General features: G+C 40.1%; 93 protein-coding genes (2 of these 93 only partly in view). 52 read left to right on the top strand and 41 right to left on the bottom strand.

Going from position 1 to position 115,343, the window contains the following annotated elements; translation table 11 throughout:
* Positions 1–81: the end of a DUF4139 domain-containing protein gene (locus tag IAG46_RS02860; RefSeq protein WP_190808810.1), read on the top strand. Its footprint begins 2,022 nt before the window's first position; 81 of the gene's 2,103 nt are visible here — the last part of the coding sequence; its start codon lies beyond the left edge, outside the window; it ends in the stop codon at positions 79–81.
* Positions 82–131: 50 nt separating this feature from the next.
* On the opposite strand, the gene IAG46_RS02865 is transcribed toward IAG46_RS02860, so the two are convergent.
* The 6 genes from IAG46_RS02865 to IAG46_RS02890 are packed head-to-tail and all read right to left on the bottom strand — an operon-like array spanning position 132 to position 8,586.
* Positions 132–1,304 (bottom strand): flavohemoglobin expression-modulating QEGLA motif protein, encoded by a 1,173-nt coding sequence (locus IAG46_RS02865; protein WP_190808811.1) that lies wholly within the window; start codon positions 1,302–1,304, stop codon positions 132–134.
* The gene (locus IAG46_RS02870) at positions 1,301–2,128 is read right to left on the bottom strand and encodes an N-formylglutamate amidohydrolase (protein ID WP_190808812.1); all 828 of its coding nucleotides are present in this window, start codon (positions 2,126–2,128) and stop codon (positions 1,301–1,303) included. The genes IAG46_RS02865 and IAG46_RS02870 overlap by 4 nt, the downstream gene beginning before the upstream one ends.
* Positions 2,121–3,152 (bottom strand): glutathione synthase, encoded by a 1,032-nt coding sequence (gshB, locus tag IAG46_RS02875; protein ID WP_190808813.1) that lies wholly within the window; start codon positions 3,150–3,152, stop codon positions 2,121–2,123. The genes IAG46_RS02870 and gshB overlap by 8 nt, the downstream gene beginning before the upstream one ends.
* 19 nt (positions 3,153–3,171) lie before the next feature.
* Positions 3,172–4,497: a dicarboxylate/amino acid:cation symporter gene (locus IAG46_RS02880; RefSeq protein WP_190808814.1), complete on the bottom strand. Its 1,326-nt coding sequence runs from the start codon at positions 4,495–4,497 to the stop codon at positions 3,172–3,174.
* A 57-nt stretch (positions 4,498–4,554) separates the two neighbouring features.
* Positions 4,555–5,619 (bottom strand): chorismate synthase, encoded by a 1,065-nt coding sequence (gene aroC, locus IAG46_RS02885; RefSeq protein WP_190808815.1) that lies wholly within the window; start codon positions 5,617–5,619, stop codon positions 4,555–4,557.
* Positions 5,620–5,676: 57 nt separating this feature from the next.
* Complete coding sequence (locus IAG46_RS02890) at positions 5,677–8,586, bottom strand: FAD-binding and (Fe-S)-binding domain-containing protein (RefSeq protein WP_190808816.1); 2,910 nt, start codon at positions 8,584–8,586, stop codon at positions 5,677–5,679.
* Positions 8,587–8,672: 86 nt separating this feature from the next.
* Here IAG46_RS02890 and IAG46_RS02895 point away from each other — a divergent pair, with 86 nt between their 5' ends.
* The gene (locus IAG46_RS02895; RefSeq protein ID WP_190808817.1) at positions 8,673–9,167 is read left to right on the top strand and encodes a hypothetical protein; all 495 of its coding nucleotides are present in this window, start codon (positions 8,673–8,675) and stop codon (positions 9,165–9,167) included.
* A 102-nt stretch (positions 9,168–9,269) separates the two neighbouring features.
* A complete protein-coding gene (locus IAG46_RS02900) occupies positions 9,270–10,379 on the top strand; it encodes a TlpA disulfide reductase family protein (protein WP_190808818.1) in 1,110 nt (369 codons plus the stop codon).
* 59 nt (positions 10,380–10,438) lie between these two features.
* Here the strand turns inward: IAG46_RS02900 and IAG46_RS02905 are convergent, their stop codons facing one another.
* On the bottom strand, positions 10,439–11,089 hold the full coding sequence (locus tag IAG46_RS02905; protein WP_190808819.1) for a rhomboid family intramembrane serine protease: 651 nt from the start codon (positions 11,087–11,089) through the stop codon (positions 10,439–10,441).
* A 53-nt stretch (positions 11,090–11,142) separates the two neighbouring features.
* On the opposite strand from IAG46_RS02905, the gene IAG46_RS02910 reads away from it, so the two are divergent.
* From IAG46_RS02910 to IAG46_RS02925, 4 genes are all read left to right on the top strand, one after another.
* Complete coding sequence (locus tag IAG46_RS02910; RefSeq protein ID WP_190808820.1) at positions 11,143–12,039, top strand: lysophospholipid acyltransferase family protein; 897 nt, start codon at positions 11,143–11,145, stop codon at positions 12,037–12,039.
* A gap of 16 nt (positions 12,040–12,055) precedes the next feature.
* Positions 12,056–12,916, top strand: coding sequence for an alpha/beta fold hydrolase (locus IAG46_RS02915; RefSeq protein ID WP_190808821.1), 861 nt, complete (start codon positions 12,056–12,058; stop codon positions 12,914–12,916).
* A gap of 74 nt (positions 12,917–12,990) precedes the next feature.
* Positions 12,991–13,983, top strand: a complete 993-nt coding sequence (locus IAG46_RS02920) for a sterol desaturase family protein (protein WP_190808822.1) — start codon at positions 12,991–12,993, stop codon at positions 13,981–13,983.
* A 68-nt stretch (positions 13,984–14,051) separates the two neighbouring features.
* A complete protein-coding gene (locus IAG46_RS02925) occupies positions 14,052–14,585 on the top strand; it encodes a nuclear transport factor 2 family protein (RefSeq protein WP_190808823.1) in 534 nt (177 codons plus the stop codon).
* Between the two features lies 1 nt (position 14,586).
* Here IAG46_RS02925 and glmM read toward each other — a convergent pair whose 3' ends face one another.
* Positions 14,587–15,978 carry a phosphoglucosamine mutase gene (gene glmM, locus IAG46_RS02930; protein ID WP_190808824.1) on the bottom strand — a complete coding sequence of 464 codons (1,392 nt, stop codon included), beginning with the start codon at positions 15,976–15,978 and terminating at the stop codon, positions 14,587–14,589.
* Positions 15,979–16,069: 91 nt separating this feature from the next.
* Between glmM and IAG46_RS02935 the strand changes: the two genes are divergently transcribed.
* From IAG46_RS02935 to IAG46_RS02990, 13 genes are all read left to right on the top strand, one after another.
* Positions 16,070–16,663: an acyl carrier protein phosphodiesterase gene (locus tag IAG46_RS02935; RefSeq protein WP_190809736.1), complete on the top strand. Its 594-nt coding sequence runs from the start codon at positions 16,070–16,072 to the stop codon at positions 16,661–16,663.
* On the top strand, positions 16,651–18,333 hold the full coding sequence (gene ggt, locus IAG46_RS02940) for a gamma-glutamyltransferase (protein ID WP_190808825.1): 1,683 nt from the start codon (positions 16,651–16,653) through the stop codon (positions 18,331–18,333). The genes IAG46_RS02935 and ggt overlap by 13 nt, the downstream gene beginning before the upstream one ends.
* Before the next feature lie 9 nt (positions 18,334–18,342).
* Positions 18,343–19,260 (top strand): RimK family alpha-L-glutamate ligase, encoded by a 918-nt coding sequence (locus tag IAG46_RS02945; protein WP_190808826.1) that lies wholly within the window; start codon positions 18,343–18,345, stop codon positions 19,258–19,260.
* 92 nt (positions 19,261–19,352) lie between these two features.
* A complete protein-coding gene (locus tag IAG46_RS02950) occupies positions 19,353–19,802 on the top strand; it encodes a hypothetical protein (protein ID WP_190808827.1) in 450 nt (149 codons plus the stop codon).
* Positions 19,803–19,997: 195 nt separating this feature from the next.
* Positions 19,998–20,843 (top strand): AraC family transcriptional regulator, encoded by an 846-nt coding sequence (locus IAG46_RS02955; RefSeq protein ID WP_190808828.1) that lies wholly within the window; start codon positions 19,998–20,000, stop codon positions 20,841–20,843.
* Positions 20,844–20,933: 90 nt separating this feature from the next.
* Positions 20,934–21,755 carry a helix-turn-helix domain-containing protein gene (locus IAG46_RS02960; protein ID WP_190808829.1) on the top strand — a complete coding sequence of 274 codons (822 nt, stop codon included), beginning with the start codon at positions 20,934–20,936 and terminating at the stop codon, positions 21,753–21,755.
* Positions 21,756–21,777: 22 nt separating this feature from the next.
* Positions 21,778–22,125 carry a hypothetical protein gene (locus IAG46_RS02965; RefSeq protein WP_190808830.1) on the top strand — a complete coding sequence of 116 codons (348 nt, stop codon included), beginning with the start codon at positions 21,778–21,780 and terminating at the stop codon, positions 22,123–22,125.
* Positions 22,126–22,136: 11 nt separating this feature from the next.
* Positions 22,137–23,243: a cytochrome P460 family protein gene (locus IAG46_RS02970; protein WP_190808831.1), complete on the top strand. Its 1,107-nt coding sequence runs from the start codon at positions 22,137–22,139 to the stop codon at positions 23,241–23,243.
* Between the two features lie 25 nt (positions 23,244–23,268).
* Positions 23,269–23,880 carry a cytochrome P460 family protein gene (locus IAG46_RS02975; protein WP_190808832.1) on the top strand — a complete coding sequence of 204 codons (612 nt, stop codon included), beginning with the start codon at positions 23,269–23,271 and terminating at the stop codon, positions 23,878–23,880.
* Positions 23,881–23,989: 109 nt separating this feature from the next.
* The gene (locus IAG46_RS17620; protein ID WP_223826560.1) at positions 23,990–24,307 is read left to right on the top strand and encodes a DUF6787 family protein; all 318 of its coding nucleotides are present in this window, start codon (positions 23,990–23,992) and stop codon (positions 24,305–24,307) included.
* A 7-nt stretch (positions 24,308–24,314) separates the two neighbouring features.
* On the top strand, positions 24,315–24,812 hold the full coding sequence (locus tag IAG46_RS02980; protein WP_190808833.1) for a hypothetical protein: 498 nt from the start codon (positions 24,315–24,317) through the stop codon (positions 24,810–24,812).
* Positions 24,813–24,917: 105 nt separating this feature from the next.
* Positions 24,918–26,330, top strand: a complete 1,413-nt coding sequence (locus IAG46_RS02985; protein ID WP_190808834.1) for an FAD-dependent oxidoreductase — start codon at positions 24,918–24,920, stop codon at positions 26,328–26,330.
* 23 nt (positions 26,331–26,353) lie between these two features.
* Complete coding sequence (locus tag IAG46_RS02990; RefSeq protein ID WP_190808835.1) at positions 26,354–26,674, top strand: hypothetical protein; 321 nt, start codon at positions 26,354–26,356, stop codon at positions 26,672–26,674.
* A gap of 29 nt (positions 26,675–26,703) precedes the next feature.
* On the opposite strand, the gene IAG46_RS02995 is transcribed toward IAG46_RS02990, so the two are convergent.
* Entirely contained in the window at positions 26,704–27,597 is an 894-nt protein-coding gene (locus tag IAG46_RS02995) for a LysR family transcriptional regulator (protein WP_190808836.1), read from the bottom strand.
* A gap of 78 nt (positions 27,598–27,675) precedes the next feature.
* On the opposite strand from IAG46_RS02995, the gene IAG46_RS03000 reads away from it, so the two are divergent.
* Complete coding sequence (locus tag IAG46_RS03000) at positions 27,676–28,599, top strand: DUF1338 domain-containing protein (protein ID WP_190808837.1); 924 nt, start codon at positions 27,676–27,678, stop codon at positions 28,597–28,599.
* Here IAG46_RS03000 and IAG46_RS03005 read toward each other — a convergent pair.
* Positions 28,583–29,350: a LexA family transcriptional regulator gene (locus IAG46_RS03005; RefSeq protein ID WP_190809737.1), complete on the bottom strand. Its 768-nt coding sequence runs from the start codon at positions 29,348–29,350 to the stop codon at positions 28,583–28,585. The two genes, IAG46_RS03000 and IAG46_RS03005, sit on opposite strands and share 17 nt — an antisense overlap.
* Positions 29,351–29,536: 186 nt before the next feature.
* On the opposite strand from IAG46_RS03005, the gene IAG46_RS03010 reads away from it, so the two are divergent.
* On the top strand, positions 29,537–30,313 hold the full coding sequence (locus IAG46_RS03010; RefSeq protein ID WP_190808838.1) for a TIGR03915 family putative DNA repair protein: 777 nt from the start codon (positions 29,537–29,539) through the stop codon (positions 30,311–30,313).
* A 4-nt stretch (positions 30,314–30,317) separates the two neighbouring features.
* On the opposite strand, the gene IAG46_RS03015 is transcribed toward IAG46_RS03010, so the two are convergent.
* A complete protein-coding gene (locus IAG46_RS03015; protein ID WP_190808839.1) occupies positions 30,318–30,842 on the bottom strand; it encodes a hypothetical protein in 525 nt (174 codons plus the stop codon).
* Positions 30,843–31,033: 191 nt separating this feature from the next.
* Between IAG46_RS03015 and uvrA the strand changes: the two genes are divergently transcribed.
* From uvrA to IAG46_RS03035, 4 genes are all read left to right on the top strand, one after another.
* Entirely contained in the window at positions 31,034–33,895 is a 2,862-nt protein-coding gene (uvrA, locus tag IAG46_RS03020) for an excinuclease ABC subunit UvrA (protein ID WP_190808840.1), read from the top strand.
* 15 nt (positions 33,896–33,910) lie between these two features.
* Positions 33,911–34,597: a TIGR00730 family Rossman fold protein gene (locus IAG46_RS03025; protein ID WP_190808841.1), complete on the top strand. Its 687-nt coding sequence runs from the start codon at positions 33,911–33,913 to the stop codon at positions 34,595–34,597.
* 14 nt (positions 34,598–34,611) lie between these two features.
* Positions 34,612–37,446: a metalloprotease gene (locus IAG46_RS03030; RefSeq protein WP_223826561.1), complete on the top strand. Its 2,835-nt coding sequence runs from the start codon at positions 34,612–34,614 to the stop codon at positions 37,444–37,446.
* 158 nt (positions 37,447–37,604) lie between these two features.
* Positions 37,605–40,016 carry a thiamine pyrophosphate-dependent enzyme gene (locus IAG46_RS03035; protein WP_190808842.1) on the top strand — a complete coding sequence of 804 codons (2,412 nt, stop codon included), beginning with the start codon at positions 37,605–37,607 and terminating at the stop codon, positions 40,014–40,016.
* 31 nt (positions 40,017–40,047) lie between these two features.
* On the opposite strand, the gene IAG46_RS03040 is transcribed toward IAG46_RS03035, so the two are convergent.
* The gene (locus tag IAG46_RS03040; RefSeq protein ID WP_190808843.1) at positions 40,048–42,828 is read right to left on the bottom strand and encodes a pitrilysin family protein; all 2,781 of its coding nucleotides are present in this window, start codon (positions 42,826–42,828) and stop codon (positions 40,048–40,050) included.
* Positions 42,829–43,002: 174 nt separating this feature from the next.
* Between IAG46_RS03040 and IAG46_RS03045 the strand changes: the two genes are divergently transcribed.
* Entirely contained in the window at positions 43,003–43,380 is a 378-nt protein-coding gene (locus IAG46_RS03045; protein WP_190808844.1) for a DoxX family protein, read from the top strand.
* A 2-nt stretch (positions 43,381–43,382) separates the two neighbouring features.
* On the opposite strand, the gene holA is transcribed toward IAG46_RS03045, so the two are convergent.
* Positions 43,383–44,384, bottom strand: coding sequence for a DNA polymerase III subunit delta (gene holA, locus IAG46_RS03050; protein ID WP_190808845.1), 1,002 nt, complete (start codon positions 44,382–44,384; stop codon positions 43,383–43,385).
* A 26-nt stretch (positions 44,385–44,410) separates the two neighbouring features.
* Between holA and IAG46_RS03055 the strand changes: the two genes are divergently transcribed.
* From IAG46_RS03055 to IAG46_RS03065, 3 genes are all read left to right on the top strand, one after another.
* Positions 44,411–44,857, top strand: coding sequence for a type I restriction enzyme HsdR N-terminal domain-containing protein (locus IAG46_RS03055; protein ID WP_190808846.1), 447 nt, complete (start codon positions 44,411–44,413; stop codon positions 44,855–44,857).
* A gap of 12 nt (positions 44,858–44,869) precedes the next feature.
* Complete coding sequence (locus IAG46_RS03060; RefSeq protein WP_190808847.1) at positions 44,870–45,871, top strand: glycosyltransferase family 2 protein; 1,002 nt, start codon at positions 44,870–44,872, stop codon at positions 45,869–45,871.
* A gap of 95 nt (positions 45,872–45,966) precedes the next feature.
* Complete coding sequence (locus tag IAG46_RS03065; protein ID WP_190808848.1) at positions 45,967–46,839, top strand: OmpA family protein; 873 nt, start codon at positions 45,967–45,969, stop codon at positions 46,837–46,839.
* Positions 46,840–46,891: 52 nt separating this feature from the next.
* Here IAG46_RS03065 and IAG46_RS03070 read toward each other — a convergent pair whose 3' ends face one another.
* Together IAG46_RS03070 and IAG46_RS03075 are read right to left on the bottom strand one after the other, a co-directional pair.
* Positions 46,892–47,512, bottom strand: coding sequence for an L-threonylcarbamoyladenylate synthase (locus tag IAG46_RS03070; protein WP_190808849.1), 621 nt, complete (start codon positions 47,510–47,512; stop codon positions 46,892–46,894).
* Positions 47,513–47,587: 75 nt separating this feature from the next.
* Entirely contained in the window at positions 47,588–49,969 is a 2,382-nt protein-coding gene (locus tag IAG46_RS03075) for an ATP-dependent helicase (protein ID WP_223826562.1), read from the bottom strand.
* A 79-nt stretch (positions 49,970–50,048) separates the two neighbouring features.
* Between IAG46_RS03075 and IAG46_RS03080 the strand changes: the two genes are divergently transcribed.
* The 5 genes from IAG46_RS03080 (at position 50,049) to IAG46_RS03100 (ending at position 54,867) form a co-directional block, all read left to right on the top strand.
* Positions 50,049–50,594: a DsrE family protein gene (locus tag IAG46_RS03080; protein ID WP_190808850.1), complete on the top strand. Its 546-nt coding sequence runs from the start codon at positions 50,049–50,051 to the stop codon at positions 50,592–50,594.
* Between the two features lie 12 nt (positions 50,595–50,606).
* Positions 50,607–51,881 carry an amidohydrolase gene (locus IAG46_RS03085; protein ID WP_190808851.1) on the top strand — a complete coding sequence of 425 codons (1,275 nt, stop codon included), beginning with the start codon at positions 50,607–50,609 and terminating at the stop codon, positions 51,879–51,881.
* Positions 51,882–53,456, top strand: coding sequence for an FMN-binding glutamate synthase family protein (locus IAG46_RS03090; protein WP_190808852.1), 1,575 nt, complete (start codon positions 51,882–51,884; stop codon positions 53,454–53,456).
* A 41-nt stretch (positions 53,457–53,497) separates the two neighbouring features.
* The gene (locus tag IAG46_RS03095) at positions 53,498–54,271 is read left to right on the top strand and encodes a hypothetical protein (RefSeq protein WP_190808853.1); all 774 of its coding nucleotides are present in this window, start codon (positions 53,498–53,500) and stop codon (positions 54,269–54,271) included.
* A gap of 77 nt (positions 54,272–54,348) precedes the next feature.
* Positions 54,349–54,867, top strand: coding sequence for a hypothetical protein (locus tag IAG46_RS03100; RefSeq protein WP_190808854.1), 519 nt, complete (start codon positions 54,349–54,351; stop codon positions 54,865–54,867).
* A 3-nt stretch (positions 54,868–54,870) separates the two neighbouring features.
* Here IAG46_RS03100 and IAG46_RS03105 read toward each other — a convergent pair whose 3' ends face one another.
* Positions 54,871–55,785: a patatin family protein gene (locus IAG46_RS03105; RefSeq protein ID WP_190808855.1), complete on the bottom strand. Its 915-nt coding sequence runs from the start codon at positions 55,783–55,785 to the stop codon at positions 54,871–54,873.
* Positions 55,782–57,797, bottom strand: a complete 2,016-nt coding sequence (locus IAG46_RS03110) for a M1 family metallopeptidase (protein WP_368668162.1) — start codon at positions 57,795–57,797, stop codon at positions 55,782–55,784. The genes IAG46_RS03105 and IAG46_RS03110 overlap by 4 nt, the downstream gene beginning before the upstream one ends.
* Positions 57,798–57,912: 115 nt before the next feature.
* Here IAG46_RS03110 and recG point away from each other — a divergent pair, with 115 nt between their 5' ends.
* Entirely contained in the window at positions 57,913–60,018 is a 2,106-nt protein-coding gene (gene recG / locus IAG46_RS03115; RefSeq protein WP_190808857.1) for an ATP-dependent DNA helicase RecG, read from the top strand.
* A gap of 48 nt (positions 60,019–60,066) precedes the next feature.
* Here recG and IAG46_RS03120 read toward each other — a convergent pair whose 3' ends face one another.
* Positions 60,067–61,179 carry a DUF2911 domain-containing protein gene (locus IAG46_RS03120; protein WP_190808858.1) on the bottom strand — a complete coding sequence of 371 codons (1,113 nt, stop codon included), beginning with the start codon at positions 61,177–61,179 and terminating at the stop codon, positions 60,067–60,069.
* A 421-nt stretch (positions 61,180–61,600) separates the two neighbouring features.
* Here IAG46_RS03120 and leuC point away from each other — a divergent pair, with 421 nt between their 5' ends.
* The 8 genes from leuC to IAG46_RS03160 all read left to right on the top strand — a co-directional run bounded on the left by leuC (position 61,601) and on the right by IAG46_RS03160 (position 75,916).
* Positions 61,601–63,010 carry a 3-isopropylmalate dehydratase large subunit gene (leuC, locus tag IAG46_RS03125; protein ID WP_190808859.1) on the top strand — a complete coding sequence of 470 codons (1,410 nt, stop codon included), beginning with the start codon at positions 61,601–61,603 and terminating at the stop codon, positions 63,008–63,010.
* Positions 63,011–63,094: 84 nt separating this feature from the next.
* A complete protein-coding gene (leuD, locus tag IAG46_RS03130) occupies positions 63,095–63,691 on the top strand; it encodes a 3-isopropylmalate dehydratase small subunit (protein WP_190808860.1) in 597 nt (198 codons plus the stop codon).
* Between the two features lie 205 nt (positions 63,692–63,896).
* Positions 63,897–65,414: an alpha-isopropylmalate synthase regulatory domain-containing protein gene (locus IAG46_RS03135; protein WP_190808861.1), complete on the top strand. Its 1,518-nt coding sequence runs from the start codon at positions 63,897–63,899 to the stop codon at positions 65,412–65,414.
* A gap of 184 nt (positions 65,415–65,598) precedes the next feature.
* Positions 65,599–66,654 carry a 3-isopropylmalate dehydrogenase gene (gene leuB, locus IAG46_RS03140; RefSeq protein ID WP_190808862.1) on the top strand — a complete coding sequence of 352 codons (1,056 nt, stop codon included), beginning with the start codon at positions 65,599–65,601 and terminating at the stop codon, positions 66,652–66,654.
* Between the two features lie 1,374 nt (positions 66,655–68,028).
* Complete coding sequence (locus IAG46_RS03145) at positions 68,029–68,787, top strand: outer membrane beta-barrel protein (RefSeq protein WP_190808863.1); 759 nt, start codon at positions 68,029–68,031, stop codon at positions 68,785–68,787.
* Between the two features lie 63 nt (positions 68,788–68,850).
* Positions 68,851–71,148, top strand: coding sequence for a carboxypeptidase-like regulatory domain-containing protein (locus tag IAG46_RS03150; RefSeq protein ID WP_190808864.1), 2,298 nt, complete (start codon positions 68,851–68,853; stop codon positions 71,146–71,148).
* Between the two features lie 954 nt (positions 71,149–72,102).
* Positions 72,103–74,133 (top strand): IPT/TIG domain-containing protein, encoded by a 2,031-nt coding sequence (locus IAG46_RS03155; protein WP_190808865.1) that lies wholly within the window; start codon positions 72,103–72,105, stop codon positions 74,131–74,133.
* Between the two features lie 460 nt (positions 74,134–74,593).
* On the top strand, positions 74,594–75,916 hold the full coding sequence (locus IAG46_RS03160; protein WP_223826563.1) for a putative metal-binding motif-containing protein: 1,323 nt from the start codon (positions 74,594–74,596) through the stop codon (positions 75,914–75,916).
* Positions 75,917–76,112: 196 nt separating this feature from the next.
* Here the strand turns inward: IAG46_RS03160 and IAG46_RS03165 are convergent, their stop codons facing one another.
* From IAG46_RS03165 to ilvD, 6 genes are all read right to left on the bottom strand, one after another.
* Positions 76,113–77,702, bottom strand: coding sequence for an NADP-dependent glyceraldehyde-3-phosphate dehydrogenase (locus tag IAG46_RS03165; protein WP_190808867.1), 1,590 nt, complete (start codon positions 77,700–77,702; stop codon positions 76,113–76,115).
* A gap of 157 nt (positions 77,703–77,859) precedes the next feature.
* Positions 77,860–79,125 (bottom strand): threonine ammonia-lyase IlvA, encoded by a 1,266-nt coding sequence (ilvA, locus tag IAG46_RS03170; protein ID WP_190808868.1) that lies wholly within the window; start codon positions 79,123–79,125, stop codon positions 77,860–77,862.
* Between the two features lie 30 nt (positions 79,126–79,155).
* Positions 79,156–80,631, bottom strand: coding sequence for a ketol-acid reductoisomerase (gene ilvC, locus IAG46_RS03175; protein ID WP_190808869.1), 1,476 nt, complete (start codon positions 80,629–80,631; stop codon positions 79,156–79,158).
* Positions 80,632–80,656: 25 nt separating this feature from the next.
* Entirely contained in the window at positions 80,657–81,184 is a 528-nt protein-coding gene (gene ilvN / locus IAG46_RS03180) for an acetolactate synthase small subunit (RefSeq protein WP_190808870.1), read from the bottom strand.
* 1 nt (position 81,185) lies between these two features.
* Positions 81,186–82,919, bottom strand: coding sequence for a biosynthetic-type acetolactate synthase large subunit (ilvB, locus tag IAG46_RS03185; protein ID WP_190808871.1), 1,734 nt, complete (start codon positions 82,917–82,919; stop codon positions 81,186–81,188).
* A 46-nt stretch (positions 82,920–82,965) separates the two neighbouring features.
* Positions 82,966–84,642 (bottom strand): dihydroxy-acid dehydratase, encoded by a 1,677-nt coding sequence (gene ilvD / locus IAG46_RS03190; RefSeq protein ID WP_190808872.1) that lies wholly within the window; start codon positions 84,640–84,642, stop codon positions 82,966–82,968.
* Positions 84,643–85,006: 364 nt separating this feature from the next.
* Between ilvD and IAG46_RS03195 the strand changes: the two genes are divergently transcribed.
* On the top strand, positions 85,007–85,735 hold the full coding sequence (locus IAG46_RS03195) for a nitroreductase family protein (RefSeq protein WP_190808873.1): 729 nt from the start codon (positions 85,007–85,009) through the stop codon (positions 85,733–85,735).
* On the opposite strand, the gene IAG46_RS03200 is transcribed toward IAG46_RS03195, so the two are convergent.
* From IAG46_RS03200 to IAG46_RS03215, 4 genes are read right to left on the bottom strand one after another with little or no spacing between them, the layout of a single operon-like run.
* Positions 85,730–86,569, bottom strand: coding sequence for a biotin-dependent carboxyltransferase family protein (locus IAG46_RS03200; protein ID WP_190808874.1), 840 nt, complete (start codon positions 86,567–86,569; stop codon positions 85,730–85,732). The genes IAG46_RS03195 and IAG46_RS03200 overlap by 6 nt on opposite strands.
* A complete protein-coding gene (gene pxpB / locus IAG46_RS03205) occupies positions 86,562–87,380 on the bottom strand; it encodes a 5-oxoprolinase subunit PxpB (RefSeq protein ID WP_223826564.1) in 819 nt (272 codons plus the stop codon). The genes IAG46_RS03200 and pxpB overlap by 8 nt, the downstream gene beginning before the upstream one ends.
* On the bottom strand, positions 87,293–88,033 hold the full coding sequence (pxpA, locus tag IAG46_RS03210) for a 5-oxoprolinase subunit PxpA (protein ID WP_190808875.1): 741 nt from the start codon (positions 88,031–88,033) through the stop codon (positions 87,293–87,295). Before pxpA ends, pxpB begins: the two co-directional genes overlap by 88 nt.
* Positions 88,034–89,230 carry an Nramp family divalent metal transporter gene (locus IAG46_RS03215; protein ID WP_190808876.1) on the bottom strand — a complete coding sequence of 399 codons (1,197 nt, stop codon included), beginning with the start codon at positions 89,228–89,230 and terminating at the stop codon, positions 88,034–88,036.
* A 178-nt stretch (positions 89,231–89,408) separates the two neighbouring features.
* Here IAG46_RS03215 and IAG46_RS03220 point away from each other — a divergent pair, with 178 nt between their 5' ends.
* Positions 89,409–89,852 carry a hypothetical protein gene (locus IAG46_RS03220; protein ID WP_190808877.1) on the top strand — a complete coding sequence of 148 codons (444 nt, stop codon included), beginning with the start codon at positions 89,409–89,411 and terminating at the stop codon, positions 89,850–89,852.
* Here the strand turns inward: IAG46_RS03220 and IAG46_RS03225 are convergent.
* Positions 89,849–90,202 carry a hypothetical protein gene (locus IAG46_RS03225; protein ID WP_190808878.1) on the bottom strand — a complete coding sequence of 118 codons (354 nt, stop codon included), beginning with the start codon at positions 90,200–90,202 and terminating at the stop codon, positions 89,849–89,851. The two genes, IAG46_RS03220 and IAG46_RS03225, sit on opposite strands and share 4 nt — an antisense overlap.
* Positions 90,203–90,570: 368 nt before the next feature.
* Here IAG46_RS03225 and IAG46_RS03230 point away from each other — a divergent pair, with 368 nt between their 5' ends.
* Together IAG46_RS03230 and IAG46_RS03235 are read left to right on the top strand one after the other, a co-directional pair.
* Entirely contained in the window at positions 90,571–91,440 is an 870-nt protein-coding gene (locus tag IAG46_RS03230; RefSeq protein WP_190808879.1) for a 3-keto-5-aminohexanoate cleavage protein, read from the top strand.
* Positions 91,406–92,089 (top strand): hypothetical protein, encoded by a 684-nt coding sequence (locus tag IAG46_RS03235; protein ID WP_223826565.1) that lies wholly within the window; start codon positions 91,406–91,408, stop codon positions 92,087–92,089. Before IAG46_RS03230 ends, IAG46_RS03235 begins: the two co-directional genes overlap by 35 nt.
* A 3-nt stretch (positions 92,090–92,092) precedes the next feature.
* Here the strand turns inward: IAG46_RS03235 and IAG46_RS03240 are convergent, their stop codons facing one another.
* The 11 genes from IAG46_RS03240 to IAG46_RS03290 all read right to left on the bottom strand — a co-directional run bounded on the left by IAG46_RS03240 (position 92,093) and on the right by IAG46_RS03290 (position 109,257).
* Positions 92,093–93,628 carry a YifB family Mg chelatase-like AAA ATPase gene (locus tag IAG46_RS03240; protein WP_190808881.1) on the bottom strand — a complete coding sequence of 512 codons (1,536 nt, stop codon included), beginning with the start codon at positions 93,626–93,628 and terminating at the stop codon, positions 92,093–92,095.
* Between the two features lie 43 nt (positions 93,629–93,671).
* Positions 93,672–95,447 carry a carboxypeptidase-like regulatory domain-containing protein gene (locus IAG46_RS03245; RefSeq protein WP_190808882.1) on the bottom strand — a complete coding sequence of 592 codons (1,776 nt, stop codon included), beginning with the start codon at positions 95,445–95,447 and terminating at the stop codon, positions 93,672–93,674.
* 9 nt (positions 95,448–95,456) lie between these two features.
* Positions 95,457–96,659 (bottom strand): DUF4249 domain-containing protein, encoded by a 1,203-nt coding sequence (locus tag IAG46_RS03250; protein WP_190808883.1) that lies wholly within the window; start codon positions 96,657–96,659, stop codon positions 95,457–95,459.
* An 18-nt stretch (positions 96,660–96,677) separates the two neighbouring features.
* Positions 96,678–97,883 (bottom strand): DUF4249 domain-containing protein, encoded by a 1,206-nt coding sequence (locus tag IAG46_RS03255; protein WP_190808884.1) that lies wholly within the window; start codon positions 97,881–97,883, stop codon positions 96,678–96,680.
* 4 nt (positions 97,884–97,887) lie between these two features.
* Positions 97,888–100,656 (bottom strand): carboxypeptidase-like regulatory domain-containing protein, encoded by a 2,769-nt coding sequence (locus IAG46_RS03260; protein ID WP_190808885.1) that lies wholly within the window; start codon positions 100,654–100,656, stop codon positions 97,888–97,890.
* On the bottom strand, positions 100,653–101,405 hold the full coding sequence (locus IAG46_RS03265) for a hypothetical protein (protein ID WP_190808886.1): 753 nt from the start codon (positions 101,403–101,405) through the stop codon (positions 100,653–100,655). Before IAG46_RS03265 ends, IAG46_RS03260 begins: the two co-directional genes overlap by 4 nt.
* A gap of 217 nt (positions 101,406–101,622) precedes the next feature.
* Positions 101,623–104,019, bottom strand: a complete 2,397-nt coding sequence (locus IAG46_RS03270; protein ID WP_190808887.1) for a penicillin acylase family protein — start codon at positions 104,017–104,019, stop codon at positions 101,623–101,625.
* 85 nt (positions 104,020–104,104) lie between these two features.
* Positions 104,105–106,087, bottom strand: coding sequence for a thioredoxin family protein (locus tag IAG46_RS03275; protein WP_190808888.1), 1,983 nt, complete (start codon positions 106,085–106,087; stop codon positions 104,105–104,107).
* The gene (gene tilS, locus IAG46_RS03280) at positions 106,084–107,391 is read right to left on the bottom strand and encodes a tRNA lysidine(34) synthetase TilS (protein ID WP_190808889.1); all 1,308 of its coding nucleotides are present in this window, start codon (positions 107,389–107,391) and stop codon (positions 106,084–106,086) included. Before tilS ends, IAG46_RS03275 begins: the two co-directional genes overlap by 4 nt.
* A gap of 16 nt (positions 107,392–107,407) precedes the next feature.
* Complete coding sequence (locus IAG46_RS03285) at positions 107,408–108,715, bottom strand: anthranilate synthase component I family protein (RefSeq protein WP_223826566.1); 1,308 nt, start codon at positions 108,713–108,715, stop codon at positions 107,408–107,410.
* Between the two features lie 5 nt (positions 108,716–108,720).
* Positions 108,721–109,257, bottom strand: coding sequence for an NADPH-dependent FMN reductase (locus tag IAG46_RS03290; RefSeq protein WP_190808890.1), 537 nt, complete (start codon positions 109,255–109,257; stop codon positions 108,721–108,723).
* 133 nt (positions 109,258–109,390) lie between these two features.
* Between IAG46_RS03290 and IAG46_RS03295 the strand changes: the two genes are divergently transcribed.
* Entirely contained in the window at positions 109,391–110,587 is a 1,197-nt protein-coding gene (locus IAG46_RS03295; RefSeq protein WP_190808891.1) for an acyltransferase family protein, read from the top strand.
* Between the two features lie 18 nt (positions 110,588–110,605).
* Here IAG46_RS03295 and lpdA read toward each other — a convergent pair whose 3' ends face one another.
* Positions 110,606–112,012 carry a dihydrolipoyl dehydrogenase gene (gene lpdA, locus IAG46_RS03300; RefSeq protein ID WP_190808892.1) on the bottom strand — a complete coding sequence of 469 codons (1,407 nt, stop codon included), beginning with the start codon at positions 112,010–112,012 and terminating at the stop codon, positions 110,606–110,608.
* Between the two features lie 177 nt (positions 112,013–112,189).
* Here lpdA and IAG46_RS03305 point away from each other — a divergent pair, with 177 nt between their 5' ends.
* The 3 genes from IAG46_RS03305 to IAG46_RS03315 all read left to right on the top strand — a co-directional run.
* Positions 112,190–113,239: an AraC family transcriptional regulator gene (locus IAG46_RS03305; protein ID WP_190808893.1), complete on the top strand. Its 1,050-nt coding sequence runs from the start codon at positions 112,190–112,192 to the stop codon at positions 113,237–113,239.
* Between the two features lie 94 nt (positions 113,240–113,333).
* Entirely contained in the window at positions 113,334–114,644 is a 1,311-nt protein-coding gene (locus IAG46_RS03310; protein ID WP_190808894.1) for an NTP/NDP exchange transporter, read from the top strand.
* Positions 114,628–115,343, top strand: the 5' portion of a protein-coding gene (locus tag IAG46_RS03315; protein WP_190808895.1) for an aldo/keto reductase. 214 nt of this gene lie beyond the right edge of the window; 716 of the gene's 930 nt are visible here — the first part of the coding sequence; it begins with the start codon at positions 114,628–114,630; its stop codon lies beyond the right edge, outside the window. The genes IAG46_RS03310 and IAG46_RS03315 overlap by 17 nt, the downstream gene beginning before the upstream one ends.

Below are 115,343 nucleotides of genomic sequence, written 5' to 3' on the forward strand. Positions count from 1 at the left end.
AAATTGGATAGTCAAGAAAGTAAAAAAGAAAGTTTTTCTTTTCAAGTAAAGTATCCCAGAGGCAGATATATCTCCCTATAAATTAATTATGGATACCATTCTGACTTAGTACGCTAATTCAGAATGGTATTTTACTTCAGATTGTTCAAAATAAAGTCCAAGGTGGGATTGGTATTCAGCTTTTGGTTAAAGGAAAGTCCTTTATGGGTAATGGGTTGTGCCAATCCCAATGTTTTTAAATATCTGATAGCTTCCTCATCATCTAAAGCTACTTTACCGGTCAACAAAATATCAAGGCTTTCCTCACTTTGATAGCGTTTATATATTTTTCTAAGTCCGCTCAAATACAAACGATCTTTGGTAAACCCACCTCCTCTATGTGCTCGAAGGGTTATGCCAAATGCCTCATGTTTATTCAACTTGTATTGCCCATGAATTAGATCGAAGGTATCGGCAAATGAATATCCTTTGATTAAACTATCGGCTGCTAAAACACGGTAGGCCAATTCTTTTAGTCGTTTTAACGTGAGCGCACCGCCCATATACTCGCTAAACACAGCTAAACCTTCTTGGGTTTCCACATTTTTGGGCAGCCCATTGGAAAAAATCTTAAGTGGCTGAAGCAACCCGTTATAGGTTGTGACCAAATGAACTCCAATTTCATGATTGGCCAAGGTCAATAATTGGTTTTTACTGAATTTGATATTCTTTTTAATCAATAGCGCTTGTTCACTATTGCTTACCATGGCTTCCGCAGCCATGTTTTTTGAGAATCTTATATTCAATGGAAAATCGTATCGCTTTGCGAAATTTTCAAAGTAATCACATGCCTCTTCTGGAGAGAATACCTTTTCCATATCTGAAGAAGCGGGTTCATCATCAAAATGAAGAATGAACCGTGCGTTTTGTACATCCCGCTCGGTTGGTGTACCGTAAACACGCAACGAATTATAATAGAACTTCTTTCCCCTGCCAATCGTTTCAATACATTGGATCATGTTGGAATAGTGATAAATCACTTCTTGGTATAATCGTCGGATTCGCTCGTCGTTTATTCGTTCCAAACGTTGAGAAAAGAACAACCTGTGCAACTTATAAGGGTCAAATTTGAGCTTTGGATATTTGAACTCAGGTTCCGTAGTAAATTTTGAAGCAAAAAAACGCTGTTTTTCCCTTTCAATATTCATGGGGTTTACATAGCCCAGTAATTCTATACGGCGAACCAAACGGTCAAGATTGGAATCTATCTCAAACAGATGTCCATATTCCTTTTCCAAATCTTGTATTTCCTTTGTGCTAATCATGCCTTTGCCCGTTCAAATTCCTTCACCATTTCAGGAATCAAAATCTTTAACTGGTCTTCTACAGAACAAACTACTTCCGGATATATGATTCCGGTTAGTTCATCACAGTATATTTTTGAAATCTCTGTCGCCAAAACCAAGGTATTCTTAAAATTCTTAGTGATAAATTTCAAAAAATGACCATTGCCTTGAAAGGTGTCATTGATTTTTGCCGTCGATGTTATTCCATTGGGTAATTTCACATTTTGCAACATGGACCTCCAGAGCTCCACCAAATTCCCATACCTGCCATTGTCAATATTTGTGGTACCCAAATTCCAAACAGGCACTTCCCTATCCCAGCGTTTCCAATTATAACTGTGCATATCAAAAACCAATGTATTTTGAAACTTGGATTCCAACTTGCCCATTAGGGCCTGAACCACACGGTAGAAATTGGAGTGTTTTTTTTGACTATGTTGTTTTTCGTCTTCGGGCAAGGGGTTTTTCCATAGTTGTTTGCCCCATGCTGTATCAAAAATAGCAGTTTCGGGAGGTCGGTTCAAATCATATTCAAATCTACTGTCACATCCAGCGATTACAATGGGAAAACTTTGCACGAATTGTTTGGTACATGGGTCCTCTTCATACCATCTTTCATAAGTTGTATGAAGACAATTCTCCCAAAGGGATCTTCTAAAATGATGCCCATCATGAACAGCTCCGCAAACAAAGGGTGTATATTTTTCAATCTTTATGGTGAATGAATAATCCTCAGAAACGGCTTCAAAACAGGTTTCCTTTTCAATTAATCCGATTATGTCGTCAACACTGCATCTATGCATTTTCCACTTCACTACGTAATCTAGACCTTCGGTCAAAGGCCTGTAATTTATCCACCACCTTACTTTCAATAAAGTCGATTACCTTGCATTGGGCTTTAGTTTTATAGACTTTGTTGATGTACGTTATCCCGCCTGGAGACATTACGTTTACCTCAACCAGCTTGCCTCCAATTACATCGATACCCACAAAATAAAGTCCGTCTTTGACCAGTTTGGGACCTATTTGTTTACACAGTGCTTTTTCTTCTTTGGACAAAGAGTGCTTGGCCACTGTTCCTCCAGCGGAGACATTGGAGCGATGATCGTCCGATCCAGGAATTCTGCGCATGGCGCCAATAGGTTCGCCATTAAGCAATAAGATCCTAACATCACCTTGGTCAGCACCTTCAATATATTCTTGAAGAATTACATAATTGGAAGAACCGTCTGCGTTGGTCACATAAAAATCCAATAAGGATTTAATATTGGACATAGCAGATTTTTCAATAAGAATAACGCCTGACCCCCCAAAACCGTTTAGGGGTTTCAAAATCATCTTGTCCGCTGCAGATTCCTTGATCTGCTGAACTAAATATCTTTTGTTTTTGGACACATGGGTCGCCGGAATGATGTTACTATGGCTATCTCCAAAGGCGGCGGTGTACAGTTTATTGTTTGCTTCGCGCAGTCCTTGAAGAGAGTTCACAATGAATACATCGTCCTTCACCGAGTCCAAAAAATTGAGCATTATTGGGTCTAATGGAGGGTTTGCCCTCATAAAAATGACATCAAACCCAGCCAATGGAAGCATTTCTTCTCGTAAAGAAGCTTGTTTGTAAAAGGTTTTTAAACTGCTGGAAATCTTGTCCATACGATTGATCACGGTGCAAAATGCACTGGTCACACTATTCCGAATGGTCAAATTTGCAGGGGTACAGAGGGCAACCCCGTGATTTCGCTTAACGCACTCATGAATAAGAGCAAGACTTGTATCATTTTCGGGTTGAATCTCCTCCCATGGGTACATTAAAAAACAAATGTTCATAACGTATACTTTTTATTGCTTATCTAACTTCGTCCAAATGGTCATCCCATTCTTTTATGTTTGGTTTGCCAAGTTTGCCCACAGATTTTGCCACCATCATCGAAACCGTTGCATCTCCTGTAACGTTTACAACTGTTCTGCACATATCCAAAGGTCGATCTACGGCAAATATCAAGGCCAAACCAATTGCTAACTTGTCAGCAGGGAAACCAATCGCTTCCAATACAATGACCAACATTACCATACCTGCTCCCGGTACTGCCGCAGACCCAATTGATGCCAGCAATGCCGTCAGCACAATGGTCAACTGATCTCCAAAAGACAAATCAAACCCTAAAGCTTGTGAAATAAAGACGGCGGCAACACCCTGATATAAACTGGTTCCATCCATATTAATGGTCGCACCCACTGGTAAAACAAAACTGGATACTTCTTTATCAACTCCAATATGTTCTTCTACCCTTTCCATGGTCACGGGCAACGTCGCTGCGCTGGAACTTGTTGAAAATGCAAGTAGCTGGGCAGGGCTAATTTCTTTTAAAAACCAAAAAGGGTTCTTTTTTGTAAATGTTGAGACAACAATGGTATAGAAGATTATCATCAATAACAATCCACCAACAACCACTCCGGTATATCTTAGCAATGCCAATAACAAATCGGGGTCGCTCGATGAAACCACCACGCTGGCCAAAAGCGCGAAAACGGCATATGGGGCCGAAAGCATAATTAAATCGACCATTTTGAGTACAACATCGTTTAATGAGTCAAAGAAATCCTTTAAAGGTTTAGCTCTTTTTTCACCGATGAGCAACATGGAAATACCAAGAAAAATGGTGAAAAATATAACCTGTAGCATCAAACCATTATTGCTCATTGCTGCCAGGGCATTGTCTGGTACCATATCAACCAAAAACTGTAATGGTCCACTCTCCTTTTGGCTCATCGCCTCGTTCATTTTGGAGGTAACTCCTTCGGAGGAGGCATAGGCTTCTGTCAATTTGGCTACTGTTGCTTCCGAAATTCCATCACCCGGTTTCAATAAATTTACTAGAACCAAACCAATCGTGATTGCAACGACTGTAGTTAGAATGTAAATACCTATGGTTCTGATGCCTATGTTTCTGAATTTAGATATATCCTTTAAGTCAGATATCCCTTTGACCAGGGAGGCTATTATGAGCGGAATTGCAATAAGTTTAAGTAGTTTTACAAAAATGGTTCCAAGGGGTTGAATCCAATCCGAAACAAAACCTTTTCCCCAATCAACTTGGATCATAACAAATCCAAATACAATCCCTAACAGCATCCCAATTAGAATCTGCCAGTGCAGTTCAAGTTTACGCATACGTAGTTTTTAGGAAAGGAAGATACTATTTTGATCGGAAAAACCCTTACCTCGGACTTACATTTTATTGGAACGTGCCAAAAGGGTGTAATCTGCCAATACAAGAGCGGCCATTGCCTCTACAATGGGGACTGCCCTTGGCACAACACAGGGGTCATGCCTACCTTTACCCTGGGTGGTAACTTTTTCGCCATCTTTATTGATGGTTTCATAAGATTGTAACACAGTAGCCACAGGTTTAAATGCGATATTGAAATAAATGTCCATTCCATTGCTGATTCCTCCCTGTATACCTCCACTTCTGTTTGTTGTAGTTGTGCCATCAGTGTTATAGGAATCGTTGTGGGCACTGCCTTTCATTTTAACTCCATCAAAACCACTTCCATATTCAAACCCCTTAACAGCGTTGATAGAAAGCATAGCTTTTCCCAAGTCAGCATGTAATTTATCAAAAACAGGCTCTCCAAGACCAACGGGTACATTTTGAATTACACAGGTTACAACTCCGCCAATAGTATCGCCTTCTTTTTTAATGGATTTGATATAGGTTTCCATCTTTTCTGCGGTTTCTGGATCAGGACAGCGTACCGGGTTGGATTCAATTTTAGAGAAATCAAGCTCTTGATAAGGCTTCTCCAATTTCATATCGCCCACTTGAGATACAAATGCATTGATCTTCACATCACCAAGAAGTTGTTTTGCAATGGCTCCAGCCACTACCCTACTTGCTGTTTCGCGAGCTGAGCTTCGACCGCCGCCGCGATAGTCCCTAAAACCATACTTTTGGTCATAAACATAATCAGCATGAGAGGGTCGATACGAGTCTTTTATATGGGAATAATCTTTTGATTTCTGATTGGTGTTATGAATTGCAAACCCTATCGGAGTCCCCGTGGTTTTACCTTCAAACACTCCAGAATAAATTTCAACTATGTCAGGTTCTTTTCGTTGCGTGACAATAGCAGATTGACCAGGCTTTCTTCTGTTTAAATCCAATTGGATTTTTTCTATATCCAATTCTAATCCGGCAGGACAACCATCTATTACGCCTCCTAAGGCCCTACCATGTGATTCTCCAAAAGATGTGAGCTTAAAAAGTTGTCCAAAAGTATTTCCTGCCATATGGTAAAAGTTCAGTACGTTTCAAAGGTAGATGTTAAAACTTATTTTCGAAAACAATTAGTCTACCAATGCTTGTAGCAATATAGAAACCGGATGTTGTGCATCCCTTTCCGTGCCATCTTTGATTTGATGCCTGCAACTTGTTCCGTTTGCCGATATAATGGTATCCGCTTTGCTCTTTCTTACCGCTGGGAACAATTTCAACTCTCCAACCTGCATGCTTGTTTTGTAATGCTCCTTTTCATAACCAAAAGACCCGGCCATTCCGCAACATCCCGAAGGGATAATGGTAACCTTATAGTTTTTGGGAAGGTTCAAAATATCGAAAGTTACCTTTTGGTTGGACAAGGCTTTTTGATGACAGTGATTATGAATTTTCACTTCTCTTTCATCACTTGTAAAGCTTTCAGGTATGATATGCCCTTTTTCTATTTCTGAAGCTAAAAACTCCTCTATCAAAAAAGAGTTCGAGGCCAATTGGTCCACTTTGTCTTTATTATCGTGAAGTCTTTTGTATTCGTCCCGAAAAGACAGGATTGCGGAAGGTTCAAGCCCTATAATAGGAGTATTCTTTTCCAAAATACCACCCAGCTTCGAAATATTGGCTTCTACTAGCTTCTTCGCTTGTTTCAAGAATCCTTTAGAGATATAAGTACGACCACTTTCTCCATAAAAAAGCTCAATATTATAACCCAATTTGCAAAGTAGTTCAATGGCATCCTGACCAACTTCAACATCCAAATATTTTGTGAACTCATCGATATATAAAACAACCTTCTTGTCCGAGTCAATTGATGTCCGGTGCTTTTTTAAATGCTTCCCAAAATCAAAATTATGGACTTGTGGAAAGCTCCTTTCCTTGGCAACTCCCGAAACTGATTTAAGTAAACCCACGAGAATATTGGATTTATAGACCGCATTTGTCAAACCGGACATCTTGCTACCTAACCTATTCAATCTGGTGTTATGCGCAAATAACTTACTTCGCAATGGATATCCGTTTGATTCCTGATATTGGAATAGAAACTCTGCTTTCAAAGTGGCAACATCCACATTACTTGGGCATTCGCTAGCACAGGCCTTGCAGCTCAAACACAGGTCAAACACTGCTTTCAATTCCTTTTGGTCAAATCGGTTTGGTTTTTCGGAATTGGTCAAAAACTCACGCAATGCATTGGCTCTACCTCTTGTAGTATCTTTTTCATTTTTGGTGGCATGGTAGCTGGGGCACATCCCTCCAGACATGTTATGACTTTTTCTACAATCTCCGCTGCCATTGCATTTTTCTGCGGCCTTCAGAATGCCTTCGCTATCTGAAAAATCCATCAAGGTTTCTACTTCGGGTTCTTTCCGGTCAATTTCATAACGCAGGGATTCATCCATGGGGAAGGCATCCACAATTTTCCCAGGATTAAAAATATTGTTGGGGTCAAAAACGGATTTTACCCGTTTAAGCAGCTCATAATTGGCATTACCAATCATCAACGGAATAAATTCGGCCCTTACAATTCCATCTCCATGTTCTCCACTAAAACTTCCCTTGTATTTCTTAGTGAGTTTTGCCACATCGGTGGTAATCGCTCTAAATAATGCGACGTCTTCTGATTTTTTTAGGTTTAGAATAGGCCTTAAGTGTAGTTCACCAGCTCCGGCATGGGCATAGTAAACAGCTTCTTGGTTATATCCCTTCATGATTTGGGAGAATTCCATGATAAAATCCTTCAAATCTTCCAAGGCAACCGCCGTGTCTTCAATACAGGCTACTGCTTTTCTATCACCCACCATATTCCCCAACAAACCTAGTCCCGCTTTTCGAAGTTCTATGGCCTTGTTGATGTCATTTCCTTTTAAAATAGGATTCGCATAACTTAAACCTGATGCTTCAATTGTTTGAAGCAATGCTACTAATTGCTTTTCAAGATGCTCTTCAGAATGAGCCTTAACTTCCAACATTAAGATTCCGGCAGGATCTCCATCCACAAAAAATCGATTGGCAAATTGTGCTCGATTGTTCTTTGTGCAATCCAGAATGACTTTGTCCATCATCTCGCAGGTATGCAAACTATGTTGCATTACCGGCGCAACGTCGCTCAAACAGTCTTCAAGCGTTTTGTAATGCGTAGCCACCATTGCCGATAATGGTGGTGGTAAATCATCTAATTGTAGCGTGATTTCCGTAGTAAATGCCAAAGTACCCTCACTTCCAGAAAGGAGTTTACCCAGATTGAAATCATCTGTTTCTGTTCCAAAAACAGAATTCTTTAAAAGTTCATCTACGGCATAACCCGTATTTCTTCGATGGATACTTGGCTTTGGAAATTCATCTTGAATATTCTTGATATTATCTTGGTCAGAAAGCTCCTTTTCCAAGGCGGCATATATTTTTCCTTCCAGTGAGTTTCCAATTTTTTTAGAATGAAATGCTCCTTCGTCCAAATCGCCAAAATGCGCTTCACTACCATCAGAAAGAATGCAGCTCAAGGCCACCACTTTATCTCTGGTAACACCGTATTGAATAGAGGTAGTTCCGGAAGAATTGTTCCCCACCATTCCTCCGATCATACAGCGATTAGAAGTTGAAGTATTCGGCCCAAAGAAAAGACCAAATGGTTTTAAATATTGGTTGAGTTCATCACGAACAACGCCGGGCTGTACTTTAATCTGTTTTTTCTTTTCATCCAACTCCAGTATTTGGGTAAAATGCCGTGAAACATCCACTACAATTCCCTCACCCACACATTGTCCGGCCAGTGAAGTTCCAGCGGTTCTTGGAATAAGGCCCACTTCATTCTTGTTTGCAAAGGCCACTAAAACCTTTAGGTCTTTCGCTTTTTTGGGATAAGCTACGGCTGTTGGAGTTTTGCGATATACCGATGCATCTGTTGCGTAAAGTGCTTTGCTTAAATCGTCCGTTAACAACTCACCTTGTAGTTCTTCTGAAAGTTTTTTTAATAGCGTTTTATCCAAAATGGAACAATTTTTGGTCGTCAAAATAGTTTATTGTCAAGAAGCTTTGCAAAGCTATCTTTAATTTTTAACTAAACGAGAGACTTATGAAGATTACCACATTATTAACTGGTGTTTTTTTATTCGCAACAATTGCCATGAGCGCACAGGATATTTCTGAGCATGCCTTGGGACTTCGATTGGGTGATAGTGACGGTTTTGGTGCCGAAATTTCATATCAAAAATCCATTGGAAGATACAACCGCGCCGAATTTAACTTAGGATGGCGTGATAGTCGTGCTTTTGATGCCTTTAAACTTGCCGGAGTGTACCAGTGGGTACATCAACTGGATGGAAACTTTAATTGGTATTATGGCGTTGGTGGGGGACTTGGAAGCGTAGATTTTGAGCCAATTCCCAATAGTGCCGATGATGACGGCCTTTTTGTCTTCGCTGCCGGTGACATCGGGGTCGAATACAATTTTGATATTCCACTATTGCTTTCCCTTGATTTTAGGCCAGAAATAGGACTGCTAGGCTATGATGGATTTGACAACGATTTTGATTTTGATGTCGCCCTCGGGATACGTTATCAATTCTAGTTAACACATAATTTATAAGTACCCTTTGCATTCAAGAGTCATATGCAAAGGGTTTTTTTATGCCATATGGAATGAATACCTTAGCGCATTAAAACGCAAAAAATGAAAAAGATTTTTGGATTTGTATCTGCAATCACACTTTTAGTCTCTTGTGGTTCCGGTTCAGATGGATATACTTTGAAAGGCACCGTTGCAGGTGAGCTAGCAGAAGGCACACAGGTTTTTCTTAAGACCACGGACTCACTCAACAAATTGATTGAAATTGATACAGCTACGGTATTAAATGGCAATTTTAGCTTTGTGGGCACTCAAGAAGAGCCCAAACTTTACTTTATTTTCTTAAGCACCAATCAAGGAAGCATCCCTTTTGTTCTTGAAAATGAAGACATCGACGTAAAATTCCAGAAAGACAGCCTGCGATTTGCCAAAATAAAGGGCACTGTCCAAAATGACCTTTTCATGAGCTTTCAAGAGGAGTCCATAAAGCTTCAGGATCAGTTTAATTCTATGAGAGATGATATGCGGTCAGCTTCGCAGCAACAAGATACGGCAACGGTAACGGCATTACGGGAAGAGTTTTTAGAGCTGCAAGAGGAAGCCAAAAACTTCCAAATAAGTTTTCCAAAGGAAAATCCAAATGCCTTGATTTCTGCGCATATCCTAGGCAATCTTATGGCGCAAAAAGTAATTTCGGAAGATGAGGTCAAGGAAATTTTTGAATCATTCACACCTGAAATCAAACAATCGGAACCGGGAGAACGTCTTAAAGAACAGTTGGATAAACTTAAAACAACCCAAATTGGCGGTGTAGCACCTGAGTTTTCTGCTCCAACACCAGATGGAGGAACCTTAGCTTTAAGTGAAGTAAAAGGAAAGGTGACCTTAATCGATTTCTGGGCAGCATGGTGTAGACCTTGTCGTATGGAAAATCCAAATATCGTTTCGGTCTATAACAAATATCATGACAAGGGACTTAATGTAATCGGTGTGTCGCTGGATGCCCGTGCCGAAGATTGGAAGAAAGCTATTGAGGCAGATGGCCTTGATTGGAACCATATTTCAAACCTTAAGCGATTTCAAGACCCAATTGCACAGTTATATAACATTAATGCTATACCAGCAGCTTTTCTTTTGGACGAAAATGGCGTAATTGTAGCTAAAGATCTAAGAGGACCTGCACTGGAGGCAAAAGTGGCCGAGTTGCTGAATTAAAAAATACTTTTTAGAAAGAATAAATGGGCCAAAGCATGTGTTTTGGCCTTTTTTATTCGCTATATCTTACCCATCTTTTCAAGAACAAGAAGGATGATTATTGGAATGGCCAATAATATCACGATCCAAGTATCGGTAACCAACAGTTCTGGTCTAAACAAGAGCGTAATTGCGTAACCGCCTATCGCCCCACCAAAATGTGCAGAATGCCCAATATTTCCCAATCGGCTTTTCATACCATAAATAGAGTACAATAAATAGGCTATTCCCAAAACATAGGCAGGTATCGGTATCGGAATGAACATAATTCCCAATTGCATGTTAGGATTGAGTAAGATTGCAGCATATAATATTCCGGTGACAGCTCCGCTTGCCCCAACCGCACTATAATAAGGTTCATTTTTATGAAAGAACAAGGCCAACAAACTTCCACCCAATAGGCTTATGAAATAAATGATAACAAACTTTGAGGCACCAAAACCATTGATCACCACATTCGCAAAGAAATAAAGTGTAAACATATTGAAGAACAAATGGGAAATATCCACGTGCAGAAAGCCCGAAGTAAGCGTTCTTTCCCGCTGTCCCGCCTTTATGCCCCCAATACTGAATTTATAGCGTTCAAAGAACGAAGTGTCGCTAAAGCCTCGTAATGAGACTAATATGTTTGCTGCAATAATGGCAATCGTTGCAATATGCAAATTGTACATAAGCCTTAAAATTTGGGGTTAAATATAGCTATATTTGCCCACAAGAATTACGTATGCAGCTGGCTGTTTTTATACTTGCTTATCCCCTACTCTGGTTGATTTCCAGACTTCCCTTTAAACTTCTTTATCTCATATCGGATGGGGTGTTCATTTTATTGTACCATTTAATTGGTTACCGTAAAAAAGTGGTTCGAAACAATTTGGAACTGGTGTTTCCAGAAAAATCAGATGCCGAACGCTTAAAGATTGAAAAGAAGTTTTACAAGCATCTTTGTGACATGTTTCTCGAGATGATAAAGACGCTAGGGATCAGTGACAAACAAATGAGAAAAAGATATGTTTTTACCAATGTTGAAGAGATTCTGAAGTTAGAACGTGATGGTAAAAATGTAATGATAATGATGCCCCATTATGCTAGTTGGGAGTGGGTTTTCAATTTAAACTCGTTCATTAGTGCCAAAGCCTATGCCATATATCAGCCCATTAACAATAAGTATTTTGATAAAATGGTCAGGGATATACGAAGTAAGTATGGCACCACATTGATAAGAACTTTTGAAAGCAGAAAAATAATTAGGTCCGCTAAAAAGGCAAATGAACTTGTAACGGTAGGAATCATAAGTGATCAATCGCCAATGTTGAACAGAACCCGACATTGGGCAAAATTTATGGGTATTTTGGTCCCTGTGCATGTTGGAGGTGAAGAAATCTGTAAGGAACATGACATCGTTCCGATTTATTTAAAAGTTAGAAAGTTAAAACGGGGACATTATCAAGGAACCTTTAAAGTTCTTGCTGAAAAGCCAAAAGAAATAGAGGGATATGGAATTTCTGAATCTTTTCTCAGTGAAACCGAAAAATCAATTCAAGAAGCACCAGAATATTACTTTTGGACCCACAAACGCTGGAAACACAAGGACAAAGTGCCCGCAGCATTTCAAAAGCCATAAATTATAAATGTCCTTTATGCCTAGGTTTAAAAAAAGATATATTCTTCTTGCCTTGGTGCTTGGCTATCTTCTCTTTGCCAATTCTTGTATGACCATGCGAACATCGAATAGAGGCACTACCCATTTTTTTGAAGAGCAACAGGTCAGCTACATTGATACCAACCGCACTATTCAGCATAGAAACCTTCATTACATTCAAACCGGAAAGCAGGATGGCTCAACCTTGGTTTTTATCCATGGATCACCCGGTAGCTGGGATGCATACAAGGCCTACCTGACAGACTCAACATTGTTGGAGAAATTCAGAATTATCGCACCGGACAGACCTGGATTTGGAAAAAGTGATTTTAGAAAAAGTATGGCGCTTAAACCGCAAGCCTTGGTGTTAAACGAGCTGCTTAAACAATTGGATAATGGTAAGCCTTTTACCTTAATAGGACATTCGTATGGTGGGCCACTCATTGTGCAAATGGCCTTGGAACAACCAGCATTATATACTAATTTGGTCGTACTTGCAGGGGCTTTGGACCCCGATGAGGAAAAGCCTGAGAAATGGCGAAAGCCCTTAACATGGATTCCCTTAAAATATTTGGTCCCTGGAGCCCTTAAACCTTCCAATGATGAATTGTGGATGTTGAAGCAAGATTTAAAACAGTTGGCTCCAAAACTGCACAAACTAAAACCCCGTACGCTAATTATCCATGGTAAAGAGGACAAATTGGTTCCCTTTCAAAATGTACCGTTTATGAAGGCAAAGTTTTCTGGGGTGGACAGCTTGAAGATAATTCCAATTGAAAAAGAGAATCATTTTATTGTTTGGAACCAAGAACAATTGGTAAAAGAATCCTTAATTCAATGGCTTACTGCCAGCAAATAGCTTGCTAATAAGTTCTACTTTGTTATTCGTCTAAATTTTATCGCAGCAAAGATATTTTTCCATAATATGCTACTATGGAAATTTTGTCAAGTTTATTTGAAGAGATCATCGGGTTTTTGGGAATTTCGCAAGCATTGGAAATCCTGAAGAGTGGTGATTATACCGCATTTAAGACCTATGAAGGTGTAGCTTCCCTCATCTATCCCATAATTCCACTACTATTATTGCTTGAGTTTATTGCAGGATTGATTTATAAAAAACCGCAGTTAAAGGTTTATAAAGTCAATTTCCTTATTTACATTTTCAACAGATTTGTCGGCCGTTTTATAGCTATAGCCATGGTAGCTTTTTGTATTGGTTTTTTTGAATCCTATGCACTATTCGAAACAAGTCCAACCTGGTATTGGTTCATCTACGCTTATGTAGTGTGGGAATTGGCCCACTTTGTCTATCACTATCTGGGACATAAAGTCAGAATTTTTTGGTGTTTGCATTCAACTCACCATGCTCCAGAGGACATGAATCTTTCCGTTACACATGCCCATTTTTTTTTAGAAGCCCCTTACGCTGATGTTATACGTACCACTATCTGTATTCTGTTGGGTGTACCGCCTGAGGTTTTGTTTGCCGTTATGTTTATTGATGGCACCTATGGTGCATTTATTCATGTGGGTGAAAACCTGATTAAAGATGCCCGCTTTGGTTTTTTGAACAAGATTATGCTTACCCCTTCACATCATAGAGTGCATCATGCCCGCAATCCGCTATATATGGATACCAATTTTTGTAATTTGCTCAATATTTGGGACAGAGTATTTGGCACCTACCAAGAAGAACAAAAAAGCATCCAAATTGAATATGGAATAACCCGTCAAATGGATTCGGGAAATTTTATCGATGTCTATTTCGGTGAAATTATAGCTCTTGTCAAAGATGTTGTTGGAGCACCTGGACTAATGAACAAACTTCGCTACCTGGTTATGCCGCCAGGATGGAACCATACCGGAGAGCATAAGACCGCGAAGCTGGTGAGAAACGAATATCTTAAAAATCTGCCCAACACTTAAATTTTTCCAAAAGTTGGAATGTCCAATGCTTTTGTTTCATAAATTGAGTGCAATTCAAACATCAAAAAATGAAACAATCACTTACCATTTTGTTTTTATGCTGCACTTTACTGTCCTTTGGACAGCAAAAGAAAACAGTGTCCAATGAAATCGTTGAAACTATTAGAGATGATGTCTGGATTCCGTTTATGGAAGCATATGCTGAATTAGATTCCGATAAATTGAAATCCATCCATTCCAAGGATATCGTTAGAATCACCATAGAACAAAACCAAATTGAAACAGGAGAAAAGTATCTGGAACATTTTGGGGACTTCTTACAGCATATGAAACAAGGCGGCAGCAAAGTTGCTATAGCCTTTGCCATTTTATCCACGGCTATTGACGAAAGTGGAACCATCGCTTATCAAACAGGATATTATCGGTACAGTTCAAAAAGAAAAGATGATGCCAAACTGTCCCCAAAAGGATATGGTTACTTCAATGTTGGTCTTAAAAAGGTAGATGGTACCTGGAAAATATGGATGGATTCTGATAAAAACGTTGAGATAACCCCTGAAGATTTTAATACACAGAAAATCCTATATGAATTGATGGAATAGGTTAATCCAATCCGGCAACTTCCTTAATCTCATTAATAATTCGATTGGACAGATCATCTGCTTCAATCTGGGATTGGGCTTCCGTATAAATTCTTATAATGGGTTCGGTGTTGGATTTACGTAAATGCACCCAGTTCTCCGGAAAATCAATCTTAACACCATCAACTGTAGATACCCGCTCGCTCTCATATTTTTGGTGCATGGCATCCAGAAGTGCGTCAACATCTAAATCTGGAGTGAGCTGAATCTTCTTTTTGCTCATAAAATAACTTGGGTAGCTAGCTCTCAATTCAGCAACCGTTCCTCCTTTTTCGGACATCAGCATTAAAAATAATGCGGTGCCCACCAAGGCATCCCTACCGTAATGACTTTCTGGATAAATGATTCCGCCATTTCCCTCACCACCAATTATGGCATTGTTCGCCTTCATTTTGGTAACCACATTCACTTCACCTACTGCAGTAGCTTCATAAGTGCCTCCATGTTTTTCGGTAACATCATGTAGTGCCCTAGTAGAGGACAAGTTGGAAACTGTATTTCCTTTGGTTTTACTGAGCACATAATCAGCACAGGCCACTAAGGTGTATTCTTCCCCAAACATTTCACCATCGTTGCTAATAAAGGCCAAACGGTCTACATCTGGATCTACAACGATTCCAAAATCAGCCTTTTCCTTGACCACCAATTCGCATATAGCGGTTAAATGTTCTTTCAATGGTTCTGGGTTATGCGGAAAATGACCCGTAGGGTCACAATATAGTTTAACCACTTCCACGCCCAATGCTTCCAACAATTTTGGAATGGCAATACCTCCTGTAGAATTTACACCATCCACAACAACCTTAAAATTGCTCTTTTTAATTACTTCCTTATCCACCAAAGATAGGTTCAGCACTTCTTTGATATGGGAGTCGATATAGGAATCGTTCTTAGTGATACTCCCCAGTTCGCCAACTTCGGCAAAATCAAAATCTTCGTTCTCGGCCAACTCCAAAATACGTGCGCCCTGTTTCGCGTCTAAAAACTCGCCTTTTTCATTAAGTAATTTCAGGGCATTCCATTGTTTGGGATTGTGACTTGCCGTAAGAATGATACCTCCATCGGCTTTCTCTATAGGAACCGCAATTTCAACTGTGGGGGTTGTGGAAAGTCCAAGGTCTACCACATCAATTCCCAATCCAACCAAAGTGGATACCACTAGATTCTGTATCATTTCACCCGATAATCGGGCATCACGTCCAATAACAACGTTCAATTTATCTTTTCCTGAATAATCTTTTAACCAAGTCCCATATGCCGCAGCAAACTTAACGGTATCAATTGGGGTCAGATTATTGTTTGTGGCGCCACCTATGGTTCCACGTATTCCAGAAATTGATTTGATCAGTGTCATAGTTGTTGAAAAGTTTTTGCAAATATAACTGCCTATCTCCTATTCCATGTTTCGAATTTGTAAATTTCACAAAGAAAACAAAATTGTTCAGGTGAACTTTCTGGCTCACATTTATTTATCCTTTGATGATCAAGAGATTACGCTTGGCAATTTCTTTGCTGACCACATCCGAGGGAACAAATTCAAGCATTTCCCAGAAAAAATCCAGAAGGGTATTTTATTGCATCGCGAAATTGACACTTTTACAGATTCTCATCCCATTGCCAAACAAAGCAGCAAACGTCTGCACAAAAACTATAGTCATTACAGCCGAGTAATCGTTGATATTTATTACGACCATTTTTTGGCCAAGAATTGGTCTGTCTACTCCCCAGTACCATTGAAAGAATATGTAGAAAATTTCTATGACCTACTGGAAGACAATTACGATATACTTCCGTTGGGCACGCAACGGATGATGCCATATATGATAGCCGACAACTGGCTTTACAACTATTCCAACTTAGCGGGAATATCCAGAGTTCTCAATGGAATGAATCGAAGGACCAAAAACAAATCAAAAATGAATTTGGCAATTTCGGACCTCGAGCAAAATTATATGGTATTTGAAAAAGAGTTCACAGATTTTTTTGAAGAATTGATTACCTTTTCCCGTCAAAAATTAAAAGTCCTATGCGAAGACTGATACTTGTCCTCCCCTTTGTCCTATTTCTACATTGTAAAAAACAGCCCACCGTACCAACCGGCATTGTCACGGAAAAAGCCATGGTGGTCTCCGCCCGTGAAGAAGCCTCAAAAATTGGTTCCAAAATCATGGAAAATGGAGGAAATGCCTTTGATGCCATGGTCGCTACAGAATTGGCACTTGCAGTAGCCTACCCATTCGCCGGGAACCTTGGCGGTGGCGGCTTTATTGTGTATCGACAAAGCAATGGTGATATTGGTGGACTTGACTACAGGGAAAAGGCGCCTTTATCAGCCCATAAAGACATGTATCTTGATTCTCTTGGCAATGTCATTCCAAATATGAGCATTGTTGGTGCAACCGCGGTGGGAGTTCCAGGTACCGTAGCCGGTGTAATGGAAGTACACAAAAGATTCGGTTCTCTGCCTCTATCCGATATTCTTAACCCGGTTATTGCTTTAGCAAAAAAGGGGGTAGTTGTCACTGATAAGCAAGCTAAAAGATTGGAGAACTACAGAGAACGTATTATTGCTGTCAATAGTGACAGCACCAAGTTTGCTGCCAATTTTAAGGTTGGTGATACCATAAAGTATCCACAATTGGCCGAAACACTTGGAAAGATATTGCAGCAAGGTAGAGATGGTTTTTATAAAGGCGAAGTAGCTCTAAAACTTGCTTCATTCATTCAAGAAAATGGAGGTTTCGTTACCGAAGAAGATTTGGAAAAGTATGAAGCCAAATGGAGACAGCCCGTAGTTTTCAAATACAAAGACCTTCAAATTATCTCTATGAGTCCACCTAGTAGCGGCGGAGTGACCATCAATCAGATTTTTAAGATGATTGAGCCCTATAATATTTCAAGATATGGACACAACTCCACCAAGGCCATTCAGTTGTTTACCGAAGCCGCTCGTAGGGCCTATGCCGACCGCAATTACTTTTTGGGTGATCCAGATTTCGTGGACATTCCATTGGATGTACTATTAAGCGACTCCTATCTTGAAGAAAGAATGGAAAACTTCTCCTTTAAAAATCCAACACTTTCATCCGAAGTTTCCCATGGCAATATTGAGATTGTTGAAAGTGATGAAACCACGCACTATTCCATTGTGGACGCTCAAGGCAATGCCATTTCGGCCACTACTACCTTAAACGGAGGTTACGGTTCCAAGTTATATTGCGAAGAATTGGGATTCTTTCTTAACAATGAAATGGACGACTTCAGTGCCAAGCCTGGCATCCCAAATATGTTTGGTTTAATTGGTGCTGAAGCCAACAGCATTGCACCGGAAAAACGCATGCTCAGCAGCATGACTCCCACAATTGTCGAAAAAGACGGGAAACTGTTCATGGTGGTCGGCACACCCGGAGGATCAACCATTATTACCGCCGTTGCCCAAACTATTTTAAATGTTTATGAATTTGATTTGAGCATGCAAGAGGCCGTAAATGCTCCCCGATTTCACCACCAGTGGCTTCCTGATGTGATTACATTTGAGGAAGAAGGGTTTTCCCCTGCGCTCAAATCAGAATTGGGAGATATCGGCTACCAAATATACGAAGGCAAAAATCGCATCATTGGCAAAGTAGATGCAATTAAGGTTCTTGAGAATGGCAAACTTGAGGGTGGTGCCGATAAACGAGGAGATGATGCCGCTGTTGGATTTTAAGTGAGTACTATGTTTGATGTTGTAATTCTTACGGACTCGCGGTATATAAATCCAAAAAAATCTAACCAACTGATTGAAAATGTTCTTTTGGAAGATCAACTGGTTGGTGATGCCCTTGAAAAAATTGGACTCCGCACCACTCGAAAAGCTTGGGACGATTCAAACTTTGATTGGAAATCTACCAAATATGCCCTTTTTAGATCTACCTGGGATTGTTTTGACCGTTTCGAAGAATTTTCCAAATGGTTTCAACAGACAAAGGAATTGACCCGGTTTATCAATTCTTATGAATTGGTTTCATGGAATATTGACAAACATTATCTGAACAACTTACAGCAAAAAGCGGTGAACATTCCAAAAACCCTATTTATAGAACCAGATTCGCAAATCAATCTGAAACATGCCATTGATCAGGCAAAACAGCATTTAGGTTTTAAATCGGAACATCTGGTTCTTAAACCTTGTATCGCTGGTGGAGCAAGACATACATACAAGTTTCACATCGATGAATGGGAGAAACACAATACCACGTTTCAAAAATTGACAGCAGTGGAAGCTTTAATGTTACAAGAGTTTCAAAAAAATATTGTTGAACACGGGGAGATCTCCGTGGTTATGTTCAACGGAACATATGCGCACTCCATTTTAAAAGTTGCCCAACCCGGTGAGTTTAGGGTTCAGGATGATTACGGTGGGTCAATTTATGACTATCAACCTTCAAAAGAGGAAATCGACTTTGTAAAACAAGTGCTCAACGCCAGTCCGGATATGCCTATTTATGCCCGTGTAGATATTTTCAGGGATAATGATGACAATCTGGCTTTGGCCGAATTGGAAATTTTTGAACCAGAACTTTGGTTCCGACGTTATCCCAAAGCTGCGGATATATTTGCACAAGGTGTCAAGGATAGTCTTTTTCCTATCTAAACCTAATCAAAATTTGCACGTTATAAGCCATAATGATTCACGTCATTGGGCAAACAGTCCATCCTAATTACTTTAGATTTTTAAAAAAAGGAATGATGAATATTTTTAGTAAGTCTATGGTTTTAATCTGTATGATGTCAGTTTTTACCGTAGCACATTCCCAAAAAGGAATGGGAGAATCAGAAGGTCTATCAAGTAAAGGCACAAAGGCCGAACTTGTAACATTAAAAGGGACAGTTAAGGAGATTAAAAAAGGGCCTTGCACGTTTACAACCGGTAAATCGACTTCCGGCACGCATTTGCTTGTCACTTCAAACGGAACAATGTTTAATGTGCATTTGGGGCCGACAAAAAAGGTCTACAACTTCGTAGCAGATAGTGATGGAGATCAAATTGAAATTGTAGCTTTCCGCACCGTGAAACTTCCAAAAGACCATTACATTGCCAAAGAGCTTGTTTACAATGGTAATGAACTGGTGCTTCGCGACAAAAATCTCAAACCATTTTGGGCAAAGAATCGTGGACAAGGAGTTTGGAAATAGCTCAATATTAAATGCACTGATGAATGGGAAACGGGAGGTTTAGCCTACCTCCATGTTCCCCAATATCCCATAAAAATAAAACACTCAGAGTCGAATTCTACCTCTAAGTTTATTCAACCTATATTTGAGAAATTATATAAAAGATAGCATTACTTCAATATTGTGTACAATCTAAATCAGCTTTAAACTTATTCAATGAACTTTCATTTTACAAGCCAGCTAGAGGAAAGTCTGTTTAACTTAACGGATTTTAATTGTGCTTCTTCCCAACAACTACTTAAAAAAGATAATTTATATAAAATCATATGGGCAAAGGATAATGATGTTTTAATTGTTGTGGATGGTTATAAAATTGAGCTAAAGCACAATCAGATTATTTTTTGTACACCGCTCAATATTCTTGAGATAGCATTGGGTCAACGTGGTATTATGTCTTTTGTTTTTAATAGGGAATTTTATTGTATCAGAGATCATGATAAAGAAGTCTCTTGCAATGGTTTTTTGTTTTTTGGCTCTTCACAATCGCCAATTGTATCCCTAAATGAAAAAGAACAGGAAGGTTATAAAATGCTCTATTATTTTTTTAGAGAAGAGTTTGAGATAAATGATCACATTCAAGGAGAAATGTTGAGGGTATTATTGAAAAGGTTACTAATAAAATCGACCAGATTGATAAGAAAAAATATTCCCGAACCCAATTTGGCAAACGATAAAATGGATGTGATAAGACATTTCAATATTTTGGTCGAGAAGTATTTTAGAGAGAAGCATTCAGTGTCTGATTACGCTGAGATGCTTAACAAATCGCCAAAAACCCTGTCCAATTTATTTAAGAAATACAGCGAAAAAACCGCGCTTACTTTCATTAATGAACGTATCCTTTTAGAAGCAAAACGGCTGTTGATGTTTTCGGATAAGACATCAACGGAAATAGCTTATGAACTTGGTTACAAAGAGCCTGCACATTTCTCCAAATTTTTTAAAAACCAGTTGGGAACCAGCCCAATTGAATACAAAAAGACACGCTTACAGAAAGTTTAAGGAAGAATGTATTAACATTAAGGAATAATCTACATTTTACTGCCTCTACCCTTCAATTAGGTTTGTACTGATAACACAGTATAGCCTAAAATGTTAACCAGAACACCTCTAAAACAAGAAATAACCCAAAGGATAAACTATCATATATATGATGGCTCGCCGGCGGCAATCTCACATGATAAATTTTATAGTATTATTCGTATAGAACACTACGGAGATGTTGCTATCAATTTTGAACGGCATGAGTTTAAAGGACAACATCTTGTATTTCTTTGCCCTGAGGAAATATTAGTAGTAGATGGATACGCTCACCTTCAGTTAATTACTATTCCCGATAGTTTTGACATAATTGAAAATGAAAGCTTTGTCAGCACTTTTGCCAATGTGAGGAAGATCTTTGAATTAAAAGAAACCTCTCTGTTGAAGATTGCACCATTATTTAATAAACTTCAACAATTAGTTCAAAATAGTGACAATACCGATGAACCAATGAAGGTGTTGTCGGCTATTTTGATGTTTTCTCCAATCAAGGAACAGTTTGAGAATCAAGAAGGATTTACGCTTGTGTATCAATTTATCAGCTTGGTACATAAATATTATAAAATGCATCATGAAATGTCTTTCTATGCTAAGCAAATGGGCATTACTGCCAAATATATTGCAGAAAAATTCCATGTACTCGGTATAATGCCCCCCCATGAGTTTATTAAAAATAGGGTTTTGATAGAAGCCAAACGCCAACTATTGTATATGGATAAGACCTGTAAGACAATCTGCTTTGATATAGGATTTAATGACCCTGCCTATTTTTCACGCTTTTTTAAGAAGAATACTGGAATGACAACCAGATTTTTCCTAGAAATTAATAACAAAGGGGATAAGAAAAAGAAAAATGTCCAACAGTTTTGTTAAAACGATAAATATTTTTGATCACATGTCAGAATCAATATTTAACCAATTTCTATCATTACTCTTATCAGGCAATATCAATAAGTTGGCAACTAGATATTACGATGATAGCGTCAAAGTGACCTTGAATGAAGGTGTGAAAACACGAGGAAAGAGTTTGGGAATACAATGGCTTCAACACATATTAAAGAACACGCAAATTTTACAATTTAATGTGGAGAAGATAAGACGCACAGAGAATTCACTGTCTTATGAAATCTATATGATCACGAGAAATCAAGATAGCACATTGGATTTCAGCAAACATCGAATACAAAATACATGGAAAGACAATCGTATTTGTCAACATCAACATGCAATAGTAAATTTCTAAACACCTAATAAATGAAACAAAATCTGACAACAATACTATCGTTACTGATTATTCTCTCCCTAACATCCTGCAACAATATGGATAAAGGGTATGGGGATATCACTTTTTTCACCATTAATGGAGAAGAGCTGGTAAGGCCAACCAATTACCGTAGCTGGGTTTATGTTGGAACACCTACAACACCTAACGATATGAACAATGGCAAGGCAGCCTTCCCAGAATTTCATAATGTATATATAGATCCAGTGAGTTATGACTATTGGAAAGAAAATGGTAGTTGGAGAGACGGCACCATTCTGGTCAAGGAATTGGTAAGTGTGGGAACAAAAGCCGCAGTAAGCGGGAATGGTTACTTCATGGGAGAATTTATTGGCCTCGAGGCAACTATAAAGAGTAGTGAACATTTTCCAAATGAACCTGGAAATTGGGCCTATTATAGTTTTACAACTCCTATGGGTGAAGATTTAAAAAACACCGCTGTAGCTTTTAAAACCAACCAATGTAACGCATGTCATGCCGCAAATGCTGGAGACGATTTTGTATTTACTCAACATTATCCGGTGCTTAGGTCAGCTAAGGGGGTAGGTCAAAATATAACTCCCGAGAATACAGCAAAGCGAGCCAAACCTGCTGTAAAAGAAGTTAGTGTTTGGGATCCTACCGCTCCTACCCCTGAGGGTTTAAGTCTTGAAATCCCTTTAGGTAAAGAAGAGCTTTTTGCGTACTTATCCTCTAAAAAATACAGGGAGTTTAAAACTCAGGAAAAAGAAAAACATCCATCGCAGGGTCCACATACAAAATTGGGACTTCCTGTAAAAGTTCATATGAATGATATGATAACAAATTCCTTAACGGTCAATAATGAGGAACACCCCATGGGAGCCTCAATTGTAAAAGAAATGTTCAATAAAGAAGGGGAACTTTCGGGATGGGCGGTTATGGTAAAAACTCAAGAAGCCACGGATAATGGCAATGGATGGTTCTGGTATGAGGTTACCAGTATAGAGGACTCCAATGCTATAGCGGCCATGGGCAATGGAGTTGTAGGATGTATAAGTTGCCACAATATTGGGGGTAATAAAGATATGGTTAGAACCGCTTTTCCTTTTCAGAATTAACTAACAGTTGTAAATAAATATTAAAATGAAACAGAACTTTTTTATTGCACTTGCATTTTGCAGTTTTCTAATTCTATCCTCTTGTAACACCACAGACAAGGGATATGGAAATGCTACCTATTTTACAATTAACGGAGATGAACTTGTACGTCCGGTGGATTACCGAAGTTGGGTATATGTAGGGACTCCATTAACACCAAACGATATGAATAATGGAAAGGCTGCCTTTCCTGAGTTTCATAATGTATATATAGATCCAGTGAGTTATGATTACTGGAAAGAACATGGGACCTGGAGGGATGGTACCATTTTGGTCAAAGAATTGATTAGTGTGGGAACAAAAGCCGCAGTTAGCGGGAATGGTTACTTTATGGGTGAGTTTATAGGTTTAGAGGCAACGATAAAGAGCAGTGAGCATTTTCCTGACGAACCCGGTAATTGGGCCTACTTCAGTTTCACAAATCCTGAAGGGGAGAACTTAAAAAACACTGGCACTGCCTTTAAGACCAACCAATGTAATGCATGTCATGCAGCAAGCGCAAAAGATGATTTTGTATTTACACAACATTACCCGGTACTTAGGTCTTCAAAAGGAGTTGGTAAAGAAGTGATTCCTGAGAACACAGCAAGTCGCTAAGATTATATTTTAGGTGCTAGAATATTAAACTTTTCTTGCAAGTAAATGTCCATGCCCTTTATCTAGGTGAACTCAAACTATTTAAAGGGCTACATGTTTATATCTAATTATGGAAAAACTAAAACAGCGGTGGAATATTCAATCAAATTTTCAATTGGTTATCATATTTCTTGTGTTTACCGTGAATGGCTCCCTTTCAGTAGTTTTGGTCAGACCAATTACCCATCTGGTTGGAATGTCAGCATGGACAAACCCATTCTTATTTTGGTCCGTTCGTGTAGTAGTGATGTTTGTTATATATCAAATTCTTTTGGTGGTTATTGGAACCCTGTTTGGTCAACATAAGTTTTTCTGGAATATGGAAAAGAAGATGCTTTCTAAACTTGGGCTCAAGAGGTTGTTCAAACATGATAATGCAATAAAATGACATCATAGTGAGAAGAATACCAATTCTAATATGGGTTTTAATATTGTTGGTTTTTAAAATGAACGCTCAGGAAAAACATCAACAGCCTCATAATAGTGAAAAAAAAACTATCAAGGATCCTGGGCTCGAACTTGTGGTGTCGGGTTTGGGAATATATGCAGCCAAAGAAGATACATTAGATTTTGCAACAGAGATTCATTTAACATATTGGGTATCGCATACATGGGCATATGGGATTGGTTACACACTTATTTATGAAGATGAGGGCAGAGTAGCAAACGAAATAGCTGGATTGGTAAGCCATAAGCCATGGCATTTCTTAACATTAAATTTTGGCCCCAGCATTTCAATACCAGATTCACATAATGAATTAGAAGTATCCGGATATTTGGAAGGTGAATTTAATTTTAAAATAAGCGAAATTCATACTGGACCCCTAGCTGGAGTACTTGTAGGTGAAGAATTTAGATTCTTTTTTGGAGTACACCTAGGTTATGATTTTTAACTGAACGAACACTATAACATTTTGCAGGCAAATCAGAAAAAAGAATTGATGCTTAAAGAGTAATTATAAAAATATTGATAGTCTAAAACTAATTGAAGATAGGGAATGAACAAGATTAAACTTTATGGTGCTGATTGGTGTCCGGACTGCAGACGTGCCAAAGCCTTTTTAAAAGAAAATCAAATAGATTTTGAGTTTGTTGATGTGGATCTTGATTTACATGCGACCGCCTTAGTGGAAAAAGTAAATAACGGTAAGCGAATTATTCCAACTGTCATTATTAATGGCAAAAGTTATACAAATCCGGATAACTCAACTTTGGCCAACATCTTGGGAATAAATGAACAAGGAACTGTACAGCTTTTTGGCGCCGATTGGTGTCCTGATTGCCGTAGGGCCAAGAGCCATCTTTCAGATAATGGGGTAAATTTTCAGTTTATTGATGTGGATGAAAATGTGTGGGCCACTGAAACAGTTGAGAAAATCAACAATGGTAAACGAATTATACCCACCATTCTGATAAATGAAGAACCACATACCAATCCTGACAATGCTACTTTGACCCAACTGTTGGCATTAGAGACGGTAAAAGAAACCAAGGTATATGATGTGATTATCATCGGAGGAGGTGCTGCCGGATTAACTACTTCTATTTATGCGCAAAGAGATCGCTTTGATACCATCATATTGGAAAAGAAAGCAATTGGAGGAAATGCCTTCTTAACCCAGAAAATTGAAAACTACCCAGGTTTTCAGAATATTTCGGGTCCTGAACTCATGGAGAAAATGGAAGAACAGGCACGAACTTATGGTGCTAAAATTGCAACTGGGGTTGAAGTTGCAGGAATAGAAATAAAAGACCACAAGTTTTATGTAAAGACATCCACTTCGGACAATTATGTCGGAAGAAGCGTGGTAATATCCACGGGATCTACCTACCGCAGATTATACATTCCCGGTGAGGAAGAATTAATCGGTTCTGGGGTTCATTTTTGCGCCACATGCGATGGAGCATTCTATCGGGATCGTGAAGTTCTTGTTGTTGGAGGAGGAAACAGTGCGTTGGAAGAAGGAATATTTCTATCAAGTTTCTGTAAAAAAGTAAAAATTATTCATCGAAGTAAAGAGTTTTCTGCTTCTAAAACGTATGTAGAAAAACTGTCTAAAATAGAGAATATAGAAACTCATATGGACAAAACAATACTTGAATTTCTGGCGGATGAAAATGGATTGTTCAAAGAAGTCAAAATCAAGGACAACATTACAAAAAAGGAACAGTCAATTCCTGGAGATGGTGTGTTCATTTTCATTGGTTTGATACCTAACACAGATGCCTTTAAGGGAATTGTTGGTCTAAATGAAAAAGGATTTATTACTACAACAGGACTTGCCAACACTTCTGTTGAAGGCATTTTTTCAGCAGGAGATTGCCGAGAAGGAGCCATCGCTCAAGTGGCAGCGGCTACGGGTGAAGGAGTACTAGCGAGTTATGGAATACGGGAATATCTTAAAAAGTAAAATATCAATAAAAACTAGAAATTATGAAAAAAGGAATTTTAATTTTAGGAGTAGTTTTATTATCTGGATTTGCTCCTAGTGAAAGGCTGGAAGAAAACAACAGCATTGAACCAACTTCAACGAATACGATTATAATCGAGGAAATTGCGGTTTTAAATGAGATAATAGAAAGTAAACTTCAAAAAGCACAAAGACTAGAAGCCCAGGCAGCTGTTGTTTTAGCAAAAAATATCAACTCAGAAAAAGGGTTAAGCCTAATTATGAAAGCAAAATTACAGCATATGATGATTTTGAAATACAAGGCGGCTATATCCTGTAGAACTCAACTTTTAACAAATAACTGATTCCTAGAAAACGGTATAACTTTAATGGTTTATTCAGTTAGCAATCTTAAAAAAACCTCAAGTGCATGATTGTTGGTTTTTTTATTCCATACCGCAAAAAGTTCAGTTTTAAAGGGTTCGTTTTCAAGTTCAATAAAGTCTACCTTGTATTTCGAAGACAAGGTCAATGATTTGGGTACAATAGAAACTCCCAATCCACTCTCAACCAACTTAAAAATGGCAGGTCCGTGAATGGATTGATGGGTAATCTTCGGCATAAAACCATGGCTGGCACAAAGACTAATAATTTGATGGTAATAGGATTGGCTTTGTTGGTTGGGAAAAAGTATAAAAGATTCTTGCGATAACTGTTTAAGGTTATGGAAGTTTTGCTTTCCGAGAGTGTGGTTTTTTGGTAGCACTACACAAAGATTTTCCCTAGCTACGGATTCAAAGTTCATAGTGTCTGGAACTTCATTTGACCGCATCAGGCCAATATCCAATTGGTTTCTTTCAAGCATTTCCAATTGAGTCTGATTACTCCCTTCATGAAGTACAAATTGGATTTTGGGGTAAGCCTGATTCAGTTCCTTGATTTTTTTAGGTAAAAATTCCTGAATTGCTGAGCCAACAAATCCAATTTTGATCATGCCGGTATGGCCTTCCAGGGTCGTATGCCATCGTTCCATTGAAGTCTGCATTTGACCGATAATAATTTCTGCTTCTTTTTTAAAAAGTGTTCCGGCCCGGTTTAATTCAACTTTACGATTATGTCTTTTAAAAAGTGGTTGTTTCACAATTACCTCTAGTCGTTGTATTTGTTGACTAAGTGCAGATTGGGAAATCAAGAGCCTTTCAGCGGCTTGTCCATAGTGCAAAGTATCAGCCAGAGTCAAAAAATAATGGAGGTGTCGCAATTCCAATTGATTATTTAAACTAATCATTATATATCAACTAATAATTAAATCCAATTAAATATACAACTAGTTTTGTAGTCAATTCGTATAATTAAAGCTGAGATAATGAAATTCGCCGACAATACGCCTTTGGAAATTATATTGAAGTCCATTTTTGACCCATACAAAAAAAGTATGGCTGATGTTGAGCTAATAAGCCGGGCTATGGTCAAAAAAGGATTGATTTCCAAAGAAGAAGATATCATTAATGATCATATCGCCTTCAGAACTCTGGGAGTACCCAATTTAGGTATTGCATCGCTAGAGAAAATATTTCTTGCCCTTGGTTATCAAAGAATGGAAGCCTACTATTTTGAAGAAAAGAAATTGGACGCCTATTGGTATGCGCCTCCAAAGCCTGAATATCCCCGAATTTTTGTCAGCGAGCTACGGGTTCACGAATTGTCATCAAGTGTTCAATCCGTCATAAAAAAATATACAGAACATATTAATGCGGACCCTGTGGATTCCCTCAACTTGAACAACCCAGTCGAAGTGGGGCAATTTTTCAATAGACCCTTATGGGAAGTTCCTTCCCTTGATGAGTTTTTGGAATTAGCCAAAGAAACTGAGTATGCCGCTTGGGTAATTTATAATAGATACTATCTTAATCATTACACCATAAGCGTGCATGCCCTTCCAGAACCCTATAACACCATGAAGGAATTCAACTCCTTTTTGGAAGAGATAGGTATTGTGCTAAACACTGCAGGGGGTAAAATCAAAATCAGCAAAGATGGACTTCTAAAGCAAAGTAGCTCGGTTGCAAAAATGGTAAACGCCACTTTTGCCCATGGCGAGCAAATGAAAATTGCGGGAAGTTATGTGGAATTTGCTGAGCGATTACCGCTACCAGAGTTCAAAAACTTAGAGAAAAATCTTTTGAAAAGAGAACACCTCCGTGAAGGGTTTGAATCGGCCAATGCTGACAAAATTTTTGAAAGCACATACACCGAACAGGTTCAAAAAATAGTTAAGAGCTGCTCTTGACCTGACCAACCTGCTGTTTTAGTTCTTCCATGGATTGCTGAAGTTGACGCAACAATCCGGTCTCTGTAGTGGCATCAACATTAAAGGTAAGCTTACTACTTACCTCCCAAATCTCTTGTATTTGAAAGGGTTTGATTTCATAGGGAGGATAGGTTTCATTAAGAGACACTAAGGTGATATTGTTGGAATTGGGCCGCTTTTCAATCTTTTTGACCATGACCGAATCTTGAAGTACCACAACATACATTTTATTTGAGCTTACATGATCAATGTGTTCTATTGCCCTGGCCAAAATCCATTCGCCAGGTCTAAGATTGGGTAACATACTGTCCCCTTCTACCTGAAATCCTCGATATGTCGCATTTCTAAATTCGGGAATCGGCAAATCAAAAGCAGGTAATTGCTGATACCAACTTGTGTCCTGAATATTCTGTGGATATCCTGCTGCGGCTTTCGCATTTACCAATACCATATTGTCTTGATCAGAACTATCTACTGTAACTACTTTAGGAATCACGCTGGTTTTTGAAGTTTCCAGATGTTTCTGGTCACTTTCACCAAACAACCAAAGTGGGTTTATCTTGAACTGCCTTAAAAGCTCCGCCACAACTTTACCAGACAGTTTGGTGCGGCCTCGTTCAACATCTGCGGTGGTGCTTGAAATCCCAAGTAACTTCGCAAATTCGGCTTGTGTATGTCCCAATTCCCTACGTATTTCAGTAAATCGTTTTAAGGTGAGTTCGTTTTCCATAATTGTGCCCTTTGTCATTCTGAACTTATGTTAGAATGGATAATTTCATCCCACTTCGATAGGATCAACATCATATTTAATGTCTCAAATATAGGTAAATTGGATTATTTCCAAAAAATATTTTGGATTATTTCCATTTTTAGGAATAATTCCATAATTTTGGATTAATTACAAAACAGGGCTACTATGAAAAATTCAACAACCTTAATCTATGATGGCACTTTTAATGGTTTTCTTACCGCCATCTTCATTGCCTTTGAAGAAAAAATAAATGTTGCCGATATTCAGAGAAATGGGCAGAACCAAAGTGGTCTGTTTTCTGATACCAAGACCATTTTTACGCATGTTGACAAGGCGAAACGCGTCTGGAACGGTATTCGAAACAAAAGTCACAATGCCATTACCAATATCTATTTTTCGTTTTTGAGTGAATCTGAAGGGATTGAGCTCACATTATATACCTATATCCAAAAGCTGATGGAGGCCAAAGCTGGCAACTATTTGAATTATTCGGATGGCATTGTGCAAAGAGTAAACCAATTGGCCAGTGCTGTAGGTAGAGAAAAGCAACGGACAGAGAACTTAGTTGGTTTTCAACTCACCAAAGACGACATTCATTTTGCAACCATCGAACCCGACACCAATGTACTACCCTTAATTTCAAGGTATTTTAGGAATATTTACGCAAATAAAAGCTGGTTGATTTACGATATGAAACGCGAATATGGTATCTACTACAATCAAAATCATGTAGAAATGATATCACTTAAACTAAAAGACTTTGGCATCAACAAAGCTCATAACAGTGATGTTTTTTTTAATGAAGAATTGGACCAACAAACCCTTTGGAGCGATTATATAAAAAATATACATATCAAATCATTGATCAATAGAAAATTGCACCCTTCGGGTGTTTCAAAAAATAACAAAACCTATATTCCAACAGAAAAGGAAGCGGTGTAGGCGGTTATTTAGACCGTTCGCCAATGAACTGATCACTTTTGTTTTTAAAAAGCACATTAAACGAGGTCAAACTGCCATAAATACGAGTGATATATTGTTGAAGGTCTATTTTTTCCTGATCGTCCAAATTTTTACTGCTATTTATTTTTTGTTCCATCACCCTAATCCTATCACGAACCATGACTATCTTATGAAAAAAAGTGTCAATGGGAATTTCTTTGGGTGATAATCCCCCTTCCGGTTCCAGTATCAACGTACCACCTTTCCATTTGTCCGCCAAAGCCACTTTCTCATGAGTATCACTCCATTTTTCCAAGATTTTGACCAAAGAGCTTTCCACATCAAAAAAGCTCACGGTATCCACATCGTCCTCTACCCCTTCAATAACATCAAAATCAGAATCCAAATCAATGGTTTCCAAACCATTTTCTAAAAAAGTGACCCAATAATGTCGGGAAGACACGTTAGTTACCACCCCTTTTCCATAATCTGGGTGGTTAATTCTAGAACCAATTCCAAGTAATTTCATTTTTTATTTTTTTGTCAGGTCGAGTGCAGTCGAAACCTATCATTTAATTGTCAAAAGATGGCTTAACTCTTCAAGAGATGTCTCACCTTTAATAGCTCCAAAAATAAGTCAACCATTCACAAAAACGAAACCTAGGTCGGCTTCCTTTTTACATCCCAAATGGTTATTTTTGAAGTTTTGCTATATTTTTTATGATTAACTACGAAGAACATATTGAGGTTAAGGGAGCTAGGGTCCATAACCTTAAAAATATTGATGTCACCATCCCTCGGGAAAAGCTCGTAGTAATCACTGGTCTTTCTGGAAGTGGAAAGTCTTCTTTGGCTTTTGATACTATATATGCGGAAGGTCAACGACGTTACATTGAAACCTTTTCAGCCTACGCCCGACAATTTTTGGGAGGTTTGGAAAGACCCGATGTCGATAAAATCGATGGTCTTTCGCCCGTAATTGCCATTGAACAAAAAACCACATCAAAATCGCCACGTTCAACCGTGGGCACTATCACTGAGGTTTACGACTTTTTACGTCTACTTTTCGCCCGTGCAGGGGATGCCTACAGTTATAATACTGGTGAAAAAATGGTCAGTTACAGTGATGAGCAAATCAAAGACCTGATCATTGATTCTTATCGTGATAAAAAAATAAATGTTCTGGCGCCGGTGGTTAAATCTAGAAAAGGCCATTACCGGGAATTGTTTGAGCAAATTGCAAAGCAGGGTTTTGTGAAAGTTAGGGTTGATGGAGAAATTCTGGACATCACAAAAGGGATGAAGGTCGACCGCTACAAGACCCATGATATTGAAATTGTAATAGATCGACTTAAGGTCAACGAAAGTGAGGATTTCCATAAAAGACTTAACGAGACCATAAATACTGCAATGTACAGTGGTGACAATGTGCTAATGGTCTTGGAGGAAGGTGAGGTGGAACCCAGATACTTTAGTCGGGACTTGATGTGTCCATCTTCAGGCATTTCCTACCCAACACCTGAGCCAAATACCTTTTCTTTCAACTCACCAAAGGGGATGTGTCCTGTTTGCAACGGCCTTGGACATGTTCACGAAGTAAACGAACAAAAGATTTTTCCCAATAAAAAACTATCCATTAATGGTGGAGGTATTGCTCCATTGGGCGAATACAAAAAATCTTGGGCCTTCAAACAGTTAGAAACCATAGCTCAGCGATATCAGTTTAACCTTTCTGATCCAATTGCTGAAATTCCCGCTGAAGCCATGGAGGTAATCCTAAACGGAGGCAAAGATAGTTTTGAGGTCGATTCCAAAACCTTAGGCGTTAAAAGGCAGTACAAAATTGATTATGAAGGTATCGCCAATTTCATTAAAACGCAGTTTGAAGAGGCAAATTCCACATCCATTAAACGATGGGCCAAAGATTTTATGGACAAAGTGTCTTGCCCTAGCTGTGAAGGAGCACGCTTACGGATAGAATCTCTTTACTTTAAAATTGGAAACAAAAATATTGCTGAACTGGCCCAATTGGACATTGCTGAACTGGCGGATTTCTTTGAACAACTTGAAAAATCAATTGAAGGTAATCAGAAGAAAATAGCAGAAGAAATTATCAAGGAAATCAAAACCAGAATCCGATTCTTATTGGATGTTGGTTTGGACTATTTATCGTTAAATCGTAGCTCCAAATCCCTTTCTGGAGGTGAAGCCCAACGAATTCGATTGGCCACACAAATTGGATCCCAACTAGTTGGTGTGCTATATATTCTTGATGAGCCAAGCATTGGATTACATCAACGGGATAATCAACGTCTGATCAATTCCTTAGAGTCACTCCGAGACATTGGAAACTCTGTAATTGTGGTAGAACATGACCGGGATATGATTGAACATGCCGACCACGTCATTGACATAGGTCCAAAAGCCGGAAGACATGGAGGTGAGATTATTTCCGAAGGAAAACCAGATGATCTAAAATATCATAAAACTCTGACCGCACAATATATTTCTGGGGAATTGGAGATTCCAGTGCCATCAAACCGAAGAAAAGGTACTGGAAAAAAAATTGTGATTTCTGGTTGTACCGGAAACAATTTAAAAAACGTTACCGCAGAATTCCCCTTGGGAAAAATGATTGGGGTTACCGGTGTTTCTGGAAGTGGAAAATCCACTTTAATCAACGAAACCCTTTATCCCATCATGAACGCCTATTATTTTAACGGGGTGAAGAAACCTATGCCCTATAAAAAAATTACCGGCTTGGATCATGTTGATAAGGTCATCGACATCAACCAATCCCCTATTGGACGTACACCGCGATCCAATCCAGCAACGTATACGGGCGTATTCAGCGAAATAAGGGCGTTGTTTTCAAAAACCACCGAAGCCACCATCAGAGGTTATAAACCAGGTCGGTTTAGTTTTAATGTGGCCGGAGGAAGATGCGAAACGTGTCAAGGTGGAGGATTAAAGGTCATTGAAATGAACTTTCTGCCCGATGTCTATGTTGAATGTGAAACCTGCTATGGTAAACGGTTCAACAGAGAGACCTTGGAGATTCGATATAAGGGAAAATCAATTGCAGATGTGCTTGAAATGACCATCAACGAAGCTGTGGATTTTTTTGGGAAAATTCCCAAAATCCACAGAAAGCTAAAGACTATAAAAGATGTTGGATTAGGGTATATTTCACTCGGACAGCAATCCACTACCCTATCTGGCGGTGAAGCGCAGCGTGTTAAATTGGCTACGGAGCTTTCCAAAAGGGATACTGGAAACACCTTTTACATACTGGATGAACCCACAACAGGACTTCATTTTGAAGACATCAGAGTGCTTATGGAAGTTTTGAACCAATTGGTGGACAAAGGAAATACCATTTTGGTCATTGAACACAATATGGACGTTATAAAAATGATGGACCATATTATTGATATTGGATATGAAGGTGGTCGAGGTGGTGGAATGATCGTGGCAAAAGGCAGCCCGGAAGAAGTGTCCAAAGACAATAAAAGTTATACTGCCAAGTTCTTGAAGAAGGAGTTGGACAATGCTAAAAGAAAAATTGCCCCTGCGGTCTGATAAAAAAGTAGAGATATGCGAAAAGAACAACACCACAAAGGTTGGAATGAAATAAAGACAAATGACTCTTGGGCCATTTTTAAAATTATGGGTGAATTTGTCAATGGCTTTGAGAAAATGAGTGCTATTGGCCCTTGTGTTTCTATCTTCGGGTCGGCAAGAACCAAACCAGGAGACAAGTATTATGAACTCTCGGTGAAAGTGGCCAAAAGAGTTGCCGAAGCAGGCTACGGTATCATAACCGGAGGTGGTCCTGGAATAATGGAGGCTGGTAACAAAGGAGCTAATTTGGCCGGAGGAACATCAGTCGGCCTCAACATAGATCTTCCTTTTGAACAGCATGACAACCCGTATATTGACTCTGATAAAAGCCTCGATTTCGACTATTTCTTTGTCAGAAAGGTCATGTTCGTTAAATATTCACAAGGATTTGTGGTTATGCCAGGAGGTTTCGGTACACTAGATGAGCTCTTTGAGGCCATTACTTTGATTCAAACCAATAAAATACACACATTTCCAATCATTCTTGTGGGTACCAAATTCTGGACCGGGCTTTTAGGATGGATAAAAGACACTATGCTCGAAGCCGGCAATATAAGCCCCAAAGATTTGGACCTGATCAAAATTGTGGATACCGAAGAAGAGGTGGTCCAAATTATTGATGCATTCTATAAAGGGCGAGATCTTAGCCCTAACTTTTAACCCTACAACCCTTGTTGAGCAAAAAATTCTCCTTACATATTATTATCGTGCTTCATTTGTTATGTGGCTATACCCTTTTGGGGCAGCATACCAATGAAATAACTGCCACGTTGAAAGGTGCCAACAACGAAATACAGGTGAAACAAAAGTTTACCTATGTAAACAATTCCAGTGATGGGCTTTCTATATTATATTTTAATGATTGGACCCATGCCTATGCCAATAAAAATACAGCTTTGGCAAAACGCTTCGCAGAGGAATTCAAACGAAGTCTTCATTTGGCAAAAGATAGGGAAAGGGGCTGCACCGGAATTATGAGCATTGTAGATGCCGAATACACCGGATTGGAATGGAGTCAAAATGAAAGTCAAGACATTCTGCGCATTAAATTGAATAAAGTATTGCAGCCGGGAGAATCTGTGCGACTGTTTTTTACCTATAATATAAAATTACCACATGGTAAATTTACCTCATATGGCTATAATCCTGGTGGTGGATATTATTTAAGAGATTGGTACCTGACCCCTGCGGTATACGATAAAGAGTGGAAACTTTACAACAATCTAGATCTTGATGACCTGCATACCGATATAGTCAATACAACGATTGACTTTAAATATCCAAAAGGATTGTATTTGGCAACAAATTTTGATGCGCATGGCAACTCAGGTTTCCCCGGAGGGCAATATGTAAAGCTTGGTGGCAGTGATCGGAAAAGTTGTGAAATCATCCTGAGTCCAAGGGATACCTTTACTAAACACGTTACCCGTTCCTTAACCGTAGTCACAGATTTAGATTCCAATAAGTACGACAATATCTCACAAGGCATCTCAATAAACAAGATTGCTGATTTTTTGAAAAATAATTTAGGTAGTTTCCCACATCAAAGCTTATTGGTAAGCGAACTTTCATACAATAAGTCTCCACTCTATGGAATAAACCAACTGCCCTCTTTTATCAGACCTTATGAAGCCCAGTTTCAGTTTGAGATGAAATTTCTAAAGACAGCCTTGCATAGTTTTTTAAAGGAAACGCTGTATTTGGACTCCAGAAGAGAGCGATGGGTTGTCGATGCCATCAGCAATTATCTTATGATAAAATATGTGGAGGAGCACTACCCCGGTCAAAAATTAGCTGGTAAACTTTCCAAAATATGGGGATTCAGAAGTTTTCATTTGGCCAAAATGGACTTCAATGAGCAATATGCTCTACTAAGTATGCTATCGGCCCGTAAAAATATTGATCAGGCATTGACCACTCCCAACGATTCCTTGATCAAATTCAATCAAAAGATAGCAAATGGTTATAAGGCAGGATTGGGCATGGCTTATCTGGCCGAATATCTTGGAGGAAAAAAGATTGATAGCAGTATTTTATCTTTTTACAAAGCCCATAATCTAGATCCTAAAGTTAACGCTATCGATTTTAGAAGGGAAATTGAAAGATTCTCGGATAAGGACATCAATTGGTTTTTTGACGAGTATGTTTCCACACGTAAAAAAATTGACTACAAAATTAAAAAGGTTGAAAAAACCGAAGATTCAATTACATTCACAATAAAAAACAAACGAGGCACAAAAGTTCCTATTTCTTTATTTGGGCTTCAAAAAGACTCGGTAATATCCCATTATTGGTTTACCGATATCGATACTTCCAGGGCATTTACCATTCCTAGAAATGGAGAAGATCGTTTAGTGCTCAACTATGATCAGAAAATTCCAGAATTTAACCAACGGGATAACTGGAAAACGCTAAATGGCTTCTTTTCCAGTAACAAAAAACTGAAATTTCAATTTTTCAAGGATACAGAAGATCCCAATTATAACCAAGTTTTTTATGTGCCGGTGGCCAACTTCAATGTCTATGACGGAATAACTCCTGGACTAAGAATTTACAATAAAACATTCTTGGAACGCCCATTTCAATATGATTTTGCACCAACATATTCATTTCTGGAAAAAACTTTGGTTGGAAAAGCTGGACTTCGTTATCGAAAATACCATGGTAAAAGTGGTCTTTATGTATCCAACTATTCCTTCTCAGGATCAACGTCACATTTCCAGGTAAATTCACGATTTACTACGCTTACCCCAGCTGTTAGTTTTGGATGGAGACCAGATAATCTCATATCCAATCGCCGCCAATCCTTACTTTTTAGGTATAGAAGTGTTTTTCGGAATATTGATGACGCAATAGCCGATGAAATCGATACCGATCCGGATTATGCTGTTTTTAATGTTCGATTCCGTGATGTTGATAACAATATCCTAAACTATTCTTCCTGGTTTCTTGATGCCCAGCATTCAAGTGAGTTCAGTAAACTGGCTTTTGAATTTGAGTACCGTAAATTGTTCCAGAGCAATAGACAACTGAACCTTAGATTCTATGCTGGAAAATTTCTAAGGAACAAAACAAATTCAGACTTTTTCAGCTTTGCCCTCGATCGGCCAACAGATTATCTTTTTGACCTAAATTATTTAGGACGGTCTGAAGACTCGGGTATATATAGCCAACAGATTATTATTGCAGAAGGTGGGTTCAAATCCCAACTTGAAAATCCTTTTGCCAACGATTGGATTACTACCATGAATGCCAGTACTAATATTTGGAGATGGATTGAGGCTTATGGAGATATTGGCTATATCCGTAATCGTGGAGAAAATGCCCGTTTTGTCTATGATTCTGGAATACGCTTAAATCTGGTTACAGATTATTTTGAGCTCTACTTCCCAATGTATTCCAATCGAGGATGGGAAATTGCGGACAAAGACTACGGAGAGCGCATTAGATTCATAGTCACTATTAGCCCAAGAACCCTTATTGGCTTGTTTACCAGAAAGTGGTTCTAATTGCCATATTCCCAAAAAACAACCTTCTAAAAACACAAAATTTGAAAATTTTGTTTTCAAAACCCCTTTTTGTTGCCATATTATCACGTTATTAACAGAGTTGGGTGTTGCCAATGCCGATGTATTTTAGTAATTTTGCAAAAAATCCTGCATAGCCTATGAAACCCGATTCCAAGACTAGTAATGATATTTCCTTTGATGATTTTCAATCACAAATTCTGAAGGATTATAAAGTTGCTGTCACAAGCAGGGAATGTAGCCTGCTGGGAAGACGGGAAGTACTCTCAGGCAAAGCCAAGTTCGGAATTTTTGGAGATGGAAAGGAATTGCCACAGTTGGCAATGGCCCGTGCATTTCAAGATGGGGATTTTAGAAGTGGGTATTACCGCGACCAAACCTTTATGATGTCTTTGGGCCATTTAGATCCTAAAGAATTCTTCCATGGTCTTTATGCCACCACTGACCTTAAAAAGGAACCCATGAGTGCCGGCCGACAGATGGGCGGACATTTTGTAACCCATAGCTTAAATGAAGATGGGTCATGGAAAGATTTGACCAAACAAAAAAACAGTAGTGCCGATATTTCCTGTACTGCAGGGCAAATGCCACGCCTGCTTGGGCTGGCACAAGCATCAAAAATATATCGAAACCTTACAGATATTGACCAAACCAACTTTTCCAACAATGGAAATGAGGTTGCCTGGGGAACAATTGGTAATGCAAGCACCAGCGAGGGTCACTTCTTCGAGACACTCAATGCTGCTGGTGTAATGCAAGTTCCGTTGGTGATGTGTATTTGGGATGATGACTATGGAATTTCGGTTCCTTCGGAATTTCATACCACCAAAGGTGATATTTCAGAAGTGCTAAAAGGTTTGCAACGTGATGAGAACAGTGACGGGTATGAAATTTTAAAAGTGAAGGGATGGGACTATACCGCACTTATTCATGCCTTTGAAAATGCATCGGATATTGCCAGGGAAGAGCATGTTCCGGTTTTAATCCATGTTACTGAACTCACACAACCCCAGGGCCACTCTACTTCCGGTTCCCATGAACGCTACAAATCGGCGGAACGCCTGGAATGGGAGCGTGATAATGATTGCAATAAAAGATTCAGAGAGTGGATTATTGAGAATGGTGTAGCCACGGAAGAGGAATTGAAAGGTCTGGAAAGAGAAATCAAACAAAACGTTAGAGCTGCTAAAAAAGAAGCATGGTTGGAGTTTCTCAAACCACATCAAGAAGCAAAAAAACAATTGGTTCAACTTTTGGAAAATGCAGCCGGTCAGAGTCCAAACAAAACATTTATTGGCAAAGTAAAGAATGACCTTATTGCAATTGAAGAACCTTCAAAAAAAGACTTGGCTTCCAAATCCAGAAAGGCTTTGCGTTATCTTTTAGGTGAATCATCGCCAGAGAAGCAGGCACTTCAACAATGGATAAATCATTTTTTGAGTAACTCCCAACCTAAATTTAGTTCACATCTTTATAGTGAATTGGAAGATAATGCAACGACGGTTGAAGCGCTATCTCCCGAATATTCCAGTGAAACTGAATTGGTGGATGGTAGAATCATTTTAAGGGACAATTTTGATGCACTTTTTGAAAAATATCCCGAGACCCTGGTTTTCGGAGAAGATACCGGTAACATTGGAGATGTAAACCAAGGGCTTGAAGGATTGCAAAAGAAATATGGCGATCTACGTGTGGCAGATACCGGAATCCGGGAAGCTACCATTGTTGGTCAGGGCATTGGACTCGCCTTAAGAGGTCTGAGACCCATAGCGGAAATCCAATATCTAGATTATATTCTATATGGATTGCAGACATTAAGCGATGATTTGGCCACCCTAATGTACCGTACCGTAGGTAAGCAAAAAGCTCCTTTGATCATCAGAACCAGAGGGCACCGTTTAGAAGGTATTTGGCACTCAGGTTCACCCATGGGAGGTCTTATCCACTTGTTGCGCGGAATGTATGTTCTTGTCCCCAGAAACATGACCCAAGCAGCTGGTTTTTACAATACGTTGCTGAAAAGTGATGAACCGGCGCTGGTTATCGAAAGCCTGAATGGGTACCGCCTAAAAGAAAAAAAACCTGTCAATTTAGGTGAATTCTGCACCCCAATAGGAACTGTTGAGGTCATGAAAGAAGGAACGGATATCACTTTGCTTTCTTACGGTTCCACCTTGAGGATTGTTGAGAAAGTTGCTTCAGAGCTTTTAGAAGTCGGTATTGATGCAGAAGTCATAGATGCGCAGTCACTTCTTCCTTTTGACCTTAATCACGATGTGGTAAAAAGTCTAAAAAAGACAAATAGATTGTTGATCATAGATGAAGATGTTCCCGGTGGATGTTCAGCATATTTGATGCAGGAAATAATTGAGAAACAAGGAGGCTACCAATATCTTGATAGTGCTCCACAAACGCTCACATCAAAAGAACACCGACCTGCCTACGCTTCAGATGGCGACTATTTCTCCAAACCCAATGCAGAAGATATTTTCGAGAAAGTTTACGACATCATGAGCGAAACCAATCCAGAAGAATTTCCAACACTCAGATAAAATTAAGCCCGCTTAAAGCGGGCTTTTCTTTTTAATTTTTTATTTCTGATTCTTGTTTCTGGACTGCCGGAACAATAGGCTTTCCATCGGCATCTATTTCTATGATATTGTCAAACCCAAGTTCATCCAATTTGGCGGCAATTTTGGCCCTATCCCCTACCATAAACCAATTTACTGCTTCTGGTTGTACTACTTTTTTACTGACCTCTTGCACATCTTTCAAAGAAAGGTTACGCACATTTTGATCATAAGTTTCATAGTAATTATCCGGAAGGTTGTATCTCAGTAGGTTTCGAATAGATGTATTTACTGAACTATTGGTTTCCCACTGCCCAGGTAAACTTAACACCTGATTCGTTTTCACCTTATCAAGTTCTGCTTGTGTGGCCGGTCTTGTAGATATAAACTCCGAAATTTCCTTGCGAATTTCTCTTACAGATTCAGAAGTCTTATCCGTTTGAACGGGAGCGTATACAATAAATGGCCTTTCTTCTTTTGACCCCAGAACAAATCCCCCTGCACCATAAGACCAATGTTTATCCTCTCTAAGGTTCATATTGATTCTCGAAGTAAAGTCACCACCCAAAATACTGACCATCTGTTCCAATGCAATTTCAGAAACTCCACCATATTTCTCTGTCAAATGGCCCGCTATAATAACGGACTGTTGAGATTCTGGCCTGTTCATCAAATACAATGTGTTTTTAGAGTTTGCTTTGGGGGCATTAAATGTAATGGTCGGCACATTTCCTTTTTTCCATTTGCCCAAGGTCTTTTGAAGTTTTGACTTTAAGTCATCCATTTCAATATCACCTGTAACAATAATCGTGGCATTGTTGGGTTTGACCCAGGTATTATAAAAATTCAACGCATCTTCCCGAGTCAATTTTTCTACAGTATCCTCATATCCGGTTCCTGTATACGGATTACTATACGGATGATCTTCACCATACATATATTTGTTCATTACCCTTAAGGCCATGGCAACCGGCTGCGCCTTTTCATTTTTTATATTGTTGATTTGCTCATTCTTTAAACGATCAAACTCTGACTGTGGAAAAATGGGATTCAATACCACATCAGAAAACAAATCCATACTGGCATCAAAGCTTTGTTTTAAAGTAGTCATAAAGACGTTCGATTGATCCTGATTTGAAAAAGTGTTCAAACTAACCCCTAAAAGTTCGGATTTCTCACTGATTTCCAATGAGTTCAAATCTTTTGTTCCCTCATCCATTAAATTCATGGCAAGTTGCGCTGTACCCGGACTACTCAAATAGTCGGTTTTATATCCTGCGTTGACCACCAAATTCACAACCACCGTTGGAACCCCAGTACGCTTTGCCAAAACTATGTTCAATCCGTTAGAAAGTTCTGCTTTTTCCAGAGCTGGAAACTTTGAGCTCTTTTGGGCACCCAATTCAGGGAGTTTAGAACGATCAACAGTACTTTTTTGAACAGTATACTCGGGGAAAGGATTGCAAACCAATACATGTTTTCCCTTGGACAACCACTTATTGGCCGTTTTTTTGATGTCCGCAATAGTAGCATCTTCCACAAATTTCAATCTGGATTTGTAATAGGAAGCATCTCCAAAATACGTCTGGTTGGAGGCCAAAATATCCGAAACGCCACCAAAACCACCAATCCGTTCCAGGCCTTTGATGAAATTGGCAAAGTAAGCTGCCTTAACCCGAGTCAGTTCAGCCTCTGTTGGGCCTTCTGTCAAAAACTTCTGGATTTCATACTCCAATTCGCTTTTGAGTTTATCAGCATCTTGACCTGGCTTAACGTTTAACCAAGTGATAAACCTACTGGCTATTTCGCTTGATGCCTGAAAGGAAACAGCTGCACTTGCGGTTTGATCTTCATAAACGAATTTCTTGTACAATCTTGAGTTTTTACCGCTGGTAAGTATTGCGGAAATCAAATCAAAATGCAAATCTTCTTTTGCACCAAACTGCGGTGTATTCCATGCGAACAACACCCTGGTTTCGGGCACCCTGTCCTCATAAACCTGATAGGTATCAAAATTGCGTTCGGGAATGTTTACTTCTTGCCTCTCAATAGTTGGACCTGCTGGTATATCTCCAAAATACTTAAGCACCTTTTGGTATACCTCATCCGGATTCACATCTCCCGCAACCGCGACTACTGCATTTGCAGCTCCGTAGTACGATTTGAACCATTCCTGCACATCCTCCAGGGAAGCAGCATTTAAATCCTCCATTTCGCCAATAACTGTCCACGAATATGGATGCCCTTTCGGGTACATGGACTTTGTTAAATAGTTCCACTGTTTGCCATAAGGTTGATTTTCACCTTGTCTTTTTTCGTTTTGGACAACCCCTCGTTGTTCATCCAATCTTTCTTGGTCAACAGCTCCTAACAAATGCCCCATACGGTCCGATTCCAAAAACAACACCTGATCTAGAGCTGAAACTGGAACATTTTGGAAATAATTGGTTCGGTCCGTATTTGTGGTTCCGTTTAAATCGGTACCTCCAATACTTTCCAAAGCTTGAAAATAATCCTTGTTATAATTCTCGCTACCATTGAACATCAAGTGTTCAAATAAATGGGCAAACCCACTCTTACCTGGTTTTTCATTTTTTGAGCCCACATGGTACCATACATTTACCGCTGCAATCGGCGCTTTATGATCCTCATGTACAAGGAGCGTAAGTCCATTGGGTAAATTAAATTGTTCATAGGGTATCTCTATTTCGCTAGCTTTAAACTGGAAATTTTGCCCGCTTTGCGATTGAATGCAAAACAAGGCCATAGCAATAAAAATGATGCATCTTTTCATGACTGTGATTTTAATGTTTTTGATTGAAATTATTAGTGCCAAACAAGGTAATAATAAGTTTTAGTTTTCCCAAGCAGGACAATTATCTATTCAATTAACAGGTGAGTTTTCATCCAATTTTTCCTGTTATTCAAGACATATTTTATACATTCACGGAAATTAAAATCCCCCATCATGAAAAATAATCTTTTAATCCATTTAGGGCTGGCCCTTCTTAGGATAGTTCCGTCAGCACTTTTAATGACCCACGGTTATCCAAAACTTCAGAAGCTTATAAGCGGAGATACAGAGTGGCTAAATCCAATTGGTATTGGACAGGCACCATCTCTTTTTTTAGCGATGTTAGGTGAATTCATTTGTCCCATTCTAATTATAATTGGGTTTAAAACTAGGTGGGCAGCTATTCCATCAGCAATAACCATGTTCGTTGCAGCCTTTATCTTTCATGCTTCAGACCCTTTAGGCAAAAAGGAACTTGCCCTGGTTTATTTTACCATTTTTGTAGTCATTTTTCTATTGGGTCCCGGTAAATACAGTGTAGATAAAAAATAAGGCTAGTCTATTTGAACAAGTAGTTCTTTTAATAGATCAGCTTGTGATAAATTATTGGCATTTACACCTTTGCTTTTTAGGTCGAGTTGCCTTAGTCCCGAAACAATGCCACTAACCCGTTTCATGGGATAATTTTTGGCGGCAGTGGTAAATTCATTCACAAAATAGGGGTTCACTCCCAATACTTTGGACACATTGCCAGGTGAGTGGTCTTTAAGACCATGGTATTGTAAAAGTTGGGTAAAAAAAGTGCTCAATAACGATATGGTAACCACAAATGGATTGTCTTTCGGGTTTTGTGCAAAATAATCGATAATTCGCACAGTTTTCCGCATATTTTTTTCACCAATGGCCTTTTTAAGTTCAAAATTGTTGAAATCTTTACTGATGCCAATATGTTCTTCTATTAATGCTGGGGTTATCTCCGTTCCTTGAGGAACAACCAGGGTCAATTTATCAAGTTCATTGTTGATTTTGCTCAGGTCCGTGCCCAAAAACTCAACAAGCAACATACAAGCTTTCGGCACAATCTTATATTTTTTACTACTTAGTGTCCTTCGTATCCAATCTGAAACCTGGTTTTCATAGAGCTTTTTGCTTTCAAAAAGTTCACCGTTCTTTTGAATGGACTTATATAATTTTTTTCGCTTGTCCAGTTTCTTGTACTTGTAACAAATAACCAAAATAGTAGAGGGTTGCGGATTCTCAACATAGGAAACAAAGTTTTCAATGTTACGTGACAAATGTTGAGCTTCTTTTACGATTACCACTTGGTGCTCGGCCATCATTGGGAAGCGCTTTGCGTTGGAAATGACCTCATCGACACTTGTTTCCTTCCCATATAATACCATCTGGTTGAAACCTCTTTCCTCTTCCGTTAGTACATTATCAGCCACATATTGGGATATCTTATCAATATAATAAGGCTCCTCCCCCATTAAAAAATACACGGGTTTTGGAGTACCTTGATCTATATTGCCTACAATTTCCTTAATCCGGTCCATTCAGAAAAAATCATCAAATTTGTTCAATGCAACCATTAAACTTTCCCAAGTACAGGTTTAGAATCAAAAGTAACGAAAATAGCCTCCATATTTTTGACATGATCCGTAAAAAATTTGTGGTACTGCAGCCAGAGGAATGGGTACGCCAACATGTGGTTCATTTTTTGGTTTTTACCAAAAAATATCCGCAGAGTCTCATCAATGTAGAAAAACAATTGATGGTGAATAATTTAAAGAAACGGTACGATGTGGTGGTGTTCAAACCTAATGGCAACATTGACCTTTTGGTCGAATGCAAGGCGCCCAAAATAAAAATTGACCAATCCACTTTTGATCAAATAGCACAATACAACTATGAATTAAAATCCAATCACCTTATGGTGACCAATGGGATCGAACATTATTATTGTAAAATGGATTTTAATCGTGAAAAATATTCATTTTTGAAGGAAATTCCTGATTTTAGCCGTTAATTTGCTGCCGTTTTGAAAGTCGCCATAGTCATATTAAACTGGAACGGTAAAGCATTGTTGGAAAGATTTCTTCCTTCGGTCGTTGCCCACTCGCAAGGAGCTGATACTTATGTGGTAGACAATGCCAGCACAGATGATTCAGTGGACTTCTTAAGAAGTGAATACCCGCAGATAGCTATTATTCAGAATACCACAAATGGTGGATTCGCCAAAGGATATAACGATGGGCTTCAAACCATTGATGCCGATATTTTTTGCCTTTTAAATTCGGATGTTGAGGTAACGCCCAATTGGTTAGGTCCGATTCTAAATACGTTTAAGAACAAACCCGAAGCCGCCATACTTCAACCTAAAATTCTGGATTTAAACCGCAGGGAATATTTTGAATACGCCGGTGCTGCTGGTGGGTTTATTGATATGTTAGGCTATCCATTTTGTAGGGGCAGAATTTTCCAAGCTTTGGAAAAGGATCAAGGGCAATATGATGATGTCAAGGAAGTTTTTTGGGCCACTGGAGCCTGCATGTTCATTAAAAGTGATGTTTTCACGTCCTTAAAAGGGTTTGATGAAGACTACTTTGCACATCAAGAAGAAATAGATCTTTGTTGGCGAGCCAAGAATTCTGGTCATAAAGTCTATTATGTTGGGGAGAGTAGTGTTTATCACATGGGAGGTTCCACACTTAAAAATATGGATCCGAAGAAAACCTTTCTAAATTTTCGGAACTCCCTGTATTCCATTACCAAAAATCTACCTGGTAAAAGGGCTTTTTCAATCATATTCTTGAGATTACTATTGGATGGTATAGCGGGACTGCGTTTCATTTTTCAATTTAAATTCAAACACTGTTTGGCCATCCTTAAGGCCCATGTTAGTTTTTATGTTAATTTTAGAAAGATTTACGGCAAAAGGGAAAAAGCTAATTTTTTGCAAAAATACTATTCCACGACATCCATTGTCTGGTCCCATTTCGTACATCAAGTAAAGAACTTTAACATTTTAGTAAAAGATTAACTAAGCCTGACCACGCAAACATTGCATTTTACATAATTTTGGTCTCGTTTTTAATCCAGAAAAATCAAACATATCTATAATTTATTACCACAATTATGAAAAAAATTTTCCTCGGAACACTGTCCATGGCGGTTTTATTGACTTCTTGCGTATCTCAAAAGAAATATGCCGATCTTGAAGCCAAGCAAAAAGAAACCCAAGACCTATTAAATTCTGCAACAGTTAAATTGAACGACTGTTTGGAAGAAAAAGCTACGGCTTCGTCCAGGCTTAAAACCCTAGAAGATCAAAATGCTTTCTTGAAAGCTAACAACCAAGAGTTGATCAACAACATGGGTAATTTAACCACGCTTACTACCAAGGGAGCTGAAAATCTTGAGAAATCTTTGGAAAGTCTTCGCGAAAAAGACCTAACCATTAGAAAATTGCAAGATGCTGTTACTAGAAGAGACTCTGTAAACCTTGCTTTGGTACAAAGCCTTAAAGGTGTTCTTGGAAACTTGGATGATGAAGACATTGAGGTTAGCGTAGAAAAAGGTGTAGTTTATGTATCTATTTCTGATAAATTGTTGTTCAGAAGCGGAAGCTATAACATCACAAATGCTGCTAGAAATGTCCTTGGAAAAGTAGCCAAAGTAGTCAATAACAAGCCAGATTTTGAATTCTTGGTTGAAGGACACACCGATAACGTGCCTTACTCAAGCGGAGTTCTTGTTGATAACTGGGATTTAAGTGCAAAGCGTGCTACCTCTATAGTTAGAACATTGCAAAACGATTTCAATGTAGATCCAAAGCGTATGACTGCTGCCGGAAGAAGTCATTATATTCCATTGGCATCCAATGACTCTTCAGCTGAGAGAGCTAAAAATAGAAGAACAAGAATTGTGGTTCTACCAAAAATTGATCAGTTCTACAACATGATCGAAGAAGGAATGAAAGATCCAGCCATTGGTGGTTCTGGAAACTAATTGTTTCTTACAACAAATTTGAAAAGGCGGCCTTTTAGGCCGCTTTTTTGTTTTAAAAAATATCGATACTTCCCTTTCCTTCCCTTACCACTTTGGGATAACCCTCGGACAAGTCCACAACGGTCGAGGCGACATTTGCCCCATATCCCCCATCAATAACAACATCTACCAGATTCTGCCATTTCTCATAAATAAGCTCAGGGTCGGTGGTATATTCCAATATATCATCCTCATCATATATGGAAGTGGACACAATCGGATTGCCCAGTTCAGTAACCAACGCTTTTGCAATGGCATTATCCGGAACCCGTATACCCACGGTCTTCTTTTTTTTAAAATCTTTGGGAAGATTGTTGTTCCCCGGAAGGATAAAAGTATAAGGACCAGGCAATGCCCGTTTTAATATTTTAAAGGTAGCAGTGTCAATTTGACGGACAAAATCAGACAGATTACTGAGGTCGGGACAAATAAAGGACCAATTGGCCTTTTCCAATTTTATTCCTTTGATTCGCGCTATTTTTTGCAGTGCTTTAGAATTGGTGATGTCGCAGCCCAAACCATAAACCGTGTCCGTAGGGTAAATAATCAATCCCCCCTTTCGGAGTATCGCTCCAATTTTCTCAATCTGTCGTGGATTGGGGTTCTCCTCAAAAAGTTTTATGAACTCGGCCATCAGCAATTCCCATTTTGTACAAAGTAACAAAGATTATGATCAATGGCATGATTATGACTCGACCTGTGGATAGGACTATCCTTCCAATATCTCCAATTTGGCGAATCGGAGCAATAATTTCTTTACATCTCCCCTTTCAAATTTAATTTCAGCCTTCTTATCATTGCCCACACCTTCAATTTTAATCACCTTGCCCTTACCAAATCGGGTGTGGTTTACCAACGAACCTTCCGCCAAATCAGGATCAATGGTATTCGTATTACCAGTAGGAGCTGAAATCTCTGGTTTCAACTTTCTGAGTTTGCGCAATTGATTTTCATTGGGCTTCTGAACACTTGGAGGGGTGCCGGTTTTAGGTTTTATTTGCCTGAGTTTACTTTTATCGACCTCTCCAAAAATATTGGCATCAATCATCGATTTATAGCGATACCCATCATTTACAGGAGTGAGATTTTCAACATACTGCTCTTCTATTTCTTCTAAAAATCGACTGGGTTCTGCATCTATAAGTTTTCCCCAGCGATACCTATTTTGCGTATAGGTAAGGTAGGCCTGTTTTTCTGCTCGGGTCAAGGCCACATAGAACAAACGTCGTTCTTCTTCCAGCTCACTTCTTGTGTTCATACTCATAGCTGAAGGAAAAAGGTCTTCCTCCATTCCAACAACATAGACGTATGGAAACTCCAACCCTTTTGCCAGATGGATGGTCATTAAGGCTACGCGATCGTCATCACCAGTATCCTTGTCCATGTCGGTAGCAAGCGCCACATCCTCCAAAAATTCGGTAAGGCTTCCGGTAGCATCGGCCAATTCTTTTTGTCCTTCCACAAAATCTTTGATACCATTTAATAGTTCTTCAATGTTCTCCATTCGAGCAATGCCCTCTGGCGTGCCATCTTTTTTGAACTCTAACAGCAAGCCGGTCTTTTTGGCAACATGTTCGGCAAGCGCAAATGCATCTGAGCCTTCATTCATGATTTGAAAGCTTTTGATCATGGTCACAAAATCTTCCAATTTACGTTTGGTGCCAGCATTTATTTTCAACTCAAGTTTATGCAGATGCTCCATAACTTCAAAAATGGAACGTCCATAATGATTGGCAGCAACTACCAATTTATCAATTGTGGTCTGTCCAATACCTCGAGCAGGAAAATTGATAATTCGTTTTAAAGCTTCCTCATCCTTTGGATTGATAACCATTCGTAAATAAGCCAATACATCCTTTATTTCCTTGCGTTGGTAAAAGGATAACCCTCCATAAATCCGATACGGAATATCTCGTTTACGTAATGCATCTTCAATGGCTCTTGATTGCGAATTGGTTCGGTACAGCACAGCAAACTCCCCATTCTGTAACTGCTGTTGCATCTTATTTTCAAAAATGGAACTTGCCACATACCTTCCCTCTTCCGCATCGGTGATGCTTCGGTGGACTTTTATCTTATTGCCCTCATCATTGGAAGTCCAAACCACCTTTTCCAATTGGTTTTTGTTCTTTGCGATGATGGAATTGGCGGCATTGACAATATTTTTTGTGGAGCGATAGTTCTGTTCCAACCGATACATACCCACATCATCATAATCCTTCTGAAAATTGAGAATGTTGCTGATATTGGCCCCTCTGAACGAATAGATACTTTGCGCGTCATCACCAACCACACAAATATTCTGGTAGCGGTCAGAAAGCGCCTTGACAATCAAATACTGTGAATGATTGGTATCCTGATACTCATCTACCAAAATGTACCTGAACCTATCCTGATATTTCATCAATACTTCTGGGAAACGAGTCAACAACTCATTTGTTCGTAGTAGAAGATCATCAAAATCCATGGCCCCCGCTTTAAAGCAACGATCTACATAATTTTGATAGATTTCCCCCAATCGAGGCCTCTTGGCCATTGCATCAGCTTCCACCAGTTCGGGGTTTTGAAAATAGGCCTTTACGGTAATCAAGCTATTTTTATAGGACGATATTCGGTTTTGAATCTGCTTGTACTTATAAATATCCTTGTCCAGTCCCATCTCTTTAATAATGGAAGCAATTAAGCGCTGGGAATCTTGAGTGTCGTAAATAGTGAAATTGCTTGGGTAGCCTAATTTGTCTCCATCAAAACGTAATAGTTTGGCAAAGACGGAGTGAAAGGTACCCATCCAAAGGTTTTTCGCTTCGGAATTTCCAACAATAGTGGCAATCCGTTTTTTCATCTCTCGGGCCGCCTTGTTGGTAAAGGTTAATGCTAGAATATTAAAAGAATCGACCCCTTGCTCCATCAAATGGGCTATACGGTAGGTCAAAACACGGGTCTTTCCAGAGCCTGCACCTGCAATGACCATCAAAGGACCATCCTTGTGCAGTACCGGAGCCCGTTGGGCGTCATTCAATTCATCCAAAAAAGTACTCAAACCTTCAGGTGTTTTAAAAGTAGATGTGAAATTAGCCAATAATGGTTTCATGCTAAAATGATCCTGTTAATACTTATAAACACGAGGTAAGAATTAATCGGAATTGAATATATTTAGGAAATCTAAAAAAATGGCAAGACCCCTCATTTTAATTTTATTCTTCTGCACCTTTTTTAATAATCACATTTTATTTTCCCAAAATCCGCAAGCGGGTCCCATCATAACGGATTTCGGCAAAGTTCATAAAATTGACAATCCAGATTTCAAAACCAACGCTAATGAAGAGTTCAAAGTTGTTTTTGATATTATGAACAGCCCTGAATCCCATACAGAAGTAAACAAAACCATTGAAACCGCAGCACGTTTTTTAAACATGCACGCACAAAGTGGTGTCCCTAAATCACAATTGAAAGTTGCTTTGGTTGTGCACAATAAAGCTTCAAAAGATATTATTCAAAATGAAGCATATCAGAAAAGATATGGGGTTTCCAACCCCAATTACAACTTGGTAAAGGACTTGATGGACGCTGGGGTTGAGGTGATATTATGCGGACAATCGTCCAGGTCACGTAATTTTCCAAAAAACGAACTTATTCCAGGTGCGAAAATTTCGCTTTCGGCCATGACCGCATTGATTCAATTACAAAATGAAGATTATCAACTTATAAAATTCTAAACTCAAAAACACATGCACAAAACACTGACATTTACTTTACTGTTGACCAGTTTAACCATTTGGGCCCAAGACCATAACTTGGACAAAGACTACTCCGCAGTTGAAAACAAGGTTATTGAATGGAGAAGAGATATTCATCAAAATCCGGAACTCAGTAATCGAGAGTTCAAAACCGCTGAAAAAATTGCCAAGCATTTAAAGTCCCTCGGGATTGAAGTGCAGACAGGTGTTGCTAAAACTGGGGTTGTCGGATTGTTAAAGGGGAATCATCCCGGTAAAGTAGTTGCCCTTCGGGCAGATATTGATGCGCTGCCAGTTACGGAACGGAACGATCTTCCGTTTAGGTCCAATGTAAAATCCACTTTTTTGGGGAAAGAAGTTGGTGTCATGCATGCCTGCGGTCACGATACGCATACTGCCATTTTAATGGGTGTTGCCGAAGTGCTTTCCAAAAACAAGGATAAAATCAAAGGAACTGTAAAATTTATCTTTCAGCCCGCTGAAGAAGGTGCACCTCCAGGTGAAGAAGGTGGTGCTTTATTGATGGTAAAAGAAGGTGTACTTACCAAACCTGATGTCGATGCGATTTTTGGTCTCCACATCAATTCACAAACACCTATAAATACCATTAAATATAAACCTGGCGGAAGCATGGCTGCCGCTCAGCGTTTTGTCATCAACGTAAAAGGAAAACAAACTCATGGTTCCCAGCCTTGGGGAGGTGTTGATCCCATTTTGATAAGTGCCAAAATCATTGATGGCTTGCAGACAATTATCAGCCGTGAAACTGAATTGACCAATGAAGCCGCGGTCATCACGGTGGGCAAAATAACAAGTGGAGTACGATTTAATATCATTCCTGAAAGCGCTGAATTGATTGGGACCATCCGCACCCTTGATTATGATATGCAAAAACACATCAACAAACGTATGGAGGAAATGGTGCCTGCCATTGCCAAAGCTTATGGTGGCGAGGCAACTATTGATATTAAAAGTTCAACTTCCATCACTTTCAATGATCTTGCACTTACTCCCAAAATGGTTCCCACCTTTGAAAGGGTCGCCGGAAAAGAAAATGTTGTGGTCCACAAAGCCATAACCGGTGCCGAGGATTTTAGCTATTTTCAAGAAAAAGTTCCAGGTTTATATTTCTTTTTAGGTGGAATGACTCCAGGAAACACCGAATCTTTTCCACACCATACCCCAGATTTTAAAATTGATGATAGTGGATTGCTATTGGGTGTAAAGGCTATGACCGAACTGACATTGGATTATATGAATATGTAAATGGAAGCGATTTTGGATTTTTTGGGGTCTGTTGCTTGGTGGGGGTGGCTCCTGATTTTTTTGGCTCTAGTTGCCCTTCGGGATATTTTCTTTCAAAAGGCCCATACCATCAGTCACAATTTTCCCGTGGTTGGGCATCTAAGGTATTGGTTGGAAAGTATAGGTCCGGAAATGCGGCAATATTTTGTGGCCAATAACCGTGAAGAACTTCCATTTAACCGAATTGAAAGGGGTTGGATCTATGCCTCTGCTAAAAAGGAGAATAATTACGAAGGCTTTGGGACGGATCGCGATATTTATGCACACCAGCACATTTTTGTAAAGAATGCCATGATCGGGTATCAAATATCCGAGAATCATCCTAACAAACAAGACCCCTATTTCTTGCCTTGTGCTAAAGTAATTGGGAGCTACAACAAACGGAAAAAGCCTTATCGGCCAGCCTCGATAATTAATGTATCCGCAATGAGTTTTGGCTCTTTATCCGCGGCCGCAGTAGAATCGATGAACAAAGGAGTTAAAAAGAGTCAGGCCTATCATAACACTGGTGAAGGAGGGTTATCTCCTTATCATAAACAGGGTGGGGATGTAATCTTTCATTTTGGAACCGGATATTTTGGTGTGCGATCTAGGGAAGGTAACTTTTCTATGGAGAAAATGAAGATTTTGGTGGATGAAAACCCCTGCATAAAGGCTATAGAAATAAAGCTTTCACAGGGTGCCAAACCGGGAAAGGGTGGCGTATTGCCCGGTGCCAAAATATCACCGGAGATAGCAAAAATCAGAGGTGTTGAGGTGGGCAAGGATGTTCTCTCCCCTGCCACGCACAAAGCTTTCAACTCCATTCCAGAACTGATGAACCTCATTGAGGACATTGCAAGCGAAACTGGGCTTCCCGTTGGTATCAAAGCTGCAATTGGAAAGCTATCACAATGGGAGGAATTGGCTGATTTGATGAAAAAATCGGGAAAAGGGCCGGATTTTATCACTGTTGATGGTGGTGAAGGAGGAACCGGGGCAGCACCTCCTAGTTTTGCAGACCATGTCTCCTTGCCTTGGGTTTATGGTTTTTCTTCTGTTTATAAGATTTTTCAAGTCAGAGGGCTAGCGGAGCGTATCGTTTTTATTGGAAGCGGAAAATTGGGCTTTCCTGCTAAAGCCGCTATGGCTTTTGCCATGGGGGCGGATTGTATCAATGTGGCTAGAGAAGCCATGATGAGCATAGGGTGTATTCAAGCGCAGGTATGTCATACCAACAGATGTCCGGCCGGAGTAGCCACGCAGAGCAAGTGGTTGCAAAATGGCATCAGTGTCCCATTGAAATCGGACCGTTTGGCACAATATTTCAAAACTTTTAGAAAGGAGTTTTTGGAAATTACCCATGCTGCAGGTTATGAGCATCCTTGTCAGTTTACCATGAATGACGTGCAAGTAAATGTTGATGATGATTATTTAAGCAGTGATCTTGAAGCCGTTTACAATTACAAAAAAAACGAGGTGCCGTTCGCTTCCATGCAAGAGTTTTACGATTGTGTTTATTTAGGTGGAAAAACAACTTCGGAAAAAACAACCTAATTTTGGCCTGCAGAAAATATCGAACCAAATAATGCTTACTTATGAAAAAACATTTACCCATTATCTTATGCCTATTATTTACAACTGTAGGTTTCGCACAGAAAAAAAGTGAACTCTTTGCCCAAATTGAGGAGTTAAAAACCAATATTCAAGATGTTGAGCAGCAGTTGGCAAAGAAGAAACGGGAAGTTTCATCGAGCAACGCCAAAGCGGAAACCCTGGAAATTGAAAATGTAAGCTTACGCGATGCCAATGCAACATTGCTTAAAAATCTGAGCAGCTTTTCTGAACTTTCCAAAAAGAACAGCGAAAACATAAACAAAACCTTGGCCGCACTGGAACGTAAGGAAAAACAATTGAGTGTTCTCAACGAAATGATCGCTTCTGATGATTCTACCGCCATTGTATTATTGTCCAGAGTGAAACAAACATTGGGGGAAGGTGCAAATGCCGATGTCAGTGATGGCGCAATTGTAATTTCGAATAGTCTTACCAAATTATTTGGTTCTGACACTTCCTCTGATTTAACCGATGAAGGCAAAACTTGGTTGGCCAATGTGGCCAAAGTCCTTATAGCAAACCCTGCGCTCAAAACCCAAATTGAGGGACTCAACATTACCGGAGATTTTGGTGTCACTCTAGATCAGGCGGCATCTGTTTCCAAAGAATTGATGGGGACTTTAAAAGTTGCTGCAGATGTATTGAATGTTTCGGTTAGGGACGGGAATTTTAAAGAAGGAATTGTCATTAAGATGCAACCAGACCATAAAGGTTTCTACGATCGAGCCAAAGAGCGTTTGACCAAGGGGCAATAAGTATAATATTTTTGCTTTATACTTTTTAAACCTTTCGTCCGTTCTAGTTTTTATAAAATCCAAAAACAAACTATCCTATGAGTGGAGATGATATCTTTCAACTTTTCGGCTTTCTATTGCCTGCTGTTGTAACCGGGGCTGTTGCCTTTTACTTTTTTAGATTGCATACCCGAAATGAAGAGGGCAGAAGACGTTTTCTGCTACACAAAGATTCTCAAAAGGACACCCTTCCAATCCGTTTACAAGCTTATGAAAGAATGGTACTCTTTTTAGAACGTATTTCCATCAATAGCTTAGTGGTCAGGGTAGCACCGAAGGGAAAAAACAAAGGTGATTATGAAAATCTACTCATAAAACAGGTGGAAACCGAATTTGAACACAATCTCTCTCAACAAGTCTACATGTCGGAAGAATGCTGGAACATTATAAAAGCTGCTAAAAATGCTACTATCCAGATTATTCGTTCTGCGGGAATGAGCGAAACCGATTCGCCCGATAAATTGAGGGAAGACATTCTTAACCAAACCATGGAAAAACAATCACCTTCGTCTACCGCTTTGGCCTTTGTAAAAAAGGAAGTAAGCGAATTGTGGTAGTTCCTATTCCATGTGATCGGGATCTATGGGACTGGTCTCCTCATTTTTATTTTTAGCGTACAAATACCCTCTTTTCCACCATAGGGTCATTCGTTCTTTATTGAAAATCAAGGAATTTGTGGTCAGGATGGTTGGCGTATAATAGAAATTAATAATGGCATCTTTCTGATTTGCCACTAACTTTCCAATTCTAATATTCTGATTTTCTATGCGATCCAGCATAAAACTAAAAATGGTAGTCATTAACTCAAAAGGATTCCTGGCTGGCATTCTGTTAAGGTAATTCACTTCGGTATGCAACACCACCACATCGACTTCAGTTGCACCTCTTCTAACCGCTTCTTCGATAGGCACCAGACTACCCAATCCGCCATCCGCATATTCGCATCCATTGCGTTTTGCCAAGCTCATAAACGGGGTATAATTGGATGAAATCCAGATCCAGTCACAAAACTCCTCATAAGTGCAATCATTTATGGACTTATATTCCACCTGATTCAACGAAAGGTTGGAAACCGTTACCACAACATCGGTCTTGCCTTGTTTTAGGGTCTCAAACTCATTCGGAGTAACTGACCTTCGAATAAGTTTGCGCAGGTTCTCACTCTCACCAAAGGTCTTTTTCCCTTTGATAAAGTTCTTGACCACATTCCAATGGTTTATGGCTATTATTTCAACCCCATGTTTCTTTTTGATCAAAAAAGGGCAGTTATTGAAAATACTATTTTGGTTAACATTGGAATAAATCTCTTTGATTTTATCCAATTTGTTCAATGCCAAGTGAGAAATAAGCAAACTACCGGTTGAAGTTCCAACAAACATATCATATTCATGTTTTGCCTCCTGAATCAAGAACTGTGCTACCCCACCGGCAAAAGCTCCTTTACTACCACCTCCCGAAATGACCAATGCCCTCATTTGCCCAAAGTTTTATCTATATATTCTCGTTGTTCCAAACTAAGGGTCGGATATATACCCATGAGCCTTTCTTTATTTTCGTCTTCTTTTAAAAATTCTTTGAGCATTTTCCGACATGATTTTTTAAAATGCCAAACATGGTGGTTGCATGCCTTAATCAAGTTTTTAACCGTTTGATCGTCAAATGCTCCTATGCCTTTAAGATATTGGAAAGCCAATAGCCGTACTTCAAAATGATATGCAGAATCTGTATATCCGCTCAACTCTTTAAAATATTGTGGTTTTGAATCGGGGCTATATTCGGGAGTTACCAGGGCAAGGGTCAACCATAAAAGGCGTACATTTTTGTTGGGAAGGCCAACAATGTTTTTGGTAAGATCCAAATATTTTTCCCGCTCCATAGGAAAGCCCTGCCACAATTTAAAAAGAGCATTTTCTTGAGTCACATAACTGTTATCATTCAGTAAAGACTCGAAATCCGCTTTTAAAGTTTTTGAGACACGAGAAACGGAAATTGCCAATGCCTGACGCACGATGATATCTTCTCCTGAAATTATTTTGGACAGTACTTCATCTTGGATGTTATCTTCAAAGTCCAAAATCAACTGTCTTTTTAAATAAATGGATGTTGAATCATTCCAAAAACGCATTAACATATCCTCATCAATACTTTCTTCTTGTTTATAGGGCTCTAAAAGAAAGTATTGTGCAATGGAAGGGCATTTTTCGATAAGATATTTCTTGGCCACCGCAAATGGAAATTCGGATTCTTGCAACCATGTCTCTTCAAAATCCGTAAGCTTCATACCAGATGCTTTTTCTATTTCCCACATAAAATCAGCAATGGTGACATTTTTAAAGGCATATTTATGCAGATAATTTTTAACCCCCTGCCTAAAATTGCCATCACCTACTCTTTCTCTTAGCATCACCAAGGCCCAAGCTCCTTTTTCATAAAAGGTAAGGCTCCCGGCACTGGAATCTGTTAACGCTTCACCATTGCCCTCACCGGAAAAATTATCCAAAGCCCTTGCTGTTTCCAATAGATGCCAGTAGAAATAATCATCCCCAAAAATGTCTCTTTCGGCCAAATAGGCATAATAGGTTGCAAACCCTTCATGCAACCAATGGTGTTCTCCGCTTTGTTCCGTTACCTGGTTGCCAAACCATTGGTGTGCCATTTCATGGGCGTTCACATTAACATAATTCTTATCAACAAAAGCTGTGGAATCCACCACAAAGGTGTTGGAAAAAATGGTGGCTCCTGTATTTTCCATTCCGGCATACAAAAAATCTTGTACCGGTACCTGTTTGTAGTTTTGCCACGGGTATGGGACACCGATCTCGATTTCCAAGAAATCGAAAATTTCTTTGGAATAGCGATAGGTCGGCTCAACCTCTAAGCTGTCCTTGGGTTCGTAATATAATTCAATTGGGATTCCAGATGTCGATTTAAGTTGTTGCGCTTCAAAATTTCCTATAGCAAACCCCAATAAATAGCTGCTCATCGGTTTTTGCATGTCAAATTTCCATAGAGCACCTCCTTTGTGATTGCCAACAATCTTAGTACGTATACCATTGGCAATGACATTATCTTTTAGTGGATAAGAGATATTCATGTCAAATTCCACTTTTTCTGTCATATCATCAAAACTAGGTAGCCAATGGCTCGTATATTTTCCTTGGCCCTGGGTCCAAATTTGATTATTGTTCGGGTTATCATCCTCCCATCCTAAAAAGTAAACGGTTTGTTTGGGAAGAACTTGGTAGGTCAAAACAATCAAATGTTTGTCTCCTTTTTTAAATTTCTTTTGAATCGATATCCTTTTACCATCATTGTCATAATCAACTCTTTTCAAGTCCACTAAAACTGATGAAAAATCCATATTATGGGCATCAAAAAACACTGAGTCAACATCCTTTAAAACATTGAATTCATATTTGACCGTTCCATGAATCCTTTTTTCTTTTGGGATAGGTTCCACGAAAACTTCAGCACGAATAAAATCCACTTTATCCTGAATTTGAGCGCTTAAGAGTTGTAGAAAAAGAAAAAAAATAAGTGTAAGGCCAAGCTTCATACTGGGGATCTATCAAAAGTCCTTCCAAATTACATATTTTAGTTTGATGAATCCCAATTTTCTACAAACTCCAATCCCTTATCTCAAAGGTGTTGGCCCCAATCGGGCAGAAACTTTGCGTACGGAACTGGGAATAGAAACTTATCTGGATTTATTACATCTTTTCCCTAACCGATATCTGGACAAAACCCAATACTACAAAATCAACCAGCTGCAACCCAGTGGAGCCGATGTTCAAATCGTGGGTAAAATAGTTCATATTAAAACTGTTGAACAGAAAAGAGGGAAACGATTGGTTGCCAATTTTGTGGATGAAACCGGGCAAATGGAATTGGTTTGGTTTCGAGGACATAAATGGATTCGGGAAAATCTTAAATTGAACGAACCCTATGTAGTTTTTGGACGAACAGCCCGTTATGGCAGCACTTTTTCCATGCCCCATCCGGAAATGGAGTTAGTATCCGAGCATCAACAGGGTTTAAAGATTGCCATGCAGCCCATTTATCCATCCACGGAAAAATTAAGCGCAAAAGGGATTACCAACAGAGTCATCAGTAAAATGATGCAGCAATTGTTTTTGGAATGCAAAGGTCAATTTCCAGAGGCATTGTCTGCATCAATACTAGAAGAATTGCGATTAATCTCAAAAAGCGAAGCACTTTTTAATATCCATTTTCCCAAAAATCAGGAATTATTGGCCAAGGCACAGTTCCGATTGAAATTTGAAGAACTGTTTTTTGTGCAGTTGCAATTGATCTCCAAAAAAATGCTCCGCAAACATAAAATCAAAGGACTGCCCTTTGACCAGGTTGGTGATAATTTCAATGATTTTTTCAATAAGCACCTTCCTTTTGAGTTGACCAATGCCCAAAAAAAGGTGATCAAGGAAATTCGAAAAGACATGGGCAGTAACGCCCAAATGAACCGCTTGCTCCAAGGAGATGTTGGTTCCGGGAAAACCATAGTGGCCCTGATGTGTATACTGCTAGCCATCGATAACGAATTCCAGAGCTGTTTAATGGCCCCAACCGAGATATTAGCGCAACAGCACTATAATGGCTTAAAGGAATTATTAGGTAAGATGGATGTGAAAATCGCGCTTCTCACCGGCTCGACCAAAAAATCGGAACGTACCTTACTGCATAACCAATTGGAAAACGGAAATCTGAATATTTTGGTGGGAACCCATGCGGTTTTGGAAGACAAAGTGCAATTTAAAAACCTTGGTTTGGCCGTTATTGACGAGCAACATCGGTTTGGGGTCGCGCAGCGTTCAAAGCTTTGGAGAAAAAATGAGATTCCACCCCATATTTTGGTCATGACGGCAACCCCTATCCCGAGAACTTTGGCGATGAGCTTATATGGTGATTTGGATGCATCGGTAATTGATGAACTACCTCCTGGTCGTAAACCGATAAAAACAGTACTTCGATTCGATGGCAATCGATTAAAGGTTTTTCAATTCATTAAAGACGAAATCAAAAAGGGAAGACAGATATACATTGTTTACCCATTGATCAAAGAATCCGAAGCTTTGGATTATAAAGATCTAATGGATGGTTATGAAAGTATTGCTAGGGATTTTCCATTGCCAGAATATCAAGTTTCCATTGTACATGGCAAAATGAAACCTGCGGACAAGGATTACGAGATGGAACGCTTTGTAAAAGGAGAAACACAGATCATGGTTGCCACTACAGTGATTGAAGTTGGCGTAAATGTCCCAAATGCCTCGGTAATGATCATTGAAAGTGCAGAGCGGTTTGGTCTTTCACAACTACATCAGCTGCGCGGTCGTGTAGGAAGAGGTGCTGAGCAAAGTTTTTGTATTCTCATGACAAGTCATAAGTTATCTGAGGATGCCAAAATGAGACTTCAGACCATGGTGCGAACTAATGATGGTTTTGAAATTGCAGAAGTCGACTTAAAACTTCGCGGTCCGGGAGATTTAATGGGAACCCAACAAAGTGGTTTGCTCAATCTTAAGATTGCTGATATCGTAAAAGACAACCAGATTTTGAAGACAGCCCGATATTATGCCATTCAACTATTAAAAGAAGATCCTAAATTGGAGAGGGTTGAAAATACAGCTATCCTTTACGCTTATTCCAAAATGCTGAAACAATCGAATATCTGGAATTATATAAGTTAAAATGCCCAGCATAGCCGGGCATTTTTTTAATGAATTATATAGAAAAACCTAATTGATTGCTTCTCCTTTTTCTGCTTTTGCCAAATTGGCTGCAACCCTATCCTTGTTGGCTTGGGCTGGAGCATTTTCCATGGCAAGTTTTAAATGCTTCACTGTGGATTTGTTATCTCCCAAAGCAGAGTATCCTCTGGCCAAACCGTAATGTACAGGCCATGTTCCTTTGTTGTTTTTAGCATTCCATTTAAAAATCTCCAAGGCTTCATCATTCTTGCCTTGTCCAATAAGCTGTCTTCCATAACCATGCACTTGGAAAACGGTTCCTAATGGTAACGCCTCTTTCATCAAAGCCGCAGATTCAGCAGTCTTACCTTGTTTGGCTAAAATCTGTGACTTTATGCTAAGGTTGTTGAAGTTTTTTTGGCTAAAAAATTGTCCGGCGATAGCTGCATCCGCCCAAGCAAGTGCCTCATCCAAATCACCACCATTGTTTTGGGCATAATTGGCTGCTTGTTCCCAGCTCTGTCTACTAAACCCCGGAGTAGTTTGCAATTTCTGACGTATTTCTGCCATTACATTATTGGTCACGTCGGCCTCTACCTTAAAAGGAATTTGTTTTTTCTCCCAATTTAGCGAAGCTACAGCCGAAGTTGCATCTACATTGTCAAAGTTATAGGTAAGCTGTTCAACATGCGGAATTTCCGTTGTTTCAACATCTACGCGAAGTACATCTTCTTCAGGTTTGTAGAAATAACTCCCCCAAGCATCGTGATTCTTAGAGAAAATAACCGTTGCTGTATTATCTTCATTTACAATCATATGCAGGCCATACTTTCCGGCTGGTAAAGTTTTACCACCAATGGTCAAATCATCGGAGGTCTTAAAAATGGTGTTTTCATTGGCCCCTGCTCTCCAAGGAGATTCAGCGGCTGTACCAAATCCTAAATTGTTCATGCCGTAAGGAACCAAAGTACCCCACACTTCCCGATCATTTACACTAGGGCGCGAGTAAACAATGGTAACATCGGTAGTTCCAATTCGTTGGGAAACTTTTGCCATTTGGCTACCACGTGGTAAAAAGGTCAATTGTCCAAAAGAGCTGCTGGAAATTAGAAATACTGCAATCAGAATCATGGCCGAAATGGCCGAGTAACTTTTTTTCATTTGTTCGTTTTTGATGAGTTAATGAATAAACTTTTAGGTCGTCATCTAAAGTAGGCAGCCCGTTCTTTCGATTCCGTTACAGCAATGTTAAAAATGATGGAAACATGTTAAATTTCAAGGGATTGGTCCAATGTAGAATGTTGAATGAAACCAAACGTCAAAGCATTTTTAATAAAAAAAGTAAAGATGTATCGGGGAATGCCATTTTATGTTAAAAAAGATGAAAAACTAAATCGAACCTCCAATATTCCATCATTTGATAACAATGTCCTGACTTTTTGTTTTAAATGGTAAATACGCAAATTTTTTGGAGTGCTTCCCATCAAAACTTGTGTTGAACATCGTAATTTCCACACTAAATCTGTAAGCATTTTTTTTTCATATTCTAAATTTACCAGCTTATATATTATTGAATACAGTTATGAGTAAAACACTATTTGATAAGGTTTGGGATTCACATGTGGTACAGCGCATAGAAAATGGTCCTGACGTACTTTTTATTGATAGACATTTGGTCCACGAGGTAACAAGTCCAGTGGCTTTTCTCGGGTTAAAGAATAGAGGCATTAAAGTGCTCTACCCAGAACGTACATTTGCCACAGCCGATCATAATACACCAACGCGCAACCAGCATTTGCCTGTCAAGGATAAACTGTCCGCAAACCAATTGAAGGCGTTGGAAGAAAATTCCAATGCACATAACATCCCTTATTGGGGACTTGGGCATGAGAAAAATGGAATTGTCCACGTAATTGGCCCGGAAAATGGGATTACCGTTCCAGGCGCTACCATTGTTTGTGGTGATTCGCATACCTCTACCCATGGTGCTTTTGGTGCCATTGCCTTCGGAATTGGAACCAGTGAGGTCGAAATGGTGCTTTCTACACAGTGCATCATGCAACCAAAGCCCAAAAGCATGCGCATCAATGTAAATGGCACGCTAAACAAAGCCGTTACGCCAAAAGATGTTGCGCTTTTTATCATTTCCAAACTGACTACCTCTGGTGCTACAGGATATTTTGTGGAATATGCTGGTGATGTGTTCCGAAATATGTCCATGGAAGGTCGAATGACCGTGTGCAACCTAAGTATTGAGATGGGAGCACGTGGCGGCATGATCGCACCAGATGAAAAGACATTTGATTATATAGAAGGAAGAGAATACGCCCCAAAAGGCGCAGCATGGTATAAAGCCATGACCTATTGGGAAACGCTTTATTCTGAAGATGACGCCAGTTTTGATAAAGAGCTCACTTTTGAAGCTTCAGAGATTGAGCCCATGATCACCTATGGCACAAATCCAGGTATGGGTATGGGAATCAAAAATGATATCCCGCAAGCTGAAGCGGTTGAAGGTGGAGCGGCCACCTATAAAAAATCGTTGGCGTATATGGCCTTCAACGAAGGAGATGCCATGATCGGTAAACCTATCGATTTTGTATTCTTGGGAAGCTGCACCAATGGTCGAATTGAAGATTTTAGAGCTTTTGCCTCCATCATTAAAGGAAGAAGGAAGGCGGATAATGTCACAGCATGGTTGGTTCCAGGCTCACATCGCGTAGAAGAAGCGATAAAGAATGAAGGTATTTTGGACATTTTGCACCAGGCCGGTTTCGAATTAAGAGAACCCGGTTGTTCTGCATGTTTGGCTATGAACGATGATAAAATTCCAGCCGGAAAATATGCCGTGAGCACCTCCAATAGAAACTTTGAGGGCAGACAAGGACCGGGTTCCCGTACCCTTTTGGCAAGTCCCTTGGTTGCAGCCGCAGCCGCAGTGACCGGAAAAGTGACAGACCCACGGGAATTAATGGAAGACGTACTCGCGTAATTTTTAAACGGACTCAGCTATCCGTACTCAGAAAACTGACAACTGATAATTGCTAATTGTACACTGATAATTGAAAATTGAAAAATGGCTTACGATAAATTCAACATACTAAAAAGCTCAGCGGTTCCATTACCTATTGAAAATGTGGATACCGATCAGATCATTCCAGCACGATTCTTAAAAGCGACAGAGCGCAAAGGCTTTGGCGATAATTTATTCCGTGATTGGAGATATAACACAGACGACACCCCAAAAGAGCACTTTGTGCTCAACAACCCCATTTACAGTGGAAAAATTTTGGTGGGAGGCAAGAATTTTGGTTCCGGTTCGTCTCGGGAACATGCCGCTTGGGCTGTTTATGACTACGGATTCCGTTGTGTAGTGTCCAGTTTCTTTGCAGATATCTTTAGAGGCAACTGCTTAAATATTGGTGTACTTCCTGTTCAGGTAAGTGCTGAGTTTTTGGACAAGATTTTCAAGGCTATGGAAAATAATCCAAATTCCGAATTGGAAGTGAGCCTGCCCGAGCAGACCATCACCATATTGGAAACAGGAGAAAGTGAAAGCTTTGCCATAAACGATTATAAAAAAGAAAATATGCTCAACGGGTTTGACGATATCGATTTCTTATTGAATATCAAAAACAATATTGAAAAGTACGCAGAGAATACTCCGTTATAAAGTTTTTTTGTTTTCATCTTGATTTGTTAAATCTGTATCAGAAGAAATTCGAGTAATTAGTGAAATTCGTGTCAAAAAAGCTGTAAACCCCAAAAAAGATCCTCACCCTTTCAAGGGGGAGGTGTCCCGTATTTCGGGACGGAGGGGGTCAAAATGAGATATGAGTAGTTGCTAAAATTCATGTCATGCAATTAGAAATAGGAATATGAGCAAAAGGACTGTTGAAATCATGGATACCACCCTGCGGGATGGTGAACAGACCTCTGGGGTGTCTTTCTCAGCTTCGGAAAAGCTTACTCTGGCCAAATTGCTTTTGGAAGAGCTGAAGGTAGATCGCATTGAGATTGCCTCCGCCCGTGTTTCAGATGGTGAATTTGAAGCAGTAAAAAATATCACCGACTGGGCCAAAACCGAAGGTTTTCTTTCCAACGTCGAGGTATTGACCTTTGTAGATGGTGGTGTTTCGCTCGATTGGATGAAGCAATCAGGCGCCAGAGTGCAAAACTTATTGACCAAGGGTTCGTTAAACCATTTGACCCATCAGCTCAAGAAAACTCCTGCCCAACACTTTAAAGATATTGAAGTTGTGGTTTCAAAAGCTCGCGAACAGGGCATAGAAACCAACGTATATCTGGAAGATTGGAGCAATGGTATGCGAAATTCACCCGAATATGTATTCCAATATCTCGATTTTTTGGTCACATTGCCCATAAAACGGATTTTGCTCCCAGATACGCTCGGGGTGCTCACCCACCAAGAAACCTTTCAGTTTTTACACAAAATTGTTGAACGTTATCCCAACACACATTTCGATTTTCATGGGCATAACGACTATGATCTAAGCGTTGCCAATGTTATGGAAGCGCTCAAAGCAGGTGTTCACGGACTCCACTTGACCGTCAACGGTATGGGCGAACGAGCCGGTAACGCTCCACTTGCAAGTGTAGTCGCCGTTGTCAACGATTTTATGCCCGAAATTAGCATCGGAGTAAAAGAATCATCGCTCTTTAAAGTGAGTAAATTGGTCTCTGCTTTCACTGGTTTCAGCATTCCTATGAACAAACCCATTGTTGGAGATAATGTTTTTACACAAACTGCTGGAATACATGCAGATGGAGATAGTAAAAAGAATCTTTACTTTAATGATTTATTACCGGAACGTTTCGGCAGAAAACGCAAATACGCTCTCGGAAAAACCTCTGGCAAAGCCAACATCCAAAAGAACCTTCAAGAGCTGGGATTGACCTTGAATGATGAGGAGCTTAAAAAGGTCACCGAACGCATAATCGAGCTCGGAGATAAAAAAGAACGGGTTACCAAAGAAGACCTTCCTTATATCATTTCCGATGTATTGAATAGCGAACTGCATCAGCAACGTGTATTTGTAAAATCATACGTGCTCACCCATTCCAAAGGATTAAAGCCCTCCACTACCCTTTCCATTGAAATCGAAGGGAAATTGTACGAGGAAAACGCCCAGGGCGATGGACAGTTCGATGCCTTTATCAATGCGCTCAAAAAAGTATATCAAAAAGAAAAACGGGAATTGCCCAAATTAATCGACTATGCCGTACGAATTCCTCCTGGAAGTAACTCCGATGCCCTTTGTGAAACCATAATCACTTGGCAGACCAAGGACAAGGACTTCATCACCCGTGGATTGGATTCCGACCAGACGGTTTCCGCCATAAAAGCAACAGAAAAAATGCTAAACCTTGTTTAACAATGATCAATGTACAATTAACAATGAAAAATGAGTAGGCAGCAAACGTTCCCTGAGCGCAGTCGAAGGGAAATTATAAACAATGAACAATTTACGCCCCTTTTACCATTCACCCTTTTACCATTAACCCATAACCATTCACCTTTTACCCTTAACCATTTACCTTAACTGATAATTGAAAATAATGAAACTCAACATAGCTCTTTTAGCCGGAGACGGAATAGGTCCCGAAGTCATAGATCAAGCCGTAAAAGTATCCGACGCGGTCGCAAAAAAATTCAGCCATGAAATCAACTGGACACCAGCTTTAACAGGCGCCGCAGCCATAGATGCCGTGGGCGAACCATATCCCGATGAAACACACGAAGTGTGCGCCACTGCCGATGCCGTGCTGTTCGGAGCCATTGGCCATCCACGTTTTGACAACGACCCATCAGCCAAGGTGCGTCCAGAACAAGGCTTGTTGAAAATGCGTCAGAAATTGGGACTTTTTGCCAACGTACGTCCAACCTTCACCTTTCCATCCTTAATTGATAAATCTCCCTTGAAGCGCGAACGCATCGAAGGCACCGATTTGATAATCCTTCGTGAGCTTACCGGAGGGGTCTATTTTGGCGAACGCGGAAGAAAAGATGACGGCGATACCGCTTTTGACACCATGACCTACCAACGTTTTGAAATTCAGCGTTTGGCCAAAAAAGGTTTTGAAATGGCGCTAAAACGTGGTAAAAAACTCTGCTGTGTGGACAAGGCCAACGTGCTGGAAGCCTCAAGATTGTGGCGCGAGACCGTTCAGGCCATGGAAAAAGACTATCCCGAGGTTGAAGTGACCTACGAATTCGTTGATGCCGTGGCCATGCGACTGATCCAGTGGCCCAAAGGGTACGATGTGATCATCACTGCCAACCTTTTTGGCGATATCTTAACGGATGAAGCCTCCGTAATCTCTGGTTCTATGGGATTAATGCCCTCCTCCTCATTGGGAAGCGACGTGTCACTTTACGAACCCATCCACGGATCATATCCGCAGGCCGCAGGAAAAGACATTGCCAATCCGTTGGCGACGGTATTGTCCGCAGCCATGATGTTCGAAGATTTTAATTTAAAAGATGAGGCCGAAGCTATCCGATCAGTGGTGAACAAATCCTTGGCCGAAGGAATTGTAACCGAAGACCTCTCCGAAGGAGGAAAAGCCTACAAAACTAGCGAAGTTGGCGATTGGTTGGCCGCCAATATTTAAGGCTCCTTTCTCAGTGTAAGGAAAGATGTCGCGACATAGGAGGGACGGAAAGTGTGAGAGAAACAAAAAATCCCTTCCGTCTTGTGGCAAGCCACAATCCACCTTCCCTTAAAAAAGGAAGGAGCAATTGAGAACAACAACTAAACCATCAAAATAATACCGCCCTGTGCATTCGCATGGGGTTTTTGTTTTTCCGAATCAATATAAGTTCAAATCCAAAGCTCAAGTTCAATTTCATTTTCTATTTTCACTTCACAATCAACCCACTCTTCAACAAGCTTAGTGTGACATCCTTTTACCATTTACCCTTCACCTCAAAAAAATCCAAGTGCAAGCACAAATCCAATAATCCTACCATCCTTCTACAAGCTTAGTGTGACATCCTTTTACCATTTACCATTTACCTTTTACCTTTCACCCTTCACCCTTCACCCTTCACCCTTAACCCTTAACCCATAGTCCGAAGCTTTAGCGCAGGGAAACCTTCACCTCAAAAAAAACCAAGTGCAAACACAAATCCAATAATCCTACCATCCGACCATCTTTCAACAAGCTCAGGATGACATTGCTCACTGTTCATTGCTCATTGTCCACTGTTAACTGTCAATGCCACCCTTAACCCTTAACCCATAGTCCGAAGTTTTAGCGCAGGGCAACCTTCACATCAAAAAAATCCAAGTGCAAGTACAAATCCAATAATCCTACCATCCGACCATCTTTCAACAAGCTCAGGATGACATTGTTCACTGTTCATTGCTCATTGTCCACTGTTAACTGTCAACCCTACCCTTAACCCTTAACCCTTAACCCTTAACCCTTAACCCTTAACCCATAGTCCGAAGTTTTAGCGCAGGGCAACCTTCACCTCAAAAAAACCAAGTGCAAGCACAAATCCAATAATCCTACCATACGACCATCTTTCAACAAGCTCAGGATGACATTGCTCACTGTTCATTGCTCATTGTCCACTGTTAACTGTCAACCCCACCCTTAACCCTCTACCCATAGTCCGAAGCTTTAGCGTAGGGCAACCATCAACCCAAACCCCCCATCCGTCAATTGGGACCCCTTAACGCTTTGTTCCATTTCTACTTTTGATAATGATTGCCGTGCGCGCCATGGCGTCCAGAACCAAATAGCATGTTTAATCAATCTCAAAAATCAATCCTTCCTATCCTTGGGCCATACCATAAATAATTCAGGTTGTAATGAACCAAACCACAACAATAAACTGTTGGATGGCCGCAAATAACAATATAGTAAACCCAAATAGTAACCCTTTAAACATCATTTAAATATGAAGAAAAAAACCAATGTTATGAATCGAAACTGCTTTTCAAGCATCAGAACACACCTTAATTCCATATAAATGTTATGAAGCAATTACTCTATTTTACATCGTTCTTGTGCCTATTGGCATTTCCTTTCAAGGGGGCCGCACAAGGTTCGGATGCAGCTACAAACCCGGACAACTCCATTATACTTGGGGCCAGGGCCGGGGGTACTTTCAGCCAATTTACTCAGCCCGGCACGGTGATTTCCGGCAATATCGGCGCATTTGGCCGTTACCAGGCCCTGCCCTATTTGCAGGTACAGTTGGATCTGGGGTACGACACCTTCGGTGGGGGCCGAACTGACCTTAACCGTGAGCTTGCCCAACTGCCCGAGAGCGTGGAAGGCGTTCCCAGCGGATTGTTGACCCACCTGGAGTATCTGAACCGCCAAGTGTTCTTCCATTCCGCAAAGGGCCAGCTTTCCGCAAGGTTGTCACTGCCCGAGCTCAATGGAGCCGCCATGCAACCACAACTGATCGTGGGGGTAAACGGAGCCTATATTTTTCGGGCACGGGAAAACCGTGATCAGTATATGGTCTTCGAGGACGGCTCGCGCATTATCCTTTCCAACGATTGGGAAGAAGTGGGCGCCGACTACACCAGCGTGAATGTGGGTGCACATTTTGGCCTTGGGCTCGACTTTAACCTGCAAAACGGCGAAACCTTCTCCGTGGAGTTCACCTACGATCGCGGTTTTACCGATCTGAACGACATTCAATTTGGCCAGCCCGAAAATATTGAGGTGCTACGCATCCATAGGTTCGGTATTGGCTTTACCTATACCATTTTACACTTTTAAGTTATGAACAAGATGATTAATAAACAGAAACCCATTTTCAATCCATTTAAAAACCCGAATACAATGAAAAACAGAAACATTTTATCCACCCTGTTCGTGGTACTTGCCTGCGGGGTATTTGTGAGCTCCTGTAACGATGACTTCAGCGAAGGAGACTTACTGGACCACCAACGAGACCAGGCCGAAAAGATCGCCGCTGAACAAGCTGCCAAAGAGGCCGCCGAAAAAGCCGAAGAAGAGGCGGCCGCAGCTGCTAACGCCGCTGCGCTTGCAGCCGCAGGCGTGGCATTGGACTATACCGTGACAGCACATTCCGACGACGTGCCCGTAGCAGGTGCGACCATTACCCTAACCAATGCCAGCGATGGCTCTACCAATACCGCAACAACCGATGCCAACGGTAATGCCGCATTTGTGGACATTGCATTGGGCGGACATGTGGTCGCCATCAATTCCGATGACCATTTAAACATTTCTTATATTGTTGACTTTGGCCGTGCCACTGAAAATGTTCACTTTGAGCGGGTCAACGATAACATTGTCCCCATTGAGACCTCCGAGGCCTCCAAGGTAGAGCTCATGTCACTTACCGGTACCCAAACTGCCACTATTAAAGGTAATGTTGAAATCGAGACCGATCTTACCAATAATCTGCCCGAAGTGCCACAGAACATCACTGTACGTGCCAATTTTGATGATAGCTTCAACGCTTCGCACTCTACCGTGGAAGATAGCAGCTTTTCCAATGAAACATCCATTTATGTTCTTGGCTCTTTCTCCTTTACCGAAGGTGACATAGGCGTGGCCACGGTGGACAATGCCACCGGAGCGTACAGCATGGTGGTGCCAGCCACCGAAGAAGGTACCGATATAGATCTGCTGCTCCCCTTGGTAGAGGCAGACCAGACCATGGCCTGGACCATGGAAAACGGCGAGGACGTTGGCTTTAACCTAGGTGTACAGCCCGCCCTTTTTGGAACGGACATTGTCGCCACTGGCACTCCGGACGTAAATGGGGCACAAGCAGTTTTCCCGGAACCTCCACCTGCTGGCCGTGGCTTTGCCATGAACAACTTCCAGCCCATGTACCGTGGGGTTTTGGAAGGAGAGTTTGATTCCAGCATAGACGATTTTCCTTTGGAAGATGACTTTAACTACCTAAGATTTAGGGGCAATCCCGGATCGGACGATTTTCAGTTGACACCGGTAATCACCGTTAGCGAGTCCGACAACCCCATACAAGCAGGCGATACCGCCTTAATCGAAGCCTGGATGGACTGGGAGTTTGACACCTATGAAATAACATCTGAAGGGGAATATGCCTCGCAATCCAACGTGGATGTTATTCTGGATATAACGGATGATAATGGGAATGTAACCCCAATCCCAATTACCACAATGGTTACCTCTTTTACAGGAAGATTGACTCCCGGAGAATATAACTTCAATCTTGGAGTTTTATTTACACCCTATGTGGTTACCGCTTTCAATATTAGGTTGGAACCACAAGGCGGTGTTACCACCCCTGCAACGGTTGGCAGCGTAAAATACAGTGGAGAAATTAGACAATTTGAGATTTTAAACTCTGGCGATGGTTATAACAGTATACCTACCATTACCGTGGGCCCAGAGGGTAGCCCTAGCACCCCAGCCAGTTTAGAAATTACAGATATGGCCTTCCAATACCAATTTGATCTGGACAATAGCGGGGTGACCAGTGGCTATGTGGTACGTCCCAATATTGGTTATGAGTACAACAGTACCCCCGGCACCATAGAGACCGCCTCGGCCATTGATGTATTTCAATTGGACGATGATGGTCAAGTTGTAACCAGTCCGGCTCCGGAAGGTTTTTTTGCCCTGGAGCTGATTTTAAGAGTGGACAATGGCAATTTGGTATTTGATGATGACAATGCCCTCGGCACCACCGATATTGAAGGTGCCCGCACCAGCGTGTACTCCTATACAACACCAAAAGGTTTGGTTGTAGAACCGGAACATGAGCAGGCTACAGGTATTGCCGTATTGGATAACGGAACAGGCGAGGTCACCGGTTTGGCTGTTACCAATACCGGATCGGGCTATACCGAGCAATTTGATGTAAGTATAGAGAGCCTTCTGCCTTCCTCTGGTTCTGGAGCGCTCTTTGAGCTTTCCGGTTTTACCACTGATCCCGCTACAGGAGAGGTAAGTTGGAACGGAACGGCCATAAAATTAGCAGATGGCTCAGGCTATACCAGTAGTGTCAACATTGGCCAAGAAGGTTTTTCGGGTGCAACTTCGGTTAGCGTTAGAAACGGCGAGACCAAGGTGATCAACTTTAACTACGGTACCGGTGATCGTGTAAATGATATTGATTAAAGTTTACCACACCCATTTGATGTGGATACTTGCGGGAAGAGGGGCTCTATATGGGTCCCTTTTCTTTTTTAAAATAAGAAGATGTGGGTATAGAGGTGTTAGAATTTAGATATGAGTATTGGGAGATTGGATTGTTAGAATGTTGGATGCTGAGTACTCACTACTGACTACCGACCACTGAATACTGAAAAAATAAAAGCTCCTTTCCCGTACCCTGAGCAAAGCCAAAGGGACAAAAAGGTTTAGAAATAGGGCATGAGGATTGAGAAACTAGAATTGAGAAGTTGGATTGTGGGATGTTAGAAGTCGGATACAAGATTTGAGAAATTCGTGTAATTCGTATCAAACAGAAACCAATGTCACACTGAGCAATGTCACACTGAGCCTGTCGAAGTATCGAAGGGAAGGGAAGGGAAAAATATCCCGAAGGAACGGAAAGGGTTAGAAATAGGACATAAGGATTGAGAAACTAGAATTGAGAAGTTGGATTGTGGGATGTTAGAAGTCGGATACAAGATTTGAGAAATTCGTGTAATTCGTATCAAACAGAAACCAATGTCACACTGAGCAATGTCACACTGAGCCTGTCGAAGTATCGAAGGGAAGGGAAGGTAAAAATGTCCCGAAGGGACGGAAAGGGTTAGAAATAGGACATAAGGATTGAGAAACTAGAATTGAGAAGTTGGATGCAAGATTTGAGAAATTCGTGTAATTCATATCAAACAGAAACCAATGTCACCCTTAGCTGTCACACTGAGCCTGTCGAAATGCTATCGAAGTGTCTTCCTTGCAAAGGGTTTTTGATTATTGGAGTTTGGAGTTTGACAAAAAAGCTCCTCACCCTCCACCTTTCAACCTCCATCCATCAATCCAAAAACACCATCCATATATTCAACCCCACTGCCCATTCACATAAGTTGTTCATTTATATGAATTTAACAAACCTTCTTAGTTATGAAAAAATTACAGTACCCATTACTTATCCTATTTGGAATAATCTTGATCACCTGCGGAAAGGACGACGGTCCCGAGTCGCCAAAGCCCGCGACCATTGCAAGCTTTTCACCCACTGAGGGCGAAGTGGGCGCCCAAGTGACCATTACCGGAACCAATTTTGGCGCCACGGCCAGCGACAATGTGATAAAGTTCAACGGCACCACGGCCGCCGTGAGCAGCGCAACGGCCACCACTTTGGTCACCACTGTGCCCCAGGGCGCCACCACCGGAAAGATCAGCGTTGCCGTGGGAACACAGACCGCCGTATCTAGCAGCGGTAACTTTACCGTTGCAGAGCCGCAACCCGAATCGCCCACCATTGCAAGCTTTTCACCCACCGAGGGTGAAGTGGGCGCCCAAGTGACCATTACCGGAACCAATTTTAGTGCCACTGCGGCCGATAATACCGTAAAGTTCAACGGTACCAGCGCCACGGTGAGTACCGCTTCCACCACTAGTTTAAAAGTCGCCGTGCCCGAGGGTGCCACCACCGGAAAGATCAGTGTGGCGGTCGGTGGCAAAACCGCCACAAGCGGTACCGATTTTACCGTGATCGTGCCAGAGCCAGAACCCACGATCGCAAGCTTTTCACCTGCCGAGGGCGAAGTCGGCACCCAAGTGACCATAACAGGCACCAACTTTAACACTACACTAAGTGAAAATACCGTACAATTTAATGGTACCGACGCTACCGTAAGCACTGCTACAGCCACCAGCTTAACCGTTACCGTGCCCGAGGGCGCCACTACCGGAAAGATCAGTGTTACCGTAGGTGAAAATACCGCAACCAGCACGGACGACTTTACCGTATTGGAACCTATGGTCTCCATAACCAGCTTTTCACCCACCGAAGGTGAAGTGGGCACCGAAGTGACCATTACCGGTGAAAACTTTAGCGCTACAGCTAGCGAGAACATGGTTCACTTTAACGGGGTGGCCGCCACGGTAAGCAATGCCACGGCCACCAGCTTAACAGTTACTGTGCCCGAGGGCGCCACTACCGGGGCCATAAGGATCACCGTAAACGGCCAACAGGCCACCAGCGGCCAAAACTTTACCGTTACCCTTAGCCCTTGGCGACAATTGGAAAATATTGATGTTAGCCAGATGGAAGGTTCAATTAACGGAGTTGCCCACACAATTGATGATATTATTTATTTTGGCTTAGGTTTTCGTAATGCTTCCAGCATACTCTTTACAGATGAATTCTGGGCTTACAATGTTGTTTCAGGTAATTTGCAGAAAAAGAAAAGTTATCCTGGCACACCTCTTACCGCTGATGCAATCAGTTTTGCTATTGATGGGATTATTTATGTGGCCGGTGGTCACAATACGAACGAAAATGGCTCATATTTTGGATCTTGCTATAAATATGACCCTGTTACCAACAACTGGACCGCTTTGGCCAATCTTCCAAGGGTTGTTAGTTCATCTTTTTCTTTTTCCATCAACGGTATGGGGTACTCACTTGGTGGAAGAAACCTTAATGGTTCTTTAGATGAATTAATGCAGTTTGATCCCCAAACCGAACAATGGAGTATTATTGGAAATTACCCAGAATTTAGAAAAAGAGTTGGTCTTTCGTTGGTCATTGATGGCAAGGCCTATCTGTTTATGGGACATGACCCAAGCGGCGATGACTATCCCGCAGAAATGTTCATTTTTGATCCGGCCGATAATTCCCTTACCCATAAACCCAACATTGGCCCTACCATTGGTAAAAGTAGGCCTACCGGTTTTGTGATCGGCGATAAGGCCTATTTGGGGCTGGGTGGTGAAGGTTATAGTGTCCCCAATGCTGGGGCTTTGGATTGGTGGGAATACACCCCGGCCACCGATACCTGGGTACAAAAGACTAACTTTCTGGGAACCAAAAGATACGGTGCTTTCGGAGCTACAGTAAACGGCAAGGGCTATGTGGGCTTTGGTACCGTTGCTGGCCCATCCAAAAAAGATATATGGGAGTACACCCCCGAGAATGATCAGTAGTTAGTTTAATTTTTAGGTTTTATCTAATTGTAATTAGGGTCGCTATGCGGCCCTAATTATTTTGTTTAAACAAGATTGTTCTTTACTCTTTTAAGGTGAAGTGTCCCAAAGGGACGTAGGGGGCGAAAATGAGATGTGGGTATTACGATGATACGCAAGACCTTATTGGATTGTTGGATGCTCAATGTCACACAGAGCAATGTCATCCGTAGTAGTGTTTGCCTTTCACCCTTCACCTCTAAAAAGCTCAAACCCAAAGTTCAAATGCAAAACAGCTAACCCATGACTTCTGACTTCTGAAAACTGACTACCGATTACTGACAACTAAAATCCCATCCATCAATCCAAAACGCCCATCCGTCAATTGACATGATTTGATAGCTAATCTCCCTCCTAATTTCGCCAACATAACCCTTAAAAATTCAATTTTATGAAAACCTCTAATTTTCTAAACAAGCTAATGTTTCTAGGCCTTGTTACTTTTTCTATGTCCTGTAGTAAGGATGATGGCTGCACGCAGCAAACATTTTATCTTGACAATGACAAAGATGGCTTCGGGCAAACTACAAAAACCAAAATGGCCTGCGAAAAACCCGCTGGGTATGCTGAAAAAAGTGGTGATACCGATGACGGCAACACATTGGATTTTCCCGGTTGCAACGAAATTACTTTCTATTTTGACAAGGATGACGACGGTTATGGAAATCCCAACGCAACAGAAATCGGGTGTATTGATGCACCTGACGGTTTTGTGGCCCAAGGTGGTGACTGTGACGATGAGGATGATCAAATCAATCCTGGAGTAAAGATCACCTATTATGAAGACATGGACGAAGATGGATTTGGCGTGGAAGACAAGACCATTCAAGTATCCATCTGCGACCCAGCGCCTGAAAAGTACACCGATAGGGACACTGGCTTTGACTGTGACGACAACAATAAAGATGTAAACCCAGATAGTCCGTTCAGATATTATGAAGATGCTGACGGGGACGGCTACGGAAACCCGATTATTTCCATTCAAGCTTTGGGATGCAGGGATGATGTGGTCGGTTATGTGGTAAACGCTGATGATTGTGACGACACAGACCCTAATATCAATCCAGAAAGCGATGAAATCGCCGGTGACGGTATTGACAATAACTGCGATGACATTTCAGGATTTATTTGGGATGGCCCAACTATCGAATTCAACAAAGCGGCCAATGTAGATTGGACACTTGCCGAAAACCAAGATGAACTTACCAAAAAAGTCACCTTTACACGTCAAAATACGGGTCCCATGTACAATTTTGAATGGTGGCAAACGGAATTTAAAGCTGATGCCGTGCATGTTAACAGTTCTGACTCTGACCTTCATGCCGACTTCTGGGATAACGAGAATTCCACCGACAGGGATTTTAAATTCTCCGGTGGCACCAAAGGTGTTCGGTGGGCACTTTTAGATAGCACAGGAGGTGACCTAACCAATGAGGGATGGGCAACCTATCCTTATGCCACTCTGGGCAATCCGGAAGGCTTTTACAGCTTTCATAATGTTGTTTCCATTATTACAGCGCTCGAAGATGGTTTTGTGGTAGATGGCGTGGTAGATGATTTCAACATTTCACTGTCTGGATTCCCAGATTTTGACGATGTGGATTACGAAGACCTTATTGGCAAAAAACTCGGTGTTTGGTTGGTGGAAGATGATATTTACCTGACCCTAACCTTTACCGAATGGGCCTCTGGCCAGCAAGGAGGTGGTGCATTTACTTACACCCGCTCCACACCCAACAATTAATAGTTCAGTTTAGTTAGTTTTTCAATTTCCATTAGTGTTCTTCCCTTTCTCCAAAAGCCCCGGGGTTCTCCCGGGGTTTTTTATTGTATTATGACCACAACTCTTCACCCCGTCACCCCGAACTTGTTTCAGGGTCACACAAAATTACACTCAAACAGAAGAGATGCCGAAACCAGTTGGACATGAAAAATATTCTTTACAAAATATAATCCGTGCTTAAAAAGTTGCTCACTTTGGCTTCCAACAATTGCTCAATGGTTTCGTTGTTTAAATCATTGTCCTTAAAGGCCACAAAAGTCCTAATAGAAAAGGATCTAAGCGCATCATGCACGCTCAAGGTAGATTGTGCAGAATCTTTTCTCCCTGTAAATGGGTACACATCCGGTCCACGTTGGCAGGAACTGTTCAAATTCACACGACACACCAAATTGGCAAGCGTATCGATAAGCGGCGACAGGGTGTATACGTCTTTTCCAAATAAACTTACCTGTTGCCCATAGTTCGATGCCGCCATATCATCTAACGGCTCTTCAATATCTTTAAAGGACACCACCGGAATAATGGGACCAAATTGTTCTTCTTCATATACTCGCATGTCTTTAGAGACCGGATATAAAACCGCTGGCCAGATATAATTTTCCGCTATCTTCCCTCCATTTTTATTCTGGACTTTGGCACCCTTGTCCTTGGCATCATCCAAGAGTTCTTGGATGTAAGCAGGTTTTCCAGGTTCGGGAAGTGGAGTCAATTGAGCCCCATCATCCCAAGGGTTTCCAAATTTTAAAGCATCAACTGCAGTTGAGAAGCGTTTTAGGAATTCTGCCTTAACATCCTCGTGTACATAAATCACCTTTAATGCGGTACAACGTTGTCCATTGAAAGACAAGGTTCCTGAAATACATTCTTTGATGGTCAAATCCAAATCGGCATCGGGAAGAATGATCGCGGGGTTCTTCGCTTCCAATCCCAACACCAATCGAAGTCGATTACTTTTTGGATGTTGGTCTTGCAATGCATTGGCCGATTTACTGTTCCCAATCAAAGCTAGCACATCAACTTTTCCGGTTTTCATGATTGGAGCGGCCACTGCCCTTCCCCTACCGAACAAAATGTTCACTACTCCCTTCGGGAAACTACTTTGGAATGCCTCCAAAAGTGGCGTGATCAACAGCACTCCATGTTTAGCAGGCTTGAAAATTGCCGTGTTACCCATGATCAAGGCAGGAATCAACAAGGCGAACGTCTCGTTCAATGGGTAGTTATAAGGCCCCAAGCACAATACCACTCCTAAAGGTCCTCTGCGGATATGGGCATACACCCCATCGTGCTTTTGAAATTTGGCAGAATTACGGTCCAACTGTTTATAGTCCTCAATGGTATCATAAATGTACTCCACGGTACGGTCGAACTCCTTTCCGGAATCTGGAAGGGATTTTCCTATTTCCCACATCAACAGTTTCACGACCTCCTCGCGCTTCTCCTCCATTTTTTTCACGAAAGATTCCATGCATTCGATACGGTCTTTAACTTTCATTGTGGGCCAAACGCCCTGGCCTTGTGCATAAGCACTTGTCGCCGCATCCAAAGCCTCCATGGCTTCGGGTTCTCCCATATCGGGAATGCTTCCCAAAATGGTATGGGCATATTCCGCAGTTGATGATATGGTAGAGATAACTTCGGAGTTTTTACCGTTCCATTCCTTTAATTCACCATTGACCAAATAGGTTTTTTGATGGATTTGTGATGCAATTTGAAATTCTTCTGGTATTGCATTATGTGTCTGCATAACCTTGTTTTTTTAGGTAGTAATTCATTTGGCAGAGCCAAATACAGCGCAAAGCTAACACAAAAAACACTGAAACTCCCTTTATTTACAAAGGTTTACCTCCGCAAACGTTTTAGTAAGACTATTTTAAAAAAAGTGTTGGACATTGTGATGTGAATCACACCAAATATTGAAAAAGATCGGGTTTGTCGTTCAAATAATCTCCAAAAAAGTTATTGGCTTTCATTCGTTGAATCAGAGGTTCAAGGTCATTGGATGATTTTAATTCAATCCCGACCACAGCGGGTGCATTTTCTCTGCTAGACTTTTTGGAATACTCAAAATGGGTGATATCGTCATTTGGTCCCAATATGTCAGCAACAAATTCTTTTAAAGCTCCAGGACGTTGTGGAAATCGAACTATGAAGTAGTGCTTCAAACTGCTATAGAGCAATGCCCGTTCCTTGATTTCGGCGGTACGGGTAATGTCGTTGTTGCTACCACTTACCACACAAATCACATTTTTTTCTTTGATTTCGTCTTTAAAATTATCCAGGGCAGAAATGGTGAGGGCACCAGCGGGCTCTACCACTATGGCGTCCCTATTGTATAATTCTAATATGGTTTGACAAACTTTCCCTTCGGGAATGGTTTCCATTTGATGAAGATGGTCCCTACAGATGGGAAAGGTGTAGTGACCAACTTTTTGAACCGCGGCCCCATCAATAAACTTATCAATATGTTCAAGTTCAACAATTTCACCCTTATCGATAGCAGTTTTCATGGATGCAGCTCCTGCTGGTTCAATACCGATAATTTTGGTTTTTGGAGACAGGGCATCGAATGTGGCACAAAGACCGGCAGCCAATCCTCCTCCTCCGACGGCCACAAATACATAATCTATTGGGTTTTCTGACTGATTGAGCAATTCCAGACCAATGGTCGCTTGACCCTCAATAGTCTTTGGATCATCAAAAGGGTGTACAAAAATCTTGTTTTTCTTTTCGCAGAAAATCTCCGCGGCCTTTTGGGAATCATCAAAGGTATCGCCCTCCAATACCACTTGCACCCACTCCCCTCCAAACATTTTGGTTTGATCTATCTTTTGTTTCGGGGTAACTATGGGCATATAAATGGTACCCTGCACTTTAAGATGATTACAGGCAAAGGCGACACCTTGCGCATGGTTACCTGCACTAGCGCACACCACCCCTCTTTTTAATTCGTTTTGGGAAAGTGAACTTATTTTGTTGAAGGCCCCACGAATTTTATAGCTACGTACCCGGTGTAGGTCTTCTCGTTTTAGAAGAATATTGGCCCCGAATTTTTTGGAATAGCGGATACTTTGCTGCAATGGTGTTGGGTCGGCTACTAGTTTAATAGTCTGCGCAGCTTTGTAAATATCCGCTATATCCGGAAAATATGTTGTCGCTGTTCCTTTCATAAGGATAATATCAGCGGGATTAACAGTTTACTAAACAATAGGTTTCATAGCCGTCATGGACTCACGCAATCTTGCTCCGACAATCTCAACAGGGTGCTCGCGCAGTGCTTTGTTCACAGTAATCAGTTTTACATTATCCACACCATTATCGCTTCCTGCTCCATATTGTTTTCCAATGATATCGGTCTCCACGGTTTTCATAAAATCCGTCAATAACGGTTTGCAGGCATGGTCAAAAAGATAACACCCGTACTCAGCTGTATCAGAAATAACCCGATTCATCTCAAACAATTTTTTTCTGGCGATGGTATTTGCAATCAGTGGTGTTTCGTGCAAGGATTCGTAGTATGCTGATTCACCAATAATTCCAGATTCTGTCATGGTTTCATAGGCCAGTTCCACTCCAGATTTTACAAGAGCCACCATTAAAACCCCGTTATCGTAAAATTCTTGTTCTGAAATATCGTCGCTTCCAGCGGGTGTCTTTTCAAAAGCGGTTTCACCCGTGGCCGCTCGCCAATCCAATAAATTTTTATCTCCATTGGCCCAATCTTCCATCATGGTTTTGGAGAAATGACCACTCATGATGTCATCCATATGTTTTTGGAACAATGGACGCATGATGTCTTTCAATTCTTCGGCCAATTCAAATGCCTTTATTTTGGCAGGGTTGGACAATCTATCCATCATATTGGTGATTCCTCCATGCTTCAGACCTTCGGTAATGGTTTCCCATCCGTATTGAATCAGTTTTGAAGCATAGCCTGCATCAATTCCTTTTTCCAACATTTTATCGAAACATAAAATGGAACCCGTTTGCAACAAACCACATAAAATGGTCTGTTCTCCCATTAAATCAGATTTCACCTCCGCAACAAATGATGATTCCAAAACACCGGCTTTGTGTCCGCCTGTACCTGCAGCATATGCCTTTGCCTGAGCCAGACCCTTTCCTTCAGGATCGTTCTCCGGATGCACAGCTATCAAGGTAGGCACACCAAATCCTCTTTTATATTCTTCACGTACCTCGGACCCTGGACTCTTTGGTGCTACCATAATTACGGTCAAATCTTCACGCACCTGCATGCCTTCTTCAACTATATTGAATCCATGGGAATATGAAAGGGTTGCTCCTTTTTTCATAAGAGGCATAACCGTACTTACCACATTGGTGTGCTGTTTGTCCGGTGTTAAATTAATCACTAAGTCAGCCTTTGGAATCAATTCTTCATAGGTTCCTACCTGAAAATTGTTCTCTTTGGCATTTTTAAAGGATTGTCTTTGTTCTTTTATGGCAGCTTCTCGAAGTGTATAGGAAATGTCCAAACCTGAATCCCTCATATTCAATCCTTGGTTCAATCCTTGGGCCCCACAACCCACAATTACGATTTTCTTTCCTTTGAGTGCCGTGACACCGTCTGCAAATTCGCTGGCGTCCATGAATCTACACTTTCCTAATTGTTCCAATTGATCGCGAAGCGACAGCGTATTAAAATAATTTGTCATTTTCGATTTTATATTTAGTGCTATTTTATTGATTTTGAAATTCTTCCAAGATATTGGTAATCGGCATGGTGGCCTTGGTAACGGCAATACGGCCGGAACGGACAAATTGCATAATGCCGTAGGGTTCAAGAGCATCGTGCATTTCATCAATCTCATGTCGACGTCCGGTTTTGGACAAAACAAAAAAGTCCCTGGCCACGGTAACAATCTGCGAATTACTCTCTTTTATAATATTTTGAATTTGTCTTTCGTCGAAAAGAAGATCAGAAGCGATTTTAAATAATGCCGACTCCTGAAAAATTGTTTCATCATCGGTGTGATAGAACGCTTTGATAACCTCGATTTGCTTTTCAATCTGACCTGCAATTTTACGGACCCATTCTTCAGGCGCAAAAACTACAATGGTGAATTTTGAAACATTCTCAATTTCTGATTTTGAGACATTTAAACTCTCTATATTAATGTGTCTCTTTAAGAATATACCAGATATCCTGTTTAAAAGACCGATGTTATTTTCGGAATAAACCGATATGGTAAACCACTTTTTTTCCATGCTATTTTAATCTAATATCAGAAACCGATGCTCCTGACGGAATCATTGGAAATACGTTATCCTCTTTTTCTACTCTAACTTCCAAGAAATACGGGTCCTTGGAAGCAATCATTTCTTGAACCGCATCCTCAAGTTCAGAACGTTCAACAACCCTTCTGGATTTGATGTGATATCCTTCGGCAATTTTCACAAAATCAGGATTGGTCATCACTGTGGATGCATATCGGCTTTCAAAGAAAAGTTCTTGCCATTGCCGAACCATACCCAAATGCTCATTGTTCAGGACCACAATTTTGACCGGTACGTTATGTTGAAAGATAACCCCCAGTTCTTGAATGGTCATTTGATACCCCCCATCTCCGATGATGGCAACCACTTCGCGTTCCATAGCTCCCATTTTGGCGCCAATGGCCGCTGGAAGTGCAAACCCCATGGTTCCTAATCCTCCAGAGGTAATATTACTTTTTGATTGTTTGAATTTCGCATAGCGACATGCAATCATTTGATGCTGTCCCACATCCGTTACCATAACGGCTTTATGTTCTGAAGCAATGTTGATCTGCTCAATAACCTCCCCCATGGTCAAACCGTCCTTGGTGGGTGAAATATCCTTTTTGATTACGGTTTCGTACTCGATCTTATATTTTTCTTCGAACTCAGCTCTCCAAGCTTTGTGCTCTTTTTTATGGATCAAGGGGAGCAACAATTCTAATGTTTGTTTGGAATCACCCAAAACAGCGACATCGGCCTTTACATTTTTGTTGATTTCAGCAGGGTCAATCTCGAAATGTATCACCTTGGCTTGTTTCGCGTAGGTATCCAAACTACCGGTAACCCTATCATCAAAGCGCATACCGATGGCTACAAGAACATCGCACTCATTGGTTAATACATTAGGACCATAATTGCCATGCATACCCACCATGCCAACATTTAATGGATGATCGGTATCCATCGCCGAGAGTCCTAAAATGGTCCATGCGGCCGGAATTCCAGCTTTCTCCACCAAGGCTTTCAATTCTTCTTCAGCTTCTCCTAGAATTACACCCTGACCGAATACGATATAAGGTTTTTTTGCATTGTTAATCAGCTTGGCAGCAGCTTCGATAGCATTTACATCCGGCTTTGGCACAGGCTTATAACTTCGAACCCCAGTGCATTTTTCATATGCAAAATCAAACTCATCGAACTGGGCATTTTTGGTGATATCAACCAATACCGGTCCTGGTCTTCCCGATCTAGCGATATAGAATGCCTTGGCCATGATTTCAGGAATTTCACTTGCTTTTGTGATTTGATAATTCCATTTTGTTACCGGAGTTGAAATCCCTACAATATCCGTTTCCTGAAACGCATCTGAGCCCAATAAATGTCTTGGCACCTGTCCTGTGATACAAACCAAAGGTGTGGAATCTATTTGTGCATCGGCCAAACCAGTGACTAAATTGGTTGCGCCTGGTCCTGATGTAGCCATGGCAACCCCTACTTTGCCGTTCACACGTGCATAGCCCTGTGCTGCATGCGTAGCGCCTTGTTCGTGTCGGGTAAGAATGTGGGTCAATTTGTCTTGGAACTTATACAGTTCATCATAAACGGGCATAATCGCCCCTCCTGGATATCCGTAAATCAAATCGACACCTTCAGCCAGCAAACAATGTATGATGGCTTCCGCTCCTGAAATGCGAATGGATGTTTCTTTTTTCTTTGCTGTTTTTTGTGCTTTCAATGTTTCCATAAACCTTATTTAAGGATTATTTGTTCCCCACAATCTGGGAAATATTTTAAATCAAATCGGTAACACAGCCTTCTGAGGCCGATGATACCGTTTTGGCGTATTTATATAAACTTCCTTTTTTAACCTTTAAAGGGGGCTGTTGCCAGCTCTCTTTTCTTTGGGCTAATTCATCTTCTGAAATAGCCACAGCGATACTATTTTTTTCCGCATCAATGGTAATGACATCTCCATCCTTAACCAATCCTATGGTTCCTCCTTCTTGTGCTTCAGGAGCAATATGGCCAACAACAAATCCGTGGGTTCCACCAGAAAATCGACCATCTGTAATCAAGGCAACATCTTTACCCAGTCCAGCTCCCATAATGGCCGCAGTAGGTTTTAGCATCTCGGGCATTCCAGGTCCTCCCTTGGGTCCTTCATATCGAATCACCACCACGTCCCCTTTTTTCACTAGGCCATCCCTGATTCCATCATTTGCAGCAAATTCCCCTTCAAAAACTTTGGCAGGTCCGGAAAAATGTAATCCTTCTTTTCCAGTGATTTTGGCAACGGCACCGTCTTCGGCAAGGTTACCATACAAAATGCGAAGATGTCCTGTTTCTTTTATAGGGTTGTCCAAATCCTTCATTACTTGTTGTCCTTCGGTCAAATCTGCGACCTCAGCTAGATTTTCAGCGATGGTTTTTCCTGTTACGGTAAGGCAATCTCCGTGAAGCATGCCCTTGTTCAGCATAAACTTCATTACAGCAGGTATACCTCCGACATCATGCAAATCTTCCATCAAATATTTCCCACTTGGCTTTAAATCTGCCAAGAAAGGCGTAGTATCACTAATTTGTTGAAAATCTTCAAGTCCAAAATCTATTTCAGCCGCTTTTGCTATCGCTAAAAAGTGAAGTACTGCATTTGTAGACCCTCCTAATATGGTTATCAGCCTAACGGCATTCTCCAAAGATTTTCTGGTTATGATATCGCTCGGTTTGATGTCGTTTACCAACAAATGCTTCAACGCTTTCCCAGAATCGATGCAATCTTTCTTTTTATGTCCTCCAACTGCTGGATTCGAAGAACTGTACGGCAATGACATTCCCAGTGCTTCAATAGCAGATGCCATGGTATTGGCCGTGTACATTCCACCACAGGCTCCAGCTCCCGGGCAAGCATTTTGAATAACACTTTTATAATCTGCTTCGTTCATTGTCCCAGCCACCTTTTCGCCCCAAGCTTCAAACGCGGAAACGATATCCAATTTTTTGTCTTTTACACAACCGGGTGAAATTGTACCCCCATAAACTAATACGGAAGGTCTGTTTAAACGAATCATGGCCATCAAGGCTCCTGGCATATTTTTATCACAACCTACAACGGTTACCAAACCATCATAGTTCATCGCCTGCACCACTGTTTCCATAGAATCAGCGATAATATCACGAGATGGCAATGAATAGCGCATTCCATAGGTTCCCATGGAAATACCGTCGCTTACACCAATGGTATTGAAAATAAGCCCTACCAAATCTCCCTGCTTTGTGCCCTCTTTTACGTAGGTAGACAATTCATTTAAATGCATGTTACAAGGATTACCCTCATATCCTGTGCTCCCGATTCCCACAAGAGGTTTTTTAAGATCTTCTTCTGTTAATCCTATGGCATACAACATGGCCTGTGCGGCAGGTTGTGTTGGGTCTTGGGTTACATTTTTGCTGTACTTGTTCAATTCCATTAATAACTTTCTTTCTAATCTAAAATTCTATTGAATTTACTCCAGTATCCAAAGATAGATGTTTCAAATACCCAATAATTTTAACAGTTTAAGGGGTTCTAAATCCATTTGCATTAATATGCACTTACTTTGCTGAAATTCAACATTTTATGTCATTTTAAAATCCCATATTCATTTAGTTTCAATGGGTATAAAAAAAGCCTGTATCTTATTCGATACAGGCTCTTCTCAATCAATATCAAGTCTGTATCATTCCCTTAAGGGAACAATAATGACCACGTTATTGATTTCATTATTTTGATTCATACTTCAATAGTACAAAAAAATATTTTAGCGACAAATAGGTTTGGGTATCTTTAGACCTATGGAAAAAAATGTTACCGAAGCCATACATTACAGACGATCTGTGCGCATTTTTAAAAGTGATGTGCAATTGGATTCTGAAAAGGTGAAAAAATGTATTGAAAATGCTGTCTTGGCACCAACTAGCAGCAATCTGCAACTTTGGGAGTTTTACCATGTTACCCAAAAAGACATTCTGGATAAATTGGCCGTTGCCTGCTTAGGACAAAAAGCTGCAAAGACCTCACAACAAATTATTGTTGTTGTAGTAAGAAAGGATTTGTGGAAATCCAGAATAAAAGCCAATCTCCAGTTCCTGAAATCTTCTTTTGGAGATAAACCCAGAGAAAATTATAGCAATCCGGAAAAGTTTGCTTTGAATTATTACGAGAAAATAATGCCCACGGTTTATTTTGACTTTCTTGGTTTAATGGGATGGCTAAAATTCTTGATGTTCCAGGTTATTGGTCTGTTCAAACCTACATACAGACAGGTAAGGCAATCGGATATGCGTATTGTTGCGCATAAAAGTGCAGGTCTAGCGGCTCAAAACTTCATGGTCAGTATGGCGGCAATAGGATATGATACTTGCCCCATGGAAGGGCATGATTCTTTACGGGTGAAGAAAATTCTGGGACTGCCCAATAGGGCTGAAATCAATATGGTAATCGGTTGTGGTGTTAGGGAAGAGCACGGTGTATACGGTTCTCGTTTTCGAATTCCTTTTGACGAAGTGTATAAAAAACTATAGCAGTTTAAACGTTAGTGTATCCCCGAATTTTTTCTGGGCCAACACACAAATCGCTTCTTCCGAGAGTTGCAAAATTCTTGGGTATCCTCCTGTGGTTTGGCCATCTTTCATTAAAATAATCAATCTGCCAGCAGGCGTAAATTGAACTGTTCCTGGTAATGTTCCAGAGGTCAACATGGAACTCTCATGACCTTCAATGAGCTCTGAAAGCTGGTATGCCATGCGGTTATTGGCTTTAGATACCGTAAATGGTTTTGCAAAGAGTGAAGCAAGTTGTTTATCGGATAACATGTTGTATTCGGGGCCTCTATAAACCTCAAGATAGTCCCGTTCAAAGTGATTTTTTGTTTTGACTTCGGATATTGGAGGTTCGAACATCACAGTTTCATCAAAAGGAATTTCATCTCCATCCTTTCTACATTTTTTTTCTGTAACGGGAAAGTACTGTGATCTACTTCCTAAAACCTTGGTTGTTTTGAAACCGCCCTTTACCGCCAAATAATTGCGAAAACCACTCTCTAATCTTCCATAGGATAGAATGTCACCTTGTGACACTTTGACCACTTGATGGTTTTCAATGGGTTTATTGTTTAAAGTTGCTGAAAATTGAGCCCCTGAGAGGCAAATGTATGCTGCCGCTTCGAACTGCAAGGTTGGTCCCGTCATTGTTATTTCCAATACGGCGTCATTGGCATTGTTTCCCAGCATTTGATTTGCCCTTTTTACCGAAATCGAATCCAAGACTCCTGAAATTGGCACACCAATATGTCTGTTACCCAATCTTCCCAAATCTTGAACGGTAAGAAAAAATCCCGATTTTAAGACTTTAAGCATTCAATGGGGTTTTTTCAAGTTTATAAATACCCACTTCAGTCTCTATCTTACGCAAATCATATTCAGCTTTTGATATTTTATAAAACTGGATTTTATCTCCAACATTGACAAAACAAGGATTTTCTAGTTTGGAATCGAAAATTGGAATTGGGCAACTACCTATAATATTCCATCCCCCGGGAGAATCCTGGGGATATATTCCCGTTTGTTTTCCAGCTAGTCCTACGGAGCCTTTTTTAACAGATAATCTGGGTTCGGCACGTCTGGTAATTTCTAATTCTGTTGGAAGTCCGCCCAAGTACATAAACCCTGGTAAAAAACCTATCCCATAAACTGTATATTGACTTGAGGTATGTAACGCTATCAATTTTTCGGTTGATATTTTCAGGGATTTGGAGACCTCTTCCATATCTGTGGCAAAAACAGCATCATAACAAACCGGAATACGCCATAAATAGCGCTGGATTTTGGTTCCCGAAGCAGTTCTTTTCGAATAACAGTCCTGAATCAGTTGTTCCATTTCTTTGAATTCAACATCCTCGATATTGTTAACCATTGTCAGGGAGTTGTACGCAGCGGACATTTCCCAATTGGGTAGATTCAAATTTTGAAAACTATTGGAAAAATCAAGGATATCCTCTAAAATGGATTCATTCACCTGTTTTGGCCATTCGATAAGAATGGCACGTTTTCCGAAGGGCTTAATGTTGATGGAATAATTGTTCACTTCAGCTGTATCCCATGATGAGGTAATTCTTGTGAAAGATACATCAATATTTGTAATGCAGACAGTGTATCTCCATGAATGCATAGCGTATCCGCTTTAATTGCTACCCTTTTATTTGAAATAGTCTTGACTACTCCTTCTTTTATAATAGGTAGCATATGTTCCAACACTTGTTGGGGGTTTTCAATTAATGCATTGTTATTTTGGCGGGACACCAAACTTAAATCGTGATTATAATTTCTGTCCGCAAATGCTTCATAAATAATTTTGAATCCCTTTGCAATGGCCAATTGGGCTATTCTTGAACCATAGGGGACATACAAAAAGGCACTTTCTCGATAGGATTCAATGGCATCTAGATAAAGTTTAGCCAAATTTCCATCTTTCGCTGTTTCATTATATAATGCTCCATGGGCCTTTATATGATGTAGGGCTGCATTTTTGTTTTGGAGTACTTCGTCAAAGCGTGCCAATTGTTCTATAATACTTGTTTTTAGGTTATCATCTGAAATAGGCATTACTTGCCTCCCAAAATTAGGCTTGTCTGGATAGGAAGGGTGCGCACCAATCTTTACATTGTAATTTTGGGCCAGCGCCACAACCTGTTCCATTGAAGCTGAATCCCCTGCATGTCCACCACAGGCTATATTACACGAGTTTATTAATGGCAACAGTTCAGCTTCGTTACCGATTCCTTCGCCTACATCACAGTTTATGTCAATGTACCACTCCCCCATTTAAAACAATCCTATAACCTTTAAAATACTCTTCATTCCCAGGAAAATTGATAAACCAACAATCAAAACCCCAAAGATGTTTTGGACAATGGAATTCGTATGCTTGCCCATAACCGATTTCTTATTGACCACCCAAAGCAACAGAATTGCCATAATAGGCAGTAAAATTCCGTTGGCCACTTGGGCAAATTGGATAATTTGAATAGGTTTTATATCGAATGAAAGGAATGCAACTCCCAAAACCAATACAATGGCCCAGGTCAGTTTAAATTTTTTGTTTTTCATTCCATTGTCCCATCCAAAACAACTACTTGCCACAAATGCCGCAGCCAAAGGGGCAGTTATAGCAGAAGTGATTCCAGCAGCCAATAAACCCATACCTAAAAAGTAACGAGACATTTTTCCAAACAAAGGCTCCAATCCCATTGCCATGTCCAGAACATTCTCCACATTACTTATAGGTGCCGCTGAAGCTGTAATTAATATAGCCATTGATACAAACCCTCCCAATGCTATGGAAACAATTGTATCCCATTTGACGTCTTTTAGGTTGTTTGATGACTTCCACTTTTCTTTGGTCAATGAAGCATGCAAAAACAGATTATAGGGCACAACTGTTGTACCTACTAAAGCTATTACAGTAAGCAAACTACCTTCTGGCAGTGTCGGAACAAACATTCCTTTAAATATTTCGCTCATTGATGGTTTGGTGATAATGGCACTGAGCACAAAACAAACCCCCATAACTCCAACAAGTCCTACAAAAACCTTTTCCAAAGTTTTGTAGTTACTTAACCATAATAGAAGGAATGCTAAGATTCCTATTATTAAAGGATAAAATGGTTCTAAAGCTCCTTCTCCAAAAAGTCCTTGCAATCCTAAGGTTGCTCCGCCAATGTTTCCTCCTTCATAAGCGGCATTCCCAATAAGGATGGCAGCAAGCACAATTCCCAATACAACATTTCTAATCCATGGTACGCGAAGTTCAGCTTTAATAACATCTACAAGTCCAGTTTGGGAAACCACCCCAATTCTTCCGGCCATTTCCTGAAGTATAATTGTTGCCAATATTGATAATAATACCGCCCAAATTAGGGCATATCCGAAATTGACACCAGCCAATGTGCATATGGTTATTGTTCCGGGCCCAACAAAAGCTGCAGCGACCAATACTCCCGGGCCAATTTTTTTGAACATATCTGTTTTTTTCTTACGCTGAAGTTAAAATGTTTTGTCAGAATTTGTGCGTTTCATCCGAAAAAATGTATTTCATCTAAAAATGGGGTGTTTTACATCGAAAATTTATACGATTACAAGAATGTCAAAGTTATAATAGTCCCAAATCATATTATTGACCAAAACTTGACCTATACTCATGACTTGTAAAGATTGTGAAAAAAGCATCGGGCGTGAGCAATACAGCGCATCCATGGATTCTTTGGGCGTTGAACTTTGCGAACGACATACCCGACTTATTAAAAAAATAATTCTAAATAATAATACGCCGCTCGAAGCGATTCAACTCTTTTATGCCCTTAAAGAAGCTGGGGCCCATCCCATGCTGGAATGGTGGGACGGGAAAAAATCGGTGGATGTTGCTATTTCAAGGGTAAAACTCAATATCGAAATTGACAAGGATTACAATATGATCACGCATGAGCAAGCCATTAGTGATCTTGAGGAAGCCATGCATTCTTTTAAAAACGGGTTTACCACGATACGAATTCCACATTTAGCTGTTAAATACTATTTGGAGGACACGGTTCAGAATATTCTCGGAATCATAACAGGTTTAAAGGCAAATATCAAGGCTATCTAGTCCGAATACAGAAGCTGGCCAATGTTGGTTTCTTTATATTCCAAAATATTAATGGCAATGGTTCTATCACCGATGTTCTCAAGATCATTGGTGTAGTTTTTTCCCTTGAATTCCCAGTATTCAGTCTCACCTGGTTCCAGCTTGATCATGCTGATTTTGCCATTACCATGACGGGTTAACGCAAGTCCCCCCGTAACACACATCCAGTTATAATTGGTGTTGTGTTTTCTAAAAGGGATGCGCTCGCCCGGTTCAAGACGAATGTCCCATAGCTTAACAGTCTCATTTTCAAAAACCAGTCGTTCTCCAAGTGATTCTTTAATTTCTTGATGAAGAAGCTCTTCTATCATTTTTGGCTCCCAGGGGTCAAAATTACCCACTGGGTTCAATTCCACACATTGCATAGCTCAATTCTCTAAAAAATGGGCGCAAATGTACAACTGAAGGGATTTGAAGAATATTTTATTGTAGGATTTAACTTAATTTTTTGGTTATTTCAAATTTTCAAGTCATTTTTTTAAAGTATTGACTATGAATCCCTTAAAAATACATGAGCTTTGAAAAGGACAGACTAAATCCATGCATTTATGATTGTTTCAACTATTGAATTGTTGCTTACGTATTAAAAGGCCACTCATCCAATAAATTGTGAGTCTATCCATAATAAAGCTCATCTTACACAATACATCATACCTTAGCACTACCAAATTATAGCACCATGACAGAAAATTTAATAATTAATTTCACACCTACAGGAATGATTCCAACCAAGGAAATGACCCCTCATGTTCCTATCAGTGTTTCTGAAATTGTGGAAAATGTGCTGGAAGTCTCTGAAATTGGTATTACCATGGTTCATCTGCATGCCAGAAACGAGGTTGATGAATCTCCTACTTACAAAAAAGAAATATATGGGCGGATTATAGAAGGTATTAGAAAGTACGTGCCCCAATTGGTGATTTGTGTCTCATTAAGTGGACGTAATTTTTCTGAACTCGAGCAACGGGCCGACCCACTTTTTTTAGATGGAAACCTAAAACCAGATATGGGCAGTTTAACACTCAGTTCATTAAATTTTAATTCCACGGCCAGTGTTAACTCACCTCAAATGATTCAAGACCTGGCAGCGATCATGCTGAAAAATGGAATTGTTCCAGAGTTGGAAGTTTTTGACATCGGAATGATAAACTATGCTAAATATTTGGAGAAAAAAGGCCTCTTACAACCTCCTTTTTATTTCAACCTTCTTATGGGAAATATTGCTTGCGCACAAGCCAATCTGCTTAATGTCGGGGTGATGTTAAATGATCTTCCTGAAAATTCTTTATGGAGTTTGGCAGGAATTGGGAATGAACAGCTAAAAATGAATTCAATTGCCATCGCAATGGGTGGTGGTGTAAGAGTTGGTATTGAGGATAATATCTGGTATGACCGTAAACGCACCAAACTGGCATCCAATGCTGATTTGATTAAACGGATTCATACCATTGCTCATGCAAACGAAAGAAATGTTATGTCACCTCAAGAATTTAGGAAGAATATGAATTTACTAAATGGAGAAAACGGTTATGGGAGACACATTGAATAGCAACGAGGTCAAAGAAGAAAGTAGGTTTTATAGGCTAAGACTCTTGCTTATTAGGGTAAGACATGGATTACTTTTTATGACGTTAAGAGGCATTCTAGTAAAAATGGGGATAGATATCGGGCTTTATTATTGGGTTCAGGAAGGAGTTGACCCTGTTGACCCTCCAAAAGTAAAAGGAAATGAAGAAGAATACAATTTTGGATTTTTGGATTTGGAAGATATAAAAAGCTTAAAAAACATAAGTTTTTTTAGTCCAAATAAATTAGTAAAACGGTATAATGATGGATTAAAAATCATTGGGTTAAAGGATAGAAATAGCCAAATAGCTGCAGTCATGTGCATTGAGTATAAAAATTTCACTTATAGAAAGAAAAGATTTCACTTGAAAAATGACGAAGTTTATCTTCTAAATATGTATACCTACCAAAATTTCAGGGGTAAAAATCTTGCACCCTATCTAAGGTTTTGCTCATATAACTTGCTTAAACAAGAAGGTATAAAAAAAATATATAGCGTTACGGACTACTATAACAAATCATCTCAAAAATTCAAAAGAAAACTGAGCGCTAAACCACTAACCCTTTACTTTGCAATAATTTTATTTAAAAAATTCCACAAAACCGTTAAGATAAAAGATTACTTCAACTAGGTTTTATCCTAACCAACCATCTCTATCCAAACTGCGGTATTGTATAGCTTCGGATATATGATTGCTTGAAATGTCTTCAACATTTTCTAAATCGGCAATCGTTCTGGCCAATTTTAATATTCTATCATAAGCTCTTGCGGAAAGGTTCAATCGGACCATTGCTTTTTTAAGTAAATCGTTTGAAGAATTGCCCAACACACAAAACTTTCGAATTTGTTTGGTATTCATTTGGGCATTGTAGTGCACATTTTTAAAGCTCGAAAATCTGAGGGTTTGAATTTCTCTTGCGGTAATAACCCGTTTCCTGATATCACCGCTTGTTTCACCTTTGCTATTCCCGGATAATTTTTCGAAGGGTACGGGAGCAACTTCTACATGGATGTCTATTCTATCTAACAAAGGACCCGAAATTTTATCTAGATAACGTTTCATTTCCGATGGCGAAGAAGTAAGCGGTGCATCAGGGTCATTAAAATAGCCTGACGGGCTTGGGTTCATACTTGCGACCAACATAAAACTACTCGGATAGGTTACAGAGAATTTTGCCCTTGCAATGGTCACTTCCCTGTCTTCCATCGGCTGTCGCATTACTTCAAGAACCCTACGTTCAAATTCCGGCAACTCGTCAAGGAACAGCACACCATTATGTGACAATGAGATTTCTCCTGGTTGCGGATAGCTCCCACCGCCAACCAACGCGGCACTGCTTATAGTATGGTGTGGGCTTCGAAAAGGTCGTTGACTCATTAATCCAACATTCTTCAATTTTCCAACAACGCTATGAATTTTAGTAGTCTCCAAGGCTTCATGAAGTGTCATTGGCGGTAAAATAGAAGGTAAGCGCTTGGCCAACATGGTTTTTCCCGCCCCCGGGGGACCTATTAGAATAACATTGTGACCTCCGGCAGCCGCAATTTCCATGCAACGTTTTATACTTTCTTGCCCTTTTACATCAGAAAAATCAAACTCGGGAAAATTTAGGTGTTTGTAAAACTCGGTTCTTGTATCCACTTTTGTTGGCGAAAGCAGTTTTCCCTTGTCAAAATAATCAATCACTTCGCTAATGTTTTCCACTCCATATACATCCAGACCATCCACAACGGCAGCTTCCTTAGCATTTTCCTTCGGAAGAATAAACCCCTTGAAGCCCTCCTGTCTGGCCTTAATAGCTATGGGCAAAGCACCTTTTATGGGTTGAAGACTTCCGTCCAAAGAAAGTTCGCCCATAATAATATATGATTCAATGCTTTCTGACTTTATTTGATTGGATGCCGCTAGAATACCAAGCGCCAAAGTAAGGTCATAGGCTGAACCTTCTTTGCGAAGATCAGCCGGGGCCATGTTTATGGTAATTCTTTTCCCAGGAATTCTATAGCCATTGTTCTGAAGAGCGGCTGCGATACGATAATTACTTTCCTTAATTGCATTATCGGGTAAACCTACCAAATAGTATCCAATTCCTTTGTCAATATTGACTTCAACTACAATGGTTTGGGCTTCGACCCCGAATACAGCACTGCCATAAATTTTCACGAGCATAGAACGAAAATTCTTGTTACTATGCCCAAAAAATAGGGTAGTCTTATTTAACCACGAACCGCTCTTTGACGGATACCGGGTTTCCATTTGATGTAAACCCTTCTACAACTAACTCATACTCTCCTGCAACATCGGATGTGTAGAAAACCACCTCTTTTTTTCCATTGGACACATCAAGGTTTGGATTCCAAAGGAGTTGATGCCTGAAATCCGGGGTGCGATCATCCTTCATATTTGCAGAATATTCTTGATTAAAGTATTCTTTTTGAGGTTGTGGTTTAAATAGTTCTATATTTTGAATGTGTGGGGCATAAAAATCATTGTAAAAACCACCATCCATTGTTTTGAAAAACAACACTCCTTGAAAAGCCTGGGAACCCAACATCACCTTATCTCGTGAAAAGCTTATACTCTTAATCTTCTTCGCGCTATAGTCCATTAAATCTTCATGACGTTTTAAGAAAAGACCATCAACAAAAACCATGGGCAACAAACTAAGATCTGTAAAGCCTTCATCAGGTCTTATTTCAAAAACATGGTCTCCATTGTTCAATCTTCTTATGGAAACTTGATCTACCACTTCGACAATGGTTTCTTGAATACTGTTGAACCTAGTATAATCATCAAGGTTGTAAGAGGCAGTAAAAGCTCTGTAATATGGTGCCATGTGTTGGGCAGAAAGAATAGAATCCGGCCGCTTTTCCTTGAAGGCATTTTCGATTTGGTTTTGAACGCTTTTTTGTAGGATATACGCATTCAGTTTTTTGGATAGCTGGAAGTCTGAATAGTCCATATCCCCGATGCGTAAATCATGACCATCCAAAGTAACTTCAAATTGGTCCCAGTCATCAGAAAGTATCTGCAATGCTGCATTGGCGTTGTCATATTCACGTTCTGTAATGAATTTAAACCTCCCATTGGCATCTGAAGTTGCCACCTTCAACAAAAACTTGTCTCCTGGCAATGAAAGTGAGATCCGCTGCCCTGCCACTGGTTGCTTTCCTTCTTTATCCACTATGGTTCCAGATATCACCTCTCCTCTTAACTCCGGAATGTGCGTGATTTTGGCTCCAGGTTTTGCTTTGTTTGTCCCTTTAAGTACATAATTGTTATAAAAGGACAAAGAACTAATCCGCTCAGGTGATGGAATCGAATCTATCTTCCTCACGGAAATTGCATAATCACCTTGTTGCGATGCCAAATTATCTGCGGTAATATTAACCGCTACTTTTTTCCTTTTTCCAACTTCGGATTTATCAAGGCTCAAATCTAAGAAAGCACTTCTAACGGCTTTGTTATCCTTGCCCTTGCTTTTTTGAATTGATACATTTGCAGCCAAGGCTTCTTGCAGGGAATCCATTTTTGGTTCCAAATAAGATTCTGACGTTACCTGATACGGATTGATGATGTGCACATTGGTCTGAAAGAAACCTGATTCTTCAAAGTTTTTCATCCATTCAGAGTAACCAAGTAATTTATAACTTCCCGTAGGTACGGATGTTGGAATAAAGAAGTCTCCATATCCCGAACCATCATTTAGTCGCACTTTATGAGTAAATACCGATTTTCCACTTTTATCAATAAGCGCCACATAGGCCACTTTACTTATCTCGCTGGCCGCTTTTGTGCTTTTGTCAATGCAATACAGCTTGTACTTAAGATATTCTCCCGAGAATAATAGCGATTCATTATGATGGACATAAACACGCTCTTTTGGCAAGTTGGCGAAAGAACTTGAGTTTTTTGTATTTGAGAATTGACCAATGATGGACATTGAACTCAGTAATAACACAACAAGTACGATACTAACATTTTTCATAATTCAAATTTATTCAATCCAAAAATCTGGAACTTCGGAAGTTCCTAAAACACTACAATCTCCACAAACACGTGAGACGATAAAAAAGGGTCCTTCCCCAACCTGCATATCATCATTGTCACCCGCGTACACTCCAGCTCTTATTTCTATAATTGGACGGACAATGCACCCGCCTATACTCGCAATGGGTGGAGCGCTTGGTACGCAAGACTCAACATAGGGAGGTAAAGGTTCACCGGGATAAAAGTCATCATAATCAAAGAAAATTCGTTGCTCAGACACGGTGCTAACATCAAAAAAACCCAAAACCCGCTCTTCTTCATTGTCCTGCGAAAAAACATTTCCCTGTAAAAATCCTGGTTGAATCTGCGAAAACAAACTTTCTGAACTTGAAAGTTCATTTAGGCGCTCAAAAAAAATAAAGGCTTCGTTGGACTGGACAAACTGTCTAACCAAAATACTATAGCGATGTGAGATAATATAATTATCCCTCGGAATAAATCGTACCATAAAGTTGCTTACTCTATCTTCCTCCAAATCATCGGTTGATGTGAGTATTATGCTATTTGAAACATCTGTAGGGTAACATATTTGTTCGTTGATCTCATTATTTACTTTGATCACATTACAGCCACTATCTGGAGCGGGATCACCAATTAGCATAGTTGGATCCCAACTCGGCGCAATTACTCTATACGTCTCCTCGTATTCATATCGATAATTTTTTGAGCTCCCATTGGGGTCAAAGCTATTTACCCGTATGGCCATACCATTGATTCCATCGTCATTTGTAATACGCTCGGCGGAAACTTGGTCAATCGATGTTCCTTGAGCAAAAGGTACTGAACTAGAACCATAACTTCTGCCATTTTGGGTGGTTACGGAAAGTTGGTAGGACACCCCTGATTGAGCGGCAAAATCTTGATTGGAAAGGTATACTCCATTACCCATATCCTCAAATATGTATGTGTTTCCAGATGTATCACTTACGCTTACATTGGCATTGGATTCAGCGGTTGGACCATCCGCTTCAAACTCATAGGTGCGTGAAAGTACAACTTGCTGTTGTTTTAGTTCATTTGTGATTGTTGCTTCAATTACGAGCGCACTTTCAAAATCAACAAAAGTGGCTTCAAATGGTTCTATGCAACCATAAAACAACATGCTTGCTATAATAAAAACTCCTTTTTTCAATTTAGTTTCAAAATTCATTGCAACTATTTTGTTCATCTATTCTTCAATCCAAAATTCTGGGGGCTCAGGGCTTCCTATTTCGGAACAGTCTCCACAAACATTAGGCACCACTAAAAAAGGGCCTTCGCTTGGTCCAGGATTGTCATTGTTGTTAACATAACCGACGAGACCAAGTTCCACCTGAGTACTCAATACACATCTTGGGGGTGCTGATCCAGCAACCAATGGTGGTGAATTTATCGTACATGGATCAACATATGGGGGCAGCTCTTCTCCTGGGTATAGATCTTCGTAGTTAAAAAATATGCGTTGCTCGGTTACCGAAGCTACTTCAAAATAGCCAAGCACCTTTTCATTTCTGTCTAAATCGGAAAAAACATTTCCTTCCAAAAATCCTGGTTGGGTTTCTGAGAACAGACTTTCATTGCCTGAGAATTCATTCAAGGTCTCATAAAAGGTAAATGCAGCATTGGATTGTATAAATTGTTTTATCAAAATACTATACCTATGTGAGATAATATAATTGTCTCTCGGAATAAACCTCACCATAAAGTCATCAACCCTATCTTCTCCCAAATCTGAGGTACTGGTTTGAATGATAGCATTGGAAATATCCGTTGCGAAGCAAGTTTGTTCTGATCTTACATCTGGAATTCTTCTTACATCGCAAATTTGGGTCTGTTCGTCTGCTGGAACTTTTTCCAAATCCAGGGGTGACCAAAATGGTGCTATAATTTTATACGATTCTTCATATTCGTATCGATAATTTACTGAGTTGCCAGTTGGGTCAAAACTATCCACCAAAATAGCAATGCCATCAACTCCTTTATCATCTGTGATTCGCTCGGCTCTTACCTCGTTAATCTGGGTTGTAGCTGGCAGGTTCATCTGACTTGAGCTATACGTTCGTCCATTTTGGGTCTCAATGCGCAATTGATAAGCTGTATTGGGTTGGGCTGCAAATGCTACATTAGACACATACACTCCGGGGATATTTTCTTGAAATATATAGGTGTCGCCACCACCTTCCACGCTAACAACAGCATTTGTTTCGGGTGCTGGGCTTTCTTCTTCAAACTCAAAAGTCCGTGTGAGAAATACCCTTTGTTGCTCCATGCTATCCGTTATGGAGGCTTCTACTACGATAGCGCTTTCAAAATCAACAAATGTAGCCTCAAAGGGGTCAATGCAACTTGAAAGGAAAATCATCGTAATAAAAAGATATTTACTTTGCGCTTTCATGTTCTTAAAACTTGAAGTTGTACGTTATCGTGGGAACCGGAATAGAAAATATCGAGCTTTGAAATGCCTTTATATCTCCATCTTGGGTGACAAAAAATACCGAATAGGGGTTATTTCTTCCCAGCACATTGTAAATGGAAAAACTCCAAAAACTGTGGGCAAACTTCTTTATCTTATGATTTCCCTCCATATTGAAACTTAAATCCAATCGATAGTAATCCGGGATACGAAATTTGTTTCGATCACTATAGAACACAAATTCTGAATTATTAAACGCAAAACTTCCGATGGGGAAGGTTACCGGTCTTCCGGTTTGATATACAAAATTTGCAGAGGCGCTAAACCTTCTCGTAAATTTGTAATTAGCCACAAGACTTATATCATGCGGTTTGTCAAAGTTTGATGGAAAGAACTCTCCGTTGTTTACACGCTCTTCATTAAACTCACTATCCAGCTTTACAAAGGACCTCGAATAGGTATATCCCAGCCAGCCATTCAATTTTCCTTCATTTTTCTTGAGCAGAAATTCAATTCCGTAGGCTTTACCGTCCCCTTGTAAAACTTCAGTTTCAATAGCCTCATTCAACAGTAATTGGGCACCAACTTTATAATCCAAAAGGTTTTTTTGTTGTTTGTAATAACCTTCCAAACTCAATTCATATTTATTGCCTTCAAAGTTTTTGTAAAATCCAAGCGAAGCTTGATAGGCTTCTTGAGGTTCAATATTAATATCCGATAACTTCCAAGTATCCGTTGGCGAAACCGTAGTATTGTTGGAAAGTGTATGAATGTACTGATAAGCATTATTGAGACTGGCCTTAACTGAAAAATCTGGCGCTAAAAAGTAACGCGCGGAGAACCTTAGTTCCGGTCCTCCATAGGTTTCGATTACCTCGTTTTTATCGAAATCTTGGGTTTCCACCAAAGTACCGTTGTTTTTAGGTGCATTATCCTGATAAATGCGTTGTTGGGAAGCTCCCAAAGCGGCATAGAAGGAATACCTAAGTCCAATATCAATCAGTAATTTATCATTGACCTCATAACTGTCTGAAATGAAAACAGCCGATTCTAGGCCCCTTTCCTCTGGAATGGTAAGCGAGGAGACATCCGAATTTCCTCCAAGAGGTACTATATCTCCTGGATTTACAATATAAAGTTTGCTAGATATACCGTAATCAAACTTATGCTTGTCGCTGTGCAAGTATTTCATCTTGATTTTGAATTCGGTCTCACTGTTTTTGTAACCCAAATCAAAATCATCATTGGACTCCCCGTCGAATTCTATTCCAAACTTGTACTCGCTATTTGATAAAATAAGACTCCCAGTGGTCTTTTCGCTAAACTTGTGATCCCATTTTAGGGAAACCAGTCTATTGCTATAATCGAATATTGAATCAGAGGTAATACTGAATTCATCCCGACTGAAGTAACCAGTGGCCTTAATCTCATTATTGTCGTCTATTGTATGATTGTATTTGGCCACCACATCAAAAAAGGAAGCGGTGCTATTGTTCAATTGTTCATCATCCAAGGCTTTTAATATCCAATCTGAATAAGTAGCTCTTCCGCCAACCAACAACGCAGACTTGTCTTTAACAATAGGGGTCTCCAACACAATGTTACTGGTAACAGGACCTATTGAAGCTTCACCAGAGAACTTTTCTGTATTGCCATCTTTTGTTGTGATGTCGAAAACTGAAGAAAGCCTTCCACCGAACTCAGCCGGCACATGTCCTTTATAAATTTCTGCAGAACCAGTGCTAAAAGGGTTTATAGCCGAGAAAATTCCAAAAAAGTGAGCTGGATTGTAGATTACTCCATTGTCCAATAATATAAGGTTTTGGTCTGTTCGACCACCACGCACGTTATAACCCGCGGCACCTTCTCCTGCTGTTGTTATACCCGGGAGGGTAATGGCAGCCTTTAAAATATCCCTTTCTCCTAAAACAAGTGGAATATTCTTGATTTTTTCTACTTCAATCAAGGTAACCCCAGTAAGTGCGGTTTCAACATTTCGGTCTAAATTTCCTTGAACAACAACCTCGTCCAAAACCTCAAAACTTTCATTAAGTTGAAAATTGTACGTCCCATCATTATATAGGATCACCTTGGTCCGGGAGTCTTGGATACCAAGTCCCCTGGTCTGTATAATGTTCTCACCAACCGGAAGTTCCAGACTATAGTTTCCATTGGCATTGGTAGAGGTTCCGATATCCTTGCCCTGTACTATTATGGCCAAATCGGCAATAGGTTTCCCGTTACCGGTGTTCACAACTTTGCCGTTAAGGGTAAAAGTTCTTCTACGGTTGTTTCGGTTTTCTTTGCCAATCTTTACCACTTGTAACCCTCTGTTGGTACCATCGTCGGTATTTACAAAAAGGGGTCCGTAATCTTGAAGGTCTTCGTAACCGGGTTCATCCTCCGTCAACTGTTCTTCTTTACCAAAAAAATCATCGGGCAAACTATCATAGATTTGATTGTTCTGCAACAAGAAAATCTTATTGTCATCAGAAATGTAAAAGTTGAGAATGGTATTCTTGAACAAGTCATCCAAAATAAGGCTTACTTGCATGTCTTGAAAACTTCCGCTGACCTTGATTCCTTCTAACCAAGATTCCAAATAAAAGAATTTGTAATCCGTCTTGCTTTCAATCTCATACAGAGCTTCAGACACGTCCACATTGGTAAATGAAACGGAGACTCTTGGAATTTCTTGGGCCACAACATATTGCATGCTTGCAAGAAGCATGGCTAAAGCGAAAACTTTTTTCATTTTTCTGATTGGTTTGTTGTTTGGGATAGAAGTATTTCAATACGTTTTATTAGGCTAATGCGAAAACCATCAGGATTTGATTTTCGAAGGCCTCTGGCAACATTGTAAAATTTATCAATTTCTCTTTTAAGGTTTGGAAACAGGTTTACCACATCCTTTTTGGAATTAATGACAGTGTACATACCTTTATAAAGCAACACATTCTCACCTTGTCCTTCTAAAAATTCATAGTAAAGTGATTTTCTATCCTTTCTGTCAAAACTTTTTTTGGTGTGCTTAATAAACAGGGTGAAAGTTGCACTTTCGTGGGTCACTTCATAAAATCCATAGGAGGCTAAAGAAGGGGTGTCTTTCGGAAGGATCTTTACAAAATTATGTCCATCAATCTGGAAACTCTCAACATAATCCTTGACCAGTTTAAGGGTGCCTCCACCAACCCTCGTAATCAATCGAATTAAAACCTCATCTTCATAGACATCGTATTTCAAATCCAGGTTGTAATAACATTGACCGTCATAACACACGCTACCTGATTGAAATTCCCTAGTTTGGAAAAATTGGGTCTTTTCATTAATGGTTCGGTATTTCTCTGTATAAATTATACCTTGATATAGATCGGTGTTTTCTATACCTACATTACTGTCAAAGGAATTATAATAGGCTATTTGTGCTTCTTCTTGTCCATAGGACAGCAAGATTCCGCCAAATACCAAAAATGGCATAAGAGCAGCCCTAAAAAAATCAAACATGATATTAAATTGTTTTATTAAGGGTGTTTATTGATTAAATGAATTAGCTGAATCTAAAATACTATTAATAATTACGAATCCTACGAATTTGTCAAAAAACGATTAAAATAGTCATGATATTTTGATAAAAGTACATTCTCGGTTGATGAATGTATATAAGGGATTTCATGGTAAATTTTGGAGTTTACCTCTATGTATATTAAATATCAGGTTCTGATTACTGATCGGCAGTAAAAACCAATACGGATTCAGCATTCTCTTGAATCTCCTGTTTGTTCATCATCATTTTTCTGAACTGTCCATTGATGAACATCTCTGCTTGATCTTCATAATGTTCGCTGAACGGGTTTCCTGATTGTCCTGTGGGAAGAATACTTATGCTGTTTTCGATATCCGAAAAATCAATAACCCTTCGGGTTGATGGTCCAGAATTTACTTTATAAAGACCCGTACTATCATATGGAAAGGCCATGTTATTAATAACCTCTCTGGTACCATTTACTGGAAAAGGTCCCACATTAAAGAATTCCCTAAGACTTTCAACTTGGCCTATAGGGTGTTGGTGCTCTAATGTATGTAATTTGCCCCAAGTCCACTGTGTTGGGTCTTCCCCAAAGTCTTTTATCAAGGATATCCAGGCATCTGCAAAGGACTTCAATACAATTTGATCTCTTGTTTCCACAATATCGGTCGTATTTACATTGTCCCACCATTTTCCTTCTTTCATGTTGGCTCCCCATGCAATCTGACGTTTTAAAACATGTGTGCCCAACAACTGTTCAAATTGTTCGGGGCCAAGTTCGTCTTCCATCGTGTTTTTGAGCATATAATATTCACATCGATGGAACAAGGCCGGATTGGTGCTTTCCAAAGTGTAGCTGCCATCCCAATTTTTAAGGGCATCGACCTGCACAAGTTGCGCTTCGCTTAAGCTAGAGACATCCAAAAGCTTGATAAGCTCCGTAATCAAATCAGGGTTTACGGAAGAGGTGACATCCAATATCATTTTGGATGTGGATTCGCGATCCCAATCGTTTTTGTCATCCAACAGTTCCACAATTCTTTTGGCTCGGTTTTCTGGTAAATAATAGCCAGGATAAAGCATTCCCGAAATAGAATCTGGTTGGTTGTTGGCGGAATAGACATAATTCCAAGGCGGATTTATAGCGCTGGGATTCTCAGAAAAATCGAGATATCCAATTGGCTCATTTTTGCCCGTGGTACCATCCAGAACAAATTTGGTGGAAAGACTATCAGGCATTTGGTATAGTTTGGCCGTAGCCCACCATGCCACGTTACCTTCAGCATCACCATACATCACATTTAAACCTGGGGCATGTATTTTTGGCAATGCGCTGCTGAATTCGTCAATATTTTTGGAATGACTTATTCCATGAAGTGCATCTAAGATTTCGTTGTCTATTTTGGTGTATATCCATGACATGGAAATAGGACGTTCTCCTTTTATTTGCTTCGCAATATTATTCAACACCGGACCGTGCCTCGTCTTTTTATAGGTAAAGGAAACGGTTGCTCCATCCTTGACTTTAATTTCCTTTGATACAACTTCATAACTCTCCCAACCATCCTCGGTTTTGTATTTGGTACTATCGGAAGGGTGATTTTCCTCATAATAAAAATCGATATCGTCGTTCTCGAACATGGTGAGGCCGTAAGCCAAATTTCTATCATGCCCCAATAAAGGAAACGGAACTCCGGCTAAATGATATCCGTATTTTTCATAATTGGATGTGTTCACATGGGCTTCATACCATACTGATGGCTGCGCAAAGCCAATATGCGGATCATTGGCAAGGATTACTTTTCCATTTTTAGTCTTCTCCGGTGCCAATACCCAACTGTTACTTCCTTCGAACAAGGGAACAGGTAGATTTTTTAAGGCTTTTTTATAATTCAGTGCTATTGTATTGCCTAAGCTATCTGCTTTAACATTCTTGTAGTTTTTTATCCAAACGGTTGAAATGTCTGAATCTATGGCCAGATTGGATATGTATTCTTCCCCTAAGTTGTCCTTGATATTAGTTAACATGGGGTCCGTTTTATGTGCCATGGCAAAGCTAAAGGCCATATAGCCCACAACATTATAAACATCTTCCATAGCAAAGGGTTCCTTTTCCAATCCAGTAAGGTAGAATTCCACAGGTGTGGGTCCTTCTTCTATGAATTTATTAATCCCATCTAGATAGGCGCTGGACAGAACAGCCATTTCACTTTGCATATCCAATCCGGAAACCGTTTTTGAGGTATGTTCATCGATTCCCAATGAAAGAAAGAACTTATCTGTTTCAACCAAATCTTGACCAAAAACCTCGGAGAGTCGTCCTTTTGCCAATCTTCTCAAGAGTTCCATCTGCCAAAGTCTATCTTGGGCATGTACGTAGCCCAATGCTCTAAGGGCATCAGGTTCAGATTGGGCATAGATGTGCGGGATACCGTAGGTATCAAAATACACATCTACCTTGTTTTCCAAGCCGGAAAGTGCTTTTTTACCACTATAATCAGGCTTGAGGCTTTGAACAAAAAGGATAACACCAAGAATTACGAGTATAAGCAGGCCGGCAAGTACTAAAAGTACTTTCTTGAATTTCTTCACTGTGGGGATCTTTGGTTAATTGTAAATAGTTAGTCTAAATTAAACTATTTTCCAAACAACATAAAATAAAGAGAGAAATCTGCGGCTATTTGGAGTTCATTGAAAGATGGTATTTTTCAAGACCTGATTTTAACCATTTTTCATAAACATCGATATCCACATATTGCACGGCATCATTCAAAACTTCAAGGTTTGGAGACAAAAGAACATAATAAGGTTGCGATGCTGCATTAAAGTTTACGGTCTGGAACGTGCCCCACTTTTGCCCAATGGTCTCAATGGATTTTATTCGACCGGAATCGTACTTAAAATCAAATTTTTCCGATTCAGGGAGTTCTTTTCTGTCATCGACATATAATGAAATAAGCACATATTCATCACGAATCAAGGGATATATTTTAGAGTCACTCCAAACATTTTCTTCCATCTTCCGGCAATTAACACATGCCCATCCCGTAAAATCGAGCAATATGGGCTTGTTAACTTCTTGGGCATAGGCCACACCTTCATCAAAATCCTTGAAACAATCCAAGCCTAACGGACAATCACTTTCGGTTTCTATTACGCTATAAAAATCCGGTGGAGGAAATCCGCTTAATAATTTTAGATTGGTAATATTGAACAGTCCCAAGATCAAATAGACAGAGAATCCTGCGCTTAACAGGCCTACGAATTTTCGTGTTGGAGATAATTTTCGTTTTGGCCCATCATGAGAAAACTTGAACAACCCAAATAGATATAATGTCATTAAAACAAACAACAAAATCCAAATGCCCAAAAAGATTTCTCTTTTAAATATTCCCCAATTGCCCACTAAATCGGCATTGGAAAGAAATTTGAATGCCAGAGCAAGTTCTAAAAAGCCCAAAACAACCTTAACCGTGGTCATCCAACCTCCTGATTTGGGCAAAGAGTTTAACCAGGCAGGAAATAACGCAAAAAGTGCAAACGGCAATGCCAGTGCAAGACCGAAGCCAACCATTCCGGCGGATAGGTTTGTTGCTACATCGCCTTCGGCCAAGGTGGTGCTTCCCAACAGTCCACCTAAAATTGGGCCTGTACAAGAAAAGGACACGATGGCCAAGGTAAGTGCCATAAAAAATATGCCCAAGCCCCCTCCTACTTTGGTCGAGGCCGCATCCATTTTATTCGCCCATGAACTGGGCAAGGTAAGTTCGTAATATCCGAAGAAGGAAAAGGCAAAAAACACAAAAATCAAGAAGAAGAATACATTCAACCAAATATTCGTCGCTATGGTGTTCAAAATCTGAGAATCTACCGAATCGAACAAATGGAAAGGAAGACTTAGCAAGAAATAAATCAGAACAATGAAAAATCCATACAAAATGGCATTGGCCACTCCTTTAGACCTATTTTGTGATTGCTTGGTAAAAAATGACACCGTTAAGGGAATCATTGGAAACACACAGGGTGTTAACAAAGCGATGAGTCCACCCAAAAATCCCAATCCAAAAACCATCCACAGGCCAGTGCTTCCATTCACCTCACTGAGTCCACCTTGATTAAGGAGGCCTTTATTTTTTAAGTCCAATTGTAACGATTGCCCTAAGGCAATGCTGTTCTCATCCAATTCTTTTTGGGTTGCCACAAAAGCGTTCCCATCTAAAGAAACCTGAAATAATTCATCCATAGGAATACAAACTTCCTTGCATATTTGATAAAAAAGGTTGACAGTAATCTGCTTGACTGTTGGATTTAGTAGTTTGATCCTTTGGGTGAAAATAGCATCATGTTTAAAAAAGGTTTCTTCTACTTCAAAAATATCGCTGTACTCCTTTATGGTCTCACTCTCAGTTGTCGTACCAAGTAATTCATAATCTTCGCCTGATTTTTCGAAAGTAAATTCACTTGGCAAAGAACCTCCTTCGGCGGTATATTGGGAATACACATGCCACCCTTCTTGGATTTTGCCCTTGAATATCAGTTCATATTCAGAATCAGAAAGTTTTTTCACCTCATGACTCCAAACTGCCGGATTATCCTCCGACTGACCCATTAGGGGAACTATGGCCAAAAAGAAACCAAATACAATGGATAGGAACTTCATATTGAAAATGTAATTTTTATAATATTCTTAGTAGACTCATCCACTTTAAAACGATTATCTGGTCGCATGCCCACAACCCAGACAATTTCGTTGTTGGAACATAACAACCATTGTCTTTTTTTAGATATGGTATCCAATTTTTCATCCTTGAAATACTTGGAAAGCTTCTTTTTTCCTTGCATCCCGAAAGGATAAAAATAGTCGCCTTTTTCCCATCTTCTTAACATTAACGGATAGTTTAACTTTTCCTTATCGAAAAAAGCTATGTTTTTCGGACTTTCCTCAAGAGATCCAACTTTTTCCATTTTTATATTGATCGCGCTGTTTATCTGCCCAACGCCCTCTTCAATTAAGAAAAACTCCTGTTCTTCCTTTTCCAGTTTGGAAAGTATCAAGTATTCCCTATCCTTTAATAATTTATGGGTCTTGGATACAATTTCTTTTCCGCTAATGGTATTTAGAAGGTCTTTTACGCTGTTCCAATCGGTAAAACCATATTCGTGAAAAAGTTGATAGAGATAAGCGTCGAGTGGTTTAAGCTGCAACAGTTCGGCTATCCTGATTTTTATTCGTTCTTCCTCCGCTTCAAACAGATGTATTTTTATCGCTTCAACATGATTCTTTGCAAGAGAGTTGGTTTGTTCCAAATAGGTCTGGGTTTGGATAAAATTATTTAGAAAAGTGGGATGCATTTCTTTCAATTTTGGCACTATTTCATGTCTCACTTTGTTGCGCAAGTATTTGCTTTCCCGATTGCTACTGTCCTCTCTCCAGTCAATTCCTTCAGATTTGGCATATTCCAAAATTTGACCTCTGGAAAAACCTAGCAGTGGTCTCACTATCTTATTATTTTGCTCAGGGATTCCACGAAGTCCCTCAATTCCCGAACCTCTGGACAGGTTAATCAAGAAAGTTTCCAGGTTGTCATCGGCATGGTGAGCGGTAAGAACATAATCAAAACCATCTGTTTCCAATAAGCGCTCAAACCACTGATATCGAAGTTCCCGTGCGGCCATTTGTACCGACCCGCCATTTTCCTGAATGTAGTTTTTGGTATCGAACGATTTGGTAATTGAAGGAATACCCAAATTAGAAGCTAACTTTTTCACAAAGGTCTCGTCACCATCACTTTCGGCGTCTCTAAGATTAAAGTTACAATGGGCCAATGTAATATCCAGTTCGGATTTGAAACATAAATGGGTAAGGGCAATACTATCCAATCCACCGCTGCAGGCGAGCAGTAATTTTCCTTTCTTAAGAAAGGGGAAGCTTTTTTGAAGATTATTTTTGAACTGGGTCAACATACTGCAAAAGTAACAATTAAGCTTTGCTGGTTTCCAACACGCTTCGCATTGCCTTGGCCTTTAACAAACATTCTTGATATTCGCTTTCAGGATTTGATTTTGAAGTTATTGCGCTGCCAACGGAAAAGGACACATACTTTCGGCTATCATTATATAAAATGCTTCTGATGACCACATTAAAATCGAAGTTTCCCTCTGGGTCAATATAACCAACGGTACCACTGTACAATCCGCGTTTGGTCTCTTCCAAATCCTCAATGATCTTCATTGCAGAAATTTTAGGAGCACCTGTCATACTTCCCATCGGAAAAGTTTCTTTTATCAAATCCAATGGTTTTTTGCTTTTGGGAACCTTGGCCGTTATGGTTGATATCATTTGATGTACCTGTTTAAACGAATGCACCTTACACAACTCTTCAACTTTTACACTGCCTTTTAATGCACTTTTGGAAAGGTCGTTTCGAACAAGGTCCGTAATCATGATATTTTCTGCTCTTTCCTTTGCATCATTTTCCAGTTTATGCTTGAGTTCCTCATCTTGCAAGGTACTTTCTCCTCTAGCAGCTGTGCCTTTTATCGGTTGGGAAACCAAGGTTTGTCCCTCTTTCTTTAAGTAACGTTCAGGCGAGGCACACAATAAATATTTATCCCCTATCCTAAGATAGGTGGCAAAAGGAGGTTCCGAAATTCGATTTAGGTTCTTATACGTTTCCAAGGGGTCAATCGTAGTTTCCTCGGCATAAAATTCCTGACAAAAATTGGCTTCATAAATATCGCCTCTGTGGATATGGTCAAGAAATTTGTTCGCTTTTTCAAAATAGCCATCTTTATGAATTCGCATCTTTATGCGAACGGATTCGGTCAGATGGGATTTGGTGTTTTTGGAATGGAAAAGCGACCGGATTTGTAAATAATCGTCATCAATCTCATGTTGCAGTTCTTCCAAATACGAGAAAATTAATTTCCCATCCTTTATGTAGATGATTTTCTCAGGCCGAAAGAAGTAAAGCTCTGGGAAATCCAATCCATCAATATTTTTGGAATGGAGTTCTTCTGTTTCATTTTTTATATCATATGAAATGTATCCAAACAACCAATCCTTCTCTTTGTCGATGGTTTTTTGCACATCATCGATGCTTTTTGCCTCAAAAACAGACTTATCGGTCTGTCTAGCAATTGCCAACAAAACATCATATGAACTGTACTTATCATGGTGTTCGTTACTATCCATCCAAGCAACAATTTCATGGTCTTTTGACCAATCCAATAAGGCATTCTTATAATTGGAATGTGATGAAATTTGGTAAGAACGGTGCCTGCGCAACTGGTTTATTTTAATGATTCCAAAAGCGCCTTCAATGCCTCTTGATGTTGACTTTTTAGCGTTTCATCGGTAAGTCCCTTTTGCACATCAAAATTCTGGTGGAAGGAAGCCAGTGAAAATGTGGAGACAATCTCCGCTCCGAATCGTGGCAACATCCCTTGTACAACACCCAAGGAACCTACTCCCCCTCTTCCGCCAGGAGAAGCTGACATCAGCAATACTTTGGTATCTTGTAGAAATTTGCGCTCCAATCGAGATAACCAATCCAATACATTTTTAAAATATGCCGAGGGGTTTCCGTTATGTTCGCTTACCGAAAGGATAATTGCATCTGCCTTTTGAAAATCGTTTTTGAGTTCCACCAAAGCATTGGAATATCCGTTTTGTTTTTCCTCATCCTCACTGAACATCGGAAAAGGGCATTTTGACATGTCAAGTAGTTGTATTTCATGATTTTGTATGGAAGACACGGTGTGTTTTACCAATTTGTAATTGATGGATGTTGAAGAATTACTTCCTGCGAGTGCCAAAATTGCAGCCATATGGGAAAAATTTTAATTGTTTCGCTAAAATACCGTAATTGGGTATTACATGCGAGTATTTTGGCTAATTTTGACCCGTGAAACATCCAAACTTGCTGTCAAACAAGTATATAGATAATCATTTTAGATGTAAATGAGTTCAAAGACCACCAGATTGTTCTTTATTGATGCCATGAGGGCATGGGCCATTTTAATGATGCTCCAAGGTCATTTTATAGATGGACTTCTGGACCCAGTTTTTAGGGATACGGATAATTTGATGTTCAATATTTGGTTGTACTTCAGAGGAATTACTGCCCCGGTTTTTTTCACGGTTTCTGGTTTTATTTTCACTTACTTATTGATAAGGGTTCCTAAAAAGGGATTGGAAAACCCGAGGGTAAAAAAAGGAATCCGCCGTGGGCTTCAGCTTTTACTTATTGGTTACTTGCTTCGAATGAACATTTTTGGGCTCTTTAGCGGTGAACTATATGATTCATTCTATTTGGTGGATGTATTGCATTGTATCGGCCTTTCAATTTTAGTATTGATCGGTGTTTACCTTTTTGCAGCAGAAAAAAAGAAATATCTTTTTCCAAGCTTGCTCGTGGGAATTACAATACTGTTATTCCTTTTTGAACCGATTTACAAGCAGTGGTCCTTTTCTTTTTTACCAAATGCATTGGCCAACTATTTTACCAAGGCCAATGGTTCCGTATTTACCATAATTCCTTGGTTGGGATATGCCACCATTGGTGGGTTTATTTCTATAATGTTCACCAGGTTCAAAGATTTTAAGTATTTGTACCCCGTCGCAATTTCCATAGCAACAGTTGTGGGATTCACTTTGGTCTATTTTTCCTCTTTAGGGTTTATAAGTCTTTATGATTTTAGCGGCATTGAGCTATTTAGGCTAATAGAAAGCAATAATTACTTGTTTATTCGCCTTGGAGATGTTTTTGTGGCTTTTGCCATTTTCATGTTGTTCCGGAAGCTCATGACCAACAAAACAGTTTTAAATATTGGTGCAAGCACCTTATCTATTTACATAATTCACTTCATCATCCTCTATGGAAGCTTTACAGGACTTGGATTATATCGCTTTTTGCATCATTCATTGAACCCCAGTACCGTAATCTTAGGTGCACTAATGTTTATGACAGCCTGTACGTTCTTGGCGTTGAGATACAATAAACATGAAACTGAAATTAAAGCTCAAGGTACCCAGGCCGTTGGTTTTGTGAAAAATCTAACCACGGAACTTAAAAAGGTATCCAGCCCTATTTTAAGAGAAGTTTCCGTACGAGCGAAAGTCTTGCTTAGAAAGTTTCTTAGAACGGTAAGGAGTTAAAGTTACCCCTCTTATTTTTTAGATATGAATAGCCCTATCGTCCGTGGCCGCCAACGCAGCTTCTTTGACAGCTTCAGCGTAAGTTGGGTGTGCATGGCTCATACGTGCCATATCTTCAGCAGAAGCGCGGAACTCCATCGCGGTAACACCTTCGGTAATCAAATCTGCGCAACGTGCACCGATCATATGTACACCCAATACCTCATCGGTAGCGCTATCCGCTAATATTTTTACGAAGCCATCAATATCCATACTCGCCCTAGCTCTCCCCAATGCCCGCATCGGAAATTGCCCCACTTTATATGAAACACCAGCTTCTTTAAGTTCTTCTTCGGTTTTACCAACTGCGGCAACCTCTGGCCAAGTATAAACCACTCCAGGGATCAAATTGTAATCGATATGTGGTTTTTGACCAGCAAGCAGTTCAGCAACCATGGTACCTTCTTCTTCAGCCTTATGGGCCAACATAGCTCCTTTAACCACATCGCCGATGGCATAAATATTGGAAACATTGGTCTGAAGATGTTCATTGACTTCTACTCGTCCCCTATCATCCAATTTTACTCCGGCGGCTTCAGCATTCAATCCATCGGTATAAGGTCTTCGACCAACAGAAACCAAACAGTAGTCCCCTTTTAAAACAACTTCTTTCCCTTTTTTGTCATCTGCCTTTACCACGACCTCATCCCCTAAACGTTCAACGGACTTTACTTTGTGAGAAAGATTGAACTTCATCTTTTGCTTTTTCAAAGACCGCATCAACTCTTTGGAAAGTCCACTATCCATACCCGGGATAATTCTATCCAAATACTCAACAACCGTGACCTCAGCTCCAATACGCTTGTATACCTGACCCAGCTCCAATCCGATAACTCCACCGCCAATAACAATCATGTGTTTGGGAACTTCTTTAAGTTTCAACGCTTCTGTAGAAGTGATTATTCGTTCTTTATCTATTTTGATAAATGGCAAAGTAGAAGGTTTAGAACCAGTAGCAATAATGGTATGCTTTGCCTCAATGGTCTCGGTTTTTCCCTTCTCATTTTTGATATTGACGTGTGTGGCATCTTTAAAACTTCCAACGCCTTGAAATACATCAATCTTATTTTTATCCATCAAAAACTGGATTCCTTTAGTGGTTTGATCAACAACACCCTGTTTTCGATTGATCATTTGCCCTAAATTCACTTTGACTTCGCCAGGAATATCAATGCCATGCTCTTCAAAATGTTTGACCGCATCTTCATAATGATGTGAGGAATCCAAAAGCGCTTTGGATGGAATACAACCAACATTTAAACAGGTACCTCCAAGGGTTCCATATTTTTCAATTATTGCGGTTTTCATTCCCAGCTGGGCGCAACGGATTGCCGCTACATATCCTCCAGGTCCAGAGCCAATAATGGCCACATCATATTGATTCATATTTCTATTTTAGAACTATTATTTTGTTCGATAATCAGAACAAAAATAACAATGTTATTCTAAAAGGACTGCTTCTTTTACGTTTTGATTTTCTTTTTGTTTCAGGGATTTATAAATCTATCTTAAAGTTGAATTCCAGTTTAGACAACATCCACAATTTCTGATTACATTTGAGTGATGCGCACGTTGAAATTGGACAAGGAAATTGAGGTGTTTATCACCGGACTTGGAGCTGCACAAAGCTTGCTGATGTCTTTCTATAGTTTCTTTGAAAGAAAAAAGGATTTCAAGAATCTACTTTTGGGGTTATTCTTTCTGGCTATCACATTCCGCTTGGCCAAATCAATTCTTTGGGTGTACTTGGATACGTCTCCCTTGTGGTTGATCAATATTGGATTTATGGCCCACTCGGTTTCAGGGCCTGCCCTGTTTTTGTACATCCTTCATTTTTTGTTTCCTAGAAAGTGGTCCAACTGGAGCCTCATCCATTTTGTGCCAAGTCTTGTTTTACTGTTCTATGTTGGAATGTTATCCTTGGACAACTTTTGGTATGCTGGGGGCTATACCGCCCTGCTTTTTCAGCAAATGGGATATAGTTTGGCTGGGATAGTAATTTTGGGAATCCATTTTGGTTCTAAAAAGAAGAAAGTAAGCTTAAGCAGGTCATCTCTTATTTGGATAGCGGCTTTGGTTCTAGGTACTGCATTGTTGCAATTTTTATATTTCTCCAATTATATATTGGGATTGACACCATATTTACTTGGACCCATTAGTTACCTTCCTTTTGTCTACTTTTTGGCATTCTTGCTTTTTAAAAACCCTTCCCTGTTAAAACATTCTGTCTCCAAAAAACATCAGAACATTCGCTTGAGCGCTCAAGAGCTTGATGCGTATGCTAAACAGATGAAGCAATTGATGGAGCGCGAAAAATTATACTTGGACCCCAACTGTTCACTGAACCTCGTCTCCAAGAAAATGAAACAACCCTCTTATCTTATTTCGCATGTGGTTAACAACATGCTCGGTAAAAGCTTTCCCGATTTTTTGAACGGTTTCCGCATCGAGGAGGTAAAGTTCAGATTACTGCAACCCGAAAACCATAATGTCAAGATAGCCAGCATTGCTTATGATTGCGGATTTAATTCACTTTCATCCTTTAATATTGCGTTTAAAAAATTGACCGGGACAACCCCGACCCAATTCCTAAAAAACAACACCGCCCAATAGGTATTTATAAATCCATCAGACCAATTTACTAATACCAAAGGTTTAGAAAATTGCAGTGCCCATATTCGTAAGAACACTAGGGCGCAAATTTTCTATGAAAAACATTTTTGACATTTTTCCACGGCAAAAATTTCAACAGTTAAACACCCAACCAACAAAATTGGTGTCCTGTTCCTTCCTATATTTCTTTTGTTTGTTATGCTCTTATTTTATTTTGAGACCGCTCCGCGATGAAATGGGGATTGTAAACGGAGCTATGAATATGCAGTGGTTGTTTACCGGAACCTTTGTGGCCATGCTTTGTATCGTTCCCATTTTTGCGTTGTTAATGGCCAAAACTTCTATTAAAAGGGTCTTGATTCTGTCTTACTCCTTCTTTGTATCTAATATTTTTATATTCTACATTCTATTTGAAACCGTTGGAATTACCAAGCCTGTAGCTATTGCCTTTTTTATCTGGTTAAGTGTTTTCAATCTTTTTGTGGTTTCATTGTTTTGGAGTTTTATGGCGGATGTATTTACCGGACCAACTTCCAAACGCTTTTTTGGCATAATTGCAGGTGGTGGCAGTTTGGGTGCATTGACCGGTCCCTTGATTGCCAATTATCTGAGTAAGCACTCCCTTATTAGCACTCTTTTACTTGTGGCGGCCTTGTTTCTTTTTTTAGCACTTTGTTGCATTTTTATAATTCTTGCCTTATCACGTAGCGATTATAGCTCTAAAATCACAACGGCTAAAACTCTCAGTATTATAAAGCTTTTTGCGGGAATTAGGAATATTGCAAAATCAAGGTACCTAATTTCTATTGTGATTTTTATCTTGTTGTACACCACAATTTCCACGGTGCTCTATTTTGAACAAGCACACATTGTAGAGGATACATTGGGGCAACAGGGTCAGCGTATAAGTTATTTTTCCAATATTGATTTTACCGTAAACACAATTGCGATAATAGGCCAGCTTTTGTTAACTGGGAGCATTATCCAAAGATTTGGATTGGCCAAAGTACTTGCCTCCATTCCTTTTTTAATGGGATTGGGACTGCTCTTTCTTGGCACAAGTTCATCCCTTTGGGTGATAGCAGCTTTAATGGTCATCCACCGGTCTGGTAATTTTATACTGCTCCGTCCATCCCGCGAGATTCTATACACGGTAACTTCCTTGGAAGAGAAATACAAGGCCAAAAATTTTATAGATACCGCAATCTACCGTGGTGGTGATGCATTGGTAGGATGGTTATTCGCGGGACTTGTAGCTATTGGATGGGGACTTGGTGCAATAGCTTTTCTGGCTATACCCCTTGCTTTTATATGGAGTTTTGTTGGCCATAGCCTTGGAAAACAACAATTTAAAAAGGAGAAAAACCTAACTTTAAACAACAAGATTCATGAAAACAACATTTAACCGTAGGGAAGTATTAAAACTATCCATAATGGGTGGTCTTGGTCTTTCTTTAAATCCTATCCCAAATTCACTGATGGCTTTGGAAAAAATTCATACAAGAAATATTCCATCAACGGGAGAACCATTGCCAATTATCGGGCTTGGAACTTGGCAGACTTTTGATGTCGGAAATTCCATAGAAAAGCGGAAGCTTTTAAGCAAAGTGCTTGCAGAAATGAACCGTTTTGGTGGAAGTGTTATCGACTCATCACCCATGTATGCATCTTCTGAAAAGGTGGTTGGGGACCTTACAAGCAATCTTGTATTTCAAAATCAGCTTTTTTATGCCACAAAGGTCTGGACATCGGGGAAACAAGCGGGAATTAGACAGATGGAAGCATCTATGCGTAAAATGCAAAGAAGAAAGCTGGATTTAATGCAAATTCACAATTTGGTCGATTGGAAAACCCATGTAAAAACACTTAAAACATGGAAAGAAGAGGGGAAAATTAAATATTGGGGCATTACGCATTATGTAAATTCTGCCCACGGTTCGCTTGAGAAAATCATAAAATCAGAAGGTCCAGATTTTGTTCAATTCAATTATTCGATACGATCAAGACATGCAGAGGATTCTTTGTTCAATACTGCTAAAAAATACGATGTCGCCACTTTGGTTAATCAGCCTTACGAAAGTGGTTCTTTGTTCCGCCGAGTAAA

It is taken from the genome of Flagellimonas sp. S3867 (assembly GCF_014698935.1).
In the GTDB taxonomy this organism is placed as follows: Bacteria; Bacteroidota; Bacteroidia; order Flavobacteriales; family Flavobacteriaceae; genus Flagellimonas.

Bases quoted from the DNA above. Each gene is read 5' to 3' on its own strand.
- IAG46_RS02865 (WP_190808811.1), bottom strand. From the start codon at position 1,304: ATGATTAGCACAAAGGAAATACAAGATTTGGAAAAGGAATATGGACAT.
- IAG46_RS02870 (WP_190808812.1), bottom strand. From the start codon at position 2,128: ATGCATAGATGCAGTGTTGACGACATAATCGGATTAATTGAAAAGGAA.
- gshB (WP_190808813.1), bottom strand. From the start codon at position 3,152: ATGAACATTTGTTTTTTAATGTACCCATGGGAGGAGATTCAACCCGAA.
- IAG46_RS02880 (WP_190808814.1), bottom strand. From the start codon at position 4,497: ATGCGTAAACTTGAACTGCACTGGCAGATTCTAATTGGGATGCTGTTA.
- aroC (WP_190808815.1), bottom strand. From the start codon at position 5,619: ATGGCAGGAAATACTTTTGGACAACTTTTTAAGCTCACATCTTTTGGA.
- IAG46_RS02895 (WP_190808817.1), top strand. From the start codon at position 8,673: ATGAAGATTACCACATTATTAACTGGTGTTTTTTTATTCGCAACAATT.
- IAG46_RS02900 (WP_190808818.1), top strand. From the start codon at position 9,270: ATGAAAAAGATTTTTGGATTTGTATCTGCAATCACACTTTTAGTCTCT.
- IAG46_RS02905 (WP_190808819.1), bottom strand. From the start codon at position 11,089: ATGTACAATTTGCATATTGCAACGATTGCCATTATTGCAGCAAACATA.
- IAG46_RS02910 (WP_190808820.1), top strand. From the start codon at position 11,143: ATGCAGCTGGCTGTTTTTATACTTGCTTATCCCCTACTCTGGTTGATT.
- IAG46_RS02915 (WP_190808821.1), top strand. From the start codon at position 12,056: ATGCCTAGGTTTAAAAAAAGATATATTCTTCTTGCCTTGGTGCTTGGC.
- IAG46_RS02920 (WP_190808822.1), top strand. From the start codon at position 12,991: ATGGAAATTTTGTCAAGTTTATTTGAAGAGATCATCGGGTTTTTGGGA.
- IAG46_RS02925 (WP_190808823.1), top strand. From the start codon at position 14,052: ATGAAACAATCACTTACCATTTTGTTTTTATGCTGCACTTTACTGTCC.
- glmM (WP_190808824.1), bottom strand. From the start codon at position 15,978: ATGACACTGATCAAATCAATTTCTGGAATACGTGGAACCATAGGTGGC.
- ggt (WP_190808825.1), top strand. From the start codon at position 16,651: ATGCGAAGACTGATACTTGTCCTCCCCTTTGTCCTATTTCTACATTGT.
- IAG46_RS02945 (WP_190808826.1), top strand. From the start codon at position 18,343: ATGTTTGATGTTGTAATTCTTACGGACTCGCGGTATATAAATCCAAAA.
- IAG46_RS02950 (WP_190808827.1), top strand. From the start codon at position 19,353: ATGATGAATATTTTTAGTAAGTCTATGGTTTTAATCTGTATGATGTCA.
- IAG46_RS02955 (WP_190808828.1), top strand. From the start codon at position 19,998: ATGAACTTTCATTTTACAAGCCAGCTAGAGGAAAGTCTGTTTAACTTA.
- IAG46_RS02960 (WP_190808829.1), top strand. From the start codon at position 20,934: ATGTTAACCAGAACACCTCTAAAACAAGAAATAACCCAAAGGATAAAC.
- IAG46_RS02965 (WP_190808830.1), top strand. From the start codon at position 21,778: ATGTCAGAATCAATATTTAACCAATTTCTATCATTACTCTTATCAGGC.
- IAG46_RS02970 (WP_190808831.1), top strand. From the start codon at position 22,137: ATGAAACAAAATCTGACAACAATACTATCGTTACTGATTATTCTCTCC.
- IAG46_RS02975 (WP_190808832.1), top strand. From the start codon at position 23,269: ATGAAACAGAACTTTTTTATTGCACTTGCATTTTGCAGTTTTCTAATT.
- IAG46_RS17620 (WP_223826560.1), top strand. From the start codon at position 23,990: ATGGAAAAACTAAAACAGCGGTGGAATATTCAATCAAATTTTCAATTG.
- IAG46_RS02985 (WP_190808834.1), top strand. From the start codon at position 24,918: ATGAACAAGATTAAACTTTATGGTGCTGATTGGTGTCCGGACTGCAGA.
- IAG46_RS02990 (WP_190808835.1), top strand. From the start codon at position 26,354: ATGAAAAAAGGAATTTTAATTTTAGGAGTAGTTTTATTATCTGGATTT.
- IAG46_RS02995 (WP_190808836.1), bottom strand. From the start codon at position 27,597: ATGATTAGTTTAAATAATCAATTGGAATTGCGACACCTCCATTATTTT.
- IAG46_RS03000 (WP_190808837.1), top strand. From the start codon at position 27,676: ATGAAATTCGCCGACAATACGCCTTTGGAAATTATATTGAAGTCCATT.
- IAG46_RS03005 (WP_190809737.1), bottom strand. From the start codon at position 29,350: ATGGAAAACGAACTCACCTTAAAACGATTTACTGAAATACGTAGGGAA.
- IAG46_RS03010 (WP_190808838.1), top strand. From the start codon at position 29,537: ATGAAAAATTCAACAACCTTAATCTATGATGGCACTTTTAATGGTTTT.
- IAG46_RS03015 (WP_190808839.1), bottom strand. From the start codon at position 30,842: ATGAAATTACTTGGAATTGGTTCTAGAATTAACCACCCAGATTATGGA.
- uvrA (WP_190808840.1), top strand. From the start codon at position 31,034: ATGATTAACTACGAAGAACATATTGAGGTTAAGGGAGCTAGGGTCCAT.
- IAG46_RS03025 (WP_190808841.1), top strand. From the start codon at position 33,911: ATGCGAAAAGAACAACACCACAAAGGTTGGAATGAAATAAAGACAAAT.
- IAG46_RS03035 (WP_190808842.1), top strand. From the start codon at position 37,605: ATGAAACCCGATTCCAAGACTAGTAATGATATTTCCTTTGATGATTTT.
- IAG46_RS03040 (WP_190808843.1), bottom strand. From the start codon at position 42,828: ATGAAAAGATGCATCATTTTTATTGCTATGGCCTTGTTTTGCATTCAA.
- IAG46_RS03045 (WP_190808844.1), top strand. From the start codon at position 43,003: ATGAAAAATAATCTTTTAATCCATTTAGGGCTGGCCCTTCTTAGGATA.
- holA (WP_190808845.1), bottom strand. From the start codon at position 44,384: ATGGACCGGATTAAGGAAATTGTAGGCAATATAGATCAAGGTACTCCA.
- IAG46_RS03055 (WP_190808846.1), top strand. From the start codon at position 44,411: ATGCAACCATTAAACTTTCCCAAGTACAGGTTTAGAATCAAAAGTAAC.
- IAG46_RS03065 (WP_190808848.1), top strand. From the start codon at position 45,967: ATGAAAAAAATTTTCCTCGGAACACTGTCCATGGCGGTTTTATTGACT.
- IAG46_RS03070 (WP_190808849.1), bottom strand. From the start codon at position 47,512: ATGGCCGAGTTCATAAAACTTTTTGAGGAGAACCCCAATCCACGACAG.
- IAG46_RS03075 (WP_223826562.1), bottom strand. From the start codon at position 49,969: ATGAAACCATTATTGGCTAATTTCACATCTACTTTTAAAACACCTGAA.
- IAG46_RS03080 (WP_190808850.1), top strand. From the start codon at position 50,049: ATGGCAAGACCCCTCATTTTAATTTTATTCTTCTGCACCTTTTTTAAT.
- IAG46_RS03085 (WP_190808851.1), top strand. From the start codon at position 50,607: ATGCACAAAACACTGACATTTACTTTACTGTTGACCAGTTTAACCATT.
- IAG46_RS03090 (WP_190808852.1), top strand. From the start codon at position 51,882: ATGGAAGCGATTTTGGATTTTTTGGGGTCTGTTGCTTGGTGGGGGTGG.
- IAG46_RS03095 (WP_190808853.1), top strand. From the start codon at position 53,498: ATGAAAAAACATTTACCCATTATCTTATGCCTATTATTTACAACTGTA.
- IAG46_RS03100 (WP_190808854.1), top strand. From the start codon at position 54,349: ATGAGTGGAGATGATATCTTTCAACTTTTCGGCTTTCTATTGCCTGCT.
- IAG46_RS03105 (WP_190808855.1), bottom strand. From the start codon at position 55,785: ATGAGGGCATTGGTCATTTCGGGAGGTGGTAGTAAAGGAGCTTTTGCC.
- recG (WP_190808857.1), top strand. From the start codon at position 57,913: ATGAATCCCAATTTTCTACAAACTCCAATCCCTTATCTCAAAGGTGTT.
- IAG46_RS03120 (WP_190808858.1), bottom strand. From the start codon at position 61,179: ATGAAAAAAAGTTACTCGGCCATTTCGGCCATGATTCTGATTGCAGTA.
- leuC (WP_190808859.1), top strand. From the start codon at position 61,601: ATGAGTAAAACACTATTTGATAAGGTTTGGGATTCACATGTGGTACAG.
- leuD (WP_190808860.1), top strand. From the start codon at position 63,095: ATGGCTTACGATAAATTCAACATACTAAAAAGCTCAGCGGTTCCATTA.
- IAG46_RS03135 (WP_190808861.1), top strand. From the start codon at position 63,897: ATGAGCAAAAGGACTGTTGAAATCATGGATACCACCCTGCGGGATGGT.
- leuB (WP_190808862.1), top strand. From the start codon at position 65,599: ATGAAACTCAACATAGCTCTTTTAGCCGGAGACGGAATAGGTCCCGAA.
- IAG46_RS03145 (WP_190808863.1), top strand. From the start codon at position 68,029: ATGAAGCAATTACTCTATTTTACATCGTTCTTGTGCCTATTGGCATTT.
- IAG46_RS03150 (WP_190808864.1), top strand. From the start codon at position 68,851: ATGAAAAACAGAAACATTTTATCCACCCTGTTCGTGGTACTTGCCTGC.
- IAG46_RS03155 (WP_190808865.1), top strand. From the start codon at position 72,103: ATGAAAAAATTACAGTACCCATTACTTATCCTATTTGGAATAATCTTG.
- IAG46_RS03160 (WP_223826563.1), top strand. From the start codon at position 74,594: ATGTTTCTAGGCCTTGTTACTTTTTCTATGTCCTGTAGTAAGGATGAT.
- IAG46_RS03165 (WP_190808867.1), bottom strand. From the start codon at position 77,702: ATGCAGACACATAATGCAATACCAGAAGAATTTCAAATTGCATCACAA.
- ilvA (WP_190808868.1), bottom strand. From the start codon at position 79,125: ATGAAAGGAACAGCGACAACATATTTTCCGGATATAGCGGATATTTAC.
- ilvC (WP_190808869.1), bottom strand. From the start codon at position 80,631: ATGACAAATTATTTTAATACGCTGTCGCTTCGCGATCAATTGGAACAA.
- ilvN (WP_190808870.1), bottom strand. From the start codon at position 81,184: ATGGAAAAAAAGTGGTTTACCATATCGGTTTATTCCGAAAATAACATC.
- ilvB (WP_190808871.1), bottom strand. From the start codon at position 82,919: ATGGAAACATTGAAAGCACAAAAAACAGCAAAGAAAAAAGAAACATCC.
- ilvD (WP_190808872.1), bottom strand. From the start codon at position 84,642: ATGGAATTGAACAAGTACAGCAAAAATGTAACCCAAGACCCAACACAA.
- IAG46_RS03195 (WP_190808873.1), top strand. From the start codon at position 85,007: ATGGAAAAAAATGTTACCGAAGCCATACATTACAGACGATCTGTGCGC.
- IAG46_RS03200 (WP_190808874.1), bottom strand. From the start codon at position 86,569: ATGCTTAAAGTCTTAAAATCGGGATTTTTTCTTACCGTTCAAGATTTG.
- pxpB (WP_223826564.1), bottom strand. From the start codon at position 87,380: ATGCATTCATGGAGATACACTGTCTGCATTACAAATATTGATGTATCT.
- pxpA (WP_190808875.1), bottom strand. From the start codon at position 88,033: ATGGGGGAGTGGTACATTGACATAAACTGTGATGTAGGCGAAGGAATC.
- IAG46_RS03215 (WP_190808876.1), bottom strand. From the start codon at position 89,230: ATGTTCAAAAAAATTGGCCCGGGAGTATTGGTCGCTGCAGCTTTTGTT.
- IAG46_RS03220 (WP_190808877.1), top strand. From the start codon at position 89,409: ATGACTTGTAAAGATTGTGAAAAAAGCATCGGGCGTGAGCAATACAGC.
- IAG46_RS03225 (WP_190808878.1), bottom strand. From the start codon at position 90,202: ATGATAGAAGAGCTTCTTCATCAAGAAATTAAAGAATCACTTGGAGAA.
- IAG46_RS03230 (WP_190808879.1), top strand. From the start codon at position 90,571: ATGACAGAAAATTTAATAATTAATTTCACACCTACAGGAATGATTCCA.
- IAG46_RS03235 (WP_223826565.1), top strand. From the start codon at position 91,406: ATGGAGAAAACGGTTATGGGAGACACATTGAATAGCAACGAGGTCAAA.
- IAG46_RS03240 (WP_190808881.1), bottom strand. From the start codon at position 93,628: ATGCTCGTGAAAATTTATGGCAGTGCTGTATTCGGGGTCGAAGCCCAA.
- IAG46_RS03245 (WP_190808882.1), bottom strand. From the start codon at position 95,447: ATGAAAAATGTTAGTATCGTACTTGTTGTGTTATTACTGAGTTCAATG.
- IAG46_RS03250 (WP_190808883.1), bottom strand. From the start codon at position 96,659: ATGAATTTTGAAACTAAATTGAAAAAAGGAGTTTTTATTATAGCAAGC.
- IAG46_RS03255 (WP_190808884.1), bottom strand. From the start codon at position 97,883: ATGAAAGCGCAAAGTAAATATCTTTTTATTACGATGATTTTCCTTTCA.
- IAG46_RS03260 (WP_190808885.1), bottom strand. From the start codon at position 100,656: ATGAAAAAAGTTTTCGCTTTAGCCATGCTTCTTGCAAGCATGCAATAT.
- IAG46_RS03265 (WP_190808886.1), bottom strand. From the start codon at position 101,405: ATGTTTGATTTTTTTAGGGCTGCTCTTATGCCATTTTTGGTATTTGGC.
- IAG46_RS03275 (WP_190808888.1), bottom strand. From the start codon at position 106,087: ATGAAGTTCCTATCCATTGTATTTGGTTTCTTTTTGGCCATAGTTCCC.
- tilS (WP_190808889.1), bottom strand. From the start codon at position 107,391: ATGTTGACCCAGTTCAAAAATAATCTTCAAAAAAGCTTCCCCTTTCTT.
- IAG46_RS03290 (WP_190808890.1), bottom strand. From the start codon at position 109,257: ATGGCTGCAATTTTGGCACTCGCAGGAAGTAATTCTTCAACATCCATC.
- IAG46_RS03295 (WP_190808891.1), top strand. From the start codon at position 109,391: ATGAGTTCAAAGACCACCAGATTGTTCTTTATTGATGCCATGAGGGCA.
- lpdA (WP_190808892.1), bottom strand. From the start codon at position 112,012: ATGAATCAATATGATGTGGCCATTATTGGCTCTGGACCTGGAGGATAT.
- IAG46_RS03305 (WP_190808893.1), top strand. From the start codon at position 112,190: ATGCGCACGTTGAAATTGGACAAGGAAATTGAGGTGTTTATCACCGGA.
- IAG46_RS03310 (WP_190808894.1), top strand. From the start codon at position 113,334: ATGAAAAACATTTTTGACATTTTTCCACGGCAAAAATTTCAACAGTTA.